Source organism: Zunongwangia pacifica, from assembly GCF_023499215.1.
Taxonomy (GTDB): domain Bacteria; phylum Bacteroidota; class Bacteroidia; order Flavobacteriales; family Flavobacteriaceae; genus Zunongwangia; species Zunongwangia pacifica.
Genome location: NZ_JAKHSK010000018.1, coordinates 1 through 87,585, shown reverse-complemented (window position 1 = coordinate 87,585; position 87,585 = coordinate 1). Strand labels below are relative to the sequence as shown.

General features: G+C 35.6%; 88 protein-coding genes and 1 pseudogene. 41 read left to right on the top strand and 48 right to left on the bottom strand.

All coding sequences use genetic code 11. The features are described from left to right. Window positions 1-108 precede the first annotated feature (108 nt). The 3 genes from L1967_RS13345 to L1967_RS13335 all read right to left on the bottom strand — a co-directional run bounded on the left by L1967_RS13345 (window position 109) and on the right by L1967_RS13335 (window position 2,115). Window positions 109-981: a flavin-containing monooxygenase gene (locus L1967_RS13345; protein ID WP_249602057.1), complete on the bottom strand. Its 873-nt coding sequence runs from the start codon at window positions 979-981 to the stop codon at window positions 109-111. Further along, complete coding sequence (locus L1967_RS13340; RefSeq protein WP_249602056.1) at window positions 982-1,311, bottom strand: ArsR/SmtB family transcription factor; 330 nt, start codon at window positions 1,309-1,311, stop codon at window positions 982-984. A gap of 90 nt (window positions 1,312-1,401) precedes the next feature. Then, on the bottom strand, window positions 1,402-2,115 hold the full coding sequence (locus L1967_RS13335) for an SDR family oxidoreductase (protein ID WP_249602055.1): 714 nt from the start codon (window positions 2,113-2,115) through the stop codon (window positions 1,402-1,404). 212 nt (window positions 2,116-2,327) lie between these two features. Here L1967_RS13335 and L1967_RS13330 point away from each other — a divergent pair, with 212 nt between their 5' ends. The 4 genes from L1967_RS13330 to L1967_RS13315 all read left to right on the top strand — a co-directional run bounded on the left by L1967_RS13330 (window position 2,328) and on the right by L1967_RS13315 (window position 4,543). After that, window positions 2,328-2,720, top strand: a complete 393-nt coding sequence (locus L1967_RS13330) for a hypothetical protein (protein ID WP_249602054.1) — start codon at window positions 2,328-2,330, stop codon at window positions 2,718-2,720. Window positions 2,721-2,779: 59 nt separating this feature from the next. Then, window positions 2,780-3,400 (top strand): YqaA family protein, encoded by a 621-nt coding sequence (locus tag L1967_RS13325; RefSeq protein ID WP_249602053.1) that lies wholly within the window; start codon window positions 2,780-2,782, stop codon window positions 3,398-3,400. Between the two features lie 106 nt (window positions 3,401-3,506). Then, window positions 3,507-4,289, top strand: a complete 783-nt coding sequence (locus L1967_RS13320) for a DUF1206 domain-containing protein (RefSeq protein WP_249602052.1) — start codon at window positions 3,507-3,509, stop codon at window positions 4,287-4,289. 95 nt (window positions 4,290-4,384) lie between these two features. After that, window positions 4,385-4,543, top strand: coding sequence for a YqaE/Pmp3 family membrane protein (locus L1967_RS13315; RefSeq protein WP_249602051.1), 159 nt, complete (start codon window positions 4,385-4,387; stop codon window positions 4,541-4,543). Window positions 4,544-4,619: 76 nt separating this feature from the next. Here the strand turns inward: L1967_RS13315 and galE are convergent, their stop codons facing one another. Further along, the gene (gene galE, locus L1967_RS13310) at window positions 4,620-5,660 is read right to left on the bottom strand and encodes a UDP-glucose 4-epimerase GalE (RefSeq protein ID WP_249602050.1); all 1,041 of its coding nucleotides are present in this window, start codon (window positions 5,658-5,660) and stop codon (window positions 4,620-4,622) included. Window positions 5,661-5,815: 155 nt separating this feature from the next. On the opposite strand from galE, the gene L1967_RS13305 reads away from it, so the two are divergent. Genes L1967_RS13305 through L1967_RS13290 form a run of 4 tightly spaced genes read left to right on the top strand, consistent with a single transcriptional unit; the run spans window position 5,816 to window position 9,446 of the window. After that, the gene (locus L1967_RS13305; protein WP_249602049.1) at window positions 5,816-6,100 is read left to right on the top strand and encodes a DUF3817 domain-containing protein; all 285 of its coding nucleotides are present in this window, start codon (window positions 5,816-5,818) and stop codon (window positions 6,098-6,100) included. Further along, the gene (locus L1967_RS13300) at window positions 6,100-7,389 is read left to right on the top strand and encodes a mechanosensitive ion channel family protein (RefSeq protein WP_249602048.1); all 1,290 of its coding nucleotides are present in this window, start codon (window positions 6,100-6,102) and stop codon (window positions 7,387-7,389) included. The genes L1967_RS13305 and L1967_RS13300 overlap by 1 nt, the downstream gene beginning before the upstream one ends. Before the next feature lie 47 nt (window positions 7,390-7,436). Then, the gene (locus L1967_RS13295; RefSeq protein ID WP_249602047.1) at window positions 7,437-8,534 is read left to right on the top strand and encodes an endonuclease/exonuclease/phosphatase family protein; all 1,098 of its coding nucleotides are present in this window, start codon (window positions 7,437-7,439) and stop codon (window positions 8,532-8,534) included. After that, window positions 8,535-9,446, top strand: coding sequence for a mechanosensitive ion channel family protein (locus L1967_RS13290; protein WP_249602046.1), 912 nt, complete (start codon window positions 8,535-8,537; stop codon window positions 9,444-9,446). A gap of 2 nt (window positions 9,447-9,448) precedes the next feature. Here L1967_RS13290 and L1967_RS13285 read toward each other — a convergent pair whose 3' ends face one another. From L1967_RS13285 to L1967_RS13270, 4 genes are all read right to left on the bottom strand, one after another. Further along, complete coding sequence (locus tag L1967_RS13285) at window positions 9,449-9,841, bottom strand: acyl-CoA thioesterase (RefSeq protein WP_249602045.1); 393 nt, start codon at window positions 9,839-9,841, stop codon at window positions 9,449-9,451. 108 nt (window positions 9,842-9,949) lie between these two features. Beyond that, window positions 9,950-10,360 carry an NUDIX domain-containing protein gene (locus tag L1967_RS13280; protein WP_249602044.1) on the bottom strand — a complete coding sequence of 137 codons (411 nt, stop codon included), beginning with the start codon at window positions 10,358-10,360 and terminating at the stop codon, window positions 9,950-9,952. Next, window positions 10,357-11,256 (bottom strand): DUF72 domain-containing protein, encoded by a 900-nt coding sequence (locus L1967_RS13275; protein WP_249602043.1) that lies wholly within the window; start codon window positions 11,254-11,256, stop codon window positions 10,357-10,359. The genes L1967_RS13280 and L1967_RS13275 overlap by 4 nt, the downstream gene beginning before the upstream one ends. Before the next feature lie 15 nt (window positions 11,257-11,271). Then, window positions 11,272-12,630 (bottom strand): NAD-dependent succinate-semialdehyde dehydrogenase, encoded by a 1,359-nt coding sequence (locus L1967_RS13270; RefSeq protein WP_249602042.1) that lies wholly within the window; start codon window positions 12,628-12,630, stop codon window positions 11,272-11,274. Between the two features lie 249 nt (window positions 12,631-12,879). Between L1967_RS13270 and L1967_RS13265 the strand changes: the two genes are divergently transcribed. Then, the gene (locus L1967_RS13265; RefSeq protein WP_249602041.1) at window positions 12,880-13,287 is read left to right on the top strand and encodes a glyoxalase; all 408 of its coding nucleotides are present in this window, start codon (window positions 12,880-12,882) and stop codon (window positions 13,285-13,287) included. Here the strand turns inward: L1967_RS13265 and L1967_RS13260 are convergent. Together L1967_RS13260 and L1967_RS13255 are read right to left on the bottom strand one after the other, a co-directional pair. After that, complete coding sequence (locus tag L1967_RS13260) at window positions 13,264-13,983, bottom strand: DUF3307 domain-containing protein (RefSeq protein ID WP_249602040.1); 720 nt, start codon at window positions 13,981-13,983, stop codon at window positions 13,264-13,266. The genes L1967_RS13265 and L1967_RS13260 overlap by 24 nt on opposite strands. Then, on the bottom strand, window positions 13,980-14,642 hold the full coding sequence (locus L1967_RS13255; RefSeq protein ID WP_249602039.1) for a SatD family protein: 663 nt from the start codon (window positions 14,640-14,642) through the stop codon (window positions 13,980-13,982). The genes L1967_RS13260 and L1967_RS13255 overlap by 4 nt, the downstream gene beginning before the upstream one ends. Before the next feature lie 195 nt (window positions 14,643-14,837). On the opposite strand from L1967_RS13255, the gene L1967_RS13250 reads away from it, so the two are divergent. Then, a complete protein-coding gene (locus tag L1967_RS13250; protein WP_249602038.1) occupies window positions 14,838-15,287 on the top strand; it encodes a GreA/GreB family elongation factor in 450 nt (149 codons plus the stop codon). 7 nt (window positions 15,288-15,294) lie between these two features. Here the strand turns inward: L1967_RS13250 and L1967_RS13245 are convergent, their stop codons facing one another. Continuing rightward, entirely contained in the window at window positions 15,295-17,340 is a 2,046-nt protein-coding gene (locus L1967_RS13245; RefSeq protein ID WP_249602037.1) for an HD family phosphohydrolase, read from the bottom strand. 115 nt (window positions 17,341-17,455) lie between these two features. Between L1967_RS13245 and L1967_RS13240 the strand changes: the two genes are divergently transcribed. After that, window positions 17,456-18,634 carry an acetyl-CoA C-acyltransferase gene (locus L1967_RS13240; protein ID WP_249602036.1) on the top strand — a complete coding sequence of 393 codons (1,179 nt, stop codon included), beginning with the start codon at window positions 17,456-17,458 and terminating at the stop codon, window positions 18,632-18,634. 27 nt (window positions 18,635-18,661) lie between these two features. Continuing rightward, window positions 18,662-19,411, top strand: a complete 750-nt coding sequence (locus L1967_RS13235) for a C40 family peptidase (protein ID WP_249602035.1) — start codon at window positions 18,662-18,664, stop codon at window positions 19,409-19,411. 88 nt (window positions 19,412-19,499) lie between these two features. On the opposite strand, the gene L1967_RS13230 is transcribed toward L1967_RS13235, so the two are convergent. Beyond that, complete coding sequence (locus L1967_RS13230) at window positions 19,500-20,741, bottom strand: tetratricopeptide repeat protein (protein ID WP_249602034.1); 1,242 nt, start codon at window positions 20,739-20,741, stop codon at window positions 19,500-19,502. 22 nt (window positions 20,742-20,763) lie between these two features. Further along, complete coding sequence (gene gyrA / locus L1967_RS13225; protein WP_249602033.1) at window positions 20,764-23,304, bottom strand: DNA gyrase subunit A; 2,541 nt, start codon at window positions 23,302-23,304, stop codon at window positions 20,764-20,766. Between the two features lie 248 nt (window positions 23,305-23,552). Here gyrA and L1967_RS13220 point away from each other — a divergent pair, with 248 nt between their 5' ends. Both L1967_RS13220 and L1967_RS13215 read left to right on the top strand, forming a co-directional pair. Then, a complete protein-coding gene (locus tag L1967_RS13220) occupies window positions 23,553-26,141 on the top strand; it encodes an ATP-dependent Clp protease ATP-binding subunit (protein ID WP_249602032.1) in 2,589 nt (862 codons plus the stop codon). Window positions 26,142-26,232: 91 nt separating this feature from the next. Continuing rightward, window positions 26,233-26,613: a hypothetical protein gene (locus tag L1967_RS13215; protein WP_249602031.1), complete on the top strand. Its 381-nt coding sequence runs from the start codon at window positions 26,233-26,235 to the stop codon at window positions 26,611-26,613. Here the strand turns inward: L1967_RS13215 and hutH are convergent. Continuing rightward, on the bottom strand, window positions 26,591-28,099 hold the full coding sequence (hutH, locus tag L1967_RS13210) for a histidine ammonia-lyase (RefSeq protein WP_249602030.1): 1,509 nt from the start codon (window positions 28,097-28,099) through the stop codon (window positions 26,591-26,593). The genes L1967_RS13215 and hutH overlap by 23 nt on opposite strands. A gap of 219 nt (window positions 28,100-28,318) precedes the next feature. Then, window positions 28,319-29,830 carry an NAD(P)H-hydrate dehydratase gene (locus L1967_RS13205; RefSeq protein WP_249602029.1) on the bottom strand — a complete coding sequence of 504 codons (1,512 nt, stop codon included), beginning with the start codon at window positions 29,828-29,830 and terminating at the stop codon, window positions 28,319-28,321. A gap of 143 nt (window positions 29,831-29,973) precedes the next feature. Here L1967_RS13205 and gcvT point away from each other — a divergent pair, with 143 nt between their 5' ends. The 4 genes from gcvT to L1967_RS13185 all read left to right on the top strand — a co-directional run bounded on the left by gcvT (window position 29,974) and on the right by L1967_RS13185 (window position 33,173). Beyond that, complete coding sequence (gcvT, locus tag L1967_RS13200; protein WP_249602028.1) at window positions 29,974-31,056, top strand: glycine cleavage system aminomethyltransferase GcvT; 1,083 nt, start codon at window positions 29,974-29,976, stop codon at window positions 31,054-31,056. 5 nt (window positions 31,057-31,061) lie between these two features. After that, window positions 31,062-31,877, top strand: coding sequence for a sugar nucleotide-binding protein (locus L1967_RS13195; protein WP_249602027.1), 816 nt, complete (start codon window positions 31,062-31,064; stop codon window positions 31,875-31,877). A gap of 85 nt (window positions 31,878-31,962) precedes the next feature. Beyond that, window positions 31,963-32,250, top strand: a complete 288-nt coding sequence (locus L1967_RS13190) for a 4a-hydroxytetrahydrobiopterin dehydratase (RefSeq protein WP_249602026.1) — start codon at window positions 31,963-31,965, stop codon at window positions 32,248-32,250. 197 nt (window positions 32,251-32,447) lie between these two features. Then, window positions 32,448-33,173 (top strand): YebC/PmpR family DNA-binding transcriptional regulator, encoded by a 726-nt coding sequence (locus L1967_RS13185; protein ID WP_249602025.1) that lies wholly within the window; start codon window positions 32,448-32,450, stop codon window positions 33,171-33,173. Between the two features lie 85 nt (window positions 33,174-33,258). Here the strand turns inward: L1967_RS13185 and L1967_RS13180 are convergent, their stop codons facing one another. The 4 genes from L1967_RS13180 to L1967_RS13165 all read right to left on the bottom strand — a co-directional run bounded on the left by L1967_RS13180 (window position 33,259) and on the right by L1967_RS13165 (window position 36,337). Beyond that, complete coding sequence (locus tag L1967_RS13180) at window positions 33,259-33,696, bottom strand: DoxX family protein (RefSeq protein WP_249602024.1); 438 nt, start codon at window positions 33,694-33,696, stop codon at window positions 33,259-33,261. 262 nt (window positions 33,697-33,958) lie between these two features. Continuing rightward, window positions 33,959-35,302, bottom strand: a complete 1,344-nt coding sequence (locus L1967_RS13175) for a GntP family permease (RefSeq protein ID WP_249602023.1) — start codon at window positions 35,300-35,302, stop codon at window positions 33,959-33,961. Beyond that, window positions 35,303-35,794, bottom strand: a complete 492-nt coding sequence (locus L1967_RS13170) for a gluconokinase (RefSeq protein WP_249602022.1) — start codon at window positions 35,792-35,794, stop codon at window positions 35,303-35,305. Window positions 35,795-35,836: 42 nt separating this feature from the next. Further along, window positions 35,837-36,337: a GreA/GreB family elongation factor gene (locus L1967_RS13165; RefSeq protein WP_249602021.1), complete on the bottom strand. Its 501-nt coding sequence runs from the start codon at window positions 36,335-36,337 to the stop codon at window positions 35,837-35,839. Window positions 36,338-36,460: 123 nt separating this feature from the next. Here L1967_RS13165 and L1967_RS13160 point away from each other — a divergent pair, with 123 nt between their 5' ends. From L1967_RS13160 to L1967_RS22405, 3 genes are all read left to right on the top strand, one after another. Continuing rightward, window positions 36,461-37,705: a glycosyltransferase family 4 protein gene (locus tag L1967_RS13160; protein WP_249602020.1), complete on the top strand. Its 1,245-nt coding sequence runs from the start codon at window positions 36,461-36,463 to the stop codon at window positions 37,703-37,705. A gap of 145 nt (window positions 37,706-37,850) precedes the next feature. Further along, on the top strand, window positions 37,851-37,919 hold the full coding sequence (locus tag L1967_RS22410; RefSeq protein WP_338063543.1) for a hypothetical protein: 69 nt from the start codon (window positions 37,851-37,853) through the stop codon (window positions 37,917-37,919). Then, entirely contained in the window at window positions 37,906-38,049 is a 144-nt protein-coding gene (locus L1967_RS22405; RefSeq protein WP_338063540.1) for a DUF2200 family protein, read from the top strand. The genes L1967_RS22410 and L1967_RS22405 overlap by 14 nt, the downstream gene beginning before the upstream one ends. Window positions 38,050-38,182: 133 nt before the next feature. Here L1967_RS22405 and L1967_RS13150 read toward each other — a convergent pair whose 3' ends face one another. Continuing rightward, window positions 38,183-39,514: an aspartate kinase gene (locus tag L1967_RS13150; RefSeq protein ID WP_249602019.1), complete on the bottom strand. Its 1,332-nt coding sequence runs from the start codon at window positions 39,512-39,514 to the stop codon at window positions 38,183-38,185. A 100-nt stretch (window positions 39,515-39,614) separates the two neighbouring features. On the opposite strand from L1967_RS13150, the gene L1967_RS13145 reads away from it, so the two are divergent. Next, window positions 39,615-40,262 (top strand): hypothetical protein, encoded by a 648-nt coding sequence (locus L1967_RS13145; RefSeq protein ID WP_249602018.1) that lies wholly within the window; start codon window positions 39,615-39,617, stop codon window positions 40,260-40,262. A 7-nt stretch (window positions 40,263-40,269) separates the two neighbouring features. On the opposite strand, the gene L1967_RS13140 is transcribed toward L1967_RS13145, so the two are convergent. From L1967_RS13140 to L1967_RS13125, 4 genes are all read right to left on the bottom strand, one after another. Continuing rightward, window positions 40,270-40,422 (bottom strand): hypothetical protein, encoded by a 153-nt coding sequence (locus tag L1967_RS13140; RefSeq protein WP_249602017.1) that lies wholly within the window; start codon window positions 40,420-40,422, stop codon window positions 40,270-40,272. A gap of 238 nt (window positions 40,423-40,660) precedes the next feature. Continuing rightward, entirely contained in the window at window positions 40,661-41,725 is a 1,065-nt protein-coding gene (locus L1967_RS13135; RefSeq protein ID WP_249602016.1) for a transporter substrate-binding domain-containing protein, read from the bottom strand. 76 nt (window positions 41,726-41,801) lie between these two features. After that, on the bottom strand, window positions 41,802-42,266 hold the full coding sequence (locus L1967_RS13130; protein WP_249602015.1) for a 3D domain-containing protein: 465 nt from the start codon (window positions 42,264-42,266) through the stop codon (window positions 41,802-41,804). A gap of 93 nt (window positions 42,267-42,359) precedes the next feature. Beyond that, window positions 42,360-43,832: a Gfo/Idh/MocA family protein gene (locus tag L1967_RS13125; RefSeq protein WP_249602014.1), complete on the bottom strand. Its 1,473-nt coding sequence runs from the start codon at window positions 43,830-43,832 to the stop codon at window positions 42,360-42,362. 384 nt (window positions 43,833-44,216) lie between these two features. Here L1967_RS13125 and L1967_RS13120 point away from each other — a divergent pair, with 384 nt between their 5' ends. Together L1967_RS13120 and L1967_RS13115 are read left to right on the top strand one after the other, a co-directional pair. Continuing rightward, window positions 44,217-44,648 carry an FKBP-type peptidyl-prolyl cis-trans isomerase gene (locus L1967_RS13120; RefSeq protein ID WP_249602013.1) on the top strand — a complete coding sequence of 144 codons (432 nt, stop codon included), beginning with the start codon at window positions 44,217-44,219 and terminating at the stop codon, window positions 44,646-44,648. Window positions 44,649-44,855: 207 nt separating this feature from the next. Further along, on the top strand, window positions 44,856-45,269 hold the full coding sequence (locus L1967_RS13115; RefSeq protein WP_249602012.1) for an OsmC family protein: 414 nt from the start codon (window positions 44,856-44,858) through the stop codon (window positions 45,267-45,269). A gap of 195 nt (window positions 45,270-45,464) precedes the next feature. Here L1967_RS13115 and L1967_RS13110 read toward each other — a convergent pair whose 3' ends face one another. From L1967_RS13110 to L1967_RS13100, 3 genes are read right to left on the bottom strand one after another with little or no spacing between them, the layout of a single operon-like run. Continuing rightward, window positions 45,465-46,190, bottom strand: a complete 726-nt coding sequence (locus L1967_RS13110; RefSeq protein WP_249602011.1) for an N-formylglutamate amidohydrolase — start codon at window positions 46,188-46,190, stop codon at window positions 45,465-45,467. After that, window positions 46,187-47,404 carry a glutamate-cysteine ligase family protein gene (locus L1967_RS13105; RefSeq protein ID WP_249602010.1) on the bottom strand — a complete coding sequence of 406 codons (1,218 nt, stop codon included), beginning with the start codon at window positions 47,402-47,404 and terminating at the stop codon, window positions 46,187-46,189. The genes L1967_RS13110 and L1967_RS13105 overlap by 4 nt, the downstream gene beginning before the upstream one ends. Before the next feature lies 1 nt (window position 47,405). Beyond that, a complete protein-coding gene (locus tag L1967_RS13100; protein ID WP_249602009.1) occupies window positions 47,406-48,857 on the bottom strand; it encodes a RimK family protein in 1,452 nt (483 codons plus the stop codon). 228 nt (window positions 48,858-49,085) lie between these two features. Here L1967_RS13100 and L1967_RS13095 point away from each other — a divergent pair, with 228 nt between their 5' ends. Beyond that, window positions 49,086-50,372 carry a membrane dipeptidase gene (locus L1967_RS13095; protein ID WP_249602008.1) on the top strand — a complete coding sequence of 429 codons (1,287 nt, stop codon included), beginning with the start codon at window positions 49,086-49,088 and terminating at the stop codon, window positions 50,370-50,372. A gap of 112 nt (window positions 50,373-50,484) precedes the next feature. Here L1967_RS13095 and L1967_RS13090 read toward each other — a convergent pair whose 3' ends face one another. The 3 genes from L1967_RS13090 to L1967_RS13080 form a co-directional block, all read right to left on the bottom strand. Further along, entirely contained in the window at window positions 50,485-51,198 is a 714-nt protein-coding gene (locus tag L1967_RS13090) for a TVP38/TMEM64 family protein (RefSeq protein ID WP_249602007.1), read from the bottom strand. 3 nt (window positions 51,199-51,201) lie between these two features. Further along, the gene (locus L1967_RS13085; protein WP_249602006.1) at window positions 51,202-52,059 is read right to left on the bottom strand and encodes an SdiA-regulated domain-containing protein; all 858 of its coding nucleotides are present in this window, start codon (window positions 52,057-52,059) and stop codon (window positions 51,202-51,204) included. Between the two features lie 437 nt (window positions 52,060-52,496). Continuing rightward, window positions 52,497-53,141 carry a hypothetical protein gene (locus L1967_RS13080; RefSeq protein WP_249602005.1) on the bottom strand — a complete coding sequence of 215 codons (645 nt, stop codon included), beginning with the start codon at window positions 53,139-53,141 and terminating at the stop codon, window positions 52,497-52,499. Window positions 53,142-53,365: 224 nt separating this feature from the next. Here L1967_RS13080 and L1967_RS13075 point away from each other — a divergent pair, with 224 nt between their 5' ends. From L1967_RS13075 to L1967_RS13050, 6 genes are all read left to right on the top strand, one after another. Next, window positions 53,366-55,687, top strand: coding sequence for a penicillin-binding protein 1A (locus tag L1967_RS13075; RefSeq protein ID WP_249602004.1), 2,322 nt, complete (start codon window positions 53,366-53,368; stop codon window positions 55,685-55,687). Between the two features lie 90 nt (window positions 55,688-55,777). Beyond that, window positions 55,778-56,368 carry a Crp/Fnr family transcriptional regulator gene (locus L1967_RS13070; protein WP_338063541.1) on the top strand — a complete coding sequence of 197 codons (591 nt, stop codon included), beginning with the start codon at window positions 55,778-55,780 and terminating at the stop codon, window positions 56,366-56,368. 72 nt (window positions 56,369-56,440) lie between these two features. After that, the gene (locus L1967_RS13065; RefSeq protein ID WP_249602002.1) at window positions 56,441-57,751 is read left to right on the top strand and encodes a M20 metallopeptidase family protein; all 1,311 of its coding nucleotides are present in this window, start codon (window positions 56,441-56,443) and stop codon (window positions 57,749-57,751) included. A 502-nt stretch (window positions 57,752-58,253) separates the two neighbouring features. Beyond that, complete coding sequence (locus L1967_RS13060; protein WP_249602001.1) at window positions 58,254-58,859, top strand: DapH/DapD/GlmU-related protein; 606 nt, start codon at window positions 58,254-58,256, stop codon at window positions 58,857-58,859. Between the two features lie 237 nt (window positions 58,860-59,096). After that, window positions 59,097-59,912, top strand: a complete 816-nt coding sequence (locus L1967_RS13055; RefSeq protein WP_249602000.1) for a DUF4349 domain-containing protein — start codon at window positions 59,097-59,099, stop codon at window positions 59,910-59,912. Between the two features lie 164 nt (window positions 59,913-60,076). After that, window positions 60,077-60,820: a carbon-nitrogen hydrolase family protein gene (locus tag L1967_RS13050; protein WP_249601999.1), complete on the top strand. Its 744-nt coding sequence runs from the start codon at window positions 60,077-60,079 to the stop codon at window positions 60,818-60,820. Between the two features lie 105 nt (window positions 60,821-60,925). On the opposite strand, the gene L1967_RS13045 is transcribed toward L1967_RS13050, so the two are convergent. The 3 genes from L1967_RS13045 to L1967_RS13035 form a co-directional block, all read right to left on the bottom strand. Next, on the bottom strand, window positions 60,926-65,416 hold the full coding sequence (locus L1967_RS13045; RefSeq protein ID WP_249601998.1) for an ATP-binding cassette domain-containing protein: 4,491 nt from the start codon (window positions 65,414-65,416) through the stop codon (window positions 60,926-60,928). A 97-nt stretch (window positions 65,417-65,513) separates the two neighbouring features. Further along, window positions 65,514-66,101 carry a hypothetical protein gene (locus L1967_RS13040; RefSeq protein WP_249601997.1) on the bottom strand — a complete coding sequence of 196 codons (588 nt, stop codon included), beginning with the start codon at window positions 66,099-66,101 and terminating at the stop codon, window positions 65,514-65,516. Further along, a complete protein-coding gene (locus tag L1967_RS13035; protein ID WP_249601996.1) occupies window positions 66,091-66,570 on the bottom strand; it encodes an RNA polymerase sigma factor in 480 nt (159 codons plus the stop codon). Before L1967_RS13035 ends, L1967_RS13040 begins: the two co-directional genes overlap by 11 nt. A gap of 136 nt (window positions 66,571-66,706) precedes the next feature. On the opposite strand from L1967_RS13035, the gene L1967_RS13030 reads away from it, so the two are divergent. From L1967_RS13030 to L1967_RS13020, 3 genes are read left to right on the top strand one after another with little or no spacing between them, the layout of a single operon-like run. Then, window positions 66,707-67,033, top strand: coding sequence for a hypothetical protein (locus L1967_RS13030; RefSeq protein WP_249601995.1), 327 nt, complete (start codon window positions 66,707-66,709; stop codon window positions 67,031-67,033). Window positions 67,034-67,035: 2 nt separating this feature from the next. Then, on the top strand, window positions 67,036-67,338 hold the full coding sequence (locus tag L1967_RS13025) for a hypothetical protein (protein ID WP_249601994.1): 303 nt from the start codon (window positions 67,036-67,038) through the stop codon (window positions 67,336-67,338). A 1-nt stretch (window position 67,339) separates the two neighbouring features. Continuing rightward, a complete protein-coding gene (locus L1967_RS13020; RefSeq protein WP_249601993.1) occupies window positions 67,340-68,887 on the top strand; it encodes a PepSY-associated TM helix domain-containing protein in 1,548 nt (515 codons plus the stop codon). Between the two features lie 15 nt (window positions 68,888-68,902). Here the strand turns inward: L1967_RS13020 and L1967_RS13015 are convergent, their stop codons facing one another. Both L1967_RS13015 and L1967_RS13010 read right to left on the bottom strand, forming a co-directional pair. Beyond that, window positions 68,903-69,472 carry a hypothetical protein gene (locus L1967_RS13015; protein WP_249601992.1) on the bottom strand — a complete coding sequence of 190 codons (570 nt, stop codon included), beginning with the start codon at window positions 69,470-69,472 and terminating at the stop codon, window positions 68,903-68,905. A gap of 31 nt (window positions 69,473-69,503) precedes the next feature. Further along, entirely contained in the window at window positions 69,504-69,953 is a 450-nt protein-coding gene (locus L1967_RS13010) for a BRCT domain-containing protein (RefSeq protein ID WP_249601991.1), read from the bottom strand. 246 nt (window positions 69,954-70,199) lie between these two features. On the opposite strand from L1967_RS13010, the gene L1967_RS13005 reads away from it, so the two are divergent. Then, complete coding sequence (locus L1967_RS13005; RefSeq protein WP_249601990.1) at window positions 70,200-71,156, top strand: aldo/keto reductase; 957 nt, start codon at window positions 70,200-70,202, stop codon at window positions 71,154-71,156. 271 nt (window positions 71,157-71,427) lie between these two features. Here the strand turns inward: L1967_RS13005 and hisS are convergent, their stop codons facing one another. Continuing rightward, complete coding sequence (gene hisS / locus L1967_RS13000; protein WP_249601989.1) at window positions 71,428-72,798, bottom strand: histidine--tRNA ligase; 1,371 nt, start codon at window positions 72,796-72,798, stop codon at window positions 71,428-71,430. A 212-nt stretch (window positions 72,799-73,010) separates the two neighbouring features. Here hisS and L1967_RS12995 point away from each other — a divergent pair, with 212 nt between their 5' ends. Then, window positions 73,011-74,252, top strand: a complete 1,242-nt coding sequence (locus tag L1967_RS12995; RefSeq protein WP_249601988.1) for an ABC transporter permease — start codon at window positions 73,011-73,013, stop codon at window positions 74,250-74,252. Window positions 74,253-74,354: 102 nt separating this feature from the next. Here L1967_RS12995 and L1967_RS12990 read toward each other — a convergent pair whose 3' ends face one another. The 4 genes from L1967_RS12990 to rpsF all read right to left on the bottom strand — a co-directional run bounded on the left by L1967_RS12990 (window position 74,355) and on the right by rpsF (window position 75,999). Next, a complete protein-coding gene (locus L1967_RS12990; protein WP_249601987.1) occupies window positions 74,355-74,828 on the bottom strand; it encodes a DUF6495 family protein in 474 nt (157 codons plus the stop codon). A 68-nt stretch (window positions 74,829-74,896) separates the two neighbouring features. Then, a complete protein-coding gene (rplI, locus tag L1967_RS12985) occupies window positions 74,897-75,346 on the bottom strand; it encodes a 50S ribosomal protein L9 (protein ID WP_249601986.1) in 450 nt (149 codons plus the stop codon). 12 nt (window positions 75,347-75,358) lie between these two features. Continuing rightward, complete coding sequence (gene rpsR, locus L1967_RS12980; RefSeq protein WP_013071549.1) at window positions 75,359-75,658, bottom strand: 30S ribosomal protein S18; 300 nt, start codon at window positions 75,656-75,658, stop codon at window positions 75,359-75,361. Window positions 75,659-75,660: 2 nt separating this feature from the next. Continuing rightward, window positions 75,661-75,999, bottom strand: a complete 339-nt coding sequence (rpsF, locus tag L1967_RS12975; RefSeq protein ID WP_013071548.1) for a 30S ribosomal protein S6 — start codon at window positions 75,997-75,999, stop codon at window positions 75,661-75,663. A 197-nt stretch (window positions 76,000-76,196) separates the two neighbouring features. Here rpsF and L1967_RS12970 point away from each other — a divergent pair, with 197 nt between their 5' ends. Continuing rightward, a complete protein-coding gene (locus L1967_RS12970) occupies window positions 76,197-76,877 on the top strand; it encodes a LytR/AlgR family response regulator transcription factor (protein ID WP_338063539.1) in 681 nt (226 codons plus the stop codon). Window positions 76,878-76,975: 98 nt separating this feature from the next. Here the strand turns inward: L1967_RS12970 and priA are convergent, their stop codons facing one another. From priA to nadC, 5 genes are all read right to left on the bottom strand, one after another. Next, window positions 76,976-79,429 carry a replication restart helicase PriA gene (priA, locus tag L1967_RS12965; protein WP_249601984.1) on the bottom strand — a complete coding sequence of 818 codons (2,454 nt, stop codon included), beginning with the start codon at window positions 79,427-79,429 and terminating at the stop codon, window positions 76,976-76,978. Window positions 79,430-79,589: 160 nt separating this feature from the next. Continuing rightward, a complete protein-coding gene (locus tag L1967_RS12960; RefSeq protein ID WP_249601983.1) occupies window positions 79,590-80,027 on the bottom strand; it encodes a DUF2147 domain-containing protein in 438 nt (145 codons plus the stop codon). Window position 80,028: 1 nt separating this feature from the next. Next, on the bottom strand, window positions 80,029-80,589 hold the full coding sequence (locus L1967_RS12955; RefSeq protein WP_249601982.1) for a chalcone isomerase family protein: 561 nt from the start codon (window positions 80,587-80,589) through the stop codon (window positions 80,029-80,031). Between the two features lie 28 nt (window positions 80,590-80,617). Beyond that, window positions 80,618-81,550, bottom strand: a complete 933-nt coding sequence (locus L1967_RS12950) for a YihY/virulence factor BrkB family protein (RefSeq protein WP_249601981.1) — start codon at window positions 81,548-81,550, stop codon at window positions 80,618-80,620. Window positions 81,551-81,553: 3 nt separating this feature from the next. After that, the gene (nadC, locus tag L1967_RS12945) at window positions 81,554-82,411 is read right to left on the bottom strand and encodes a carboxylating nicotinate-nucleotide diphosphorylase (RefSeq protein WP_249601980.1); all 858 of its coding nucleotides are present in this window, start codon (window positions 82,409-82,411) and stop codon (window positions 81,554-81,556) included. A gap of 51 nt (window positions 82,412-82,462) precedes the next feature. Between nadC and rlmH the strand changes: the two genes are divergently transcribed. The 4 genes from rlmH to L1967_RS12925 all read left to right on the top strand — a co-directional run bounded on the left by rlmH (window position 82,463) and on the right by L1967_RS12925 (window position 86,214). Beyond that, entirely contained in the window at window positions 82,463-82,936 is a 474-nt protein-coding gene (rlmH, locus tag L1967_RS12940; RefSeq protein WP_249601979.1) for a 23S rRNA (pseudouridine(1915)-N(3))-methyltransferase RlmH, read from the top strand. A gap of 5 nt (window positions 82,937-82,941) precedes the next feature. Continuing rightward, the gene (locus L1967_RS12935; RefSeq protein WP_249601978.1) at window positions 82,942-83,514 is read left to right on the top strand and encodes a non-canonical purine NTP diphosphatase; all 573 of its coding nucleotides are present in this window, start codon (window positions 82,942-82,944) and stop codon (window positions 83,512-83,514) included. A gap of 72 nt (window positions 83,515-83,586) precedes the next feature. After that, on the top strand, window positions 83,587-85,383 hold the full coding sequence (locus L1967_RS12930) for a DEAD/DEAH box helicase (RefSeq protein WP_249601977.1): 1,797 nt from the start codon (window positions 83,587-83,589) through the stop codon (window positions 85,381-85,383). 66 nt (window positions 85,384-85,449) lie between these two features. Further along, window positions 85,450-86,214, top strand: a complete 765-nt coding sequence (locus L1967_RS12925; RefSeq protein WP_249601976.1) for a carboxypeptidase-like regulatory domain-containing protein — start codon at window positions 85,450-85,452, stop codon at window positions 86,212-86,214. A 7-nt stretch (window positions 86,215-86,221) separates the two neighbouring features. On the opposite strand, the gene L1967_RS12920 is transcribed toward L1967_RS12925, so the two are convergent. The 3 genes and pseudogenes from L1967_RS12920 to L1967_RS12910 form a co-directional block, all read right to left on the bottom strand. Continuing rightward, entirely contained in the window at window positions 86,222-86,752 is a 531-nt protein-coding gene (locus L1967_RS12920; RefSeq protein WP_249601975.1) for an SRPBCC family protein, read from the bottom strand. 32 nt (window positions 86,753-86,784) lie between these two features. After that, the gene (locus L1967_RS12915) at window positions 86,785-87,438 is read right to left on the bottom strand and encodes a TrmH family RNA methyltransferase (protein WP_249601974.1); all 654 of its coding nucleotides are present in this window, start codon (window positions 87,436-87,438) and stop codon (window positions 86,785-86,787) included. Window positions 87,439-87,478: 40 nt separating this feature from the next. Further along, a pseudogene (locus L1967_RS12910) lies at window positions 87,479-87,585 on the bottom strand (IS1595 family transposase); the annotation flags it as partial.

Genomic DNA, 87,585 nt, shown 5'->3' with positions numbered 1-87,585 from the left:
AATTCTATTGTATCTTTGTCAAGTACAGAGTACATAAAGGGTTGGTTTTGATAATTGTATGTTTCGCAACACAAATATCTGCAACCCTTTTTTATTTTTAAAAAAAGTTTAAATCATTTCACTATTAAAATCTTCTGTTTCTCCGTTTTGCCAGCGTACACCGGTTTTTGTGATGCTTTTAATGCGATTAAATTCCGTATAAACTCCACGATCGCGGGCTTCCTTTACCTGCGGAACCATTACAATACTCCCAATATTATAGTTTTCAGGCTTAAAACTTTTTTCTTGTTTTTTGGCTTTATATTTTGCTGAAGCCCGATCGAATAAATCCTTACCATCCACATCATCTGGTAAAAACTGAGGAGTATTTTTAACCGCCCATTTGGTTTTAGCTACTTTTGAAAGCTGCGCCAGAATTTGAGCTCCACTATTCCCCTCGCCTACAACCAACACTTTTTTATTGGCACCGCCAAAGGATTTAATACTCCAAGGTAGTTTACTAATAAAATCTTCAGCTTTACGATACTGCGAGGAATGCAATTGTTTGCCTTTGAAGTGTTTTCTTCCTTTAATTTCAGGAATAATGGGGTGAGACTGCGTGCCGGTGGCTGCTATAACCACTTTAGATTTAAAATTTCCCTGTACACTTTTCAGAATAAACACCTCGTTTTCTTTTTCAATATTGGTTATTTTAATGCCTCTTTTTATCGGAAAATAGTAACGTTTTTCGTATTGGCACAAATAATCGATTACTTCTTCTTTGGTTGGATATTCGGTTTTGGTCTTTGGCATTAGCCAACCCGGCAGCGAACTATGCTGCGCCGTCGAAAATAAGTCTAAATCATCCCAATTTTGATCCCAGGAACCGCCACAATTCAGATTAGCGTCTAAAATGATATATTTTAGGGAAGTTCGTCTTAAATAGTATGCACTGGCAAGGGCACTTTGCCCACCGCCCACAATAATTACATCATATAACATCTAACAACACTCCTTTCCACAGATATCCTGCTGAAAAAAGTTAGTCAGAATATCTCGAATCTCGCCCCATTTGTCTTCGTCTATACAATAACACACCCGGGTTCCCTCAATATCTCCTTTTATGATGCCAATATTCTTTAATTCTCGAAGATGCTGTGAAATGGTGGGCTGCGCAAGACCAATTTCGGTCACCAGATCACCACAAATACAACTTTTAGCTTTAATGATTTGCTGAAGTATAGCAATTCTTGCGGGATGTCCCAAAACTTTGGCTATTGTAGCTATTTGATTCTGACTTTCACTAAAGATTTCTGATTTTGTAACTCCCATAGCCTATTTTTATTGCAATATTACGATAATTATAATTTCAAAAAAAGCTGCAATATGATGCAGCTTTTTTACACATTTTTGATCTAACCATTATTTTCTTGGTGGTTTAGACGGTCTTACCTCTACTTTACTTGGTAAGGTTCTGGGATTCATTCTCATTAAATCGACTACAAGTTCACCAATATCTTCTTTTTGGATTTTCCAGGCATCTTCATCACTTGGAGTATGTCCATTAAAATGCGTGGCTACAGATCCCGGCATAATGGTACTTACTTTTACTCCTTTTTGTCTTAAATCTAACATAACAGCCTGTGAAAAACCGGTTAAACCAAATTTGCTGGCGTTGTAAGCGGCTCCACCAGCAAAGAAATTAGTACCTGCAAGACTGGAAATCGTAATGATGTACCCTTCGTTTTTCACCAATTCGCTTAGCGAAGATTTTACGCTATAGAAAACTCCCGTAAGGTTGGTTTCGATGGTATCATTCCATTCTTCTGGAGTCATATCTTCGATAGAATTAAACTTTCCTACCCCGGCATTAGCAACTAAAAGGTCTATTTTTCCGAACTTATCTACAGCAGCCTTCACTGCTTTTTGCTGACTTTCATAATTTCTAACATCGGCTTCTAAACCAATAATTTCTCCTTTATTTTCTAATTCTTTAGCCGCATCTTGTGCAGCGTCTAAAGAACGGCTGGTAATCGCCACCTTAAATCCCTGGTTTAGCAGCGCTTCTGCGACGCCATAGCCAATACCTTTACTTCCACCGGTAATAAATGCAACTTTTCCTTTTAAATTATTCATAAGTAATTTCTTTATTTTTTTATTTGAAATTTGCTTTAGAATTAAAGCTAATAAAGAAGCTATGGCGTTTAAAATTATAATTGGTAATTAATTGTTAATTTTAAATCTAAAACCTTTATTAATTTTGGTGTTAAATAGTTTCAGAACTAGCATAAAAAAGTATTTTTGCAAAAACTTGATTTCTTACTACTACAAATAAATACACTGATAATTTGAAACCTTTAGAAAACATAAAAGCTCAGAAGCTGCTTAACAAGATTCAGCGAGATTTAATGAGAAACGGAATTATTACCAATACGCTGATCGACGATTTAAAAGAACTTAGAACTTATGTGGTTGAGGAAAGACAGCCACTACTTGCCAAAGTAATTAGATTAACTTTTGAGCATGTAGAGGAGTATCAGTCATTTAATATTGCCATTCCTGAAGACGATCCTATCGAAGATGATGAGGAAAATCAGGAAGTTCGCGTAGAAGATGAAGTAACCGGGCAGGAAAGCCTTGCTTACCTTTTATCTTTAATGGAAGATCATACCAATAAGGTAAATGAGATCGAATTGCGCGATTATATTCAGGCATTTACAGAATACGCTGAAGAGAACTAAGAAACTTCTACGCCTGTTTACCTCTGGACTAACCAGATAAATTTCTTAAAAGATAGCTGATGAAGAAAGATGCGAAGTCTAAGAAGAAAAAATCAAGACTGCGCTTAATGCACCAATATTACAAGTATACTGGTTTTTATAGCTTTGTTTGGAAAAGTCTCAAAAAAGCTATTTTACCCATTGTATTATTTGTTGGTGCTTTATTTGCTTTAGATCGTTTTGTAATTGATATAGAAGATACTTTGGTGATGGTCACTGAAACCTATTCACCAATGGTCATCTTAAGCATCTTTTTTGCCAGCGAATCCCTCTTAGGGTTAATTCCGCCTGAGTTATTTATTGCCTGGGCCGGCAAATCTGCAAGTCCCATTTTATATTTATCGTTTTTAGCGGTTGCTTCTTATGCAGGGGGAATTGTATCCTACCACATTGGCCGGAGCATCACTAAAATACCCAGCGTGCACGAGGCTATGGAATTAAAATTGGCACAGCACATTAAGAATACACGAAAATGGGGAGGATTTTTAATTATTGTTGGTGCCTTATTACCTATTCCTTTTTCTATAACAAGTATTGCAGCAGGGATTATTAATTTTCCGTTTAGCAGTTACCTAATGTTTGGCTTGTTGCGATTTGTTCGTTTTTACCTTTATGCCCTTGTAATTTTCGAAATGGTTTAACGCTTTATAACATTTTGAGGCATAAGGATGTAAACTTGTGCTAAAATTTTGGAACGACCTTTTTTATTAGAGTACATTTAGAACTACCAACTAAAAAACAATCTAAATGAACTCAAAATTAAAGAAGATTGCGCGTACGGGATACGTTGCAAAAGGATCGGTTTATGCGATAACCGGCGTACTTACTTTCTTGGCTGCTTTTAATATGGGCGGGCAAAAAGCCGGAAAATTTCAGGCTTTAGAATTTCTAGAAAAACAATCTTTTGGAAATGCCATATTAATAGTAATGGCTATTGGCCTTTTATGCTATGTAATTTGGAGAGCCATTCAGGTATTTCAGGATCCTGAAAACATTGGTACCGATAAAAAAGGAAAAGTAAAAAGAGCTGCCTTTGGGGTAAGTGCTTTAATTTATCTGGCTTTAGCCATCTCGGCAATCATGAAAGTTATTAATGCCGGAGGAAGTTCCGGAAGCGGCAGTAAAAGTCCCGATTTTATGACTGGCCAGATTGGAGTTTTTATATTTGCTGCTATTGGTATTGCGCTTATTGGTGCAGGAATCAATCAAATGAAAAAGGCGTATACTAAAAGTTTTCTTTCCAAATTTGATTACAAATCCATTTCAGAAGAAAAAAGAAGAAAAACAATTAAAAATACCGGTTTAATGGGACTTATTGCCCGTGGGGTGATATTCTTTATTTTGGGATACTTTTTTATAAGAGCCGCCATGGAATCGAATACTTCAGAAATTAAAAGTACTACCGATGCTTTTTCCTTTCTTCAGGATTCATCTTATGGTCAATATTTATTAGGAGCTGTGGCGGCCGGATTGGTTTGCTATGGTATTTATATGTTTATGATGGCGAAGTATCGTAAATTTAAAGCTTAAGTTAAAGTGAGTTAAACTAAAACTAATTATACCAATAACTTAATCACATAGCATTACATTAGTTAAAAATTAATAACTAACCAAAAAATTAAACGATGTCTATTTTAACAATCCTTCTAAATATTCTTTTACCGCCTCTTGCCGTGTATATGAAACATGGTGTAGGGACTACTTTACTTATCAGTATTATTTTAACCCTTATTGGTTGGCTACCTGGGGTAATTCATGCCTTTTTAGTCAACGGTACTCGATAATCCAGAGAAAAAAGATATTAAATAGAAAAACCGGCATGAAGCCGGTTTTTCTATTTATACAAAGATGTATTATTTATTATTCCTCAACTTCTTCTTTTTCTTGTACCTTTTTTTCCCATTTCCAGGCACTTGCTAAAGAAGTATCAAGATCGGTATCAGCCTTCCATCCTAAAACTTTGTTCGCTTTGGTCGTGTCGGCATAAGCCGCAATCACATCCCCTTCCCTACGCGGAGCTATTTTATAATTTAATTTCTCATTAGTAGCTCTTTCAAAAGAATGTACTACTTCTAAAACCGAACTACCTTTACCTGTTCCCAGATTAAAAACTTCGTACTTTGGCGCTTCTTTATTTTCCAAAAGTCTGGTTAATGCTGCGACATGCGCTTCGGCTAAATCCATAACATGGATATAATCCCTAATACAAGTACCATCTTCAGTTGGATAATCATCACCAAAAATAGATAACTCTTTACGTTTGCCAATAGCTGTTTGGGTGATAAATGGCACAAGGTTTTGTGGAGTTCCCAGGGGTAATTCTCCAATTTCAGCGGAATGGTGCGCGCCAATCGGATTAAAATAACGCAGCGAAATTGCCTTTAATCCTTCTGCAACTTTACAGCTATCAATAATTATTTCTTCCCCAATTTGTTTGGTATTTCCGTAGGGAGATTCTGCTTTTTTTACAGGAAACTCTTCCTTTATCGGTAATTCATCAGCCTGTCCATATACGGTACAGGAACTGCTAAAAATAAAGTTCGCTTTGTCTTTTTTACTTAATTCCTGAAGCAAATAGATAAGTGAGGCAAGATTATTCTCGTAATATAATAATGGATTTTTTACACTTTCGCCCACCGCTTTGGAAGCTGCAAAATGAATCACCCCGTCAATGTCGGTATATTTTTCAAAAAAATCTTTTACAGCACTTTTCTCTCTAAGATCAAGCTTTTCAAATTCAGGGGTTTTTTCTGTAATTCTGGTGATCCCGGCTAATACGTCGATAGAAGAATTAGACAAATTGTCTATTATCACAACATCATAGCCCTTTTGTTGGAGTGCAACCACAGTATGCGAACCAATAAAACCAAGCCCGCCGGTCACTAATATTTTTCCACTCATAATGTATGATTGATTAACCTGCAATTTAGTGAAACTATAATAAATAACGAAGTTGTTTGTAGAATCTTCATTGTAAAGTAATACAAGGCAATTATCCCATATCTTAAACAAAAATTCACTTACAATGGCTTATATTTGTAGTCAAAATTTTTGATATGGATAAAGAAAAAATTGTTCGTTTATTTAAGATTATTAGCACGCTAGAGGCCATATCGTTCTTGGTATTATTACTAATCGCCATGCCTTTAAAATATATTTGGGAAATGCCAGAAATGGTTCGTTTAGTAGGTATGGCACATGGTGTATTATTCGTTTTATATGTTTTTGGCGCCTATTATTTATATGAAATTTTTAATTGGAAATTAAAGCAACTATTTATTGTAGTCATTTGTTCGGTTTTACCGTTAGGGCCATTTTATGCTGAAAGAAAATATTTATAATGATTCAACTGAATGAAGATATAAAGCAACTATCTTGTTTGCTTGAAAATTTTTTACTTAGAAATGGTGTAAATTATAATATTGCACATTACGCCAACCTATTACTTAATATTCTTGTTTTAATCCTTATTATTCTTGGCATTAATTATCTTATTAAGCGCTTTGTAATACAAACATTCAAGACATTTACTGATAAAACAAAAACTACTTTTGATGATTTTTTGATTCAAAGTAATTTTCCACGTTATGTAGGGCAGATCTTACCTTTATTGGTGCTTTATTATCTGGTGCCCATCATTTTTGTCGATTATTCGGCAATATTGGCCATTTTCGATAAGCTCTTTGATCTTTATGTCATAATTCTGGTAATCTGGATCTGTAGGAGTTTACTAAGAACCTCGAAACATTACCTAAAAACCTTACGCCAATTTAACGATAAACCCGTAGATAGCTACATTCAGGTAGTCATGATCCTGGTTTGGGTTATTGGGCTGATGTTTATTTTTGCTGAAATTACCGGAGAATCTGTTAAAAGCTTCATTATATCTTTAGGTGCAGCTTCAGCAGTTCTAATTTTAGTGTTTAAAGATACCATTTTGGGATTTGTCGCTTCCATTCAGGTGGCCGTTAACGATATTGTTAGGATTGGCGACTGGATTACTTTTGAGAAATACGGTGCTGATGGGAATGTGACCGAGATAAGTCTTGCTACCGTAAGAGTACAAAACTGGGATAACACCTTTACTACCATTCCTACCTATAGCTTAATTTCAGAATCCTTCCAGAACTGGCGTGGAATGCAGGAATCTCCCGGTCGCCGAATAAAAAGAGCCGTTTACATTAAGCAGAATTCAGTAAAATTTATGACTTCTGAAAATTTAGAAGAACTTAAAAAGGTAGCTCTCATTAAAAAGTATGTAAGTTCAAGACAGGAAGAAATCGATAAATTCAACAAAGAAAATAATGTTGATAAATCACTCCCTTTAAATGGAAGAAATCAAACCAATTTAGGGATTTTTAGAAAATATGTAGATGCTTATTTAAATGAGCATTCTGCCATTCACAAAGAACTTTATATTATCGTAAGACACCAGGCGCCTACAGATAAGGGAATTCCTATCGAAATTCTATGTTTTAGCCGGGACAAACGATGGGAGAATTTTGAGTATATCACTGCAGATATTTTTGATCATGTAATTGCTGCGATCCCTTATTTTGGATTGCAATTATTTGAATCTCCTTCTGGAGACGATATCACGAAATTATACGGATTTCAACAAGAAAATTAACCTAACTTAAACATAGCGGCATGGCTTTTTAGCCTAAATTGCTGGTTATGAAACTACGCCGCTTCCTTCAGATATTTGGTATTATTACCATTGTCCTTACTATTTTTCCGTTTGTTGCTGCCGATTATTGGTGGATTCGTGTTTTCGATTTCCCTCATGTACAATTAACGATACTTACCATTTTAGCCTTATTACTTTATTTTATAAAGTTTAATATTCGATGGATAGAAGACTATGTATTTGTAATCATATTAATGGCTTGCATAGCAGTACAAATAGGAAAAATTTATACGTATACCCCGTTTAGTCCAACCGAAATTGGCGATAGCAACCCTAAAAAGAAAAGCATCAAGCTGCTAACGGCTAACGTATTACAAAAAAATAATGACCACCAGTCTATCTTAAAGGAAGTAGATCGTTTAGATCCCGACCTGTTGATTTTAGATGAAGCCAATTTAAAATGGGCTCAAGACATTTCGCCCTATCTTTCAAAAAGATATCCTTATAAAAAAGAAGTTCCTTTAGATAATACTTACGGAAAATTATTCTATTCAAAGTTAAAATTAATCGACCCTAAAGTTCATTTTCTGGTAGAAGACAGTATTCCTTCCATAGATACCAAATTGCTTTTTGAAGGAGATACGCTGCAATTTTATAGCATACATCCTACCCCACCCATGCCACAGCATAACCCAAGTTCTTCAGATCGTGATGCCGAAATGATGACAATTGCGCTTAGAACGTATGATGCCAAATACCCGGTGATTGTAATGGGAGATTTTAACGATGTCGCCTGGTCTCAAACGACAAGGATTTTTAGAAAAGTAGGCGGATTACTCGATTTACGTATCGGCAGAGGCTTTTTTAATACTTTTAATGCAAATAACATTATTATGCGCTGGCCTTTAGACCACATTTTTACTACGGAAGAATTTAGGGTAAAAAGCGTTGAAGTAGGCAGGGATATTGGCTCTGATCATTTTCCCGCTTTTGCTGAAATCACTTACGAACCTGAAAGGGCAAAGGAACAGGTCCCTGAACCTCCCACTGAAAATCAGTTAAAAAACGCCAGAAAACAAATTGAGGCGGAAAAGGAAGAAGATCAGGAAAAAGCTAAAGAGAAAACTGAAAAAAATACGCAATAAATGATTTTTCAAGAACCAAATCAAATTCAAGATATCACCGAAGCAACAAGTACCTACTACGAGAATTTCATAAAACAATTACCAGGTATAGGATTCGGACTTTTATTAATTGTTCTTGGAGTGTTAATTGGTTCGGCTATAGGCAATTTTCTAACCAAAAGAATTGCTAAACGAACGCATGACCCATTAATGAGCCGTTTTCTTGGAAAAGCCATTAAGTTTATCATTATTGTCATCGCTATTATTCTGGGATTAAAAGCTGCCGGTCTTGGTGCAATAGCAACCGGGATTTTTACTGCTGCAGGGGCCAGTGCTTTGATTTTAGGATTTGCTTTTAAGGATATTGGGGAAAACTTTATTTCAGGAATCATATTAGCCTTTAATCGACCTTTTAACATTAACGACACCGTAGAAATCGGCGCCAATTTTGGAAAAGTAAAAGCGCTAGAATTTAGATATACCAAGTTAAAAACCTTTGATGGTAAAGATGTTTATATTCCAAATAGTGACGTGCTTACAAAGCCTGTTACCAATTATACCGAGGACGGATTCTTTAGATGGGATTTTATAATTGGTATTGCTTATGAAGATAATATTGATGCTGCCAAAAAAGTAGTCATGGAAACCTTAGCAAAGGAGCCCACTGTAATCGCTGATGATCTACATGAAAATTTTGTTATAGAAGACGAACTGGCAACGAGTACAGTGAACTTAAAAGTTTTCTTTTGGGTAGACACTACCGATTTTAGAAAAATGGCATTAATCACCAAAGGAAATGTAGTACGAACCATTAAAGAAGCTTTAGAAGATAATGGCTTTTATATGCCTGCCGATATACAGGAAATTAAACTTTATGGTGGTGAAAAAGAATTTCCTGTACGGCTGGCAAAAGGCATGCTTGAAAAGGACTAAGCTTATTTATCACCTAAACGATCTTTTACAAACTCTACTTTTGTTTTTCCGTGAGGTTTTGGTTTACCGTTTTCGTCAAGCCCTACCATTACAATTTTATCTACCGTAATAATCGTCTCTCTGGTCATCTTATTTCGCACTTCGCATTTTAGCGTTAAAGATGCCGTTCCAAATTTTACAACCTCGATACCAATTTCAATAATATCACCCTCTCTGGCTGAGCTTCGAAAATCGATCTCACTCATATATTTGGTTACCGTTTTAGGGTTTTCTAGTTGGATAATACTATAGAGTGCGCATTCTTCGTCAATCCACTCTAATAAAACACCACCAAAAAGGGTTCGGTTTGGATTTAAGTCCTGTGGTTTAATCCACTTTCTTGTGTGAAAATTCATTTTTTATTTTAAAGTTAAATAGAAATGAGCCGTCAAAAAACAGCAGTCAATTCTGAAATGTAATGATGAAATAAATATATTATATACCAAAAACTGGCTTTTATGACATTATAAATATTGATACGATTTTTCTACTATTTTAGAATGATCAAAAGCTAGTTCTGGTAAATTATCAATATCAAACCATGCGGCTTCAGCAGCATCATCAGCAGCCTTAAGTGCTTCTTCACGATCAATTAAACTTAGATAAACTATGGAGATAGTACGGCCTCTTGGATCCCTTCCCGGTTTACCAAAGGTGCCTATCTGCTCATTTCTATCTACCACTAAACCAGTTTCCTCTTGCAATTCTCTTTTGGCAGCATCGGCCAGATCCTCCTCTTGCTCTACAAATCCACCTGGTAACGCCCATTTATCTTTGAAGGGCTCGTTTTTCCGTTTAACTAAAACAAGCTTAAATTTGCCCTCACTTTTGCATAAAATCACACTGTCCACCGTTACTGCTATCTCGGCTCTCATAATAAATTGTATTGGTTATTTTTAGGTGTAATTGTTTTAGGAATTACAATATCGGTTCCAAATTTTTTATTGAACTTCTCAATAAAATATGCGGAAAGTAAAGGTGAAGCTTCTTCCAGGTTTTGATGAACATAAAAGTATAATTGCTTTAATCCCTGCTCGTACCACGCTTCTATCCTTTCCAGCCAGTCATCCAGTCTTGCGTAATCTGATGGGTGATTTGCGCCGTTATACCTAATAAATGCCGTGGCATTTGTTAAGCGCATGTGGAGCAAATCCCTTCTTCCGGCAGCATCTACAATGACGCTTGCCAAATCATATTTTAATAATAATTCGTTTAATTGATTGGCGATTTTTTCATCATTGTACCAATCGGTATGACGTAATTCTACCGCCAGCGGAATTTCCTTTGGCCAATGTTTAAAAAATGGTTCTAATCGTTCCATCCATTTAGGCATAAAATTATCTGGCATTTGTAAAAAACAACAGCCTAACTTCTCTTTTAAAGGAAGCATATTCGCAACCACATCGTCTACCAGTCTTTCGGTATCATTTAGGCGTTTAATATGACTAATAATCCTTGGGATTTTAGGCGAAAACTGAAAATCTTCAGTGGCTTTCCCATACCAGGTTTCAAATTGGGTATCTGGAAAAATCCGGTAAAAAGAAGCATTTAACTCAATAGCGTTAAACTGTGTTGCGTAGTATGAGAGTTCATCTTTGGTACCTCTTGGATAAAAATTCTTAAGATCCTGCCTGTTCCATTTGGCACAACCAATTCTTACATTTTCGAATGTTGCACCTGCATAGTTGCTTAGCACCTTTTTTGTTTGAGGATGATCTGGAGGAAGCGTAAAATCTACGCTTCCCGGATCGTCAACCTTTCCAAATTTCATGGATGTGTTTTTAAATTAATATTTATTAAAATATACGGTCTTTCTATTTACAAATTCCTGAATTCCGTGCGAAGAAAGTTCTCTGCCATATCCAGAGATTTTTGTCCCCCCAAAAGGCAACCTGGGATCGCTTTTCACCAGTTCGTTTACAAATACAGCTCCATCTTCAAATTCTGGTACTATCTTCTCCGCAAACTCAAAATCTTCGGTAAAAATAGAAACTCCTAATCCAAAATCAGAGTAATTTACGAGATCTATCGCTTCCTGATCTTCTTTAAAAGTAGTTACCCCTATTGCCGGTCCAAAAGTTTCTTCATCAAAAACGGGCATTCCTTTTTTTACCTTTGTGATAATGGTTGGTTCAAAATATGTTTTGTCTCTTTTTCCTCCTAACACGATTTTCGCTCCTTGTTTTACGGAATCCTGAATTTGTTTTTCAAGATCTTCAGCAAGATCCTCACGAGCCAGGGTTCCTATAAATGTATCTTCATCCATCGTATCCCCACTTTTTAATTCTCTTACCTGCTTCACAAATTCATCCATAAATTCTTCTTCAATAGTTTCATGAAGTAATAAACGTTTACCGGCGATACAACTTTGTCCGGTATTTTGAAATCTTGCCTGTACGCAGGTTTTAACGGTTTCAGCAATATTAGCATCTTTAAAAACGACCAGTGCGTTACTCCCGCCAAGCTCTAAAACAGATTTTTTAATTTCACTTCCTGCGGTTGCGGCAACGGCACTACCGGCAGGTTTACTTCCGGTAAGGGTTACAGCCTTTACGCGTTTATCTTTTAAAATATTCTCGATTTTACTGCTTGATATTACTAAATTTTGGAAACATCCTTCAGGGAAACCGGCTCTTTCAAAAACTTTTTGGATATTATTTGCAGAACGCATCACATTACTTGCATGTTTTAATAAACCTATATTCCCGGCCATAAGTGCAGGCGCGGCAAATCTAAATACCTGCCAAAAAGGATAATTCCAAGGCATAATTGCTAAAACAACACCTATGGGTTCATAGCTTACATAACTTTTTTGGGCATCGGTTTCTATGATCTCTTTCGCCAGATGATTTTCGGCATTTTCAGCATAATATTCACAAACCCAGGCACATTTTTCTATTTCTGCCAGTGACTGCGAAATAGGTTTGCCCATCTCCTTAGTAATATCTTCGGCATAAGTTTTTTTATTATCACGTAATTCTTTCGCCGCGTTTTTTAAAAGCTTGCTTTTTTCTGAAAAACTTAGCTTTCGCCAGGTTTTAAAGCGATCATATGCCTTTTGAATGGCATTATCAACTTCTGCTTTAGTATATTCTTTAAATTCTTCTATGACTTCCCCGGTATAAGGATTTTTTGAAGTGATCATAACATCATTTTTTTGTTCTTATTAAAGGTACTAAGAAGCAAATTGCGAGTAGAACGATTAAGAGGATTTTAACTGACTTTATAAATGTTAAACCTCTTTTAAATTACAAAATATATCACTTAAAATATCGAATCTCATAGTGTAGATAGTTTCAGAAATTTGTTAATTGTTTATAACCAGTTTACAATTAATTTTTGGTAGATGGTAAAGCGTCCTATTTATTCCTAAATTAGAACAAACGCCTTTATTATGAATCCACGTGATTATCAATTGCTCCAATTAAGGCCAGAAATCCCATCAGCTAAGATTTCAGAGAACATGAGTTCAGACGAGAAGTTCCAAAACGGAACGCTTAGGCCCATTGTTAAACTTCAAAATGATTTATTAGTAGAAGCATTCAGGAACTACATTGCCAAGCATAAAAATGCATTTTATGAGCTTAGCCTCCAAAAACGCATTATTTATATTGAAAATGCTATTCAGCGTGATATCAAATTTCGGAATAGTTTAAAGGGAATGGTCATTGGCCAGTTTACGATTGAAGAATATTGTACTTACATTGAAAATTCTTCAGCTTTAAACAAACGAATGATGAATTTAGTGAAACAGAGAATACAGGATAATATACAACTTTTAGAACGCGATATGGCGTACTAAAAGCCCTATAATTATCGTGATTGAAAAACTCATAAGTGTCCCGATAAGCACATATTCTGTTTGTTTACGGGCACTTGCTTCATTCTTATCGGCAAATCGTAAAATAGATTTCGCGGCGATTAAAAATCCTATGGCCGAAAAGTTATCGGTTAAAATAAAGGTTAGTACTAAAATACGTTCAAAAATACCAATATAACGGCCCGCTGCTTTTAAGCTTAGCGGCTCTTTTGTGTTTTTTAAAATCTCGTCATGCCACTTTTCAGTCGCTTTTCCTATGATAAACCCAACCGGAAAAACTATTAACAGGTAAGCGACAACTATGGTTAAAAATTGATTGGAATCTAATAACTGAATAAAAACAGGACCAATTTGGTCGAAGCTGGAACTAAGATATAAACAGGCCAAAACGATCATTACAATATGGAGTAATTGATCTAATAAAAAGTATTTAAGGTTGTCCTTTTTTTGGTTTAGCTTCCAAAGGTCTATTGCAAAATGGGTGATACTTATAAAAATTGGAACAAGAATTTGATCCCAGTCCCTTAAAAGTAAATACGATAAAAAACCTGCTAAAAAGGCATGAATGTAAAGGAAAATAGATTTTGATTTTTTCTTTTGTTTCTGTTTTACCCATGTTGAGGTTTGAAATACAAAATCGGTAAGAATATGCGCTAAAAAAAGTTGTAGAAATATCATTGATTTCCTTTAAATGTTGCTGAAATTTTTTCTTCAAAACGTTTTAATAATCCTGAAATAGGATCCCATCCTGCCGTTTTTTTTCGTTGGTTAACGGCACTTTGGCTTATCCCTACAATCTGTGCTATTTCTTTTTCTTTTAATCCCTGAAGCAGATAAAAAATAACCTCGGCTGAAGCGGTACTCCAACGATCGGCAATAAAATCGAAAAGGGCTAGACTGGTATCAAATTCGGCATTAATATCCAGATTCGACGTTTTTAACATCAATTTTCTGGAACCCGATTTCATCTCATCTAAAGTCCTGCCCGAAAAATGAAATGCTTCTCCATTGCTTTCAGAAATTTCATCACGTTTTAAATCAAAACTCCCAATTCCTATCGCTAGTTTCAAATCGGCTTTAATACTATTCGAATACTGATTGGATTCTAATTTATTCAACGCTGTTTTCAGTAAAAAAGAACATAGTAATGCTTTTTCAGGTCTATTTATAATCCCCTGAAGGCTATCACCACGATAAATACTGAAATTAGCTTTTTTTTCAGCCAATTTTTCTTCAAAATAATCAAACTGCATTTGTAGCGTTTCAATTACCCGCTCTAAAAATGCAGGTTCATAGCCTGAAGAATCAATTAAGTCTGCTGTTAGTACTGCGATCATACTTCAAATATAAAAAAATATAAGTCAAATAACTAATAATAATAAAAAATAAGTCTTTAAGCTTATAAAATACAATTATAAGTTTTAAAGCTTATGTAATGTAAATACAAACATAATTGCATACTAAACTTTTACTAATTCTTCTCACAGCCAAAAACAGATACTTACTTTTAAGTAACAACTAAAAAAATGAATATGAAAACGAATAAGAAAGAGCTATTTTTAAAGTGTCTGGATGCGATTAATGACAAAATCGATCAATATCAAAACCGTATGGATGAAATTAAAGAATCCATGGAAAATAATGATATTAAAACCGATTATGACGAAGACAATAAAGGGGAAATGCTAAGTGATTTTGAAAAAAATGCAGGTTATTTAAGTGAAGCCCAGGAGCAAAAAGAAGATCTTAGTAAAATTGACCCTGATTATAAAAATGAAAGAATTGGTTTTGGTAGTGTGGTAGAAACGAATAAAAATTACTACTTCATCGCTATAGCTCTTGGAGAAATTAGCATGGAAAACGGAAGCAAAATCTTTGCAATTTCTACAAAAGCCCCTATTTATAAAGAATTAGAAGGTAAAAAAACAGGAGACACCTTTACCTTTAATGACGAAGAGCATGAAATTACCGGAATAGAATAGAATAAAATTATTCCGGATACTCAATTCTTAAATGATAGATATTCTTAAGTTTTCGCTTAAGAATTTTCTTTATCATCTGGATTTCCTTAAAGGTAATATTAGCATTTAAAAACTGGCCTTCTTCCATCTGTTTATTAATGATTTTTTCTACAAAACCATCAATAAGCGTGGAAGTGGGCTCCTTTAAACTTTTACTTGCTGCTTCTACACTATCACACATCATTAAGATCGCCGTTTCTTTACTAAAAGGAATAGGTCCCGGATATCTAAAATCATCTGGATTTACTTCATCATCATCCTCTTTAGCTTTCATGAAGAAATAATACACAGTACTTGTACCATGATGGGTACGAATAAAATCGATCACCCGATCTGGTAAATTATTTTTACGGGCAATTTCTATTCCCCTAATCACATGATCTATGATAATTTGAGCGCTTTCCTGAGGAGCAAGATCATCATGAGAGTTCACCGATGACACCTGATTTTCGGTAAAATATGTAGGATTTTCCATTTTCCCGATGTCATGATATAATGCTCCTACCCTAACCAGCATGGCATTGGCATTAATTTCGTTGGCAGCAGCCTCGGCAAGGTTAGCTACATTTAATGAGTGATGAAACGTTCCCGGTGCTTTTTCTGATAGTTCCTTTAACAAAGTACTATTGGTATCTGAAAGTTCTAAGAGCGACATATCTGAAACCATCCCGAAAATTTTCTCATAAATGTAAATAAGTGGCTGAACAAAAAGCGTTGCCAGTCCGCCAAGTAAAAACGTTAGGAAAACTTCAGATTTTATATCGTCTATGGTCCCCTCCTGAATAATAGTAAATGCGAAATAAGAAATAATATAAACCAGCGTAATCTGTCCTACTGAAATAAACAAATTAGCTCTTTTATATAATTCAGATATGGTTAAAATTGTAACAATCCCCGCAATGATCTGGAGAAACATATATTCATAACTATTAGGCACTATAAAGCCTAAAAGCAGTACGGTAATCACATGGGTAAACATCCCCAAACGTGCATCAAAAAATGCTTTTAAACTAAGCGGAAGAATACATAGCGGTACCACATACACATAATTCACATCAAAATTCACCACTAAAGTGGTTAACATCACCATAAAAATAATGTTGAAGAATATAAATGTAATCTTCACGTTATTCTCAAAAATCGTTGGCCTGTATTTTTGAATAAAGAGCAAGAGCATTAATAAGGCCATTGCCACGAGAGCACTGTAGCCTACAATAATCCAGTTATAGTTAGATTTACTCCAAACCTGGGATTCATATTCGGCCTTTAACGAACGTAAAATATCATATTTATTTCCTTCTACAACTTCACCTTTGGCAATTACCCTGCTCCCCTGTTCTATATTACCACGGGTGTACGAAATATTATCGAGCTTACTTTGCAGTACACGTTCGGTAAACTCATTATCATAAAACATATTTGGCGAGACACTGTTAAAGAATACCTCCATAAGATCATTGCTAAACCTGTCTAAATTAGCATCATAGATCTTCTGGTTAATATAATCTCTAATCTCCCCTTGTTTAAAAACATTTTTATAGGGGATCTCGAAGGCTTCATTTCCTTTTCTTAGGTAGATAAGGTCGCCAGGCTCCATACTTTCATTTTCCTGAGCTAAACCATAGCGGTAAATTTCATCGAGTCTGGAAGTTACAAAGTTCGTAATAAGGCTTCGGTAATTTCCTAAAATACTATCACTAAAAACTTCATTAATTTCCTGTAAAGCACGCTTCTTAACACGATCGGCAATATCCTGATCATATTCATAATAAGGAATATTATTAGCGGCAATTTCTTCCCGCTCCAGCTTTAGCTCTTCATCAGATTTTAAAATAGCAAAATCGAATGGGGCGTATAAGCTCTCATGCTGCCATGGTTTTCCTTTTGGGATTTCATATTTGAATTTCCCTCCCTTGGGCAGCAAATAAACAATTAAAACTGCCGTTAGTATGAATAAGAAAACTTTGTAAAAAAGCGCCTGATTTTTGTATAGCTTGTTTACGAAATCCACCATATAAGTCGAAGTATTCGTCAAATGTACTAAAAAATAGTGGTCATTAAATAGGTCTTGCCAAGTTCCTGATAAAATCACTAAATTCGCAAAACAGGAATAGCTAAATTGCGTAATTATGAATAATGAAGTAGTAATTGTAAGTGCTGCCAGAACACCAATAGGAAGTTTTTTAGGTAGCTTATCAGATATACCAGCCACAAAATTGGGATCTATCGCCATTAAAGGGGCCTTAGATAAAATAAACCTGAAACCAGAATTAGTAGAAGAAGTATTAATGGGGAATGTGGTACAGGCAGGTAATGGCCAGGCACCTGCCAGACAGGCCGCCTTAGGTGCAGGAATTCCAGACAGTGTTCCCTGTAGTACTATTAATAAAGTATGTGCCAGCGGAATGAAAGCGGTAATGCAGGCTGCACAATCTATCATGCTGGGAGATGCCAGTATCGTTGTGGCTGGCGGAATGGAAAATATGAGTATGATCCCACATTATATTCATCTTCGTAAAGGTCAGAAATTTGGGCCTGCCAGTATGGAAGATGGGATGCAGAAAGATGGCCTGGTAGATGCATACGATAAAAATGCTATGGGAGTTTGCGCCGATCTTTGTGCCAATGAGTATGAATTTTCAAGAGAAGATCAGGATAATTTTGCGATAAAATCATACGAACGCTCGGCTGCAGCATGGGCTGCCGGAAAATTTGATGAAGAAGTCGTTCCGGTTGAAGTACCACAGCGAAAAGGTGATCCGGTTATTTTTAAAGAAGACGAAGAGTACAAAAATGTGCGCATGGACAAAATCAGGAGTCTAAGACCTGCTTTTTCAAAGGATGGTACCGTAACCGCTGCAAACGCTTCTACCATTAATGATGGCGCAGGAGCTGTAGTGTTAATGAGTAAAACAAAAGCAAAAGAATTAGGTTTAGAAATTCTTTGTACCATAAAAGGTTTTGCCGATGCTGCACAAGAACCCAAATGGTTTACAACCGCACCCGCAAAAGCACTACCCAAAGCTTTAGCAAAAGCCGGTGTTACTCAGGATGAAATAGATTACTTTGAGTTTAATGAAGCCTTCTCGGTCGTTGGACTTGCCAATATGAAAATATTGGGATTGTCTGATGAAAAAACCAATGTTAACGGTGGTGCCGTTTCTTTAGGGCACCCTCTTGGATGTAGTGGTGTGAGAATTTTAATTACTTTAATTAATGTTCTTAAGCAAAACAATGCTAAATTGGGCGCTGCTGCCATTTGCAATGGCGGAGGTGGTGCATCTGCCATGGTAATCGAAAGAAATTAATCCTTAAATTAGAAATATACGTCTTTAATGCAATACGGTATTTGCCCTCTAAGCATTGTGCCACTTCGCTTTGCCCCATCTAATGAAAGCGAAATGATCTCACAACTTCTTTATGGAGAACATTTTAAAATACTTGAAGAACGTGCAAAATGGAGTAAAATTCGTGTTGCTTTTGATGCTTTTGAAGCCTGGGTTCAGAATAAACAAATCAAAAAAATAGAGGAAAATGTTTATGAAGATCTGGAGGCTCAGGATCCAGAATTATCAGCAGATTTAATCGAATTTATCTTCGATGAAAATCAGCAGTTGACTCCTGTTCCCATTGGAGCGTCTTTGAATGTAAATACTTATTTAAATCATACATTCGATGGCAGTAGGGTAACCGGAGTGCTCCCCAAAGCGCATATTATTCAATCTGCCTTATTTTATCAGAATAGTCCACATTTATGGGGTGGTAAATCTCCATTAGGAATAGATTGCAGTGGTTTTACCCAAATGGTATATAAATTAAATGGATATAAGCTGAAAAGAAATGCTGCAGAGCAGGCAAAACAAGGAGAGGCATTAAGTTTTATTGAAGAAAGTGAAGCAGGTGATTTGGCTTTTTTTGATGATCATGAAGGGATCATCAACCATGTTGGCATAATGATGCAGGATAATTATATTATTCACGTAGATGAAAAAGTACGAATAGACCGAATTGATCATTCCGGTATATTTAATACAGAATTACGCAGGCATACTCACAAACTAAGAGTTATTAAAAAGATCATTTAATAAATAATCTAAGTTTTATAGTTATACTTAGCATAAAAAAAGCCGCTGAAAAACAATTCAGCGGCTTTTTCATGATAACTTTTATCTATTACTCAAGCAATGCTTTCATTTCAGCAGCTTTTTCATTTTCTCCAATTTGGGTGTAAATATTCATCGCGGTTTTTACTGCATCTTTATTCTCCGGATTTTTCTTTACGATAGCCTCTAAATAAGGAATAGCTTCTCTATAGATATCTTTACGCTTTTCAGATAATTCTTCATAACGCTCGTTATCTTTTTTGCTCATTCCCAGTCCGTTCATCTCATCGATAATTTCGCGTTCTTTACTAAGAATAACCGCAGCAATATTCATACGGGCATTATCCATATCAGGATCAATTGATAATGCTTTTTTGTAATATTCAACTGCTTTTTCCTGATCTCCTAGCTCTGCCGTACTAACCCCTAAGTTATAATAAAGGTTCGCATCATTGGGGTTCTTTTTAACAAGCTCGTTCATAAGCTCATTATATTTTGCTTTATCCCCCATTTGATAATACATATTAGCTTCTGCCTGTAAAAGACCTAAGTCCTCTGGATTATTGGCTTTAGCATCGTCCATAGCTGCGATAGCCTTATCGTTATCACCTTCCTGAATATAGATTAAGGCAATATTTTTAGCAATCTCACCTCTTTTAGATGGCTGTTTTTCGTCTTTAGGATCACTGTATTGATCTGACTTTGCCATCATATCTCTTTGTTCTTTTGAACCAAAAGATTCAGTTTCTCCAGTTTCAGTATTTACAGCGGTATAACTAATTGAAGATCCATCGTAGTTTAATTCCTTAAGTTGCTCGTAATACTTTAAAGCTGAATTATAATCCTGTGCATTTAAAGAGTTTGCGGCAGCATAATAAAGATAAATAGTGTCCTGTTGATTTAATTCGTAACTAGCCACCAATTTGTTTGCTGCACTCTTATAATTTTCGGTATTCTGATCGTCGATCGCACTTTGCACAATCTGATTTCTAAGATTGGCCAATCCTTGCTCTGCATCATCACTACCCATATCTATAGCTTTTTTATAAGCTTCCCCGGCAGTTTTAAAGTCTTCAACAGAGGTCGATTTTCCATCCCCTAAATAAGCCTTCGCTTTGTCCAAATAGAATCTTTCTTTCCATTTGTCGTTAGCTTCAGATAGTTTTCCTTCAGCCGTTGTTAATTCAGTTTTAGCCTGAGCGAAATTACCATCTTCAATAAAATCTTCAGCATTTTTGATTTCATCCTTTTGTGCTATTGCAGAAACACCTATAAAAGACAATAGCGACAATGTCAAAATATTCTTTTTCATTGTATTGGTTTATTAATTTAGTTTATTCTTCTGAATCATTTTGAACAATATCTGTGCCATCTCCTGCTTCACCCGCATTATCAGGGCTTTCTACATCTTCGATTTCATCTGCTTCAATCTCATCTTCTTCATGTAGAACTTTTGCCACAGCAGCGATAGAATCTTTACCCTTCAAATTAATTAAGCGTACTCCCTGAGTCGCCCTTCCCATTACACGAAGATCACTAACTTCTAAACGAATTGCAATTCCAGATTTATTGATGATCATTAAATCATCTTCGTCTGTAACGTTTTTAATGGCTACAAGATTTCCTGTCTTTTCCGTGATAGAAATTGTTTTTACTCCTTTTCCGCCACGATTAGTAATACGATAATCTTCTAGACTAGAGCGTTTTCCATATCCATTTTCAGAAACTACAAGAATATTGGATTCCATATCATCTACAGAAACCATTCCTACAACTTCATCATTATCATCGGCCAAAGTAATACCTCGCACCCCTGAAGCATTTCTTCCCATAGGTCTTGTTTTACTTTCTTCAAATCGAATGGCCTTACCACTTTTTACAGCTAACATTACCTGACTATCACCTGTAGTAAGTTTAGCTTCCAGCAGTTCATCATCTTCCTTAATAGTGATTGCATTAATACCATTTGTTCTAGGACGAGAATATTGTTCTAACGCAGTTTTTTTCACCTGACCTTTTTTAGTGGCCATGATCACAAAATGATTGTTGACATATTCCTCATCTTTGAGGTCTTGTGTACAGATAAATGCTTTAACGCGATCGTCTGGTTCTATATTAATTAGGTTTTGGATTGCTCTTCCTTTAGATGATTTACTACCCTCTGGAATTTCATAAACCCTCATCCAAAAACATTTTCCTTTTTGGGTGAAGAATAGCATGTACTGGTGATTGGTACCAGAGAATAAATATTCCAGGAAGTCTTCGTTTCTTGTATTCGATCCTTTTTGGCCTACTCCTCCTCTATTTTGTCTTTTATATTCGTTTAAAGAAGTTCTCTTAATGTATCCAGCATGAGAAATAGTGATAATCACTCTTTCATCTGGGATCATATCTTCGATACTAAGATCACCACCAGCATACTCGATAGTAGAACGTCTACCGTCACCATACTTTTCTTTTACTTCCAGCAATTCGTCCTTAATAACCTGCATTCTACGCTCTTTACGTGCCAAAATGTCTTTAAGGTCTTTAATGGTCTCTAATATTTCGTCGTATTCAGCTCTTAATTTATCTTGTTCCAGTCCGGTAAGCTGTCTTAATCGCATTTCTACGATAGCTCTTGCCTGTAATTCAGACAGTTCAAATCTATCTATTAATTTTTGGCGGGCTTCTTCAGCATTATTAGAAGAACGGATAAGGGCTATTACTTCGTCAATATTATCTGAAGCAATAATTAATCCTTCTAGGATATGCGCTCTATCTTCAGCTTTCTTTAATTCGAATTCTGTTCTACGAACTACAACTTCATGCCTATGTTCAACAAAATGATAGATAATATCCTTAAGATTCAACATTTCAGGTCTTCCCTTTACAAGCGCAATATTATTTACACTAAAAGAAGACTGTAATGCCGTATGCTTAAACAAGGTGTTTAAAACGATATTTGGGATCGCGTCACGTTTTAACTGATAAACGATACGCATCCCATGACGGTCTGATTCATCTCTAATAAGACTAATCCCTTCGATCTTTTTATCATTAATAAGATCTGCCGTCTTTTTAATCATATCGGCTTTATTAACCTGATATGGAATTTCAGTAACGACGATACATTCTCTACCATTTACTTCTTCAAGAGAACTTTTTGCGCGCATTACAATACGCCCTCTACCTGTTTTAAAGGCTTCACGAACACCGTCATAACCATAAATGATCCCTCCAGTAGGAAAATCTGGTGCTTTGATGTGTTGCATTAGCTCATCAATTTCGATATCATGATTCTCGATATAAGCTACTGTACCATCAATAACCTCAGTTAAATTATGAGGCGCCATATTCGTAGCCATACCCACGGCAATACCACTAGCACCATTTACCAATAAGTTTGGAATTCGGGTGGGTAGTACAACTGGTTCATTTAATGAATCATCGAAGTTTAGTTGGGTGTCTACTGTTTCTTTATCGATATCAGCAAGCATATCCTCACTGATTTTTCGCATTCTAGCCTCGGTATAACGCATTGCTGCGGGACTATCACCATCAACAGATCCAAAGTTACCCTGGCCATCTACAAGCATGTACCTCATACTCCATTCCTGCGCCATTCTAACCATGGTATCGTATACAGATGAGTCACCATGCGGGTGATACTTACCTAATACCTCTCCTACAATTCTTGCTGACTTTTTATATGCTCTGTTAGAAAGTACGCCTAATTCGTACATTCCAAATAAAACTCTACGATGCACCGGCTTAAGACCATCACGAACATCCGGCAACGCACGTGACACAATGACCGACATTGAATAATCAATGTAGGCCGATTTCATCTCTTCTTCAATGTTGATAGGAATAAGCTTTTCTCCTTCAGCCATATTACAAAATTGTTTAGTTCACAAATCTAACCGGCTAATTTACATATTTTATGTATGTATCGTGGTTCTTAAGAAAGAGTTTTCCCAGTTTTTATTAACAAAATTTTATTGTGACAAAGTTGATAAGTTAACACTGCTATATTTTGATTTTTGGAAGTATTTTTGTCAATTAGCTATATATTCGGGCTTAGGTATAGTTTTTGCCTTAAATCAGAATAAAAATTAACATAGTAGAGAAAGGAAAAAACATGGATGATAATTTTTCACCTAGGGTAAAGGATGTAATAGCGTACAGTAAAGAAGAGGCTTTAAGACTTGGCCATGACTTTATTGGAACTGAACATTTGATGCTTGGATTATTGAGAGACGGTGACGGGAAAGCCATAGACATCCTAAACGCTCTGGATATCGATTTAAGCCATTTAAGAAGAAAAGTAGAGATTTTAAGTCCTGCTAATCCAAATATGACGGCAGTTTCTAATGAGAAAAAGAACCTGCATTTAACAAGACAGGCTGAACGTGCCCTTAAAACAACGTTTTTGGAGGCTAAATTATTTCAGAGTCCAAATATTAATACGGCGCACCTGTTATTGTGTATTTTAAGAAATGAAAACGATCCCACCACTAAATTACTTAATAAGCTTAAGATTGATTATGATGGGGTAAAAGATCAATTTAAATTTATGATCGCAAACGACGATACAGATTATACACAGGGACCTTCAGCCGATTCATTCTCTGATGAAGATGGTACAGATGATGCTACAAAAGATAATCCTTTTAGTGGAACAGGTGCTACAGGTAGCGGCGGAGCTGCAGGTAAATCAAATAAAAAATCCAAAACCCCGGTTTTAGATAATTTTGGTCGTGATTTAACAGCAATGGCAGAAGCTGATAAACTGGACCCTGTGGTAGGTAGGGAAAAAGAAATTGAGCGAGTTTCCCAAATTCTTAGTAGACGTAAGAAAAATAACCCGTTATTAATAGGAGAACCAGGAGTTGGTAAATCTGCAATTGCAGAAGGTCTTGCCTTAAGGATCGTAAAGCGTAAAGTGTCAAGAATTCTATTTGACAAGCGCGTAGTTACCCTGGATCTTGCAAGTTTAGTTGCCGGTACAAAATATCGTGGGCAGTTTGAAGAGCGCATGAAAGCGGTAATGAACGAACTTGAGAAAAATGACGATATTATTCTTTTTATAGACGAAATTCATACCATAGTTGGTGCAGGTGGCGCAACCGGCAGTTTAGATGCCAGCAATATGTTTAAGCCCGCATTGGCAAGAGGAGAAATTCAATGTATTGGTGCCACAACTTTAGATGAGTATCGCCAGTATATCGAAAAAGACGGAGCTTTAGAGCGACGTTTCCAAAAAGTGATTGTCGAGCCAACTTCAGTTGAAGAAACTATAGAAATTCTTAATAATATTAAAGATAAGTACGAAGATCATCATAACGTAGAATACACCGCAGAAGCTATTGAAGCCTGTGTAAAGTTAACCAATCGTTATATGACCGATAGATTCCTTCCAGATAAAGCTATAGATGCTTTAGATGAAGCAGGATCCCGTGTACATATCACTAATATTGATGTGCCGAAACAAATTCTTGATCTTGAGCGTAAATTAGAAGAAGTACGCGAAAAGAAAAATACTGTTGTTAAGAAACAGAAATACGAAGAAGCGGCTAAATTAAGGGACGATGAAAAAAATCTTGAAAAGGAATTAGCGATTGCTCAGGAGCGTTGGGAAGAAGAATCAAAGAAACATAAAGAAATTGTAAACGAAGATAGCGTTGCCGATGTTGTTTCTATGATGACAGGGGTTCCGGTAAACCGTATTGCTCAAACCGAGTCGAATAAACTGGTAGAACTTCCTAATAAAATCAAAGGAAAAGTTATTGGTCAGGACGATGCAGTAGCAAAAGTGGTAAAAGCCATACAACGTAACCGTGCCGGACTTAAAGATCCAAATAAACCGATTGGTTCCTTTATCTTCTTAGGGCAGACTGGTGTTGGTAAAACACAGTTAGCTAAAGTACTGGCCCGTGAGCTTTTTGATAATGAAGACACATTAATTAGAATTGATATGAGCGAATACATGGAAAAATTCGCCGTATCAAGATTAATTGGTGCACCTCCGGGATATGTAGGTTATGAAGAAGGTGGCCAGCTTACCGAAAAAGTAAGAAGAAAACCTTATGCCGTTATTCTTTTAGACGAGGTAGAGAAAGCGCATCCAGATGTTTTCAATATGTTACTACAGGTTTTAGATGATGGATATTTAACTGATAGTCTAGGTCGAAAAATCGATTTTAGAAATACGATTATTATCATGACCTCTAATATCGGAGCCAGAAAACTCAAAGACTTTGGTCAGGGTATTGGTTTTGGTACACAATCGCAAAGAGCACAGGCCGATGATAATGCACGCGGAGTGATCCAAAATGCGCTTAAAAAAGCATTCGCTCCAGAATTCCTGAATAGGATTGACGATGTGATTGTTTTCAACGCATTAGAAAGAGAAGATATTCATAAAATTATCGATATCGAACTTTCTAAATTATATGGTAGAATTGGCGGTCTTGGTTACGAACTAAAATTGAGCGAAAAAGCTAAAGATTTTATTGCTGAAAAAGGTTTTGACAAACAATATGGAGCCAGACCTTTAAACCGTGCTATTCAGAAATATATTGAAGATGCTCTCGCTGAAGAGATCATTAATTCTAAAATAGCTGAAGGAGATAAAATTGAAATGGATTATAAAGAAGGTGAAGATGAACTGGTTATAAAAGTCAAAAAAGGCAAGAATACCGAGGAAGAATCTGAGTCTAAAAAATAATTCTATAAAATATAAATTCTATAAAAAGCCTCACAGTTTCGTGGGGCTTTCCCTATTTTAGCCTGTCCCAAATCTAAATTCAATTCCGAAAATGAATCTTATAAAATTTAAAGACTTTCAATTAACCCTAACACCAACCTATATCCAATTTGAACTTTTCCATGAATCTCATTTTGGTCTACAAGAATTCCATAAATGTTTTAAACTGAAAATAGAGCACTACAGAAGTGAAAAAATAGGAATCGTTGTGAAAAGGATACATCCTAAAGATAAATATTCATTCGATCCAATGATATTACTGTCTGAAAAAAAAACTATTGAAAAACATGTAAAATGGGTTATTCTGGTTTCAGATCAATATATCGATGCATTAAATCTTAAGTTTGTAAAAATTTTCACCAATGTACAGTGCCTGCATTTTTCAGAATACAGCGAAGCAATGCAAATTATTAATTCAAATAATCTTCCCTGATAATAAAATGTTCTAAAAATATTTTTGATTGCTGAATTAATGGTGCCATCATCACATCTTCGGTAACGATCGGTACTTTTTCTCTAAAATTCGCTAATACCTGTTCTATTTTTTCTGAAGACTTTGCCGGCGATCTAAAATGTAAGCCCTGGGAAGCATTAAATAATTCGATAGCCAGCACCGAATCCACATTTTCCATTACCCTAATTAATTTGGTAGCAGCGTTGGCCCCCATACTCACATGATCCTCCTGTCCATTTGAAGAAACAATAGAATCTACTGAAGCCGGCATACATAATTGCTTATTTTGGCTCACAATACTGGCTGCCGTATATTGCGGAATCATAAATCCGCTATTTAAACCTGGATTTTCTACCAAAAAGTTAGGTAATCCTCGCAATCCCGAAACCAATTGATACGTTCTTCTCTCAGAAATATTAGCCAATTCGGCCATGGCGATGGCCAGATAATCCATAGCCAAAGCTAAAGGCTGACCATGAAAATTTCCTCCGGAAATTATTTTATCGGCCTTCACAAAAATATTTGGATTATCGGTAACCGAATTGATTTCGGTTTTCACGGTTTTATGCACAAATGCCAAAGTATCCTTTGTAGCACCGTGAACCTGAGGCACACATCTAAACGAATAAGGATCCTGTACATTTTCTTTTTCCTGCTGCGCTAACTCACTACCCGCTAAAAAATTTCGAATACGTTCAGCCGTTTTTATCTGTCCGCGGTGCGGTCTTACCAGATGTACCAATTCATCAAAAGGAGATAAATTACAATCGAACGCATCCATAGAAACCGCGCTTATAAAATCTGCACAATACGATAATTTATAGGCTTTAATTAAGCCATGTACGGCATGAGCACTCATAAACTGAGTTCCGTTTAAAAGTGCCAGACCTTCTTTAGATTGTAGTTTTACAGGTTTCCAGTTATATCTTTCTAAAATTGAAGCCCCAGAAACGATTTCATTTTTATAGTATACTTCCCCCTCGCCTATTAATGGCAAGGCCAAATGGGCTAATGGCGCTAAATCTCCAGAAGCGCCTAAAGAGCCCTGTTCGTACACCACCGGCAAAATATCTTCATTAAAAAAATCGATTAAACGCTCTGTGGTTTCTAATGCTACACCAGAATTTCCATAGCTTAACGACTGGATTTTCAGCAAAAGCATTAGGCGTATAATAGGCTTACTCACTTTGTCACCTGTTCCGCAAGCATGAGATTTTACCAGATTTTCCTGTAAAATAGTTAATTTTTCCGAAGTAATTTTCACATTACACAATGCTCCAAAGCCAGTATTAATACCGTAAACAGGCACACCACTTTCTTTAATTTTCTGGTCTAAATAAGTCCTGGATTTTGTGATATTTAAACGCGCTTCCTCACTTAAAGCCAGCTTCATGTTATTATCGATAATATCCCTGATGATATCCAAATCTAAAATTGCCGAGGTGATATAATGTGTATCTTCCATTAATCAGTTTTAAAGTATTCGAAATCGTTTGCTAAAAACAATAAGGCAAAAATCCAATTTCAAAAAATAGTATCCAAATTATTCCAATTTTATTCTGAATACCTTAAAATTATCGAGTTTTCAACCCAATTTTTCAATGCTAGAAATCATGTTTCAGATCGCCAATTTCATAAAAAGAGTAGTTATCATGAGAATGTCTTTTATTTCTTCTGGAATCATCTAATCGGCAAATAAAGACTGGAAAGCTGCGCCCATATTTTCTACAAGATCCCCTGATATTAGTGCCTGGTAAGATCGATTTTCAGCGACGATATCGCCAGATAAACCATGCAGGTATACCCCAAGGATTGCAGCAGCCAAAGGTTCATATTCTTGAGAGATCAACCCACTTATAATTCCCGATAACACATCGCCACTACCAGCCGTGGCCATGCCGGGATTTCCCGAATTGTTAATATAAATATGCCCGCCGCCAAAAATAAAAGTATGCGAGCCTTTTAAAACCAAAATAACATCATGATTTTGCGTAAATTCCTCTATCTTTTTCAACTTATCCAAATCATCCTGCCAATCGCCAATTAAACGCTGCAATTCTTTTGGATGTGGAGTCAAAACCGATTCCTTTGGAAGGAATTCTAATAATTCATCATGTTCAGAAATCATATTTAGACCATCTGCATCAATGAGCATTGGCTTTTTGGTTTGCTGAAGTAATGCTTTAAAAGCATCAACCGTTTCGGGATCCTTCCCTGCTCCCATGCCAAAGCAAATAACTGAAGGATCCATCCCATGATCGATATTGGTCAATTTATCATCATTCTTATCAGTAATTACCATAGCTTCTGGCAGTCCCGTTTGCAAAATAGTATAACCGCATTTTGGAATAAAGGTACTTACCAGCCCCGCTCCTGTTCGCAAAGCTGCTTTTGAAGATAAAAGTACGCTGCCTATTTTACCATAACTACCGCCAACAACCAAGGCATGACCATAATTCCCTTTGTGCGAATTCGACTTTCTGGGTCGGTAAAGCAATCGTGCTTCAGGTTTACCAATCAATTCCGCTTGTCCTTTTTCCGAAGCTAAGAACTCACGATCTAAACCTATATCCAATATTTGCAAATCTCCCACAAAATCCATCGTTTGCGGTAAGAAAAATACCAGTTTAGGAGTTTGAAAACTAATCGTAAAATTCGCTAAAATAAGGTGATCTTTTTCATCTGGAATACGGTCTGAAAATAATCCCGATGGCATATCTATCGCTAAAATAAAGGCTTTAGAACGATTAATATGGTCTACAAGTTGCGCGACCCAGCCCTCTAAAGGGCGGTTTAAACCAATACCAAAAATGGCATCGATCACAAATTCATTTAGATCGATTTCAGGAAAATCATTAGCCGATTTTATATATTCTGGCCAATCGTTTGTGGTTTCTTTTAGTCGGTCGTAATTAATCAAAAAGTCATCAGATCGATTATCGGTATAATTCACCACAAAAACCTTTACATTATAGCCTTTTTCAATCAATTGCCGGGCAATAACCAATCCATCTCCCCCATTATTACCAACACCGCAAAATATTTTAATGGCAATATCTGAGTTTTGCAGGCGTTTATGTATTTCAGCAGAAACAAGACTTGCAGCCCGTTCCATTAATTGTGTTGAAGTAATATTTTGATTTTTGATGCTCAGCTCATCTGCTTTCTTTAATTGCGCTGCAGAGAAAATCTTCATAAATCCTGGATTTTTATGGGTTTTCTCAAATATACGGCATACTTAAAGGCGAAGCGAAGCTTTGACATTTCCTTCACAATTTTAGCGAAACTGTGGTCAATTCAGCCTTAATTCTATAAATTTGCGCAAACTAAATAATCAAGATGAAAGAAGTAGCATTAGCGAATAAACATAACGAGTTGGGAGCCAAAATGGTTCCTTTTGCAGGTTTTAATATGCCGGTTTCTTACGAAGGTGTAAATGCAGAGCATCATAATGTTCGTGAAAAACTTGGTGTTTTTGATGTTTCTCACATGGGAGAATTTTTAGTGACAGGAGAAAGTGCTTTAGCGCTTATCCAGTTAATTTCTTCTAACGATGCTTCCAAACTAGTAGATGGGCAGGCACAATATACCTGTATGCCAAACGAAGATGGTGGTATTGTAGACGATATGATTATTTATCGCATAAATGCTGAAAAATATTTACTTGTTGTAAATGCGGCCAATATTGAAAAAGACTGGAACTGGATTAGCCAACACAATACGATGGATGCTAATTTAACCGATCTTAGTGAAGAACTATCCCTTTTAGCTATCCAGGGACCAAAAGCTGCTGAAGCTATGCAATCGCTAACCGATGTTGATCTTAGCGCTATGAAATTCTATACTTTTGAAATAGGAACTTTTGCCGGTGTGGAAAAAGTAATCATTTCGGCAACAGGATATACCGGTAGTGGCGGATTCGAGATTTATTTTAAAAATGAATACGCTGAAGAAATTTGGGATAAAGTAATGGAAGCCGGTAAAGATTACGGTATTCAGCCAATTGGTCTTGCCGCTCGTGATACGCTTCGTTTAGAAATGGGATTTTGTCTCTACGGAAATGATATTGATGATACAACATCACCTATCGAGGCCAAACTGGGGTGGATCACTAAATTCAATAAGGATTTTATAAATTCTGAAGCTTTAAAAAATGAGAAAGAAGAAGGTTCAAAGCGCAAACTTGTGGCGTTCGAACTTGATGAGCGTGGTATTCCCAGGCAGGGATATGATATCGTGAATGAGGAAGGAGAAGTTATAGGAAATGTTACATCGGGTACCATGTCACCTTCATTAGAGAAAGGAATAGGCTTAGGATATGTAAAGACAGAATATGTAGGTTTTGGGAAGAAAATCAATATTCAAATCCGTAAAAAAGCTATTCCTGCCACTCAGGTGAAATTGCCCTTTTATAAAGGATAATTTATTTGGAACGAATATTAGTATTAGGAGCTAGCGGCTTTATTGGCAATGCCATTTATAAAGAGCTATGCTCCTATTTTGATACTCACGGCAGCTACTGTAAAGATAATAGCGCATTAGAAAAAAACCATCAGTTTCATCAATACGATATGGAAACCGATAGTTTGGATCTTTTACTCTACAATTTAAAACCAAGTATTATCATATCTGCCGTTCGCGGTAGTTTTGAAGCGCAGCTAGCGCTGCATTATTCAGCAATAAGCTATATTTTAACGCATCCCTGTAAGCTTATTTTTTTAAGTTCTGCCAACGTTTTTGATGCCTTTACCAATTACCCCAGTTACGAATATGATAAAACATTATCGCAAAGTATCTATGGGCGGTTTAAGATTAAAATCGAGAATGCGCTTTTAAGGCTGCCCAATGATAAATACAATATTCTAAGATTGCCTATGGTTTTTGGCCAGGCTTCTCCCCGATTAAACGAGATTAAAACGCTAATCGATTTGGGCGAAGCCATAGAAGTATTCCCAAATGTGGTGATTAATGTTACTGAAATTAGTAAGATCACACAGCAAATTCACTATATCATCAATCGAAAATTACAAGGCGTTTTTCATTTAGGAAGTTCAGATCTGGTACACCAAAAAGATTTTATTGAAGATGTTTGTGAAATTTTAGGCTATGAAAATCCGTTTTTTAAAAATGTGTACGATAGCAATAACGATCGTTTCTTAGCGGTATTGCCAAAGGATAATTTACTACCGGCTAATCTTCAGATAAGTGTACAGGAAGTCGTGGAAGCCAGCATAAAAAAATAGGTTAATCTTATATTAAAGCACTCCTCTTTATATTATTTCAAGTAAAGTATTCCTAAATTGAATTATAGATAAAATTGTTTCAACTATGGAAAAACTAACCGAAGAACAAATCAATAAAAAAATGGAAAGTCTTGAAGGATGGACGTATGCAAAAGAAGCCATTCACACATCTTTTAAATTCGAGAACTTTAAAGATGCCTTTACGGTAATGACCAGGATTGCTTTTGAGGCTGAAGCTATGCAGCATCATCCTAACTGGGCCAATTCTTTCAACGAATTGGAAATTTCGTTATCCACACACGATGCAGGCGGAGTCACCGAGAAGGATTTTAAAATGGCAAAAGCCATAGAAGAAATCGTTGAAGCCAAATAAGGCTAAAACTGAGTAAACTACCTCGGGGCAAGCCCACGAGGCATTCGATAGAGACAAAATTATAATTTCGAGGCGATCCTCGGGGTATTAAACCCTGTGGCCATGCCAATAACAATTCATTATTTCAGAAAGCTCCTAATTTGAAATCATTTTAGGAGCTTTTTTTATATTTTTGCCCGGATTTCATTTTTATTATCATGGGAAGAGCATTTGAATTTAGAAAGGCGCGTAAGATGAAGCGTTGGTCTGCAATGGCCAAAGCCTTTACTCGTATAGGAAAAGATATTGTAATGGCCGTTAAAGAAGGTGGTCCAGATCCAGATTCTAACTCTAAGCTTAGAGCGGTGATCCAAAACGCCAAGAGTGTTAACATGCCCAAAGACAATATCGAACGTGCCATTAAAAGGGCTACAGATAAAAGTCAGGGAGATTATAAGATCGTTCTTTTTGAAGGATATGCTCCACACGGGATTGCGATTTTAGTTGAAACCGCTACAGATAATAATAACCGTACCGTAGCCAATGTACGTTCATATTTCAATAAATGTGATGGAAACTTAGGAACTTCCGGGTCTGTAGAGTTTATGTTCGATCACACTTGTAACTTTAGGATTAATGCTGAAGGTTTGGACGTAGAAGAATTAGAGCTTGAATTTATCGATTATGGAGCTGAAGAAGTTTTTGAAGATGAAGACGGAATTCACATCTACGCTCCTTTCGAAAACTTTGGAAGCATCCAAAAAGAATTAGAAAGCAGGGATATTGAAATAATTTCTTCAGGATTCGAAAGAATCCCTCAGGTTACCAAACAACTTACTCCAGAGCAGGCCGAGGATGTAGAAAAATTATTAGAAAAATTAGAAGAGGATGATGATGTACAAAATGTATATCATACCATGGAAGAATCTTCATCAGAAGAATAAAACCAAAACCTTCTTCAAAATAAATCCTTCTATTAATGAGGAATCAAAAAGTCTCGTTATTTATTGAATAACGAGACTTTTTGATTTATGTTTTCGCTTCCTTTTTTTCAGCCTTATACATTAAGTAGTGATCCAGGGAAAATTTTCCTGCACCAGTGTAAAATAATAAAACATACGAAAGTAAATAGAGAAAAGGTAATTCCTGCTTTACCAAGCCATCTGGCGCATGTACGATGATGGCGGCTACGGCCATGGTTACGATAAGCGGAATAGTAGCAACCCTTGTTCCCAGACCCAATATCAACATTATAGAACAAACAAATTCAGCAAGAACAGCTACCGCTAGCGTCATTGTTTGGCCAACACCCAAAGGATCTGCAAACTGTATTTCTTCCGAAGAAAAAAAGCTCATTAGTTTAGGTACGCCATGAAATAACATCAGGATCGAAATCCCAATCCTGAAAATTAATAGAATAAAATCTAATTTCGGCAGATTTAAGCTGGTGGTATACGTGTTTTTCATTGAGTTTATAAAATATTACAGTTGAGTCTATACAATATCGGCAATTTTTAAAATTAATATTACTGAAATACCCCAAATTTATCATAAAAGCTATCGTCGCACTAAACATGCCCATTCTCGTAATGAACTTCATTTAGATATTCTTATTAAACTTTGGTTTACCAAATAGTTGTAATTCCTACGATCCATCTGGATCGCTAGTGAGTAAGATCAAAACGTTCTTGAATCACAATTATTAAAAAAAACAGCCTAATCTTTAATTTTATAATACGTACCAAAGCAGGGACGAAACTCCAAGGCCTACAAGAGAAATAATGGTCGTCATGACCGTCCAGCTTTTAAACGTTTGTTTTTCGGTTAAGCCAATATATTGTCCCACCAGCCAAAATCCGCTATCATTTACATGAGAAAGGATTAATGCACCAGAGGCTACCGCTATTACTATTAAGCTGATCCTACTATCACTATAATTTGCGCCTTCTAAAAGCGGTGCTGTAATTCCTGCAGCGGTAATCATAGCCACTGTTGAAGATCCCTGTAACACTCTAACCAATGCCGCTACGATAAAACCAAAAACCAACGGATTCATAAAGCTTTCATTCAAATTGCTAGCAATCATCTCTCCCGCACCTGTGTTTATAAGAATTTGTTTAAAAGCCCCACCTGCACCCGTAAGTAAGATAATAATCCCGGCAGATTCAAAACTTTTGGCGGCTATTTTTAGTAATTTTTCTTTACTAACTCCACGTTTCACTCCTAAAAAATACCAGGCTAAAAGATTAGCGATAATTAATGCCGAAAATGGATGACCTAATAAATTGACCGTATAATTTATCCAATATGGAAATTTAGAGGCATCAATCAAAGGACTAGCTATTAAAGTATTTATAACAATTAAAAGAATAGGAACAAAAATGATCGCTGTTATCATTTTGGCAGAAGGCATTTCGTCTCCCGATGATGGATCTTCAGTAAAACTTTTAGGTGCTATATATAACGTTTTCGTTAATAACTTTGCAAAGAGTGGTCCGCTTAAAATAGCCGCAGGAATTCCCGCAGCAAAACCAAATACGATAACCCAACCAAGATCGGCTCCTAAAATATCTGCTACCGCAATGGGACCTGGTGTTGGCGGAATAAAACAATGGGTAATTGCCAGTCCTGCCAAAAGCGGAATGGCATAAAGAATTAAGGACTTTCCAGTTTTTTTACTTAAAGCATAAGTGATAGGTACTAAAATGATAAAAGCAACATCAAAAAATACAGGTATGGCCACGATAAAGCCAGTAATCATCATTGCCCACGGCGCATTTTTCTCTCCGGTTTTCTTTAAGATAAACGAAGCTAAGGCTTTGGCTCCTCCAGATTGTTCTAAAATCCCACCAAATAAAGCACCTAAACCCACTACGGTCGCGACGAAACCAAGCGTGCTGCCCATCCCCTCTTTCATGGTTTCCATAATATCGACGGCGGGCATCCCGGCAAGTATCCCTACGAAAATACAAACGATGAGCAGGGCTAAAAACGCCTGAATTTTCAATTTCAGTATTAAAAATAGTAGCAAAGCGATTCCTATGCCAACCGCCAAAAGTAATTGTAATTCCATTTAAACGTGGTTTATTTTTTCCAGAACTTTATTAACCATTTCAGGAATACCCTGATCGGCATTTACCTTAATAGCATCTTTTGGCTCTTCAAGGGTATCGAATTGAGATTTAAGCAAATTGGCTTTAAAATAATGTCCTTTTCTATCTTTTAAACGTTTATAGACCAAATCATATTCGGCATGTAAATACACAAAAACCACTTCGTTTTTTAGATCACCGGCTAGGCATTGTCTATAACTCTCTTTTAAAGCTGAGCAAGCTAAGACAGCTCCTTTTTGTTTACTCCAATCTTCAATATTTTTGGCTAAAATTTGCAACCACTCTTTACGGTCTTCATCTTTTAACGCAATTCCTTTACTCATTTTTTCGACATTAGCTTCAGGATGATAATCGTCGGCATCGTAAAATGGAATGTCTAATTTCTGGGACAGGCTTTTACCTATTGTTGTTTTTCCTATCCCAGAAACGCCCATAACCACGTAAACTTTCATTCAGATAATAGTATTGATGTTGATTTATAATTTGTATTCTTTTTAATAAGCGATATCCAAAATTTCCAAAATCCGGGTTTCAGCGCCTAATTTAAATTCTGTTTGTTCACCAACTTTTAAACCTGTAACCGCCTTTGCAATTGGCGCGACAAATGCAATTTTTTGTTGCTTTACATTGGCTTCGTCTACGCCTACAATCTGAAATTGCTGAATACTATTTGTTGTATGGTTCTTTAATTTCACTTTCGCACCAAAACGAACTTCATCTTCGGGTTGTTGGTTTGGATGAATAATCCGTGCAGATGACCGTCTTTCCGCCAACAGATTCAGCTTTCCATCGATTACAGCTTTCGCCCTTCGATCTTCGGTTTCGTTATCACTGGCAATATTCACCCTTTCGGTTTCCAAACCTCGCTGTTCTTTCTCTAAAGCCTCATAACCAAAAGGTGTTACATAATTTGTTACTCCGTTTGGCAATGCCGCTCTTGGCGGTATTACCGGTGCTTCTTCCTGATCTTCTTCTTTTACAAATCCTCTACTCATGCATTATTTTTGGAATTATAGAATATACAAAAAATTATATGATTCTCGATGAAGCAAGGATATTTTTAAATCCTTTTAAAAAAAGAAGTTTAATTTTGCCAAAAGTCGATAGCACTCTTTTTCATGAAAAATTTACTGGTTATTGGATATGTCTGGCCAGAGCCTACCTCTTCTGCCGCGGGAAGCCGAATGTTGCAGTTACTAAATTTTTTTATTACTGAAAATTATACCATCACTTTTGCTACCACTACGGCACATTCTAAATACGCATTCGATCTTAAAAAATTAGGGATCAAAACGGCTAAAATCGAATTGAATAATGCCAGTTTTGATGAATTCTTAAAAGAAATACAGCCTGAAATTGTACTTTTTGATCGATTTATGATCGAAGAGCAATATGGTTGGCGTGTAGATGCTATTTGTCCTGAAGCGATTAAAATTCTAGATACTGAAGATCTCCATTTTCTTCGGAATGCAAGAAAAAAGGCTTTAAATACGGAAACCGAACTTAAAGAACTCATGTTAAACTCCGATTTAGCTAAAAGAGAGATCGCTTCTATCTATCGTTGTGATTTAAGCCTTATTATTTCAGAGATTGAAATGGATCTTTTAGCATCGATTTTTAAAATCCCTGCTGAAATTATCGAATATCTTCCCTATTTATTAGAAACTGAAAAAATCGAAAAACTAGAAGATTCAGCTTTATTTGAAGAACGCCAGGATTTTATGTTTATCGGTAATTTTCTGCACGAACCTAACTGGCAAACTACGCTGTATCTAAAACAAAAAATATGGCCTAAAATTAAGCAAAAGCTTCCCAAAGCTCAATTGCATATTTATGGAGCTTATGCCAGCGATAAGGTGTATCAACTTCAAAATAAAAAAGAAGGGTTTTTAGTGCACGGTCGCGCCGAAAATGTTGATGAAGTGATGCAGAAACACCGAATTTTGTTGGCGCCCATCCAGTTTGGTGCCGGACTAAAAGGAAAAATGATCGATGCGATGCAAAACGGACTTGTTTGTGTTACCACGCCCATTGGAGCGGAAGGCATTTCTGAAGAAAATCACTGGAACGGTTTTATTTGCACATCTGATGATGAAATGATCGAAAAAGCGGTTGCGGTTTACAACAACGAAGATTTATGGATTTCCAGGCAACAACTGGGGAAAGCTATACTAAAAGCTAAATTTTCAGCAGCAAATTTCACTCCTCCCTTTCGGCAAAAATTAATAGATATAAAGGCTAATCTTGGCAAACACCGTAGTAAAAATTTTATCGGAGCTATGCTTAAATTCCACAATAACCGCAGTACCTATTTTATGTCTAGATTTATTGAAGAGAAGGAAAAAAATAAAGCCAGAACATGACCATAAAATTACCGTGTTGAGTTTTGCTACGGTTTATCCTCATTATAATATCATTAAAGAGGTAAAAAAAGGCCATACAAAAGAAAGAATCATACCGGGTTATTAGTAGTTAACGGATTTTAGCGATAAAGAATTATCGAATCTAATCGAAAAGAAAGTCAGCTTTAAGGAGTTTTTTGACAAAGCTCATTTAAATCCTAATGCTTTTTATTAAAGGTGGTATTTGTGATTATCGTATTGAAGAAATTGAAACGCCACTTACCAGACAGGTGCGTTATTTAGATAAGTTGATCGATGAATTAGCGAAAGACAGAAAGATGGAAAAGATCTTAAGTTCTGAATAAAAACAGGCCTCAAAATAACGAATATCGGCTCATCGCTTTTTGCCATTTCTCATAAAAAACCGTCGAATTCTAGGGGAAATCGACGGCATTCATTACACAAAAGGAACAGTTAAAACTACTCATAAACAGATTTTTAAACCAACTGATTTAAACTTTCACTAAAAAGTTTTTGATTTAAGCTTCTAAGGGTTTTAATTTTATTTTGGGTATCTACCAAGATAGAAATATTATTGTTACTACCACCATAGCTAATCATCCTTACAGGAATATCATTTAATAATTCGAATAACTTGTAGGTTGAATGATCCTGGATCACAGATTCTCCTACGATACACACAATACTCTGATTACGATCTACGGTAATTTCACCGTAGGCATTTAGTTCTTCTAAAATTTTATCCAGGTTCCGGGTATCGTCTATGGTTAGGGAAATGGCAATTTCTGAGGTTGTAATCATATCGATAGAGGTTTCGTAATTATCAAAAACATCAAATATTTTACGAAGGAAACCATGCGCCATCAACATTCGGTTTGATTTAATTTTAATCGCCGTGATATCGTCTTTCGCTGCAATCGCTTTAAGTCCTTTGCTATGAACTTCAGAAGATATTTTAGTTCCGGTTTTTTCAGGTGTAAAGGTGTTTTTCAGAAAAATAGGAATTCCTTTATGGATTACCGGTGAGACGGTTTGTGGATGTAAAATTTTGGCTCCAAAATAAGCAAGCTCGGCTGCTTCTTCAAAAGTTAATTCTGAAATTGGGTACGTTCCTTCTACGTGACGTGGATCATTATTGTGGAAACCATCAATGTCTGTCCATATTTGCACTTCTGAAGCCTGTACTGCAGCACCAACAATTGTTGCCGTATAATCACTTCCCCCTCTTTTTAAAGTGCTAATTTCGTTATGCTTATTGATACAAACAAAACCCTGAGTAATATATAAATCTGATCGTTTTCCTTGTAAATGTGCATCTAAAAGTTCACCCACTCTATTGGTATCAGGATTTTCAAGATTATGAACTTCCATAAATTCTTTGGCATCTAACCAGATATTTTCGATCCCCTGAGATTTAAAATATTGAGAAACCATAAAAGTAAGCATGATCTCACCGTAAGTTACAATTTCAGCATAAACGGCATCTGCATACTCTTTATGGCCGGCAGCCAATAAGTCTTCCAGACGTTTCGCTACAAAAGATTTTGTTTCTTTATTTAAAGTTTCGTCCTGAATAAGGCGATCAATAGCCAAAAAATGACGTTCCTGAAGCTTATTGATAATGGCTTCAATTTCCTTATAATTTTGTGTTTTCGATAAATTAGAAATCGCTACAAGTTCGTTTGTTACGCCACTCATTGCCGATAACACCAACAGTTTTCTTCCTTCCTGTCCTAAGGTGATATTCTTTACATTTTCGATACTTTCAGGAGTCCCTACAGATGTCCCGCCAAATTTTAAAACTTTCATCTTCATTCTTTTGATGTTGCATAATTAAAATGAAGCGGGATGAGATTAAAAAAAATGATTCATTTTATATACATTTGTACAAAATGTGTAATATTTAACAATGAAGACGATAACCACCTGTGTTCATGATATCATACGGCATCAACCTTTTTTAGATGATGCCATAGCCAGGGATATTGTAAACTTTAGCGGACTGGCGGAAGATCTACGTCCTGAAGTTGAAAAAGAGATGCGGAAACCGGTAAAGGTTGGCAGTATTATTATGGCCTTGCGTCGTTATGCTCCCAAGCGCACCAAAATTAACATGAACAGTTTACGGGAGTTAGGCGATATTATTGTTAGATCTGGCATAACAGAATACACGTTTTTAAACTCTAAAACCATTATAGCCAATAAATCGAGGCTACTGGATGCGGTAAAAGACCAAACCGGGGTATACCTTAATTATTCCAGCAATTATCAGGAAAGTAATATTTTAGTATCCTCTTCTTTAACCAATCTTGTTGAAGACTACTTTAAAAATGAAGTTCGTGTAACCATTAAAGAAGATTTATCCTCTATCACTATTGCCCTGCCCAAAAATAGCAGCCAGTCTGTTGGTTTGTATTTTTATATATTCAAATTACTGGCTTACGAAGGCATACCGGTTTTTGAGATGATTTCTACCTCCAATTATTTTGCCCTATTTTTAGAGCGTGAATATGTAAATAAAGCGTTTTTACTGCTAAACGAAATTAAGACGAGTTAAATTCTTGTTACCAATAATCAAAGTAAACGCCTGTCATGGCTACAACAGCTATTATGATGATGAGAATTATAGCAATGAAGGTAGCACCAAATTTTGTTTTCTTATTTTCCTGAAGAATGTAATCCTCAGATTCGTTATCCTTTTTGTCTCTTATCTGCATTAGTGTGTGGCTTTTTGCAGTTGAAAAACACATAAATTTCAAAGTAATAACATCTTTTTCAACTGTTTAAAAGAATAAAATTAAATAAAAGTTTTGATTTTTATTTATAAGAATTGGTAAAAACATGCTAAAATTTCATAAAACCTCTATTTTTAAGGGGGGTATCTAAAGTTTACGCATCTTTTAACCTTCTGGTCTAAAATTTAAATAACAAGTGATATGTTGGACATTAAAATTGCTATTTATATTCCTTAATAAGGTTTTCCCACTCCATCATTTTAAGCATCCTAACTAAAGCAGGGTTTATTTGATCTACCAAATCTGAATCTTTAGGGAAAGAATAACTGTAATAGTCTTTTTTAAGTGTTTTTTCTAAAACTTCAATATGCTTACCCAGGTTTAGTTTTTCTATTTCATAGCGTAAAATCGGTTCGTCGTACACCAAAAGATCGATCTCGTTATTATTTAGTAATGTGATTCCCTCTTCCTCTGTCACTAATTTTTCAGAATCAATTGCGTATTGATCCAAAAGTTCTGCTGCGCTACTACTGTTTACCGTAGCCACTTTAAATCGGTTTAGATCTGCTATGCCGTTAATTTCACCACTAATGCTATTAACAGTAAGAGATGAAGCAATACTTGCCGTAAGACTGGAAATAATTATAATCGCCATAAACATCCAGATCAAACCAATAATGCGACCTCCTGTAGTTCTGGGCGATCTATCCCCGTACCCCACGGTCGTCATCGTCACTGCACTCCACCAAAATCCTTCCATTAATCCTTTTCCCCTGCCTCCCCCAAATTCCTCGGGATTTTTCTTTCGTTCAAACAACCATACCAAAAAACCGAAAATAAAAATTACTCCTAATAGCGCCAGTATAGCCGAAATAAATTCCCAACTCCATAGGTTTTTAAGAATATTAATCACCTGGGATTCCTTTCTTTTGGCCACCCCCGTATGCGAAATAAAATAAGGCTGGGAAAAATCCATTCGTAACATTCGGCTATCAGTAACCGTAATTGGATTGATACTGAAGTCTACTTCGCCACTTTCAACAGCATTTAAAAGTGCTGAAAGTGTTTTATATTCCTGGTATTGGTAATCGTAATCTAAGCTTTCGTTAACCAAATTCCAGCTTTTAATACTTAAACCATCGTAAGTCCCATCAGGGTTTTGGTTAACAAAAGGCGGGGTAAGCTGTATACCGATTTTGTATATTTTTGGAGCAGATTTTAAAGAATCCTGAGCCTTGGTAAGGCAAGAAAAAAATACAAATAGAACCGATAATAAATACTTCATAAGTTTAAGCTGAAAGAATATTTCGTTACATAAGTCTCGAAAATTACTTAATACAGAAACATTTTCAAAATCCAGATTATTCTGAAGCTACTTTTTTAGTTGAAGTTGTATCCTTTTTTCGATAATATATTTCTAATTTCTTTCTTCCGAAGTCTCTGGCCCTGGCAATGTCTTTCCCCATATAAATATCAACCCGTTTTTTCCAACGATAATGCATTTTATCCTTAATTAGAAAAACCGAATCGAATCCCTGAATCCTGATTTCATCATCATGCCCAAGCCCTAAAGCTAAAAGGTCACGTGATATGGCCACTGCATTCATTCCGGGTTTTAACGTATCCCCCCAGGCTGCAAGGTTTGGATTATTACCGGCAGTTTGATAGCTAACCGAATTAAATGCAGAAACGGTAACTTGCAGAGTATCCCAATCTTCTTGGGGACTGTGATCTACCGTTTGATCAGAAAAATTACAGGCTGAAAAACCTACGGCACCAAAAAATAAAGAAAAGGAGCATATTCCTAACACGTATTTTCTGATCATTGTAAAGTTTTTCAGCCTGCAGCACTATTGCTAAAAGCTAATATAGATAAACTTTATTTTTCAAACAAGTCTATAGAATTCAGTCAGCTTCCGTTATACCTTGCCTAAATCCCAGCCCTCACGATAATCACGTTTTACAAATTTATTCGCTTCCTCCAGATTGGTAACACGCATATTATCACTATCCCAAATCATTTGAATATAACGTCCTGGATATTCAAATCCAACATTTCCATCAGCATTTGTTTTTTCCCTTCGAATATCTGTACCTCTAATGGCGAGGTTGGCAATCAATAAAATTTCGGTTAAAGGTCCGGCAATTTCAAAAGGAGAACTAAGTTCTTTTTTACCCGGGCCTGCTATTGCAGCTTCTACCCACTGTCCATAATGACCGTTAGCACCACCGGGCACACGATCAAACTGTTTTGGCACATTGACCTCATTTGTTCTGGAAGTTGGTAATAACTGTGGATTTTCACCATAGGTACCACACATCATTTTTCCTTTAGTACCGATGATTAAAACGCCGTTTCCGCCATCTCCAAATACTTCATTAGGACCAAGTTCCTCGGGTCTGGTGGGTTGAATACCACCATCCATCCAATGTAGTTTAATATCTCCTTCTGTATTTTCATTGCCATCAAAAGTCATGGTCACGTGGCTGGATGGTGGACAACTTTCAGGGAAATATCCACGTTTAAATTCATCCACATAAACACTACCAACGCTACATTCTACATTTTTAGGATATTTTAAATCCAATACACGATAAGGTGCTTCAATTAAATGACAGCCCATATCACCAAGTGCACCCGTACCATAATCCCACCAGCCTCGCCAGTTAAAAGGAACAAGACCATTTACATATTCTTTATAAGGAGCTGTCCCTAACCACAAATCCCAATCTAGCTCGGTAGGAACACTCGATTTTTTCCCTTCTGGCCATGGAATTCCCTGCGGCCAGACCGGCCTGTCTGTAAAACAATATACTTCTTTTGCCTTACCTATTAGTCCTGCATTAAACCACTCCCTCATTTTTCGCACACCGTCTCCAGATGCTCCCTGATTTCCCATTTGGGTAACTACATCGTATTTTTTAGCAGCATTGGTTAATGCTCTTGCTTCGAAAATATCGTGCGTTAATGGTTTTTGAACATATACATGTTTCCCTAACTGCATGGCTGCAAGGGTTTGAATGGCATGATTATGATCTGGAGTAGAAACAGAAACTGCATCAAAATTCTTCGATTCTTTATCAAACAATTCTCTCCAATCTTTATAGTACTTTGCTTTAGGAAAACGTTCCCGTGATGTTTTAGCACGACGATCATCGACGTCACATAAAAAGGCGATATCGGCTTTTCCTGTTTCGTGAAAACTCCAAATATCACTTTGTCCTTTTCCACCAACACCTATACCGGCAACTACCAGTTTATCACTTGGTGCGATAAAACCGGGGCCGCCTAAAACGTGACGCGGAATAATACTAATACCAGCTGTGGCAAGGGCTGTGCTCTTTATAAAATCTCTTCTTGAGGAGCCTGAAATTTTCTTGTTTTTTTCCATAGTTAGGGTTTAAAAGATAAATCGATTTAGTTGATTATTCGTATAATTTAATCGAAAAAGCTATCATTATGCTAAAAAGATAAGCTTTGGTTTCAGATATTAACATTTTCTAAAGATATCTTTTAATTTTTAAAAATCCAACTTTCTAAATTCATATAAAGTTTAATCTTTTATTACCTATCTGATAATTGGGAATAAATTATCCAATTTCGTTACTTTAATCCCGTATTTCTATTTAAGATATGTCTATAGTGTTAAGAAAACCAGAAATCAACCGAATTAAATAGCCATATCCTTGTGAGTGCATTTGAGAGCTGTACCTTTGCACACTTAATTGGCTGAAACCAAGAAATCGGCCTTAATTAATCTTTGAAAAACAAATTTATGAGTCAAGTAAAGCAAAATGACACTGTAAAAGTTCATTACACAGGAAAATTAACCGACGGCCAGGTATTCGATAGCTCCGTAGATCGCGGAGAACCAATCGAATTTACGATGGGACAGGGACAATTAATTCCTGGATTCGAAAAAGGACTTTTAGATATGGAAGTTAACGAGAAAAAAACCATAAATATACCAAAAGAAGAAGCCTACGGTGAGCCAAGAGAAGAGCTTATTCAGGAAGTTGCTAAAAATCAGCTTCCAGAAGATCTTGAACCTAAAGTTGGGATGGGATTAGTTTCTAAAACTCCAGATGGTCGTGAGATGAATCTTGTTGTGAAAGAAGTTAAAGAAGAATCTATCGTAGTAGATGGTAATCACCCATTAGCCGGTAAAGATTTGGTATTTGATCTGGAAGTTGTAGAGATTAAATAATGATATATTGCTATTTTAAATAGCGTAATTACAGAAATATAAAATCCCTTTTTGGATCTTCCAGAAAGGGATTTTTTTATGCGCTCTGCTAAAATTCAAAAAATAGTATTAAATCCTTTAAAATTAGACTTAAGCTTTTTATAAAATGCTTTAGCAGATTATTTTTAGACTGTATCTTTAATCCAAACCAAAAACTAAAAATATATTATGATTAGAAAAGCAAGCGCAGTTTGGAATGGAACGCTAAAAGAAGGAAACGGAAAACTTTCTACTGAAAGTGGTGTTTTAAATGAAACACAATATTCTTATAAAACCAGATTTGAAGACGGTAAAGGGACCAACCCTGAAGAATTAATTGGTGCTGCACATTCCGGCTGTTTTACGATGCAGTTATCTGCCTTTTTAGCTGAAGAAGATTTTCCTGCTGAAACATTAAATACGAAAAGTGAAATTACGTTTGAAGATGGTGTAGTGTCTAAATCACATTTAATTCTTGAAGGAAAAGTTCCTAATATTAGCGAAGAGAAATTTCTGGAAATTGCTAAAAAAGCCAAAGAAAACTGTCCGTTATCAAAATTATTGGATACAGAGATTACTTTAGATGCCAAGCTTGTAAAGTAAAAGCTTTGAAGCATTTAATCTCGATTATCGGATAATCAACTTAATATAACACCTAAATATAAAACGTCCTGTATATGTAAACACAGGGCGTTTTTCTTTTGGCTATTTGTTGGTATAAAAAACATGCTTTAAACTCTGGGATATCTATTCAAGAAACTCGAAGAATAAAAGCTTCCATTAAGCGCCCGCTAGAAATTAAAATTTAGCGGAAGAAATAGTAGCCTGTCTGGGAGATTGTTGAAGTTGGCAGGCCTGTAAAAGTCCTTTCTTAATATGCTGCATTAGCTCTGTAGAAAACTTATTGTTTTTAGCAAACTTCTGATTGACTTCAAGCTCTATTCCGATATAATTTTGTTCAAACTTCGATCTAAGATAAGTCGTAAAACCATCGGCTTTTCCCAAATAAGGATAATTAAAACGAACCGTAACGTCCCATTCCTTTATGAGTTCGTCTTTAAAATGTTTAGAAAAAATTTTCTCCCCTTTTCGGGAAGGATCATATAAAAGTCCGATATCGGTTTGGCGTTCTACCTCATGTAAAACAGGCGTAAAACTATGTACAGAAATATGGATCACCTCCTCTCCTGCTTTAACATGTTTAGCAATGCATTGCTCTATTTCATTTCTATACTTCAAATAAAAAGAATCAATTAATTGCTTTTTTTGGACCTCGGTGAGCGATTTAGAATATTCTGAAAACAAACTACGATGATGTAAAGAACGATTGGGTTCAATTAATAATCGGCTAAATTTATAATCAAAATTAAAATCGGCTATTTTTGATAATTCCTGAAACAATTTAAAAGCTCCGGGGTCGTAAGCACGATGAGTTTCCCAAACCGGGTCTTTTTTATCTTTTATAAACTTAAATTGTTGTGGCAAGGCGTTTCCCGCATGCTCACAACTTAATACAAGTTTCACGGGTTAAATAATTGATTTTTAACTAAACAAATTGCCAGATCTAAATAAACACTTTGAATTTTTTCTTCGGAATAATTTCTATTTAATGCCTTTATAATCCTTGTGGACAAAGATCCTTCTTTAAGCAAAAATTCGATGGTTTTACGGTGTCTTTCTGAAATATTACCTTTAATTTTATCGAATATCACCTGCCAAATTTCAAGAATCTTCGCTTCTTTTTTTAATCCAAAAATCCTTAAATAAGCTTCATTTTTTACTTTTCCTCCTTCAGCATCTTTAATAGCAATATTTAGAATGTCCAGCAAATCATCTTCGTTCCAGTCTTTTTGTTCGGCTAACGGAATAAATTCTTCTTTTACAATAGCCTTTAAAGCTTCTATCACTAAAATAGCAATAGCCATATCGGCTTTAGGACATTCCTGTAAATCGATCACCCTTATCTCTATCGCACCACGATCGAAACGTGCTATAGCCCCGCGGGAATTTAAAAAATGATGTTCTAAAATCCCTTTTTTGTCATAGGGTTTTATCGCTTCTTTGATAGGTTCAAAAATACCACGATGATATTCTTCTTTGGTATAAAGACATTCCGGAATTACTTTTCCGGCCATTTGCGGAATTTCTTTTTGATTGGTTTTATACATCTCCATACGGCTATCCATAAACCCGGTGAGCTGCCCTTCAAAAATGGGTGAAGACGCACTTAATCCCGGAATTATTGGAAGCAAAATCCTTATGGCCGCATGTAACTTTTCGAACTCGGCATCATTGGCAAATGGCAAATTAATATGCATGCTTTGCACGTTGCTCCAACCATGCCCATTACAATCAAAAATCTGATTATAAAGCTCATAGATCTCATTATAATCGTGTTCCCAAAGTTTGGTTTCCTTAAGCGGATTCATTAAGGGATGCGCTGCCGTTGGTAAAAGTTGTGAATCTAACGGCTTTAATAGCGCGTTAATTTCAGTAATATTCTCAGCAAAAAGCTCATCCAGATTTTCAATTTCTGAAGTGGGGCCGGCGGTTTTTAATTCGACCACATGGGCTACCAACTCGTTGCTCCATTCGATCTTCCCGTTTTCAACATCTGAAGTAATCTTCCCGGTTTTTTCAATAAAAAGCTTATCGGTAATAGGGTTTACCTGCAGGTTTTTATTTACCAGCATATATTCTAACTCTATCCCGTAAACTTCAAAAATATGATAACTCATGTTACTTTTTTTCCAGCCTGTTTTTTAAGGCTGTAATAATAGATTTATACACTTCCTCTCCGTAAAAAGCATCTTCAACCCCAAAATCGATATTTGGATTGTCATTGATTTCAATCACCATGGCTTCACCATTAATTTCTTTGATGTCGATACCGTAAAGCCCCTCGCCCATTAACTTTGCTGAGCGTAATGCTAAATCTAATACTTTTTCTGGAACTTCTTCTAACGCCATTGCATCGGCATTACCATCCTGATCGTCTTTCTTTTTCGCGCTCCAGTTATAAATTTGCCAATGCCCTTTAGCCATGTAATATCTACACGCATAAAAGGCCTTTCCATCTAAAACCCCAATGCGCCAATCGTAATCTGAAGGGGTAAACTGCTGGGCGATAATAAGCTCAGACTCTTTAAGCATTTTTGTGACCAGTTCCTGATATTCTTCCTTGGTTTTAGCTTTTTTAACCCCAAAGCTAAAGGTAGAATCTGGGGATTTTAAAACCACAGGTAAATTGATTTCCCCTAACACCAAATCTTTATTTTCTTTATGAATAATCATCGTTTTTGGAGTAGGAATGCCGGCATTTTGCAATGCTTCAGCCATAAAAACCTTGTTGCAGCATTTTAAAATGGCATCTGGGTAATCGATAATAGCAATGCCTTCCTGCTGTGCTTTTCTTGCAAATGCATAAGCCTCATTATGAACCTCGGTACTCTGGCGAATAAAAAGAGCGTCGAAAGCCGATAACCTTGATAAATCTTTAGGCGAAATAATTTCAACATAAAAATTCATTTTTTCGGCAACCTCAGTAAATTTCTTTAAAGCCTTTGGATTACTTGGCGGTGCGACATCGTCTTTTTGTACCAAAATCGCCAAGTCATAATCATAAGCCTGTGGCTTAACGGTATCATATCTTTTTTTAGAAAAATAATCACTCGCAAAAATATGCATGCTCTCTAAGTGATCTTTTGGAATTTCAGATTCAGATAAGGCCTTGATACTTTTTATATTCCATTTATTACTGAAACTAAACTTTACCTGCAAAAAAGGAATCTGGAAATGCCTGAAAAAAAGCGAACTGAGCTCCCGGTACTTCTGCGCTACGTTTTGCCCAAAATAAATACTAAGTACAAACTCGGTCGATTTTATGGATTTCAGGGATTTCTGAATCACATCATCAAACTCTTCAGAAATTACTTTTACCAGTTTAGGCTCTCGTAAATCTACCAGGTTTTTAACCGTAGGTATGGCCAAATGTCCACGTGCTTCTGCCAAAAGTGAAACATAATAGCCTTTTGACTGATAGCTGTAGTTTTTGGATAAGTTGAAAATACGCGCACTTTTTATTTTTGCATAAACAGGGTTGGTTAAATAATCCTGAGCAGCAATAATACTTATATTTTCAAGCTGAACCGGCCATTTTTCAGGCTGATTCACCACTAAAAATTTATTCATTTCTATATAAAATAATCAAACAAATGTACTCGAAAATTGAATTGGCAAATCATAAAATTTCTAAAATAAATTCACTAACCATTCCCGATTCATGTTATTAAAAATTGATTTTTTAGTATTCTTTTTTATACTTCTTATAAAAAGTAAGCTAATTTTTTTGAAAATCAAATTCAGAGGTGAGATGTAAAATTTTATTTCTATTTTACCATTTTAAACCACGTACTCATTATGAATATAAAACAACTTGGCCTGTTTGCCTTACTTTTTGCTCAGGCAGGTTTGGCGCAAACCACAGACGAAAAATTAATCGCTAAAGCAAAAAAGATTCACGAAAAGGTAATCACTATCGATACCCACAACGATATAAACGTGAATAATTTTACACACGATCATAATTATACCGAAGATTTGGATACGCAGGTAAATCTACCTAAAATGGAGGAAGGGAATATAGATGTTTCCTGGCTTATCGTTTATACCGGGCAGGGCGATTTAGATGCCGAAGGCTACAAAAAAGCTTACGAAAATGCCATGGAAAAATTTGAAGCTATCCATCGATTAACTGAAGAAATTGCTCCAGATGAAATTGGCCTTGCAACTACGTCTAAAGAAGTTAGAGAGTTGGTAAAGCAGGGTAAAAAGGTGGCTATGATTGGTGTAGAAAATGGCTATCCTATTGGCACCGATATTAATAATGTAGAAAAATTTTATAATATGGGTGCTCGTTATATGTCTTTAGCCCATAACGGTCACAGTCAGTTAAGCGATTCGAATACCGGGGAGGCTGACGGTAAATGGCTAAATAACGGCTTAAGCGATCTTGGTAAAGAAGTGATCAAAGAGATGAACCGTTTGGGGATCATGATCGATGTTTCGCATCCTTCTAAAGAAGCCATTATGCAAATGTTCGAGCTTTCAAAAGCGCCATTAATTGCTTCGCATTCTTCAGCCAGGGCCTTATGCGATCATAGCAGAAATTTAGATGACGAATTACTGGCTCTTTTCGATAAGCATGGCGGTGTGATCCAAACCGTAGCCTTTAGCTCTTATGTAAATACTGAAAAGCACGAAGCTTTTAATGCTGAAAAGACCAAAATATACGAAGCAAAAGCTAAGAATATGGGTTTTGAAATCCTTTCCTGGGGAGAAGTACGTGAATTAGAAGATGATGAAAGAGAAGCTTATATCGAAAAATACAAAAAATTAGTTGCTGATACTGCGGAAGAGGTTGAAGCTTTAAAAGAAACCATTAGTCCGGTTGATGTTTCAGATTTTGTAGATCATATCGATTATTTAGTGGAAAAGGTTGGTATTGACCAGGTAGGAATCAGTTCAGATTTTGACGGTGGCGGCGGAATCGATGGTTGGAATGATGCTTCAGAGTCTTTTAATGTAACGCTGGAATTAGTAAAACGAGGCTATACCGAAAAAGAAATTGCCAAACTGTGGGGAGAAAATCTGCTTCGTGTTTTGGATGAAGTTGAAGCCGTAGCCAAGGAAATTCAGAAGGCCTAACCCATTAAAATACTTCTATAAAAAATCGTCATCTACATTTCAAAAATCGATAAAATAGATGACGATTTTTTTATGCCGAAATTGTAGGATTTCAACAATAATTTTTTCTGGTTTATTTTTTTTTATTTTTACGCCTTTTCTTATCCCAAAATACATAGGCGCCAAAAAGAGCTAAACTTACTACTGAACCCCATAACAATCCCGATTTTAATTGATCTGTACTTCGGCCTAAAATAGCAATGAAAATAGTTAGCGGTGCAATTCCCACTAATGTTGCGCCAATAAATTTCCAGTACGTCATTTTTAAAATTCCGCCCACAAAACTTATGGCATCATTCGATAAAAACGGATTTATCCTGGTAACAATCACTGCCCAAAATCCATAGTCCTCTATAAAATCGGCTATTTTTTTTTCGTTCTTCTCTCCTATTAAGCGTTGTACAATTACAGGGCCAAAATAGCGTCCAATAATATAGCCAATGGTACTGGCTGAAAATACAGCTGCAAAAACAATCAAACTTCCCCAAATTGGACCATAGGCAATAATCGATACCACCATTAAGGCTACAGATGGGATCACGATTAAAAACATTTGAATGATCATGGCCAGGATTAAAATTACAGGCCCAAACCATCCAAAACCATCTACCCACTGCGTGATTTGTTTTTCGTCTCCGCTGGTAAGCACTGCCCAGGCTTTATCTAAAAATGCCTGTACGGCAGGAATTAAAAAATAACAGGCCACTATAGATGCAACAAGCGCCAATGAAATATACAATGGCGCTTTACTTTTACTTACCGAAGCAGTTTCTATATCTTTCTTCATAAATTATTGTAACTCAACCTCAAGGATATTGGCAGGATCGCTGTGCCCTTCGTTAGAAATAAACAGGTCTCCGTTTTTACGAAAAGCAATTCCTTCAGGTTGATAAAATTTTTTTCGCTTTAATAAATATAATTTTTTTGAATCTCCGTTTGGCGATAAAATCAAAAGCTTCGGATTTCTGGCATCGGTGATATAAATTTCTCCTGTTTTAGGGTGAATATTCACTTCAGAAGGCATCATTACCGTTAGTTTATTTTTGGTCTTTACATTTTCGAAAATAGGATCTTCCAGGTCTATGGCAAATACCGGCGTTTTAAGAAGTTTCTTCGATTTTAGATCGAAAGCGTAAATTCCTTTGGTATTATTGCTTAAAGGGTCTCGGTCTTTTACGGCTACCAATAAACGATTATTTTTTAGATCTGCGCATAATCCCTCGGCATTATGCTTTGCCTTGATAAACGTTTTATGTTTAATCACTTTTGGCTGCTTTTTCTCTAAATAATCTTTAACCTCGAACAGAACACCATCACTGCGCATCACAAAAGCATCGTTACCTACAATTGCCAGACCTTCATAATCCCCTGATTTACCGAATTCAATTTCCTTTTCAATTTTTTTTGAATTAAGATTATAAATAAAAATAATACCTTCTTCATCCTGAATGGCAGCCATGCGATCATCATCTATGAAATCCATCCCTGAGATCTCTTCTAATCGACGGGGTAAATCCCATCTTTGCTGAATGGTATATTCTTCGTCAAAATCTTTTCTATCGATACTAAAAGGAAAATCCATTGTAAAATATATAAATGCAACAATGGCTAAGATCCCTATTGCTATGCTCGCTACAATTTTATTCATATTTAAAAACAAATCTTATTCTAAAATTAATCGATAATCAAGATTAAATGCTCTGGTCCCATGCCGATAGTCATCTGGATCAGGGTGCATAGAAATAATAAAAAATTTCTAATAAATGCCTCATGGGCTTGCCTTAAGGTAATTTATTCATTTCAATAACTTCTATACCTTTTTGACTTCTGTCTTCATTAAAAACCAATAGATATCCGGATTGCTATTATTATAATTGATAATTTACCTGAAAAAGGATTTAAAGCAACAAACGGATCCTCTGCTTCAAAATCATCCTCGCCGCATGATTAACAATCGGCACTTGTAAACAAAGATACTAAGCTAAATAGATAAAGTACCGTTTTCATATTTTAAAAATTTTATAAAACAAGGTTGAAAACGAAAATTATAGAAAAACGGACATTAAAATAATTTTATTATTTCATTTAATTAGAAATCATATTATTGACCAAAGCATCTAAATCTTTAGTAATGGCCTTACCCAAAATACCTTCTTTATCTTTAAGGTAGTTAATAATTTCGACGGGCGTAAATTGATAGGTTTCCCGTAATCCTGTAATAATTTTTTCCAGATAATCGGGATGTGGTGTATTAATTTCATCTTTAAGAAATTTAGCATTTGTAAAACTAAAAACCGGCAGCTCTTCATGATAACCTAAAAATAAGATACGATTATACCAGGCGTTACTTTTAAGGTCTAAATGACCATTTTTAATGGCTTCATCAAAATTGATATCAAGCTCTTTTTCGGTATCAATTTCCTGTTTTACAAGTTCAATAAACTGATTTTTAGAAATACTATAAATTTTGCCAAATGTTTGGGTATCCTCATTAGGTATAGGTTTTATAAAGGCTGCCGCACCACCACTCCAGGTGTTGGCACTTTTAGCAAAATAAAGTTCATGATGAATTAAAAAACTATGATTTGTTTTAGGCAGGGTTTTATCGCTGCAACCAATATAGGTTCGTTTTGCTCCCTTTGGTGTCCCGCCAGCGATGTAACATAAAAACCTATCTTCCATTAAATTAGAACCATAACAGGCATACCAAACACGCTCAAAATCTCTCATTACTTGCTTTTTTAATAACCTACTGAAATTTCTTTGGAAAATCTCTAATCTTAACTATTCTTTAGCGTTATAGAACATATCGAGAAAAACTTTGGATCATATATTATTAGTTAGATTACTAATCCAGAAAAGAAATTTCACGCATTTTCTTCTTTTAAAATTACCTTAAATACAAATGTTAATTTTATAAGTCTTTGTTTCTTTGCACGCAATTATTCTATCTTATGCTGTCAAAACTTAAAAAATCGCCCAAATTAAAATGGGCTCTACGAATCATACTAGGTTTAATCACTTTATTTATCCTTTTTTTTGCCAGTGTTTATTTTGGAATGTGGGGGAAAATTCCGACCCGGGAAGAGCTGAGCGCCTTACAGCAAAATAAAGCAACACAAGTTTTATCTGCCGATGGCAAATTAATAGGTAAATTTTATATTTTCGACCGGCAGCCCATAAAATTCGAAGACCTCCCAAAGTATTTAATTGAAGCTTTAATCGCTACTGAAGATGTGAGGTTTTACGAACACAACGGGATTGATAATCGCAGTTTGGGCCGTGTATTTTTTAAATCGATTCTTTTACAGGACGAGAGTGCCGGCGGTGGTAGTACCATTACACTACAACTTGCTAAAAACATCTACGGAAGAAAAGATTACGGTGCCCTTGGGATTGTGGTGAACAAATTTCAGGAAGCCATCATGGCCAAACGAATTGAGAAAATATACAGCAAAAACGATATTATCACTTTATATTTTAATACCGTTCCTTTTAGTGATAATACCTACGGAATTGAAAGTGCTTCGATGAAGTTTTTTGGGAAGCATGTAAATGATCTAAATGTTGAAGAAGCTGCTGTTTTAGTAGGAATGTTGAAAGCTTCGCATCGCTATAATCCAAGAATATTCCCAGAGAGAAGTCGGTTACGCCGTGATGTGGTGCTTACGCAAATGGAGAAATATGGCTATCTGACCGAGGAACAAAAAAACAATTATATTAAAAAAGATCTTGTGCTGGATTATAAGAATTACAGCAACAAAAAAGGTCTTGCCCCCTACTTTAGGGAGCAAATTCGTAAAGACCTTAGTAATGTTTTAGATACGATTAAAAATAAGGATGGTGAGAAGTATAATATTTATAGAGACGGACTCATTGTTCATACCACATTAGATTATAAACTGCAAAGTATTGCTGAAGCTGCGATGAAAGAACACATGGCAAGCTTACAAAAAGAGCACGAAGATTCTTATGGAAGCCGAGCGCCCTGGTTAACCAATGATGCCATTTTAAAGGATGCCATCCATCGTTCTAAAGCTTATCAGAACTTAAAAGAAGATGGTTTTTCTGAAGATGAGATTATGCAGGAACTTCAGAAGAAAAAACAAATGGAACTCTTTGAATACGATGGTACTGTTACCCGACAGGCCAGTACCATCGATAGTATAAAACATTACCTAAAATTCTTAAATGCCGGTTTGCTTTCTGTAAATCCTAAAGATGGCGCGGTAAAAGCCTGGGTTGGTGGCGTAGATTTCAGGTACTTTCAGTACGATCATGTTTCGCAGAGCAAACGCCAGGTAGGTTCTACTTTTAAACCTATTGTTTACACCACTGCGATCGATAAAGGTATAGAACCCTGTACCTATTATTCAGGACGTGCAGTAACTTATAAAGACGGCTGGAAACCTACTAATGCGTCTACTGAAGAGGAAGATGAAGACATGAATTACAGCATGAAATATGCTCTTAGCCATTCTATGAATACCATTGCGGTTAAAGTTTTACTCGATGCGGGAATTTCAAATGCAATCGAGAAAGCGCATCAAATGGGAATTTCTTCAGATCTTCCGGCTGTTCCCTCCATTGCTTTAGGTACTGCGGAAATTAATATGGAAGAATTAACTGAGGCTTATACCAGTTTTGTGAATTCAGGCCGACCTTCAAAACCCTATTACATTACGAAAATTGAAGATGGTTCTGGAAACTTACTGGCGGAATTTAAGGCTTCGGAAACACAGGAGGCTGCATATACCGAAGAAACCAGAGAAATTATGGTAAATATGATGCAAGCCACTGTAAATGAAGGAACGGCTACACGACTGCGTTATACGTACGGGTTAAACAACGACATTGCAGGTAAAACCGGAACCACTCAAAACAACAAAGATGGCTGGTTTGTTGGCGTTACTCCAAATTTGGTTACGGTTACCTGGGTGGGAAGTGACGATCATCGTATTGGTTTTAGAAATACAAGAATTGGCCAGGGCGCAAATTCGGCATTACCCATTTTTGGAAAAATGATGCAAAAGATGAATGCCGATTCTTACTTTAACGAGATTACAAATGCACGTTTTAAGCGACCATCTGGCGAAGTTGCAGCCCTTTTAGATTGCGAACCAACCAAAGAAGATAGTTTTCTTAAAAAGCTTTTTGGCAGCAAGAAAGACGAGCCTAAGGAAATTGAGATGGAAAAACCGGTTAAAGAAGAAAAAGAGAAAGAGAAAAAAGGCTTTTTTAAACGATTATTTGGCGGAAAAAAGAAGGATAATTAAAATGTAAAGCTTCATCCATTCATAATGATCAGGGCATTTTTACTTTAGTTATTTAAAATTCAATATTTTAGTGAATAATTCAATCTCAAAATCACTAAAATCATCGAGGAATTTATAAAACAATACTTAGAACAACTAACCTACTCTACTCCTCGGGAAAAGGAATTTATCAAACAGCACCTAAGTGTAAAATTCTATAAAAAGGGAGACTATTTTTTAGAATCTGGCCAGGTGCAAACCGAAATGGGCTTTATTTGCAACGGACTCATAAGGCGCTTCTACATCAACGAAAAAGGCAACCAGATTACGACCGGTTTTACTAAAGAAAACGAATATATTACCGACTACCCGGCTTTTATCAGGCAGCGAGCTTCAAAATATTATCTACAATGTTTAGAGCCTACGACTATTGTAAAATTGCCGTATGATAGTATTCAGGAAACATACTCAAAATTTAGGAATAGTGAAATGCAGGGCCGGCTTATTGCTGAAAATGTACTTACGATTTTAAACGACCGGGTAGAAAGTTTTTTATTTAATACTGCTGAAGAACGTTATCTAAAATTTATTTCAGAAAACCCCAATCTTATTCAACGGGTAAGCTTAACGCATCTGGCTTCTTTTTTGGGAATTGAGCGGCAATCGTTAAGCCGAATTAGAAGTAAACTGGCTAAAAAATAATTTTGTCACAAATGTGACAGGTACTAATGATAATGAAATCAGATCTTTAGGCTATCATTAAAAACCAAAAAAATGAATATTACAAGATCTATCCAGTCCCTTTTAATCTGTCCTTTAATTTTAGTTTCCACTATGTTTTTTGGTCAGGTAACTAAAAATGAAGATGAAAGTACAACAGGCATTCATCTAATCATCCAGCAACACACAGAAGCTATTTTTGATAGTTTAGTTGAAATCCGCAGAGATTTACATCAATATCCCGAATTGGCCGGAGAAGAAGTAAGAACTGCAGCAAAAATCGCAGAATATCTTCAAAACTTAGGTTTAGAAGTTCATCAACACATTGGGGGTAACGGTGTCGTTGCTATATTGGAAACCCATCGTAAAGGGAAGAAAATTGCGTGGCGAGCCGATATCGATGCGCTGGAAACCGATTTACCTGATGTGGTTGCTTTTGAATCTACAAATAATGGTGTTAGGCATATTTGTGGGCATGATATTCATACCAGCATCGCTTTAGGAATCGCGAATGTGCTCACAAAAATCAAAGATCGATTAAACGGAACCATATATTTTATTTTTCAACCTGCGGAAGAAAACTGGCAGGGAGCAAAAGCGATGATCGATGACGGTTTATTTGAACTTATAGATCCCAAAGAGATTTATGCACTTCATCTTGCACCTATGCCGGAAGGACTCATCGCAACCAAGGCCGAAAATATTTTTGCAGACTACAAAATGATTAAACTGAAATTCGCTAAAAATAAAGACAATGCTGAATTATCCAACTATATAAAAAAACTAATCCATAATCTTCAAAATGTCCCGAATGACAGTCCATTTTGGGAGATGCAAACTCTTATGGATTCAAAACTTGGGCTGGCCAATCCAAACACCATTTTTAAGGATTATATCACTTTAAACTCCGCAGTAACATCAAAAGAAAAAGATGATTCCATTAATTTTTATGCGTCAATGTGTACCAGTGACCCTACTAAATTATATTCGGTTTTAAAACAACTAAAATCCAAAATTAAGAATTCAGAATTCGCAGATCAATTTATCGATATTCAATTTCAAGAAGAGCTTACTTTGGTAATAAATGATAAAGATTTAACCGATAAAGCCGTCAACACCATCAGTGCTATTTATGGGAATCAGAGCGCTATAAATTTACACGGAATAATTCCCGATGGACGTAGTGATGATTTTGCCTATTTTCAGCAAGAAATTCCGGGGGTATATTTCCTGCTGGGAGGTTCAAATTATGAAAAAGGAATACTATCGATGCCCCATTCCCCAAATTTTAATGTCGATGAAAACTGTATTAAAACCGGAGTACAATATTTTTCATCTTTAATTGCTGAAAAAACGAAACTGTAGTTTCTTAATTGAATTTACAGAATTGGCCTTAATAAGCTATTGTCATCATGAACCTGCCGGCCTGCCGGCGGCTTGTCCTCGATAGCTATAGGGACAGGATCTTTTCCTCAAGATTTTATTTTTCAGTGAAGTATGAAATTTCGGATCAATTACGATAACTATCAGAATGAAATGACGAAAACAACAAATTATTACTAATTACGGATAATTAATTTCTTAATTACCTTATTATTTGGTGCGCTTCTTAGAAATATCTCATAACCGGATATAAAGATTTGGACTTTTTATTATTTTCAGTCTATCAGAAAAGTTTAGCTAAAATCTCCTGATTTCATTGACAAAACGGGTACCACTAGCTAAAAAATTGTAATTTCCTGAAATAAGTTAACAAAAAATGACTTCTTATAAAAGACCAAAAAGAATCGTGTTAAACCAATCAACAGGATTAAAATATGGCATTCCTTTTTAACTCTAATAAATCACCAACTCAGATTTACAAATTATGATAGATCTAAAACAATACATAGAAAACCCTGAAGTAGCATTATGGCAAAACAATCATTTACAACCTTGGGAAGTCATTGACAATTTAGAAAATATATTGTTGAAACATTTAAAAACACTGGGAAGTGGTTATGAAATAGAAAACAACGTCGCTATTCATAAGACGGTGACCATTGAGCAAGGTGTAACGCTAAAAGGAACCATAATTATATCTAAAAATAGCTTTATAGGCGCTCATGCTTACCTTAGAGGTCCTGTTTTTTTAGGCAACTCGGTAAAAATTGGACCGGGTTCTGAAATAAAACAGTCAATAATACTAGACCATACAGCCATAGCTCATTTTAATTATATTGGAAATAGTATTCTTGGAAAAAGTATAAATTTTGAAGCAGGTTCATTATGTGCCAATCATTACAATGAAAGAAAAGAGAAGCAAATTTCTGTGAAATATAAAAATCAAATTATTGATACAAAAACTGAAAAATTTGGCTCGTTAGTTGGTGACAATTCTAAAATTGGTGCAAATGCAGTGTTATCTCCTGGAACAATTTTAGAAAAAAACAGTATTGTAAAACGACTTGAACTAATTGAACAAATAAAATGAAAAACTGAATATCTAATGCTTTAGTTATCTATATTTAATTTATGTTTATAACCAACTCTGTTGCTAATCTATAGAACTCACTTATTAGTAAATCATTTTTATTTCAAAGCAAAGATAGAAACATTGGTATTCCCCCCTTTGGTGGTGCCAATAAAAATTCTGTTTAGGTCTTGATTAAAACGCAGTGTCAAATTTGAGAATTCTTTTAAATCATCAACATCAAAAAATGAAAACAAAATGAAAAAGCTTGGATTACTATTCTTATTTCTTGCATCTATTATTTCGTGTGAAACACATAACGAAGGAAAGGAAGAATTAGGGATTATGGATGAAAAGATGGAAAACTCCTCATCGATTCATGTAGAAAAACCAGAAGTAGCTGACAACAGAAAAATTATATGGAATGCAGATTTAGAATTTCAGGTTAAAGATGTAGACGAATCTACAAAAGATATTTCCCAGTTATGCTCAAAATATGAAGCATTTATTTCACATATGAACCTGATGAGTTCAAATTATCAGATCTCGAATCATATTACCATAAGAGTTAAAAATGAAAATTTCAATAGACTAATAAATGAAATAAAAGGAACATCAATATTTATTAGTAAAGTCGAAATAAAGTCAAATGACGTAACGGAGGAATTTATTGATATAGAAAGTAGACTAAAAACAAAAAAAGAAGTTAGAGAACGTTATATAGATATTTTAAGAAAGAGTACTGGAGAAATAAAAGATGTTATTGCCGCAGAAGATGCCATTAGGAAAATTACAGAGGAGATTGAAGCGAAGGAAGGTAGATTAAGATATCTAAAGGATAAAGTTAGCCAAAGCACCATAGATTTAGAAATCTATCAAAAAGTTGATTTCAAATCGGAACCTGAAACCTTTGAAAAAGGATTTTTTACAAAAGCTAAAGAATCATTAGAAACAGGCTGGAATATAATAATAGAAATTTTACTTTTATTATTAAGTATATGGCCAATCCTCTTGATTGCTATTTTAGTATTTATTTGGAGACGACAATGGCTTAAAAGAAAAAAGCGAAAGTAAACTACCTCGGGGCATGCCCACGACGCATTAGATAGAGATAAAATTTCAATTTTGAAACATCCCGATTGCTATCGTGACGGGGTATTAAACACTTTGGCGGAGCCAATAAATACACATATTTCAACCCCGGTAAAGTTCGCTTTAGTCCTAATTCAATTAATAAAATGAAAATTTGCATCACTCAAACTAAACCTATAAAAGGAGATATCGATAAAAATATTGAAAAGCACCTTCATTTCATTAAACTCGCAGTTGAAAATAAAGCAGATGTCATCGTTTTTCCTGAACTTTCCCTGACGGGTTACGAACCAGAACTTGCTGAAAAATTGGCAACCGATATAGATGACCAAAGACTTGATGTATTTCAAAAGATTAGCGATGATAATGAAATATTAATAGGTGTTGGCCTGCCTACCAAAACTGGAAATGGCACATGTATTAGTATGTTTATTTTTCAGCCTAATACTTCAAGAAAAGTTTATTCCAAAAAGTACTTACATCCGGGGGAAGAAAAATTTTTCGTGCCTGGAGAAAATTTACTTCCGTTTAAATACAAAAATAAAACAATCGGAATTGCCATTTGCTATGAAACCTCTATTCCCGAGCATTCCAAAACAATATATGACCATGGAGCCGATGTTTATATAGCTAGTGTACTTAATTCGATAGACAGTGTCAATAAAGATATCTATCGAATTTCAGCTATCGCAAAAAAATATAAAATGATCTCATGTATGTCAAATTTTGTAGGAACCTCCGGAGGTTCTCATTGTGCTGGTAAAAGTTCTATCTGGAATAAAGACGGAATGCTACTAGAGCAATTAGATACTTTAAATGAAGGAATTGCTATAATAGACATTAATAAACAGGAAACCACTAAAATTCAAATAGAAAAGTCTTTCGAATAAGCAGTACCACAAGTTTTATAAGCTGAATGCAAAATTTTGTAATTATTTTCAAAAAAATCAATGTGTTACAAGTAAACGCAGTAATTCAACCTCAGCGACCCAATATCACTTCAGCTCTACACCAACGCCTATTTTTTCCAGTAAATACGGATTATGGTCGATTACTAAAAGATCATTTTGCTCACTTAATTGCTTTAATGACTGGTATAACAAATCAATATCGGCATAATGCAGTCCGATGCTGGGTTCGTCCAATATCAAAAGTTGATTTTGGGTTTTAGCCTGTAACCAGTTATTTAATAGTAAACGCTGTTTTTCTCCAGATGAAAGTGATTTTACAGTTTGATCAAGTCTTAAATGAGAAAGCCCGATATTACTAAAAGCAGTAAGTTGCTGAATAGCTTTTGTGGTACCTTTAAAATTAGCTAGCCAAGTCTGCAATTCCGATACGTTCATGGCTAAAATGGCAGCCACATGCTTGCCGTTAATCTTATGTCCTAAAACTTCATTACGATAACGTTTCCCATCACAAACTTCACAGGTTTCAATATGTTTGTATGAAACATCTAAGCTAGTGGTCACTACACCGGTTCCCAGGCAATTAGGACACTGACTTGCTTTATTTTTATATGAAAAATCTCTAGCCTTACCTCTGGTTTCTTTGGCAAAAATCCTGGTAATCACTTTTAAAACATCTAGATAATCTACTAATAAGGTGCTGTTGTATGCGCGCAGTTTTGTAGTTTCAAAATAATCAACTCCTGCATATTCTTTTGGAAAATGGATATTTTTACAATAAACGGGGTGCTGCTGTTGTAAACTTGGCATCAATACCTCTTTTAACAATGTGGTTTTTCCTATTCCCGATTTTCCTGTAATGGCTGAAATACCTCCTACCGGGATTTCAAGATGTTCCTTTTGCAGACCATGCCGTGCTATTCCTTCAATTTTAATAACTTTTTTTCCTCTCCGAAATTGACGTGTTTTGGTTTTTGCTTTCACATAAGGATGGCATACATCAGAATTAAGATAAGCAGCTGTATTTCCCTGAAAAGTAATAGTACCTCCCAAACTCCCGGCTTTTGGGCCTATCTGTACCAAATGATCTGCCGCCAGCATAATATCTTTATGATGCTCGATCACAATCACCGTATTGCCTTTAGCCACCAGCGATTGCAACAAAGCAATTAAATCGGCAATGTTATTTTGCGACAATCCGGCTGAGGGTTCATCCAGTAAATACGTAACTCCCTGTAACGGACTATTCAACTGTTTAATAAGTGATACCCGTTGTTGCTCCCCGCCACTCAACGTTCCTGACTTTCGGTTTAAATGCAAATGATCAATGTGTAACTGCTTTGCCCGTTTCAAAGTAGCCTTCAAATGTGCATGTAGTTTTGAAATTAATTCGGCATCAACCTCATCGGTTGGTTTTGCATCTTCTAACCAGTCTTCAAATTCATATAAACTTTTAGCTTTTAAATCTAGGATAGAATGCTGGGCTATTTTGATCTCCAGGCGCTCAGGCTGCAATCCGCTCCCTTTGCAATGACTGCAAGTTTCAGGGCTCAGTAGTGCAAGCATATGTTGATTGTGTTTGTTTTTTCTTATCAGAAAATATTCATCCATCAAATAAGTAAACAAGCCTTTCCAGACCATTTTAACCTTCTGAGTTCCTTCACGCGATTTGGTTTTAAACGCCCAGGTGGCTTCCCAGGTTTTTTCAGGTATACCGTAAAATAACAAATGTCTCTGTTCCTTATTCAATTGTTTAAAAGGTGTCTTTAAACTAAAACCATACTCTTTCCCTATTTCACCCACAATTGCCATATATTGTCCGCCGGCTTGTCCGTAATAACGCAGAGCTTTATTGTGTTCAAAAAGTCCCTCAGCGATACTCAAATCCTCATTTAGTACGATTTTCGATAAATCTGGAAGCATTTCTTCTCCTACTCCATCACAAATACCGCATTTTCCTAATTCATGTGCGTTCGAAAAATGACTTGCAGACCATTCATAACCTTTATACTGCGCTTTACGGGAAAAGGCAAAACGTAAACTTTTATCAATATCAGTTTGTTTAGCCACATCAGAACGCTGCGAGAATTGCTGATTTTTACGTGTAATACAAATACTGGGGGTTAGTCCGGTAATATGATCTACTTCAAATTGATAATCAATCCCTACCCTGTTTTGCTGATAGCTGGAAAATTGTTTACTCATTTCCTGCAATCCATAGCCATGAAGCGTATCAATAACCAAAGAAGATTTCCCTGATCCCGAAATACCTGTAACCACAGATAATTTTTGCTTCGGAAAACTTGTGTCAAGGTCTTTTAAGGCATGTGTACGAGCTCCTTTAATATGAATGGTATCAATAGCTGATGGATCAGGAATAGACTCGTTAGAAGTGTTTATAGTATCTGAATTATTAAACCAAATATCACATTCGGCTTGGAACAGTGCATGATTTTCAAAACACACCATTCCCGAGGTTTCCGCTTTTAATTGCAGCAAAGCTGTTAATAATTGCACTACATTTTGTTGATGTAGCCCGATACTGGGCTCTTCTAGCAACAAAATGGTTTGTTTAGTAGGTTTCGCAAAATGTTTGGTTAATTTAATTCGTTGTGCTTCCCCTCCGCTAAGAGTATTAGAAGGTTGTCCTAGTTTTAAATATCCTACTCCCAATTGCTGTAACAATTCTAATATTTCGCATAATTTCTTTTCTGTATTAAAGAACTCGGTGGCCTCAGAAATACTCATGTTATAGATCTCGGCAATATTCTTTTTATTCCAACGCACCTGTAATACTTCAGGTTTAAAGCGTTTGCCATTACATTCAGGACAAGTTTGATTAATGCTCCCCATCACACTCATGGAAAGGGTTATAACCCCGGCGCCTTCACAACGAGCGCAACGACCAGCTTTATTGTTAAATGAAAAAGCATTTTTCTTTAACTCAAGTGCTTTGGCTTCATTAGTCTTAGCGAACAAATCCCTAATCTTATCGGCGATTCCAGTATACGTCGCGGGATTGCTGCGAGGCGTTTTCCCTATAGGCTGATCTGATACAGTAAGCATTTGTAAATCTTGCTGTTTACTATAACTTTTAATCGCATTTAAAACCGTAGCTGTTTTTCTACTCACTACCGCTAATTTATTTTTAGCTGGTTTAAAATCGGCTTCTGAAACCTGCTTTCTTTTTTTATTAATTTTTGGTCCAGAAGAACGTAATGCCGATAATGTTGGACTTTCTATATTTTTAGTCTGAAGGAATTCCGTTCGTTTTCCGTTAAAGATGACTTCTCCTCCATGAATTCCGGCTTTGGGTCCCAGCTCTACGATCCAATCTGCCTTTTGGATTAAATTTAAATCGTGCTCTACGACCATTACTGTATTACCCCGGCTAATCAAACGTCTTAAAATTTGATATAGATGCTGTTGATAGGCCGGGGACAAACCAATTGAAGGTTCATCAAAAACATATAAAATGCCCTGCAAACTACTATTTACCTGTTTGATGAGTTTGATACGTTGGCCATCTCCACTAGAAATATTCATACTTGGAGTACTCAAACGATAATGGTCCATTCCTAAACGAATCAAATCATCCAGTTGCGTACACAGTTTATCGACCAACACTTGTTCTCCTGCTTGATAATTCTCTGCTTGCAATTTGCTATACAGATCATTTAAAGGCAGCTCCATCCATTCCTGAAAATTCAATCCTTTCCAGCGATATTTTAAATGCTCTGCTTTGATGCGTGCACCATGACAGCTGGGACAGGTTTTAGCACTGGCAAAACGCAGAATACTGGGATTTCTGTCCAGTCTTAGAATATCACTCATAATCGGCAAAATTCCTTTGTAATATCCAACTTCACGAGGTTTCGCCTTAAACCCTTCCCAACGTAGGCGTGATTCTAAACTATGCTTTCCGTAATATACCTGAAGACGATCACTACCATTCCAAATAACATTCTTCTGCTCTTCTGTTAAATCTTTCCAAGGAATATCTACAGAAAATCCATGTGCTTCACAAACTTTATTCAATTCTTCTACCGTTACCTGAGAATACACAATATAGCCGTTTGGCAGGGTGGTTACTATAGCCCCTTCGCGCAAAGTTTTATTTTCATCACCAACGAGTTTATCAATATCGATATACTCTGCTTCTCCTATTCCTCTACAGGTTTCGCAAGCTCCTTTGGGATGATTAAAAGAGAATAACGACTTACTCATACTTTGTGCTGCAGAATAACGAGCGAATAAGATTCGAAAGATCGGCGTTAACTCAGATAAGGTTCCAAAAGTAGCGTTGATTAACTGAAAACGTTTGGACTGTTCTACTTTTATTACCGGAGGTAATTCAGCTATATCATCCACTAAGGCTGTTGGGATCGTAACTGCATTTTGCTGATTATATGCTGGCAGGCTCTCTAGAAAGTATCGATAACCTTCGTTACCTATCACGCCCATCGCTAAGGAAGATTTTCCCGACCCTGAAAGACCTGTAACCACAATCAATTGGTTTTCAGGGATAGTTAATGATATATTCTTTAGATTGTTTTGATAGGCGTTCTGAATGCGCATGTAGGACTTTCTTTTACTTTTAACTTTCAAAGATATAAGAATATAAATGCCTGCAAGATCAAAAACTCAAGCTTTCCTTTACAGGCACAAATTTGCTCTACCTTTCTTCTAAATCTGCGACAATTTTATCCAGTTTCTTTAAGAGTTTACCATACACAATCTGGGTTGAAGCTAAATAAGAAAACAGACTTATACCACCAATCGCTAAATACATAAATAAGGCCAAAATTATCTTCGAATTCAGTGAAATTTTGGTAAACACCTTCAAATAAAACTCAGCATCATGAAAAATAACCCATAATTCAACAAGCATAAATAAAGGAATAACCAGACCTGTAAAAATGATATAGTTCTTTTTCTGATTTCTAATAAAAAACTGATTGGTTTTCATATACTGCTTAACATCATCAGAGGGTTTAATATTCTTTAATTTAGCAATGGTATTTTGATTCAGTAGAAAAAGAAAAAGTAGAAAACCAAAAGCTAAACCGGCTCCCAAATATTCTTTATAAAAAATCAACAATCCGGCCATAAGTAAGCCTATTGGAATTAAACCTAAATTATCTTTTTTTAAATATTTTAATATGTTTTGAAACCACAATTTAGATTCCCTATTATAAAAATCGATGTTTTTAACATTGCCGTGATTTCCTTCTTTCCAGATGTTCTCAATACTATTTTCCATAAATTATTGTTTTAAGTTTTACTTTAATTCGATTAATTCTTGCGCCAATGGTACTTATATTCATTCCGCTCACCTCGGCTATTTCTTTATATGATTTATCTTCTAAATAAAGAACAATGATTGCTTTATCTATTTCTGGTAATTTTCGAATCGCTGCATAAAGCATTTGCAATTCTTCGTTACTAAAAGCTTCAGATTCTGTACTTATATCGTTTTGAATCATTTTATTGATTTCAGTATGCTTTTTTTGCTTTTTAAGCATCGTCATACATACGTTTAAAGTGATCCTATATACCCACGTAGACCACTTTGATTGTGATTTAAAATTATTTTTACTCTTCCAAATTTGAAGACACACTTCTTGAAAATAATCTTCAAAATCAAATTCGTTATCGGTATAAGCCCTGCAAAGTTTAATGATGATCCCCTTATGGGGAACGATATACTTTATGTAAAAATCTTCACTCAAAATTGTTGTTTATTAGATAGGTAATCTCAAAATCAATTTTATTACGAAAAAACTCTATTTAAATTAAATCTAAATAGTTTTTGATACCTGAACTCTGCACTATATATTTGTGGACATAGATTTAATCTAAATAAAGATGACAACCTTTGCCATTATTTTTTGTCTTTTGGGATGTTGGTGCCATTACGCCACATCGCAAAAAATAAAAATAGAAAAGATATTTTTAGAAAATTGGATAGGCCAAAAACAACTACTTGCTAACATAGTATCGATACTATTTTTAGTAGTATCCTATTATCTTTTTTATATAAAATATGGTGTAGTTAGCGGACTTTTTATTTTCATAACTGTTTTATCTATCATCCTGAGTTTATTAATACTAGGAAGACCTCTTAAAACCCCAAAAATCAGCATTATCATCTTTATATCTTTGGTGAGTTTATTATCTGAAATTTTTATTTAATTATGCCGGCCAATAAAAAATACCTAACAACCTCTTTTCATCAAAAATTCGCAAAACTAACCGCGGGTATTATTGGTGGTTATTCAATATCGGCATTGGTACATTTGCTTTTAGGCTTCTGGCTGCCCGACCATAAAATTGTTTTTATTACTTCGGTATTTAGTCTTTTTCTCCTTTGGATGCTCTTAGTGATCATTCCGTATCTATACAAGAATGGTTGGAAAGTTTGGGGAATTTATCTAAGTATTATCATTTTGCTTTACGTAGGAGTTTACTTTGGAAAATTATACCATCCAATTATCTAATATGGGAAAAAGAAATTACAACGTATTTTTTCATCTACATACCATAAGCGGTATCATTATAAGTGCTGCATTATTTATCATTTTTTTCTGCGGAGCTTTTGCGTTAATTAAAGATGAAATTACCGCTTGGGAAAAAGGCGACAATGTAAATATGGAGGTTGCTTTAGATATCGATTATGATCGGGCAATGCAAACTCTAATAAATGATAGTATCAATTTAACCGGAAGGGATATTAGAATGATCCCACCCGATGTTAAACAGGAAATGTTTGTAGGACTCACTGGTTCGAAAGTTGAAAGTGCTTCAGAAAAAGATCTAATTCCAACTTATTTCAATCTCAATACAAGAAACTATGCCCTTTCTCAATATTACGATTTTTATAGTATCGGCGAACTGATTTATCGATTACACTTTTTCCATCAAATTCCTACTTACGGCATCTTAACGGCAGGATTTATTGCCTTCTTCTTTTTATTGGCCATCGTAAGCGGACTCATTGTTCACTGGAAAAAAATAGTCTCTAATTTCTATGTATTTCGACCCAAAACAAAACTTAAAACCATCTGGACAGATGCTCATACTGCTTTAGGAGTGATTGGATTGCCATTTCAGTTTATGTTTGCGCTAACCAGTAGTTTTTTATGTCTTTCGAGCCTCATTTTAATTCTTTTAAATTTTGCTTACGACGGTCATCAAAAACAAGCTATAGAAGAGATTAGGCCCATGCAAAAAACTTATGCATGGGAAGCAGAAACCAATAACAAAATACCCAGTTTAAATACCTTCGTAGAAAGAACGAAAGCAAAATGGCCAGATTTTGAAGCAGCACAGGTATACGTTAAAAATTATGGCGGCACCAACATGAAATTTCAAATCGATGGTTTATTAAAACCCAATAAGGCATTTTTAGGACATGGCAGAATAGTCTATGATGTGATGACGAATACTATTACTGAAGAAAAAAATCCTGAAAATCCTGGTTATATTGAAATAGTAGAATTAGCCATTAGACGTCTTCACTTTGGGGATTTTGGCGGACTCTATTTAAAAGTAATATATTTTGTATTAGCCATTATCACCTGCTTTGTAATTATTAGTGGAGTATTGATCTGGCTAGAAGCAAGAGACAAAAAACATATCCCTGAAAAGAAACGAAAATTTAATAGTGCTTTGGGATATTTTTACATGGCTGTTTGTATGTCTCTCTATCCTATTACGGCAATAAGCATGTTAGTGGCAAAATACATCCCCAGAAGTTTGGATGCTGAAAGACAATCGATACTTTATGCCGTTTTTTTTATAGGTTGGCTATTGTTTACGCTATTCTTTAGCTTTAGGAAAAACAATTATATAACCACAAAATACTCCTTAATCCTTGGTGGATTATTCGGAATTTTAGTACCTATAATCAATGGGTTGATTTCCGGCAACTGGATGTGGAAAATGTACCAGCAAGATCAAACCGCAATTCTATTTGTTGATCTTTTTTGGATTGGTATCTCTTTAATTTCTTTTGGTATTTTATTACGAATGAAGAAACCAGTTTAAAACGCGACTATTCATTTAAAAAGTATAATAAAGAGATACATAAGAGCTCGCTACGTAGTAATTTACATTTGCTCTTAGAGGTGCTATATCATCCCTTTTTTCAAAATTGAATTGAAGCCCTAGTCTAAACCTTTCTAAAAAGATATAACGTAATTCCAGGTTCATGGCCAGATTTATAAATTGATCTGATTCGATACTACCACTGCTATAATCGCGATTTACCATCCCAAGATCTCCTCCTGCGAGCGCCTGAATTTTATTATTTAAAAATATGGTATAAATATATCCACCAATACCATATTGCTGATAACCTACATCATTAAAACGCTCATAATAAGCGTATAATTCTATAGGCACAAATAATAGTTTATTGGTACCGTAACCAGCTTTAAATAGTAAATCTAATCCATCGGTTGTAAAGTTAGGATCTTCTACATTTATCCATTTTTCAGTCGGTATGGGATCGGCTCCTGCAGAAACAAAGAAATAAGAATCGTAATTTTTTCTTTTAGATCCTAAGTCATAACATTGGGAAAAAGATTGAAAACTAAAAAAAAGAACGATCAGGAAAAATTTTATTTTCAATTTTTGGAATGTTTATTTATTAATTTGAAACTTATACAATTTCGGCCGAGTCCATCTCACTAGGCTCCCTTAAAAGATTAGTTTCCGTAGAAAACTCGTTTTTAACTGGATTTATTGTCTTTTGCCAATCCATTTCGTTAACAATCGTTACTCCATGATCCTTAGCTTCTTCTACCACGAGCCAGTCAGGATTTTTACCGATAATAAGAAACTTAGTATCCTCTGCCATTTTATCCTCAAGGATGGCGTGCCTATTTGTTAGTTCTTTCCTAATGATTTTTTCCCTAAATGCATCTAATTCGCCATCAAAAACAACTTTTTTGCCCTCAAATACATTCTCAGTATCAATAGCGATATCAGTCTTAGTATCTTCAGACACTGCATCTTCATCTTCAGTAGAGTTAAAAAAATGATTCCAGGTAAGATAAATAATCCCGAGAAAAACCAGGATATATGCGGTTATTATAATTTGCAAGGTCATTGTTAGTGTGTAGTTAGTTAATAATCAAATGTATAAATAAATATCCATTCGATTAAATTTAAGACAAACTTAAGCGTTTTTTTTTCACTATTCTTCATTTTTTAGACGTTTTAACGCTTTTAATAAAACCTTAAGGAAGCTTAAATCGTCCTACTACCAGAGTCCTTCAGATAGCGTTAATGATAGCTTAAAACTTTGTTTATTTTTCTTCTACTCGAATTATGTTTATACTTTTCTAAAAAAATTATGGACTTAAAAAAGTTAGGAAATACAGACTTAAAAACGCCTCCAATTATTTTTGGTGGTAATGTCTTTGGATGGACATTAAATGAAAAAGAATCCTTTAAGATATTAGACGAGCTTTTGGAAAAGGGTTATACCTGTATAGATACTGCCGATGTGTATTCCAGATGGGCAAATGGTAATCAGGGAGGTGAATCTGAAACAATCATTGGAAAATGGATGAAAGAACGTGGTGTAAGAGATAAAATCACGCTGGCTACCAAAGTTGGTTCTGATATGGGACAGGGACAAAAAGACATTTCTAAAAATTACATCCTAAAAGCAGCACAGGAATCTTTAAAAAGATTACAAACTGATTATATCGATTTATATTATACCCATTGGGACGATGATCGTACTCCTGTTGAAGAAACATTGGGAGCCTATCAACAACTCATCAAAAACGGGGACGTTAAATATATTGGCGCTTCAAATTTGAGCCCGGCGCGATTAAGGGATTCTTTAAATGCTTCGAATGACAAAAGCTTGCCTAAATATCAGGTTTTTCAACAGGAATATAACTTAATGTGCCGAGATAAAGTTGAAGGTGATATCTTAAAGTTATGCCAGGAAAATAATGTAAGCATTACAACTTATTTTTCTTTAGCAAGCGGATTTTTAACAGGAAAATATCGAAGTAAAGAAGATTTGGAAGGACAAGACCGAAAAGATTTTGTAAAGGATTACCTGAATGAGCGCGGAAAAAATATTCTTAAATCTTTAGATGAAGTTGCTGAAGAACATGGAATATCTAATGCGGGTGTTGCTCTTTCCTGGATTATCAATAGGCCGGGAATCACTGCTGCCATTGCAAGTGCTACAAAATCTTCACATCTAAAAGCCTTTGATGAAGCAACCTCTGTACAACTTACAGAAGAAAATATGGAAAAGCTGAATAATGTCAGTAGTATCTATATTTAGGACAAGGCTACGAAGCATTCAATCTAAAAAAACATTTTCAAAACGAGACAAGTCTCGGAGCATTTAATCTCGATTATCGAGCAAAAAAGCTTAGTCAATTAGGTTCTTAAAAAATAGAAATCAAGAGGCTGTCTAAAAACTCAATTTTAGTCAACCTGTTCCGATAGCTATCGAAATTGTTTCAGGTTCTCATAATGATTTTTAAATAAATGAGTTTAGATTCTGAAACAAGTTCAGAATGACGTTTTTGGATGTTTTTAGACAGCTTTTTTTATGCAATCTTAGCTACAAGAGCTTTTAAGCTTAAACGATCTTGCTCGCCGGTTTTCATATTTTTAAGGGTATATTCTCCCGCCTTCATTTCTTCGTCGCCGGCCAAAATTACAAACGGAATATTACGCTTATTCGCATAGTTCATTTGCTTTTTCATTTTAGCCGAATCTGGAAATACTTCAGCATTTACTCCTTCAGCGCGAAGGGCATTTACTCCTTTAAACGCATAAAGTGCTTCTTTTTCGCCAAAATTCACGAATAAAACTTTTACATCATCAGCAACAGCTTCCGGGAATAAATTCAATTCTTCTAAAACAAGGTAAATTCGATCCAAGCCGAAAGAAATTCCAACACCACTCATATTTTTAAGACCAAAAATCCCGGTTAAGTCGTCGTAACGACCACCACCGCCTATGGAACCCATTTTCACTTCTTTTGGTGCAGCAACTTCAAAAATAGCGCCGGTATAGTAATTTAAACCTCTGGCCAGCGTCACATCCAGATCGAGATTTGCCGTTTTTAAAGGCATCGCTGAAATTGCATTCTGTATAAATTCCAACTCTTCGATCCCTTTTAAACCAGCTTCAGAAGTCGATAATATCGATTTTAAAGCCTCGATTTTTTCAGCAAAATCACCTTTTAAATCAAAAATGGGTTTGATTTTCGCTATCGCTTCTTCAGCAATTCCTTTAGAAAGCATTTCTTTGACCACACCATCTTCACCAATCTTATCCAATTTATCCAGGGCAACCGTAAAATCGATTAATTTATCCTTCTCGCCAATAACTTCTGCAAAACCAGATAAAATTTTACGATTATTGATCTTTACCGTTACACCTTCTAATTTTAATGCTGAAAACACCGAATCATACAATTGCACAAATTCCACTTCCTGCCATAAACTATCGCTACCAACTACATCGGCGTCGCATTGATAAAACTCTCTAAATCTTCCCTTTTGTGGACGGTCTGCACGCCATACTGGCTGAATTTGATAACGTTTAAACGGAAAATCGATTTCATTTTGATGTTGAACAACGTAGCGTGCAAAAGGAACGGTGAGATCGTAACGAAGCGCTTTTTCTGAAATAGATGGCGTAAGTTTCAAGCTATCTTTATCGGAATATGCACTCTCATCCGCTTTTTTTAAGAAGTCTCCAGAATTAAGAATCTTAAAAATAAGTCGGTCACCTTCTTCCCCATATTTTCCCATCAACGTATCAGAATTTTCAAAACTCGGTGTCTCGATGGCCTGAAAACCAAATTTTTTGAATTCGGTTTTTATCGTATCGAAAATATAATTACGTTTTGCAACTTCCTGTGGAGTAAAATCTCTGGTTCCTTTTGGTATTGAAGGTTTTTGTGCCATAAAGTCAATCTATCTTCAGGACTAATTCCTGTATTCGTTCAGTTTAAAATCGTTATTCAAAATTAAAGAAAATCACCTGCTATATTCGGTTTGCAGACAATTTTATCGGCTGCAAATATCTTAAATTTTGCCCGAACCTAAACAATTTTCAAAATTTAAGTAACATTATTATTAAAATGGAGTCTAACTTACAGTGACTGAAATTTCAAAATATGTTTGCACTCTTACGCGAGAATATTAGTATAGCTTTCGATTCGATTAAAGGGCAGCTTTTAAGAACTATTTTAACCGTACTTATTATTGCCATTGGGATTACAGCACTGGTGGGAATTCTTAGTGCCGTAGGCGCTTTAGAAAACACCATTAGCGGCAATTTTGCTTCGATGGGTGCCAACACTTTTAATATTCAGCGCTATAATTATACCTCACAAAGTGGTAGCGAGGTTAAAAAAGTAAACCCTGTGATTACCTATCGTGAGGTCAAAACATTTCAGGATAAATATCAATTTCCGCTTACTACTACAGCGATTAGCTTTACAGGAACTTCTTCTGCTGAAGTAAAATGGGAAAACGAAAAAACAGATCCGGAAATAAATGTGCTCGGAGTTAACGAAAATTACCTTACCAACTCTGGATTAAATATAGAAAATGGTCGTAATTTCAACTATTTTGATATTCAAAATAATAATAATGTAGCGATTGTTGGGGCCGACTTTGCTAAAAATAATGGCCTATTTAAAGGGACAAACCCTATCGATAAGATTATAAGCATTCGTGGTGCAAAATTTAAGATTATTGGTGTGTTAGCATCTAAAGGATCAACTTTTGGAAATAATGAAGATTTACGGGTTTTAATTCCGCTACAACATGCGCGCTCCATATTCAGCAATCCGGGAATAAATTATAATTTAAGTGTACGGGTAGAAAATAAAGAAGCTTTAGATGCTGCACAAGATGAAGCTATTCTTACTTTTAGGAATATACGACAATTAAATCCTATAGAAAGTGACAATTTTGGTATTGAAAGGAGCGACAGTTTACTTAATGAAATTGCACAAATGTCTGGTTATTTAAATATGGCGGCCTGGATTATAAGTCTGGTCACCATATTTGGATCTTCTATCGCACTTATGAATATTATGCTGGTAAGTGTTACCGAAAGAACCCGTGAAATTGGTGTGCGTAAAGCACTGGGTGCAAAGAAAAACACCATAGCGGCCCAGTTTTTTATGGAAACCCTAATTATTGGCCAGTTTGGGGGGCTATTGGGAATCATTTTAGGAATTTTAATAGGTATGGCTGTTTCAGCCGGGGTAGGTTTCGATTTTACTACTCCGTGGTTAGCGATGTTTTGGGCTATTGTGGTTACTTTAATTACCGCTCTGGTTTCCGGTTTATACCCTGCTATTAAGGCTTCTAAGCAAGACCCAATAGAATCACTTCGATATGAATAACTTAATCTCTATTAAAACCGGACGTATTCCTTCAGCATTTTTTTTTCAGCAAAACACTTAAGACAAAGCAATTTTGATTAAAAAATATGATCCCAAAGTAGATTAACCTTTTACAATTTCTGCAAAATAATTATAAAGATCTCCTTTGGTAATATTGGAGCCCTGTTTAATTAATGCGAAAATGTCTTTGTTACGATCTTCGCTTATCGCTTTGGTCGATGTATAAATATTTACGGCATCGTCCATTAAATTTGTGCGTAACCAGTTATAGCCTTCGTGAGTTGTGATATCGATAGCTTCATTTTCTACCTTCACTGCGATAAGATTAATTGTTGTTGTAGTAATTTGAAATAAGAAGATTTGTTGTTTAGAGAAATGTTCTAAATATTCCACCTTATTTAAAACCCCTTCCCAAATAAGATCACTAAAAACATCGATCTCTTTTTCGGCTACATCAGGTTTATTGGCTTTTATATCTTTCCACTCTTCCGCAGTTATAGATTGAGTGGCTAGAAAGTTAATAAACTCCTGTTGCATTTCTTCAAGTTGTTCGCGTGTAAGTCTGGCGTATTTCATATCAAATAAAAATAGTTATAAAAAAAGCCCACTCATAGAGCAGGCTTTTAATAATTTATATAGGTTTCTTAAGCTTCTCCTACCACATCGAATGATAAAGTAGAGATTACCTCACGGTGAAAACGTAAAGTAGCTTCATATTGTCCTAATCTTTTGATGTTTCCACCGGCAATACTAATATATTTCTTGTCGATTTCTACACCTTCTTTAGCTAAAGCATCGGCTAAATCTGCATTGGTAATAGATCCAAATAATTTATCACCTGCACCAGCTTTAGCTGTAAGTTTAATAGCTAAACCGTTAAGTTTTTCAGCTTGTTTTTTAGCTTCGTCAATATGCTTTTGCTCTTTATAAGCTCTTTGTTTAAGAGTTTCAGCCAAAACTTTCTTAGCTGATGGAGTTGCTAATTCTGCGAAGCCTTGTGGGATTAAAAAGTTACGACCATAACCGTTTTTTACAGATACCACATCGTCTTTAAACCCTAAATTATCTACGTCTTTTTTAAGTATCAATTCCATAATTGCTTCTTTTTATTTTAATAAATCACCAACGTATGGCATTAATGCTAAATGACGAGCACGCTTAACAGCTACAGCCACTTTTCTTTGGTATTTTAAAGAAGTCCCGGTTAAACGACGAGGAAGTAATTTTCCCTGCTCGTTTACAAAACTCATTAAAAAGTCTGGATCTTTATAATCGATATATTTAATACCAGATCTTTTAAATCTACAGTACTTTTTAGTTTTAGAAGTTTCTATATTAAGTGGAGTAAGATATCTAATCTCTCCGTCTTTTTTACCTTTTGCTTGTTGTTCAATAGATGTAGCCATACTTACGCTTTTTCTTGGATTCTTTTTCTTCTTTTCTCAGCCCAGGCTGCAGCGTGCTTATCTAACTTCACAGTTAAATAACGCATCATACGCTCATCTCTTCTAAAAGCAAGTTCTAAAGGCTCGATAGCCTCTCCTGGTGCTTTAAATTCAAATAAGTGATAAAAACCACTTTTTTTGTGCTGAATTGGATATGCTAATTTTTTAAGCCCCCAATTCTCCTTTGATACCATCTCAGCTCCTTTAGAAACAAGAAATTCTTCGTATTTCTTAACTGTTTCCTTTATCTGCTCATCAGATAAAACGGGATTCAAGATGAAAACAGTTTCATAATGATTCATAAAAGTATATTTTATTAAAATTGGCTGCAAAAGTAAAACTATTTTTTATATTTAGCAAGCAAATTTTAAAACGATAAAATAGTGTTATTTATCGATGAAATTTGTGCGTACCTTGCCTATATCAATAATAATGTATATTATTGTTATAACAAAACTACCTATTAATTGTGGAAGAAATTTTGCTTAAATGTGCAGTTGTGGATGATTCAAGTCTTCAGAGACTATCCATTGTTAAGATGATAAAAGATCATCCTAATCTCACTTTGGTGGCGGAATATAACAATGCCATTGAAACTAAAAATGGATTACTGGATAATGAGATCGATCTTATTTTTCTAGATATAGAAATGCCTATACTATCTGGTTTTGAACTTTTAGATGATCTTCCTAACCAACCACAAATTGTTTTTGTTACCGGGAAAACTAAATATGCCTATAAAGCTTTTGATTACAGTGCCACAGATTATTTACAAAAACCTGTGAGTAAGGAGCGTTTTAATAACGCCACCATCAAGGCTATAAATATGTACAAACTCAAAAATCAGGCTGTACTTCCCGAAGATGAAGATTTTATTTTCGTAAAAAGCAATCTTAAAAATCGTAAAGTATTTTTAAATCGTCTAAAATATATTCAGGCACTGGGCGATTATGTGAAGTTTGTTACTGAAGATGATAATTTTGTAGTATTGGCTACAATGAAGTCTTTTGAGAAAGAATTACCCTCAGATAAATTTATGAGAACACACAAGTCTTATATTGTAAATCTAGACAAGGTTGAAAGATATAATAGTAAGACGATAGAAATTGCAAACGAAAAACTTCCTTTAAGCAGGCATAAGAAAAATAATCTTATCGAAGCTTTAAGTAATAATGCTTAAAAGAAAACGTAGAACATTTTAATTTTTCAGATATTAAAAAGCCGAATCTTACATTTGTAATTTTCGGTTTTTTTATTTACTATAATTTTTTATTGCCCCTACATAGGATCTACATTTACAATAACCCTAACACTGCGATAGGCCGAAATTGCATTAAAACTGATCAAAATTTTATGAAGTACGGCTTTTGTTTTTGCTAAAGACTGATTTTGTGGAATTTTAAGCATAATATTTTTATAATACTCATTTCGTATTCTGGCTACCGGCGGAAATTCTGGCCCCAAAACATGCTGTTTAAATACATTTTGCATGGCCTTTGCGATCCAATCGGCTGCTTCATTGGTTTTACTAAAATCCCGGGATTTTAAACTTAAGCGCACCAGCCTAAAGTACGGTGGATATTTATAATTGTATCTTTCCTGAAGTTGCTCTTTATACATTCCTGTATAATCATTAGTGGAAACCTGCTGAATAATTTGATGATGCGGATTATAACTCTGAATTAGTACTTTACCCCGCTTTTTGGTTCGCCCGGCTCTTCCTGCTACCTGAAGCATTAACTGAAAGCTGCGCTCATGTGCCCTAAAATCTGGGAAATTTAAAAGATTATCGGCATTCATAACACCAACAAGATTTACATTTCTAAAATCCAGTCCTTTGGTAAGCATTTGAGTTCCCACCAAAATATCGATCTCTAAATTTTCAAAAGCGGTAATAATTTTTTCGTAGCCATGTTTACCTTTGGTAGTATCCTGATCCATTCTACCAATTTTATGACCGGGAAACAAAGCTTTTAATTCGGTTTCTATTTGTTCGGTTCCAAAACCTTTGGTTGAAATATCATCGCTATGGCAGGCCATGCAACGTTTTTGCATAGCGATATGATAGCCACAATAATGACATCGCAACTGGTTACTATGACTATGATAAGTTAAACTTACATCACAATTAGGGCATTGTGGTGAATGCCCGCAGGTATTGCATTCTAAAATTGGGGAAAATCCCCTCCTATTCTGGAATAAAATAACCTGTTCACCTTCAGCTAGAGATTCTTCAATTTCTTTTAACAAACGATCTGAAAAATGACCGGTCATTCTTTTTTTTCGATGCTTCTCTTTAATATTTACAATTTCGATTTCCGGCATCATCACATTTCCAAAACGCCTGGATAATTCAGCAAAACCATATTTATCATGCTCAGCATTATAATACGATTCTAATGAGGGCGTGGCCGATCCCATTAAAGTTTTTGCCTTAAAAAAATTAGCCAAAACTACCGCGGCATCCCGCGCATGATATCTTGGCGCAGGATCGTATTGTTTAAACGAAGCTTCGTGTTCTTCGTCTACTACGATTAATCCTAATTGCTGAAATGGTAAGAAAATTGCCGATCTTGCGCCTATAACTACTTTCGGTCCCTGTCCTACATTAAGTACATTTTGGTACACTTCTACCCTTTCGTTCATAGAATATTTGCTATGAAACACCAAAACCTTATCCCCAAAATATGCCTGGAGCCGATGGATCAATTGTGTTGTTAGGGCGATTTCAGGTAATAAATAAAGGGCTTGCTTTCCTTCATTTAAAACTTCTTCAATCAGTTTAAGGTAAATTTCAGTTTTTCCGCTAGAGGTTACACCGTGTAACAAACACACTGTTTTTTCTTTAAAAGCAGCTTTAATTTGCCCAAAAGCTTTAAGCTGATATTCGTTAAATTCAATATGGTTTCTTGTAATCTCCCCTTCAAAACCAACACGATCTTCATTAAGGTAATATTCCTGAAAAATGTTTTTGGTCACCAGGCTTTTTAAAACACTGGCAGTGGTCCCTGATATTTTTTGAAGCTCTTTAGTGCTAATTGGCTTTGTACTTTTTGCTTTTAAGCTAAAATAGTTTAAGACCACTTCCCGTTGCTTGTGGGCACGGGAAAGTTCATCTAAAAGCTGATGCATCGCCTCTTCAGATTCGTGATCTTCGTGCAGTTTTATATAGCGAGCGCGCTTAGGTTTATATTGCTCGTAAATCTCCTGGCTAAGTACCACAATATCTTTAGCCATTAGTCGGTTTAAAATCGGTAATACCGATTTTCTATCCAGTAAGGCTTCAACTTCTTTAATTTTTAACGAAGATTGATTTTGCAGGGCTTCCACCACCAAAAACTCATCATCCTTAAGTTCAGATTCGTTAATTTCTACCTCTTTTTGCAACTGGACGATATGTTCACTTTCTAAAATAAAGGCTCCCGGTAAGGCTGCTCGCATTACTTCACCTTCAGTACACATATAATAGGAAGCAATCCAGTTCCAAAACTTCAATTGCTGTTGGGTAACCAAAGGGGTTTCATCTAAAATCTGATTTATAGGTTTAGCTTCGTAAACTTCTGGCGCACGATCATGCACTTCAGCAATGATACCAGTATATACTTTAGATTTTCCGAAGGGAACCGCTACCCGAATTCCGTTTTGTAAAAAAGCTGCTTCGTCCTTAGAAATACTATACGTAAACCTATTACCTAAAGGCAGGGGTAAAATAACATCTACAAAATTGGGCATAAGTTATAGCTCTTCTAAATATTGATTGCTAAAAAAATCTCAAAAATACTATTCTTGATTACCGAATAAAAATAAAAACCATTCTCGATTAAAGAATGGTTTTTTAAATATTTTATCAGATTATCGAAATTCGATACTCCGCATTTATTTTCTTCTCAAATTATTCTGCACGCTCCCAGGTCATTGTTTTATAAAAGAAAGCCACATAACCTCTAACTTTAAGCTTATCTGGATTATTTTCATCTACCCAAATTTTCACTTTATACACCTTACCAGATTTAGGGTGTATAATTTCACCGCCAGAGTATTCGTTACCATCTTTACGCAGGCCATGCATAAGCTGCAAGCCTTCTATTGGTCTATCCTTTAAATCTCCCTTACACTCGGTACAAAGTTTGTCGCGATCTTCTTCTTTGGTTATTCTTACAACTTTACCACAAACCTCGCCATCATCTTTCTGGAAGATCTTTACAATAGAGTTTACTTTACCTTCATCGTTAGTACATTTCCATTTCCCAAAAATGTCATCTTGTGCACTAGCATCATTAAGCACACCGCAGGCAATAAATAATACGGAAAATAAAATATACTTCTTCATTTTATAAATTTAACATGGCTTCTTTTAAATCGTCTTCAGCCGGTTTTTTAGAAAGCCAAATCCCAAATAAAGCTTCTTTAAAAGCCATTCCTTTTATAGTTCCTTTTTCTTCACCGTTTTTGTAGGATACAACACCGGTACCAGGAATATACACAAGATCAAAAACATCGTCTTTTTTAATCTCTTCATTAAAAAAATCTTTAAACTTTTTTATTTCAGAAGCTAAAGGTGCTGTATTCCCATTGGTAGAATTTTCAAAACCTTCGTTTACAGCATCAATCATTTTTTTACTTGTAATTAATTTCGAAACGATATGAAGCTTAATAGCCATTGGCTTATCAGCGCTCATTATTTGTTTTGCATCACTACTTTTTTCCTGTAAGTACAAGCCCCCGGCATAAAGATCGATCCAAAATTTTTCACGTACCCCTGCTCCATTTAATTGTAACGTTTCTCCTTTAAACTCTACCGATTGCGGTAAAGTAACTCCGCCAACTTCTATTTGTGCATTACTCATCGTTACCGAAACTAATGCCACAAAAAGCAATAAAACCTTTCTCATCCTTTGTGTGGTTTAAGTTAAACTAAAATTATTTAAAATTCTTCTTAAGTTTTATTAAAGAGGCGTTAAGTTCGAACCCCAATAGAAGAATATTAGCATTTAACCAAATATACACCATTAAAATTAACAATGCTCCAATAGAACCGTACAATTCGTTATAATTTGAAAAATTTTCAATATATAATCCAAATAAAAAAGACGTAAGCATAATCAATATGGTCGTAAAAAAAGCGCCTACCGAGAAAAATCTTGCCTGTCTTGCCTCTTTTGTTCCAAAATAATAAAGCGTCGCTACCGCAATATAAATAAGGACCACAAATGCAAAATATTTAACTACTCCTGCTCCACTACCGTCGTTTGCAATTAAACCTAATTCACTTAAATCTTCTACGGCATAGGTTAAATACACCATCAATATAACTGTAATAAGCAAAAGAAATGCCAAAACAAGTGAAACCCCAATTGCGATAATATATTGTCTAAATAAAGATCGCTTTATATTGGTATGGTAAGAGAATTCAAAACCGGTAAAAATAGCATTTACGCCATTGGTCATTAAAAAAATAGAAAGTATAAATGAAAAAGAAAGTAGCCCACCACGGGGGTTGCTCGCTATATCAACAAATATATCACTAACATACTCCTGAGTTTCTGGAGGTAAAAGCGTATCTATAAAAAGAAAGAACTTTATACTAAAATCATCAATAAGATTAGTTCTTTCTACATAAGGAATTAGATTAAAAATAAAGAGTAAAAAGGGAAAGAGCGCCATAAAAAAACTAAAAGCGATCGCACTGGCCCTTGTAGAGAACGTACCGTGAATAATCCCTCCAGAATAAATATCCCATAAATGATATAAAGAAAGCCCATCGGTACCCGGCAAAATTACTTTGCTCGATGTTCTTTTCCACCATGCTGAAATACTATCCAGTTGAGTTGTGATCGCCTCGAGTATCGACATATTTTACATAGCTTTTAAGCTAAGATCCATATTATAAACCGAATGGGTTAGGGCTCCGCTCGAAATATAATCTACACCACATTCGGCATATTTTCTCGCGGTTTCTAATGTTATTCCGCCGCTAGATTCAGTTAAGCACTGGTCTCCAATAAATTCGACAGCCTTTTTGGTATCTGCATAATTAAAGTTATCGATCAATATTCTGTACACTCCGCCTTCCCCTAAAATTTCTTTAATCTCCTGCATATCCCGGGCTTCTACAATGATCTTAAGATCAAGATTGTTGGTTTCTAGATACTTTTTTGTTTTTTGGATGGCCTTGGCCACACCGCCGGCAAAATCGATATGATTATCTTTCAGCATAATCATATCGTAAAGTGCAAAACGATGATTTTCACCTCCGCCAATTTTCACGGCCCATTTCTCCAAAGCACGAATTCCGGGGGTGGTTTTACGAGTATCCAGGATCTTGGTCCCGGTTCCTTCAAGTTTATCTACAAATTCTTTTGTTTTAGTGGCGATAGCACTCATACGCTGCATCGCGTTAAGCACCAATCGTTCAGCTTTTAAAATAGATTGTGAAGCACCCTCAACATAAAAAGCAACATCTCCTTTCTTTACCTTCTCCCCATCTTTAATTTTAAGATCCAGCTTTACATTAGGATCTACAAATTCAAAAACCTTTTTCGCAAAATCCACGCCGGCCAAAATACCGTTGTCTTTCACTAAAAGTTGTGCCTTTCCTTTAGCATCAGGTGGAATACAGGCTAAAGAACTGTGATCACCATCACCTATATCCTCTCTAATTGCGTTGGTGATGATTAATTCAATTTCTTTTTCAAATTGTGCTGCTGAGATCATTTGCAATACTTATTTTTGTAAATGTAGGAAAGTCTACGCTAAATATACCGAATGACGATAAAATTACTCTGCATAGGAAAAACCGACAGCAAGGAATTACAAAAGCTAATTGAGGTCTATGTAAAGCGACTTCAGTTTTATACAAAATTTGAAATAGAGGTAATCCCCGATTTAAAAAAGGCCAAAAATTTAGACGAAAATCAGCAAAAAACGAAAGAAGGCGAATTGATCCTGAGTAAAACGCAAACTTCAGATTTTGTTGTGTTATTGGATGAAAACGGCAAACAATTTTCTTCAGAAGCTTTTTCAGAATATCTTCAGAAAAGAATGAATAGTGGTCTTAAACAGCTCATTTTTGTGATTGGTGGACCTTACGGATTTTCTGAAGCTGTTTATCAGCGCGCCGATGGTAAAATATCGTTGTCAAAAATGACGTTCTCTCATCAAATGGTACGCCTTTTTGTTACCGAACAAATTTATCGAGGCTTTACCATTTTAAAAAACGAACCTTATCACCACAGATAATTTATATGGAATTAGTATTTGCCACCCACAACAAAAACAAATTTAAAGAAATTGAAGCCATGCTTCCAGATCACATTAGCTTATTATCGTTAGATGATATTGGCTGTACAGAAGATATTGCTGAAACTGCAGATACCATTGATGGTAATGCGATTTTAAAAGCAGAATATGTACGCCATCGTTACGGCTATAATTGTTTTGCCGATGATACCGGTCTCGAAGTCGATGCGCTTGCCGGTGCACCCGGAGTATACTCTGCACGATATGCCGGCGATCAAAAAGACGATAAAGCCAATGTTGCAAAACTACTAGACCAATTAAAAGATAAAGAGAGCAGAAAAGCTCATTTTAAAACCGTCATTGCTTTAAATTTAAAAAACAACGAAAATCTATTTACCGGAATCTGTGAAGGTAAAATTATTGAGGAACGCCGAGGTGAAAAAGGCTTTGGTTATGACCCTATATTCATACCTAATGGATATGATCGCACTTTTGCTGAAATGGAAATGAAGGAAAAAGCAGAAATTAGCCATCGTGGGAAAGCTTTTAAGGCGCTAATAGACTATCTTTCAAAATAAAACACGAATAAGAAATATAAATGTGATAAGCTGTAAACTAATACGTACATTTGCAGCTTATTAAATTTTATAATGAATAAATTCCAAGAATTAGGTTTAAATTCCTCGATCTTAAAAGCAATTGAAGACATGGGCTTTAAAAGCCCTAGCGAAGTACAGGAAAAAACCATCCCAATTTTATTAGACGAAGATACCGATATGGTTGCCTTAGCCCAGACCGGGACAGGAAAGACGGCAGCTTTTGGTTTCCCTTTGATTCAGAAAATAGACCCGAAATCAAAGCACACACAGGCATTAATCTTATCTCCTACCAGAGAATTATGCCTACAAATTACAAACGAACTTAAGAATTACTCTAAATATGAGCCTTCCCTACATCCAGTAGCGGTTTACGGTGGGGCAAGTATTACTGAACAGGCAAAGCAAATAGAGCGCGGTGCCCAGATTATCGTTGCCACTCCTGGGAGAATGCAGGATATGATAAGACGTAAACTTACCGATATTTCAAAGATCGAATATTGCGTTTTAGATGAAGCAGACGAAATGCTGAATATGGGATTTTATGAAGATATCACAGCGATCTTATCCCATACGCCTAAAGAAAAAAATACCTGGTTATTTTCGGCAACCATGCCAAAAGAGGTAGCTACAATCGCTAAAAAATTTATGCGTAATCCTGTTGAAGTTACCGTAGGTAGCAAAAATATGGGAGCCACTAACGTGTCGCATGAGTTTTACCTGGTAAATGCACGTGATCGCTATGCTGCGTTAAAAAGGCTGGCTGATGCTAATCCCGATATTTTCTCGGTTATTTTTTGCCGGACTAAAAGAGATACCCAAAAAGTTGCCGAGCGCTTAATCGAAGATGGTTATTCTGCCGCAGCATTACACGGAGACCTGAGTCAGAATCAACGTGATTTAGTGATGAAATCTTTTAGAACCCGCCAGATCCAAATGTTAGTTGCCACAGATGTTGCTGCAAGAGGAATTGACGTAGACGATATCACCCATGTTATCAATTATCAACTTCCAGACGAGGTTGAAACCTACACGCACCGTAGTGGTCGTACCGGCCGTGCTGGTAAAACAGGAACATCGATGGTGATTGTTTCTAAAAGTGAACTTCGAAAAATAAAAAGTATCGAGCGTATCATCAAACAATCTTTTGATGAAAAGCAATTACCTGATGGTAAAGATATTTGCAGAGTTCAGTTGCTTCACTTAGCTAATGATATTAAGAATACTGAAATTAACCACGATATTGATACTTATCTTCCAAATATCAATAAAGTACTGGAAGATTTCAGTAAAGAAGAATTGATTAAAAAATTCTTCTCGGTAGAATTTACAAGATTCTCTAATTATTATAAGCATGCCAGTGATCTTGCTCCCGTAAGTGGCGGTGCAAATGTAGATCTGGATCCTAATTCTACCCGCTATTTTATGAATGTGGGGAAAAAAGACGGATTTGACTGGATGAGTCTTAAAGACTTCCTTAAAGATGCCCTACAATTAGGAAAAGATGGTGTTTTTAAAGTAGATGTGAAAGATAGTTTCTCTTTCTTTAATACTGAGAATTCTGAAACCGATAAAGTACTGAATGCTTTTAACGACTTTGAATATCAGGGAAGAAAAATTAATGTAGAAGTTACCAAAAACTCCAACAATGGTGGTGCAAAAGGTGGACGCCGAAGAAAAGGCCGTAAAGACGGTGGTTTTGGGAAAAGCGATTCAAAATCTGGTAACAAAGGGAGGTCTCGTTTTAAAGATGATAAAGACACTGGATTTAAAGGCAAAAAAGGAAAACGTTCCGGTAGCCGGGGAAAAAATATAGAAAGTTCGATTAAAAGAAGAAAATCTAAAAAGTAAGACAGTTTTATCCCTATTTTGGCATCATTTTTTATAATGAATTTCCTATTTTAGGCGTCTATTTTTATGAAGCAGTTAGTTACTTTTATATTTTCAGTATTTTTCGTTTGTCAAATAGCAAACGCTCAGGATGTTATATCGGGTACCGTAATGAACGCGGCTAATGATGTACCTCTAGAGAATGTTCATATCGTTAATTTGAACCAGGTAAAAGGCAGTGTTTCTGAAGAAGATGGATCTTTTGAGATTCATGCTACAGCAAACGATACATTATATTTTACCTATTTAGGTTTTAAATCTATTAAAGTAAGAGTAACCAACGACTGGCTGAAGTATGGCAACGTAAAAGTGAAAATGACTGAAGTTGGTATAGCTTTAGAAGAAGTTACCGTAAGTGACGTAAAACTTACGGGGTATCTTGAAATCGACGCAAAAAATATTCCTATTTACGAAAATAAGAGATATAGTATTTCCGGTCTTAATATTGGTTATGAGGCCGGAGGTTCTTCTCCCAGTGCGTTTAACAAAGTAATTGGCTCTATTTTTAATCCTGCCGATGCCCTTAATAATCTTTTTAGCCGAAGAGAACGGCAAATGCGCAAACTTAGACAAATGAAAGAGGACGAAAGTATTCGCGACCTTTTAGGCTCTAAGTACAATCGGGAAACTTTAAGTGCGATGCTGCAATTAAGTAAATCTGAAATTGAAGAGGTACTTAGCCGATGTAATTATTCTGAAGATTTTGTAAAGACAGCGACAGATCTTCAAATTCTTGATGCCATAAGTGGTTGTTGGGAAGAATATAAATTACTACAACGCAATAAAAATTAAAAACCTTTTATTGATCTTCAAGGTGCTTTTTTAGGTTTTGCAGGCTCTTATCAAAATCATCCCCAAATTTATTTTCCATACTGTAAAAGATACAAAGTACAGAATAAGGGAATGGTAAATAGCCCCTCACCCCAAATACAACTTTGGTTCGTTCTGCGTTTATTTCCTTTGCCGCAAAGTACACTAGTGCGACCGTTTCTACAGGTTTAACCAAAAGCAATTTGGTTTCTAACACATGACCGGGTTTTACTTTTATAATCTTTTGGGTACCTTCTCCAATAGTTTTATCCCCTTTCCAATATACAATTGCCCCTTCTTTACCATCTATGCCCTTAAATTTAAGTTTGGTAGGCTTAGAGTGCTCTAATTTAGCCAGCCATTTTGGCTGATTTTTAAGTTGCCTTACAAAACCATAGATATCTGCTTTAGATCGATTTATGACAATGGTACGACTAACATCATAATCTTTTTTAGACCATGCATGAAGAAAAGCTACAAACGTGATTACCGCAATAATCACGTAGAAGAAAAGCGTCATTTGTATAATTTACGTTTTATTAAAATTACCAATTATTTTGAATAAAAATGAGAAATAAGCTCGGCGCTATTTTTTAGGTTGTTTTTAAGCCACTCAAATTTCAAATCTTCTCTCTCCTGCTTATTCAATTGCCATCTAACATCATCTTTTCTCATCTTTTCAGCCAGACTTTGTAGTATAATCGCTGCAGAAACAGAGATATTTAAACTCTCTGTAAAGCCATACATGGGGATTTTTAATGTACAGTCTGCTTCCTCCATAATTTCCTGTGACAAGCCATACCGCTCGGTACCAAAAAATAAAGCCGATTTTTTAGAGATATCAAAATCGTTTAAATGTAATGAATCGTCATGCGGACTTGTGGCTACAATTTGGTAGCCGCTCTCCCTTAAATGAGCTATACACTCTTTCGCAGAAGCATGCCGATTTACAGTAACCCATTTTTGGGCCCCCATGGCAATCTCACGATCTATCCTTTTAGGAAACTTTTCTTCGATTACATGCACATTTTGTATTCCAAAAACATCGCAACTTCTTATCACTGCACTGGTGTTATGAAGCTGGTACACATCCTGGGTAGCCACCGTGATATGATTGGTTCGCTGATCGATCACTTTTTTAATAAGTGATTTTCTACGATCGGTAAGAAAATCTTCTAAATAAGAAATTAAAGTAGGGTCATTCATATAACTCCAAAAATATAAAAATGAAATTGATTATCCGCAATTAGTCATAACCTGTAATTCCTGCTATAACGAGCCTATCGAAGAGTTTTTCTCCGAAATATCTTCTGTTGAGTTTGTAGATAAATTCATTCAGGTATAACTGTAGGT

Excerpts from the sequence above, each read along its gene's own strand:
- L1967_RS13345 (WP_249602057.1), bottom strand. The coding sequence starts at position 981 with ATGTTATATGATGTAATTATTGTGGGCGGTGGGCAAAGTGCCCTTGCC.
- L1967_RS13340 (WP_249602056.1), bottom strand. The coding sequence starts at position 1,311 with ATGGGAGTTACAAAATCAGAAATCTTTAGTGAAAGTCAGAATCAAATA.
- L1967_RS13335 (WP_249602055.1), bottom strand. The coding sequence starts at position 2,115 with ATGAATAATTTAAAAGGAAAAGTTGCATTTATTACCGGTGGAAGTAAA.
- L1967_RS13325 (WP_249602053.1), top strand. The coding sequence starts at position 2,780 with ATGAAGAAAGATGCGAAGTCTAAGAAGAAAAAATCAAGACTGCGCTTA.
- L1967_RS13320 (WP_249602052.1), top strand. The coding sequence starts at position 3,507 with ATGAACTCAAAATTAAAGAAGATTGCGCGTACGGGATACGTTGCAAAA.
- L1967_RS13315 (WP_249602051.1), top strand. The coding sequence starts at position 4,385 with ATGTCTATTTTAACAATCCTTCTAAATATTCTTTTACCGCCTCTTGCC.
- galE (WP_249602050.1), bottom strand. The coding sequence starts at position 5,660 with ATGAGTGGAAAAATATTAGTGACCGGCGGGCTTGGTTTTATTGGTTCG.
- L1967_RS13305 (WP_249602049.1), top strand. The coding sequence starts at position 5,816 with ATGGATAAAGAAAAAATTGTTCGTTTATTTAAGATTATTAGCACGCTA.
- L1967_RS13300 (WP_249602048.1), top strand. The coding sequence starts at position 6,100 with ATGATTCAACTGAATGAAGATATAAAGCAACTATCTTGTTTGCTTGAA.
- L1967_RS13295 (WP_249602047.1), top strand. The coding sequence starts at position 7,437 with ATGAAACTACGCCGCTTCCTTCAGATATTTGGTATTATTACCATTGTC.
- L1967_RS13290 (WP_249602046.1), top strand. The coding sequence starts at position 8,535 with ATGATTTTTCAAGAACCAAATCAAATTCAAGATATCACCGAAGCAACA.
- L1967_RS13285 (WP_249602045.1), bottom strand. The coding sequence starts at position 9,841 with ATGAATTTTCACACAAGAAAGTGGATTAAACCACAGGACTTAAATCCA.
- L1967_RS13280 (WP_249602044.1), bottom strand. The coding sequence starts at position 10,360 with ATGAGAGCCGAGATAGCAGTAACGGTGGACAGTGTGATTTTATGCAAA.
- L1967_RS13275 (WP_249602043.1), bottom strand. The coding sequence starts at position 11,256 with ATGAAATTTGGAAAGGTTGACGATCCGGGAAGCGTAGATTTTACGCTT.
- L1967_RS13270 (WP_249602042.1), bottom strand. The coding sequence starts at position 12,630 with ATGATCACTTCAAAAAATCCTTATACCGGGGAAGTCATAGAAGAATTT.
- L1967_RS13265 (WP_249602041.1), top strand. The coding sequence starts at position 12,880 with ATGAATCCACGTGATTATCAATTGCTCCAATTAAGGCCAGAAATCCCA.
- L1967_RS13260 (WP_249602040.1), bottom strand. The coding sequence starts at position 13,983 with ATGATATTTCTACAACTTTTTTTAGCGCATATTCTTACCGATTTTGTA.
- L1967_RS13255 (WP_249602039.1), bottom strand. The coding sequence starts at position 14,642 with ATGATCGCAGTACTAACAGCAGACTTAATTGATTCTTCAGGCTATGAA.
- L1967_RS13250 (WP_249602038.1), top strand. The coding sequence starts at position 14,838 with ATGAAAACGAATAAGAAAGAGCTATTTTTAAAGTGTCTGGATGCGATT.
- L1967_RS13245 (WP_249602037.1), bottom strand. The coding sequence starts at position 17,340 with ATGGTGGATTTCGTAAACAAGCTATACAAAAATCAGGCGCTTTTTTAC.
- L1967_RS13240 (WP_249602036.1), top strand. The coding sequence starts at position 17,456 with ATGAATAATGAAGTAGTAATTGTAAGTGCTGCCAGAACACCAATAGGA.
- L1967_RS13235 (WP_249602035.1), top strand. The coding sequence starts at position 18,662 with ATGCAATACGGTATTTGCCCTCTAAGCATTGTGCCACTTCGCTTTGCC.
- L1967_RS13230 (WP_249602034.1), bottom strand. The coding sequence starts at position 20,741 with ATGAAAAAGAATATTTTGACATTGTCGCTATTGTCTTTTATAGGTGTT.
- gyrA (WP_249602033.1), bottom strand. The coding sequence starts at position 23,304 with ATGGCTGAAGGAGAAAAGCTTATTCCTATCAACATTGAAGAAGAGATG.
- L1967_RS13220 (WP_249602032.1), top strand. The coding sequence starts at position 23,553 with ATGGATGATAATTTTTCACCTAGGGTAAAGGATGTAATAGCGTACAGT.
- L1967_RS13215 (WP_249602031.1), top strand. The coding sequence starts at position 26,233 with ATGAATCTTATAAAATTTAAAGACTTTCAATTAACCCTAACACCAACC.
- hutH (WP_249602030.1), bottom strand. The coding sequence starts at position 28,099 with ATGGAAGATACACATTATATCACCTCGGCAATTTTAGATTTGGATATC.
- L1967_RS13205 (WP_249602029.1), bottom strand. The coding sequence starts at position 29,830 with ATGAAGATTTTCTCTGCAGCGCAATTAAAGAAAGCAGATGAGCTGAGC.
- gcvT (WP_249602028.1), top strand. The coding sequence starts at position 29,974 with ATGAAAGAAGTAGCATTAGCGAATAAACATAACGAGTTGGGAGCCAAA.
- L1967_RS13190 (WP_249602026.1), top strand. The coding sequence starts at position 31,963 with ATGGAAAAACTAACCGAAGAACAAATCAATAAAAAAATGGAAAGTCTT.
- L1967_RS13185 (WP_249602025.1), top strand. The coding sequence starts at position 32,448 with ATGGGAAGAGCATTTGAATTTAGAAAGGCGCGTAAGATGAAGCGTTGG.
- L1967_RS13180 (WP_249602024.1), bottom strand. The coding sequence starts at position 33,696 with ATGAAAAACACGTATACCACCAGCTTAAATCTGCCGAAATTAGATTTT.
- L1967_RS13175 (WP_249602023.1), bottom strand. The coding sequence starts at position 35,302 with ATGGAATTACAATTACTTTTGGCGGTTGGCATAGGAATCGCTTTGCTA.
- L1967_RS13170 (WP_249602022.1), bottom strand. The coding sequence starts at position 35,794 with ATGAAAGTTTACGTGGTTATGGGCGTTTCTGGGATAGGAAAAACAACA.
- L1967_RS13165 (WP_249602021.1), bottom strand. The coding sequence starts at position 36,337 with ATGAGTAGAGGATTTGTAAAAGAAGAAGATCAGGAAGAAGCACCGGTA.
- L1967_RS13160 (WP_249602020.1), top strand. The coding sequence starts at position 36,461 with ATGAAAAATTTACTGGTTATTGGATATGTCTGGCCAGAGCCTACCTCT.
- L1967_RS22405 (WP_338063540.1), top strand. The coding sequence starts at position 37,906 with ATGCTTTTTATTAAAGGTGGTATTTGTGATTATCGTATTGAAGAAATT.
- L1967_RS13150 (WP_249602019.1), bottom strand. The coding sequence starts at position 39,514 with ATGAAAGTTTTAAAATTTGGCGGGACATCTGTAGGGACTCCTGAAAGT.
- L1967_RS13145 (WP_249602018.1), top strand. The coding sequence starts at position 39,615 with ATGAAGACGATAACCACCTGTGTTCATGATATCATACGGCATCAACCT.
- L1967_RS13140 (WP_249602017.1), bottom strand. The coding sequence starts at position 40,422 with ATGCAGATAAGAGACAAAAAGGATAACGAATCTGAGGATTACATTCTT.
- L1967_RS13135 (WP_249602016.1), bottom strand. The coding sequence starts at position 41,725 with ATGAAGTATTTATTATCGGTTCTATTTGTATTTTTTTCTTGCCTTACC.
- L1967_RS13130 (WP_249602015.1), bottom strand. The coding sequence starts at position 42,266 with ATGATCAGAAAATACGTGTTAGGAATATGCTCCTTTTCTTTATTTTTT.
- L1967_RS13125 (WP_249602014.1), bottom strand. The coding sequence starts at position 43,832 with ATGGAAAAAAACAAGAAAATTTCAGGCTCCTCAAGAAGAGATTTTATA.
- L1967_RS13120 (WP_249602013.1), top strand. The coding sequence starts at position 44,217 with ATGAGTCAAGTAAAGCAAAATGACACTGTAAAAGTTCATTACACAGGA.
- L1967_RS13115 (WP_249602012.1), top strand. The coding sequence starts at position 44,856 with ATGATTAGAAAAGCAAGCGCAGTTTGGAATGGAACGCTAAAAGAAGGA.
- L1967_RS13105 (WP_249602010.1), bottom strand. The coding sequence starts at position 47,404 with ATGAGTTATCATATTTTTGAAGTTTACGGGATAGAGTTAGAATATATG.
- L1967_RS13100 (WP_249602009.1), bottom strand. The coding sequence starts at position 48,857 with ATGAATAAATTTTTAGTGGTGAATCAGCCTGAAAAATGGCCGGTTCAG.
- L1967_RS13095 (WP_249602008.1), top strand. The coding sequence starts at position 49,086 with ATGAATATAAAACAACTTGGCCTGTTTGCCTTACTTTTTGCTCAGGCA.
- L1967_RS13090 (WP_249602007.1), bottom strand. The coding sequence starts at position 51,198 with ATGAAGAAAGATATAGAAACTGCTTCGGTAAGTAAAAGTAAAGCGCCA.
- L1967_RS13085 (WP_249602006.1), bottom strand. The coding sequence starts at position 52,059 with ATGAATAAAATTGTAGCGAGCATAGCAATAGGGATCTTAGCCATTGTT.
- L1967_RS13080 (WP_249602005.1), bottom strand. The coding sequence starts at position 53,141 with ATGAGAGATTTTGAGCGTGTTTGGTATGCCTGTTATGGTTCTAATTTA.
- L1967_RS13075 (WP_249602004.1), top strand. The coding sequence starts at position 53,366 with ATGCTGTCAAAACTTAAAAAATCGCCCAAATTAAAATGGGCTCTACGA.
- L1967_RS13065 (WP_249602002.1), top strand. The coding sequence starts at position 56,441 with ATGAATATTACAAGATCTATCCAGTCCCTTTTAATCTGTCCTTTAATT.
- L1967_RS13060 (WP_249602001.1), top strand. The coding sequence starts at position 58,254 with ATGATAGATCTAAAACAATACATAGAAAACCCTGAAGTAGCATTATGG.
- L1967_RS13055 (WP_249602000.1), top strand. The coding sequence starts at position 59,097 with ATGAAAAAGCTTGGATTACTATTCTTATTTCTTGCATCTATTATTTCG.
- L1967_RS13050 (WP_249601999.1), top strand. The coding sequence starts at position 60,077 with ATGAAAATTTGCATCACTCAAACTAAACCTATAAAAGGAGATATCGAT.
- L1967_RS13045 (WP_249601998.1), bottom strand. The coding sequence starts at position 65,416 with ATGCGCATTCAGAACGCCTATCAAAACAATCTAAAGAATATATCATTA.
- L1967_RS13040 (WP_249601997.1), bottom strand. The coding sequence starts at position 66,101 with ATGGAAAATAGTATTGAGAACATCTGGAAAGAAGGAAATCACGGCAAT.
- L1967_RS13030 (WP_249601995.1), top strand. The coding sequence starts at position 66,707 with ATGACAACCTTTGCCATTATTTTTTGTCTTTTGGGATGTTGGTGCCAT.
- L1967_RS13025 (WP_249601994.1), top strand. The coding sequence starts at position 67,036 with ATGCCGGCCAATAAAAAATACCTAACAACCTCTTTTCATCAAAAATTC.
- L1967_RS13020 (WP_249601993.1), top strand. The coding sequence starts at position 67,340 with ATGGGAAAAAGAAATTACAACGTATTTTTTCATCTACATACCATAAGC.
- L1967_RS13010 (WP_249601991.1), bottom strand. The coding sequence starts at position 69,953 with ATGACCTTGCAAATTATAATAACCGCATATATCCTGGTTTTTCTCGGG.
- L1967_RS13005 (WP_249601990.1), top strand. The coding sequence starts at position 70,200 with ATGGACTTAAAAAAGTTAGGAAATACAGACTTAAAAACGCCTCCAATT.
- hisS (WP_249601989.1), bottom strand. The coding sequence starts at position 72,798 with ATGGCACAAAAACCTTCAATACCAAAAGGAACCAGAGATTTTACTCCA.
- L1967_RS12995 (WP_249601988.1), top strand. The coding sequence starts at position 73,011 with ATGTTTGCACTCTTACGCGAGAATATTAGTATAGCTTTCGATTCGATT.
- L1967_RS12990 (WP_249601987.1), bottom strand. The coding sequence starts at position 74,828 with ATGAAATACGCCAGACTTACACGCGAACAACTTGAAGAAATGCAACAG.
- rplI (WP_249601986.1), bottom strand. The coding sequence starts at position 75,346 with ATGGAATTGATACTTAAAAAAGACGTAGATAATTTAGGGTTTAAAGAC.
- rpsR (WP_013071549.1), bottom strand. The coding sequence starts at position 75,658 with ATGGCTACATCTATTGAACAACAAGCAAAAGGTAAAAAAGACGGAGAG.
- rpsF (WP_013071548.1), bottom strand. The coding sequence starts at position 75,999 with ATGAATCATTATGAAACTGTTTTCATCTTGAATCCCGTTTTATCTGAT.
- priA (WP_249601984.1), bottom strand. The coding sequence starts at position 79,429 with ATGCCCAATTTTGTAGATGTTATTTTACCCCTGCCTTTAGGTAATAGG.
- L1967_RS12960 (WP_249601983.1), bottom strand. The coding sequence starts at position 80,027 with ATGAAGAAGTATATTTTATTTTCCGTATTATTTATTGCCTGCGGTGTG.
- L1967_RS12955 (WP_249601982.1), bottom strand. The coding sequence starts at position 80,589 with ATGAGAAAGGTTTTATTGCTTTTTGTGGCATTAGTTTCGGTAACGATG.
- L1967_RS12950 (WP_249601981.1), bottom strand. The coding sequence starts at position 81,550 with ATGTCGATACTCGAGGCGATCACAACTCAACTGGATAGTATTTCAGCA.
- nadC (WP_249601980.1), bottom strand. The coding sequence starts at position 82,411 with ATGATCTCAGCAGCACAATTTGAAAAAGAAATTGAATTAATCATCACC.
- rlmH (WP_249601979.1), top strand. The coding sequence starts at position 82,463 with ATGACGATAAAATTACTCTGCATAGGAAAAACCGACAGCAAGGAATTA.
- L1967_RS12935 (WP_249601978.1), top strand. The coding sequence starts at position 82,942 with ATGGAATTAGTATTTGCCACCCACAACAAAAACAAATTTAAAGAAATT.
- L1967_RS12930 (WP_249601977.1), top strand. The coding sequence starts at position 83,587 with ATGAATAAATTCCAAGAATTAGGTTTAAATTCCTCGATCTTAAAAGCA.
- L1967_RS12925 (WP_249601976.1), top strand. The coding sequence starts at position 85,450 with ATGAAGCAGTTAGTTACTTTTATATTTTCAGTATTTTTCGTTTGTCAA.
- L1967_RS12920 (WP_249601975.1), bottom strand. The coding sequence starts at position 86,752 with ATGACGCTTTTCTTCTACGTGATTATTGCGGTAATCACGTTTGTAGCT.
- L1967_RS12915 (WP_249601974.1), bottom strand. The coding sequence starts at position 87,438 with ATGAATGACCCTACTTTAATTTCTTATTTAGAAGATTTTCTTACCGAT.